The sequence below is a fragment of the Amycolatopsis decaplanina DSM 44594 genome (assembly GCF_000342005.1).
In the GTDB taxonomy this organism is placed as follows: Bacteria; Actinomycetota; Actinomycetes; order Mycobacteriales; family Pseudonocardiaceae; genus Amycolatopsis; species Amycolatopsis decaplanina.
This window is the reverse complement of record NZ_AOHO01000075.1, coordinates 112,007-227,349: the sequence shown is the minus strand read 5'-3', so window position 1 is coordinate 227,349 and position 115,343 is coordinate 112,007. Positions and strand designations below refer to the sequence as shown.

92 protein-coding genes and 3 pseudogenes (1 of these 95 cut by a window edge) are annotated in these 115,343 nt (G+C 68.7%); 32 read left to right on the top strand and 63 right to left on the bottom strand.

The features are described 5' to 3' along the window. Positions 1–54: 54 nt before the first annotated feature. From H074_RS33540 to H074_RS33530, 3 genes are read right to left on the bottom strand one after another with little or no spacing between them, the layout of a single operon-like run. Positions 55–429 (bottom strand): MerR family transcriptional regulator, encoded by a 375-nt coding sequence (locus H074_RS33540; RefSeq protein ID WP_007034539.1) that lies wholly within the window; start codon positions 427–429, stop codon positions 55–57. Continuing rightward, positions 426–1,874: a DHA2 family efflux MFS transporter permease subunit gene (locus H074_RS33535; protein WP_007034538.1), complete on the bottom strand. Its 1,449-nt coding sequence runs from the start codon at positions 1,872–1,874 to the stop codon at positions 426–428. Before H074_RS33535 ends, H074_RS33540 begins: the two co-directional genes overlap by 4 nt. Continuing rightward, positions 1,871–2,455: an NADPH-dependent FMN reductase gene (locus tag H074_RS33530; RefSeq protein ID WP_007034537.1), complete on the bottom strand. Its 585-nt coding sequence runs from the start codon at positions 2,453–2,455 to the stop codon at positions 1,871–1,873. The genes H074_RS33535 and H074_RS33530 overlap by 4 nt, the downstream gene beginning before the upstream one ends. 139 nt (positions 2,456–2,594) lie before the next feature. On the opposite strand from H074_RS33530, the gene H074_RS33525 reads away from it, so the two are divergent. From H074_RS33525 to H074_RS33510, 4 genes are read left to right on the top strand one after another with little or no spacing between them, the layout of a single operon-like run. After that, entirely contained in the window at positions 2,595–2,981 is a 387-nt protein-coding gene (locus H074_RS33525) for a VOC family protein (protein ID WP_007034536.1), read from the top strand. Then, entirely contained in the window at positions 2,981–3,298 is a 318-nt protein-coding gene (locus tag H074_RS33520) for a metalloregulator ArsR/SmtB family transcription factor (protein ID WP_007034535.1), read from the top strand. Before H074_RS33525 ends, H074_RS33520 begins: the two co-directional genes overlap by 1 nt. Further along, a complete protein-coding gene (locus H074_RS33515) occupies positions 3,244–3,732 on the top strand; it encodes an SRPBCC family protein (RefSeq protein WP_268744783.1) in 489 nt (162 codons plus the stop codon). Before H074_RS33520 ends, H074_RS33515 begins: the two co-directional genes overlap by 55 nt. A 50-nt stretch (positions 3,733–3,782) precedes the next feature. After that, positions 3,783–4,355, top strand: a complete 573-nt coding sequence (locus tag H074_RS33510; RefSeq protein WP_007034533.1) for a TetR/AcrR family transcriptional regulator — start codon at positions 3,783–3,785, stop codon at positions 4,353–4,355. Here the strand turns inward: H074_RS33510 and H074_RS33505 are convergent. After that, a complete protein-coding gene (locus tag H074_RS33505) occupies positions 4,346–5,104 on the bottom strand; it encodes an SGNH/GDSL hydrolase family protein (protein ID WP_007034532.1) in 759 nt (252 codons plus the stop codon). The two genes, H074_RS33510 and H074_RS33505, sit on opposite strands and share 10 nt — an antisense overlap. Positions 5,105–5,459: 355 nt before the next feature. After that, positions 5,460–5,834, bottom strand: a pseudogene (locus tag H074_RS42195) (FAD-dependent monooxygenase). 559 nt (positions 5,835–6,393) lie between these two features. Between H074_RS42195 and H074_RS40475 the strand changes: the two are divergent. After that, on the top strand, positions 6,394–6,765 hold the full coding sequence (locus H074_RS40475; protein ID WP_152521541.1) for a hypothetical protein: 372 nt from the start codon (positions 6,394–6,396) through the stop codon (positions 6,763–6,765). Positions 6,766–7,053: 288 nt separating this feature from the next. On the opposite strand, the gene H074_RS40845 is transcribed toward H074_RS40475, so the two are convergent. Then, entirely contained in the window at positions 7,054–7,209 is a 156-nt protein-coding gene (locus H074_RS40845) for a hypothetical protein (RefSeq protein WP_161630718.1), read from the bottom strand. Positions 7,210–7,296: 87 nt separating this feature from the next. Here H074_RS40845 and H074_RS33490 point away from each other — a divergent pair, with 87 nt between their 5' ends. Further along, the gene (locus tag H074_RS33490) at positions 7,297–8,886 is read left to right on the top strand and encodes a PucR family transcriptional regulator (protein WP_007034530.1); all 1,590 of its coding nucleotides are present in this window, start codon (positions 7,297–7,299) and stop codon (positions 8,884–8,886) included. Here the strand turns inward: H074_RS33490 and H074_RS33485 are convergent. From H074_RS33485 to H074_RS33395, 22 genes are all read right to left on the bottom strand, one after another. After that, the gene (locus H074_RS33485) at positions 8,883–10,976 is read right to left on the bottom strand and encodes an AfsR/SARP family transcriptional regulator (RefSeq protein WP_007034529.1); all 2,094 of its coding nucleotides are present in this window, start codon (positions 10,974–10,976) and stop codon (positions 8,883–8,885) included. The two genes, H074_RS33490 and H074_RS33485, sit on opposite strands and share 4 nt — an antisense overlap. A gap of 300 nt (positions 10,977–11,276) precedes the next feature. Next, on the bottom strand, positions 11,277–12,671 hold the full coding sequence (locus H074_RS33480; RefSeq protein ID WP_039923945.1) for an amino acid permease: 1,395 nt from the start codon (positions 12,669–12,671) through the stop codon (positions 11,277–11,279). Positions 12,672–12,817: 146 nt separating this feature from the next. Beyond that, positions 12,818–15,232: a hypothetical protein gene (locus H074_RS33475; protein WP_007034527.1), complete on the bottom strand. Its 2,415-nt coding sequence runs from the start codon at positions 15,230–15,232 to the stop codon at positions 12,818–12,820. Next, positions 15,229–15,819, bottom strand: a complete 591-nt coding sequence (locus H074_RS33470; protein WP_007034526.1) for a TOMM precursor leader peptide-binding protein — start codon at positions 15,817–15,819, stop codon at positions 15,229–15,231. Before H074_RS33470 ends, H074_RS33475 begins: the two co-directional genes overlap by 4 nt. Beyond that, positions 15,816–16,367, bottom strand: coding sequence for a hypothetical protein (locus tag H074_RS33465; protein WP_007034525.1), 552 nt, complete (start codon positions 16,365–16,367; stop codon positions 15,816–15,818). Before H074_RS33465 ends, H074_RS33470 begins: the two co-directional genes overlap by 4 nt. Further along, entirely contained in the window at positions 16,364–17,794 is a 1,431-nt protein-coding gene (locus H074_RS33460) for a hypothetical protein (RefSeq protein WP_007034524.1), read from the bottom strand. The genes H074_RS33465 and H074_RS33460 overlap by 4 nt, the downstream gene beginning before the upstream one ends. Further along, positions 17,791–18,423, bottom strand: coding sequence for a hypothetical protein (locus H074_RS33455; protein WP_007034523.1), 633 nt, complete (start codon positions 18,421–18,423; stop codon positions 17,791–17,793). The genes H074_RS33460 and H074_RS33455 overlap by 4 nt, the downstream gene beginning before the upstream one ends. 25 nt (positions 18,424–18,448) lie before the next feature. Beyond that, complete coding sequence (locus H074_RS33450; RefSeq protein ID WP_007034522.1) at positions 18,449–19,777, bottom strand: YcaO-like family protein; 1,329 nt, start codon at positions 19,775–19,777, stop codon at positions 18,449–18,451. A gap of 34 nt (positions 19,778–19,811) precedes the next feature. Continuing rightward, positions 19,812–20,513 (bottom strand): DsbA family protein, encoded by a 702-nt coding sequence (locus H074_RS33445; RefSeq protein ID WP_007034521.1) that lies wholly within the window; start codon positions 20,511–20,513, stop codon positions 19,812–19,814. A 75-nt stretch (positions 20,514–20,588) separates the two neighbouring features. Continuing rightward, positions 20,589–21,752, bottom strand: coding sequence for a zinc metalloprotease (locus tag H074_RS33440; RefSeq protein WP_007034520.1), 1,164 nt, complete (start codon positions 21,750–21,752; stop codon positions 20,589–20,591). Positions 21,753–21,840: 88 nt separating this feature from the next. Next, a complete protein-coding gene (locus tag H074_RS40840) occupies positions 21,841–22,011 on the bottom strand; it encodes a hypothetical protein (RefSeq protein ID WP_007034519.1) in 171 nt (56 codons plus the stop codon). A gap of 128 nt (positions 22,012–22,139) precedes the next feature. Continuing rightward, entirely contained in the window at positions 22,140–22,313 is a 174-nt protein-coding gene (locus H074_RS40835) for a hypothetical protein (RefSeq protein WP_161630717.1), read from the bottom strand. A 58-nt stretch (positions 22,314–22,371) separates the two neighbouring features. Continuing rightward, on the bottom strand, positions 22,372–22,551 hold the full coding sequence (locus H074_RS33435) for a hypothetical protein (protein ID WP_039923942.1): 180 nt from the start codon (positions 22,549–22,551) through the stop codon (positions 22,372–22,374). Positions 22,552–23,146: 595 nt separating this feature from the next. After that, a complete protein-coding gene (locus H074_RS33430) occupies positions 23,147–25,585 on the bottom strand; it encodes a nitroreductase family protein (protein ID WP_007034518.1) in 2,439 nt (812 codons plus the stop codon). Further along, positions 25,582–26,262: a hypothetical protein gene (locus tag H074_RS33425; protein WP_007034517.1), complete on the bottom strand. Its 681-nt coding sequence runs from the start codon at positions 26,260–26,262 to the stop codon at positions 25,582–25,584. Before H074_RS33425 ends, H074_RS33430 begins: the two co-directional genes overlap by 4 nt. A gap of 32 nt (positions 26,263–26,294) precedes the next feature. Further along, positions 26,295–27,665: a YcaO-like family protein gene (locus tag H074_RS33420; protein WP_063705478.1), complete on the bottom strand. Its 1,371-nt coding sequence runs from the start codon at positions 27,663–27,665 to the stop codon at positions 26,295–26,297. A 298-nt stretch (positions 27,666–27,963) separates the two neighbouring features. Then, positions 27,964–28,416 (bottom strand): sigma factor-like helix-turn-helix DNA-binding protein, encoded by a 453-nt coding sequence (locus H074_RS42410; RefSeq protein ID WP_152521540.1) that lies wholly within the window; start codon positions 28,414–28,416, stop codon positions 27,964–27,966. A 103-nt stretch (positions 28,417–28,519) separates the two neighbouring features. Beyond that, the gene (locus H074_RS33415) at positions 28,520–29,533 is read right to left on the bottom strand and encodes an aldose 1-epimerase family protein (protein ID WP_007034515.1); all 1,014 of its coding nucleotides are present in this window, start codon (positions 29,531–29,533) and stop codon (positions 28,520–28,522) included. A gap of 25 nt (positions 29,534–29,558) precedes the next feature. Beyond that, on the bottom strand, positions 29,559–31,049 hold the full coding sequence (locus H074_RS33410) for an FAD-binding oxidoreductase (protein ID WP_007034514.1): 1,491 nt from the start codon (positions 31,047–31,049) through the stop codon (positions 29,559–29,561). Between the two features lie 113 nt (positions 31,050–31,162). Next, positions 31,163–32,197, bottom strand: coding sequence for a ketoacyl-ACP synthase III family protein (locus tag H074_RS33405; protein WP_007034513.1), 1,035 nt, complete (start codon positions 32,195–32,197; stop codon positions 31,163–31,165). Then, positions 32,188–37,230, bottom strand: a complete 5,043-nt coding sequence (locus H074_RS33400) for a type I polyketide synthase (protein ID WP_200865840.1) — start codon at positions 37,228–37,230, stop codon at positions 32,188–32,190. The genes H074_RS33405 and H074_RS33400 overlap by 10 nt, the downstream gene beginning before the upstream one ends. Positions 37,231–37,320: 90 nt before the next feature. Further along, on the bottom strand, positions 37,321–38,409 hold the full coding sequence (locus H074_RS33395; RefSeq protein ID WP_007034511.1) for a nucleotide disphospho-sugar-binding domain-containing protein: 1,089 nt from the start codon (positions 38,407–38,409) through the stop codon (positions 37,321–37,323). A gap of 228 nt (positions 38,410–38,637) precedes the next feature. Here H074_RS33395 and H074_RS40830 point away from each other — a divergent pair, with 228 nt between their 5' ends. After that, positions 38,638–39,498: an alpha/beta fold hydrolase gene (locus H074_RS40830; protein WP_007034510.1), complete on the top strand. Its 861-nt coding sequence runs from the start codon at positions 38,638–38,640 to the stop codon at positions 39,496–39,498. A gap of 12 nt (positions 39,499–39,510) precedes the next feature. Here H074_RS40830 and H074_RS33385 read toward each other — a convergent pair whose 3' ends face one another. From H074_RS33385 to H074_RS33360, 6 genes are all read right to left on the bottom strand, one after another. Next, positions 39,511–40,524, bottom strand: coding sequence for a helix-turn-helix transcriptional regulator (locus H074_RS33385; RefSeq protein WP_007034509.1), 1,014 nt, complete (start codon positions 40,522–40,524; stop codon positions 39,511–39,513). After that, the gene (locus H074_RS33380; RefSeq protein WP_007034508.1) at positions 40,521–41,354 is read right to left on the bottom strand and encodes a thiopeptide-type bacteriocin biosynthesis protein; all 834 of its coding nucleotides are present in this window, start codon (positions 41,352–41,354) and stop codon (positions 40,521–40,523) included. The genes H074_RS33385 and H074_RS33380 overlap by 4 nt, the downstream gene beginning before the upstream one ends. Further along, positions 41,351–41,887 (bottom strand): hypothetical protein, encoded by a 537-nt coding sequence (locus H074_RS33375; RefSeq protein WP_007034507.1) that lies wholly within the window; start codon positions 41,885–41,887, stop codon positions 41,351–41,353. Before H074_RS33375 ends, H074_RS33380 begins: the two co-directional genes overlap by 4 nt. Further along, on the bottom strand, positions 41,884–43,239 hold the full coding sequence (locus H074_RS33370; protein WP_007034506.1) for a hypothetical protein: 1,356 nt from the start codon (positions 43,237–43,239) through the stop codon (positions 41,884–41,886). Before H074_RS33370 ends, H074_RS33375 begins: the two co-directional genes overlap by 4 nt. Before the next feature lie 8 nt (positions 43,240–43,247). Further along, positions 43,248–44,537 (bottom strand): YcaO-like family protein, encoded by a 1,290-nt coding sequence (locus H074_RS33365; RefSeq protein WP_007034505.1) that lies wholly within the window; start codon positions 44,535–44,537, stop codon positions 43,248–43,250. A 439-nt stretch (positions 44,538–44,976) separates the two neighbouring features. Beyond that, a complete protein-coding gene (locus H074_RS33360) occupies positions 44,977–47,400 on the bottom strand; it encodes an ATP-binding protein (protein WP_007034504.1) in 2,424 nt (807 codons plus the stop codon). 677 nt (positions 47,401–48,077) lie between these two features. Between H074_RS33360 and H074_RS40825 the strand changes: the two genes are divergently transcribed. Beyond that, entirely contained in the window at positions 48,078–48,221 is a 144-nt protein-coding gene (locus tag H074_RS40825) for a hypothetical protein (protein ID WP_161630716.1), read from the top strand. A 292-nt stretch (positions 48,222–48,513) separates the two neighbouring features. Here H074_RS40825 and H074_RS42405 read toward each other — a convergent pair. The 5 genes and pseudogenes from H074_RS42405 to H074_RS33340 all read right to left on the bottom strand — a co-directional run. Next, a pseudogene (locus tag H074_RS42405) lies at positions 48,514–48,619 on the bottom strand (transposase); the annotation flags it as partial. Between the two features lie 88 nt (positions 48,620–48,707). Then, complete coding sequence (locus H074_RS33355) at positions 48,708–49,712, bottom strand: aldo/keto reductase (RefSeq protein WP_007034502.1); 1,005 nt, start codon at positions 49,710–49,712, stop codon at positions 48,708–48,710. 40 nt (positions 49,713–49,752) lie between these two features. Further along, positions 49,753–51,342: a tyrosine 2,3-aminomutase gene (cmdF, locus tag H074_RS33350; protein ID WP_007034501.1), complete on the bottom strand. Its 1,590-nt coding sequence runs from the start codon at positions 51,340–51,342 to the stop codon at positions 49,753–49,755. Continuing rightward, positions 51,339–52,811 (bottom strand): MFS transporter, encoded by a 1,473-nt coding sequence (locus H074_RS33345; protein WP_200865839.1) that lies wholly within the window; start codon positions 52,809–52,811, stop codon positions 51,339–51,341. The genes cmdF and H074_RS33345 overlap by 4 nt, the downstream gene beginning before the upstream one ends. A gap of 9 nt (positions 52,812–52,820) precedes the next feature. After that, on the bottom strand, positions 52,821–53,546 hold the full coding sequence (locus H074_RS33340; RefSeq protein ID WP_007034499.1) for an SDR family NAD(P)-dependent oxidoreductase: 726 nt from the start codon (positions 53,544–53,546) through the stop codon (positions 52,821–52,823). 94 nt (positions 53,547–53,640) lie between these two features. Here H074_RS33340 and H074_RS33335 point away from each other — a divergent pair, with 94 nt between their 5' ends. After that, complete coding sequence (locus H074_RS33335; protein WP_007034498.1) at positions 53,641–54,204, top strand: MarR family winged helix-turn-helix transcriptional regulator; 564 nt, start codon at positions 53,641–53,643, stop codon at positions 54,202–54,204. Positions 54,205–54,224: 20 nt separating this feature from the next. Here H074_RS33335 and H074_RS33330 read toward each other — a convergent pair whose 3' ends face one another. The 7 genes from H074_RS33330 to H074_RS33300 are packed head-to-tail and all read right to left on the bottom strand — an operon-like array spanning position 54,225 to position 61,647. After that, positions 54,225–55,424, bottom strand: a complete 1,200-nt coding sequence (locus H074_RS33330; RefSeq protein ID WP_007034497.1) for a 3-deoxy-7-phosphoheptulonate synthase — start codon at positions 55,422–55,424, stop codon at positions 54,225–54,227. Between the two features lie 27 nt (positions 55,425–55,451). Continuing rightward, the gene (locus tag H074_RS33325) at positions 55,452–56,855 is read right to left on the bottom strand and encodes an amidase family protein (protein WP_007034496.1); all 1,404 of its coding nucleotides are present in this window, start codon (positions 56,853–56,855) and stop codon (positions 55,452–55,454) included. Continuing rightward, positions 56,855–57,868, bottom strand: coding sequence for an acyl-CoA synthetase family protein (locus H074_RS33320; protein ID WP_007034495.1), 1,014 nt, complete (start codon positions 57,866–57,868; stop codon positions 56,855–56,857). The genes H074_RS33325 and H074_RS33320 overlap by 1 nt, the downstream gene beginning before the upstream one ends. Continuing rightward, a complete protein-coding gene (locus H074_RS33315; protein ID WP_007034494.1) occupies positions 57,865–58,167 on the bottom strand; it encodes an acyl carrier protein in 303 nt (100 codons plus the stop codon). The genes H074_RS33320 and H074_RS33315 overlap by 4 nt, the downstream gene beginning before the upstream one ends. After that, on the bottom strand, positions 58,164–58,571 hold the full coding sequence (locus tag H074_RS33310; protein ID WP_007034493.1) for a tautomerase family protein: 408 nt from the start codon (positions 58,569–58,571) through the stop codon (positions 58,164–58,166). Before H074_RS33310 ends, H074_RS33315 begins: the two co-directional genes overlap by 4 nt. A gap of 26 nt (positions 58,572–58,597) precedes the next feature. After that, positions 58,598–60,334 carry a prenyltransferase/squalene oxidase repeat-containing protein gene (locus tag H074_RS33305; protein WP_007034492.1) on the bottom strand — a complete coding sequence of 579 codons (1,737 nt, stop codon included), beginning with the start codon at positions 60,332–60,334 and terminating at the stop codon, positions 58,598–58,600. Next, a complete protein-coding gene (locus tag H074_RS33300; RefSeq protein WP_007034491.1) occupies positions 60,331–61,647 on the bottom strand; it encodes a phenylacetate--CoA ligase family protein in 1,317 nt (438 codons plus the stop codon). The genes H074_RS33305 and H074_RS33300 overlap by 4 nt, the downstream gene beginning before the upstream one ends. Positions 61,648–62,028: 381 nt before the next feature. Between H074_RS33300 and asnB the strand changes: the two genes are divergently transcribed. The 8 genes from asnB to H074_RS33260 are packed head-to-tail and all read left to right on the top strand — an operon-like array spanning position 62,029 to position 69,187. Further along, positions 62,029–63,858 (top strand): asparagine synthase (glutamine-hydrolyzing), encoded by a 1,830-nt coding sequence (gene asnB / locus H074_RS33295; RefSeq protein ID WP_007034490.1) that lies wholly within the window; start codon positions 62,029–62,031, stop codon positions 63,856–63,858. A 20-nt stretch (positions 63,859–63,878) separates the two neighbouring features. Further along, on the top strand, positions 63,879–64,943 hold the full coding sequence (locus H074_RS33290) for an ornithine cyclodeaminase family protein (RefSeq protein WP_007034489.1): 1,065 nt from the start codon (positions 63,879–63,881) through the stop codon (positions 64,941–64,943). A gap of 37 nt (positions 64,944–64,980) precedes the next feature. Then, positions 64,981–65,994, top strand: a complete 1,014-nt coding sequence (locus H074_RS33285) for an iron-containing redox enzyme family protein (RefSeq protein WP_007034488.1) — start codon at positions 64,981–64,983, stop codon at positions 65,992–65,994. Next, positions 65,994–66,248: a CDGSH iron-sulfur domain-containing protein gene (locus H074_RS33280; RefSeq protein WP_051072058.1), complete on the top strand. Its 255-nt coding sequence runs from the start codon at positions 65,994–65,996 to the stop codon at positions 66,246–66,248. Before H074_RS33285 ends, H074_RS33280 begins: the two co-directional genes overlap by 1 nt. 3 nt (positions 66,249–66,251) lie before the next feature. Then, positions 66,252–67,292 carry a pyridoxal-phosphate dependent enzyme gene (locus H074_RS33275; protein WP_152521536.1) on the top strand — a complete coding sequence of 347 codons (1,041 nt, stop codon included), beginning with the start codon at positions 66,252–66,254 and terminating at the stop codon, positions 67,290–67,292. A 14-nt stretch (positions 67,293–67,306) separates the two neighbouring features. Continuing rightward, positions 67,307–68,230: an ornithine carbamoyltransferase gene (locus H074_RS33270; RefSeq protein WP_007034485.1), complete on the top strand. Its 924-nt coding sequence runs from the start codon at positions 67,307–67,309 to the stop codon at positions 68,228–68,230. A 32-nt stretch (positions 68,231–68,262) separates the two neighbouring features. Further along, positions 68,263–68,883 carry a LysE family translocator gene (locus H074_RS33265; protein WP_039923989.1) on the top strand — a complete coding sequence of 207 codons (621 nt, stop codon included), beginning with the start codon at positions 68,263–68,265 and terminating at the stop codon, positions 68,881–68,883. Positions 68,884–68,887: 4 nt separating this feature from the next. Continuing rightward, the gene (locus H074_RS33260; RefSeq protein ID WP_007034483.1) at positions 68,888–69,187 is read left to right on the top strand and encodes a hypothetical protein; all 300 of its coding nucleotides are present in this window, start codon (positions 68,888–68,890) and stop codon (positions 69,185–69,187) included. 643 nt (positions 69,188–69,830) lie between these two features. Here the strand turns inward: H074_RS33260 and H074_RS38850 are convergent. Continuing rightward, complete coding sequence (locus H074_RS38850) at positions 69,831–70,226, bottom strand: SSI family serine proteinase inhibitor (RefSeq protein ID WP_007034482.1); 396 nt, start codon at positions 70,224–70,226, stop codon at positions 69,831–69,833. A gap of 297 nt (positions 70,227–70,523) precedes the next feature. After that, positions 70,524–70,745, bottom strand: a pseudogene (locus H074_RS42400) (IS256 family transposase); the annotation flags it as partial. Positions 70,746–70,821: 76 nt separating this feature from the next. Here H074_RS42400 and H074_RS33250 point away from each other — a divergent pair. Further along, a complete protein-coding gene (locus tag H074_RS33250; protein WP_235096939.1) occupies positions 70,822–71,268 on the top strand; it encodes a response regulator transcription factor in 447 nt (148 codons plus the stop codon). A gap of 104 nt (positions 71,269–71,372) precedes the next feature. Here H074_RS33250 and H074_RS33245 read toward each other — a convergent pair whose 3' ends face one another. Further along, positions 71,373–71,552, bottom strand: a complete 180-nt coding sequence (locus H074_RS33245; RefSeq protein ID WP_039923933.1) for a hypothetical protein — start codon at positions 71,550–71,552, stop codon at positions 71,373–71,375. A gap of 184 nt (positions 71,553–71,736) precedes the next feature. On the opposite strand from H074_RS33245, the gene H074_RS33240 reads away from it, so the two are divergent. After that, positions 71,737–72,594: a hypothetical protein gene (locus H074_RS33240; protein ID WP_007034480.1), complete on the top strand. Its 858-nt coding sequence runs from the start codon at positions 71,737–71,739 to the stop codon at positions 72,592–72,594. Positions 72,595–72,651: 57 nt separating this feature from the next. On the opposite strand, the gene H074_RS33235 is transcribed toward H074_RS33240, so the two are convergent. From H074_RS33235 to H074_RS33215, 5 genes are all read right to left on the bottom strand, one after another. After that, on the bottom strand, positions 72,652–73,761 hold the full coding sequence (locus H074_RS33235) for a serine hydrolase domain-containing protein (protein ID WP_051072057.1): 1,110 nt from the start codon (positions 73,759–73,761) through the stop codon (positions 72,652–72,654). A 431-nt stretch (positions 73,762–74,192) separates the two neighbouring features. Further along, on the bottom strand, positions 74,193–74,438 hold the full coding sequence (locus H074_RS33230; RefSeq protein WP_007034478.1) for a phosphopantetheine-binding protein: 246 nt from the start codon (positions 74,436–74,438) through the stop codon (positions 74,193–74,195). Then, positions 74,435–75,931 carry an amino acid adenylation domain-containing protein gene (locus H074_RS33225; protein WP_007034477.1) on the bottom strand — a complete coding sequence of 499 codons (1,497 nt, stop codon included), beginning with the start codon at positions 75,929–75,931 and terminating at the stop codon, positions 74,435–74,437. Before H074_RS33225 ends, H074_RS33230 begins: the two co-directional genes overlap by 4 nt. Further along, positions 75,928–82,236: a non-ribosomal peptide synthetase gene (locus H074_RS33220; RefSeq protein WP_007034476.1), complete on the bottom strand. Its 6,309-nt coding sequence runs from the start codon at positions 82,234–82,236 to the stop codon at positions 75,928–75,930. The genes H074_RS33225 and H074_RS33220 overlap by 4 nt, the downstream gene beginning before the upstream one ends. 22 nt (positions 82,237–82,258) lie before the next feature. After that, the gene (locus H074_RS33215; RefSeq protein WP_051072063.1) at positions 82,259–83,248 is read right to left on the bottom strand and encodes a TauD/TfdA family dioxygenase; all 990 of its coding nucleotides are present in this window, start codon (positions 83,246–83,248) and stop codon (positions 82,259–82,261) included. Positions 83,249–83,429: 181 nt separating this feature from the next. On the opposite strand from H074_RS33215, the gene H074_RS33210 reads away from it, so the two are divergent. Together H074_RS33210 and sbnA are read left to right on the top strand one after the other, a co-directional pair. After that, the gene (locus H074_RS33210; RefSeq protein ID WP_007034474.1) at positions 83,430–83,645 is read left to right on the top strand and encodes an MbtH family protein; all 216 of its coding nucleotides are present in this window, start codon (positions 83,430–83,432) and stop codon (positions 83,643–83,645) included. A 14-nt stretch (positions 83,646–83,659) separates the two neighbouring features. Further along, entirely contained in the window at positions 83,660–84,667 is a 1,008-nt protein-coding gene (sbnA, locus tag H074_RS33205) for a 2,3-diaminopropionate biosynthesis protein SbnA (RefSeq protein ID WP_007034473.1), read from the top strand. Positions 84,668–84,750: 83 nt separating this feature from the next. Here the strand turns inward: sbnA and H074_RS33200 are convergent, their stop codons facing one another. Then, positions 84,751–85,998, bottom strand: a complete 1,248-nt coding sequence (locus H074_RS33200) for an MFS transporter (protein WP_007034472.1) — start codon at positions 85,996–85,998, stop codon at positions 84,751–84,753. Between the two features lie 177 nt (positions 85,999–86,175). On the opposite strand from H074_RS33200, the gene H074_RS33195 reads away from it, so the two are divergent. After that, complete coding sequence (locus tag H074_RS33195) at positions 86,176–93,450, top strand: non-ribosomal peptide synthetase (protein ID WP_007034471.1); 7,275 nt, start codon at positions 86,176–86,178, stop codon at positions 93,448–93,450. Continuing rightward, the gene (locus H074_RS33190; protein ID WP_007034470.1) at positions 93,447–94,973 is read left to right on the top strand and encodes an amidase; all 1,527 of its coding nucleotides are present in this window, start codon (positions 93,447–93,449) and stop codon (positions 94,971–94,973) included. Before H074_RS33195 ends, H074_RS33190 begins: the two co-directional genes overlap by 4 nt. 9 nt (positions 94,974–94,982) lie before the next feature. Here the strand turns inward: H074_RS33190 and H074_RS33185 are convergent, their stop codons facing one another. Together H074_RS33185 and H074_RS33180 are read right to left on the bottom strand one after the other, a co-directional pair. Beyond that, complete coding sequence (locus tag H074_RS33185; RefSeq protein WP_007034469.1) at positions 94,983–95,573, bottom strand: helix-turn-helix transcriptional regulator; 591 nt, start codon at positions 95,571–95,573, stop codon at positions 94,983–94,985. Then, a complete protein-coding gene (locus H074_RS33180; protein WP_039923929.1) occupies positions 95,570–96,190 on the bottom strand; it encodes a helix-turn-helix transcriptional regulator in 621 nt (206 codons plus the stop codon). The genes H074_RS33185 and H074_RS33180 overlap by 4 nt, the downstream gene beginning before the upstream one ends. A gap of 256 nt (positions 96,191–96,446) precedes the next feature. Between H074_RS33180 and H074_RS33175 the strand changes: the two genes are divergently transcribed. From H074_RS33175 to H074_RS33150, 6 genes are all read left to right on the top strand, one after another. Next, positions 96,447–97,406, top strand: a complete 960-nt coding sequence (locus H074_RS33175) for an ornithine carbamoyltransferase (protein ID WP_007034467.1) — start codon at positions 96,447–96,449, stop codon at positions 97,404–97,406. After that, the gene (locus tag H074_RS33170) at positions 97,399–99,693 is read left to right on the top strand and encodes a lantibiotic dehydratase (protein ID WP_007034466.1); all 2,295 of its coding nucleotides are present in this window, start codon (positions 97,399–97,401) and stop codon (positions 99,691–99,693) included. The genes H074_RS33175 and H074_RS33170 overlap by 8 nt, the downstream gene beginning before the upstream one ends. Beyond that, a complete protein-coding gene (locus H074_RS33165) occupies positions 99,690–100,616 on the top strand; it encodes a threonine ammonia-lyase (RefSeq protein ID WP_007034465.1) in 927 nt (308 codons plus the stop codon). The genes H074_RS33170 and H074_RS33165 overlap by 4 nt, the downstream gene beginning before the upstream one ends. A gap of 20 nt (positions 100,617–100,636) precedes the next feature. Next, complete coding sequence (locus tag H074_RS33160; RefSeq protein ID WP_007034464.1) at positions 100,637–102,880, top strand: lantibiotic dehydratase; 2,244 nt, start codon at positions 100,637–100,639, stop codon at positions 102,878–102,880. A 78-nt stretch (positions 102,881–102,958) separates the two neighbouring features. Next, positions 102,959–103,963: a 2,3-diaminopropionate biosynthesis protein SbnB gene (gene sbnB / locus H074_RS33155; RefSeq protein ID WP_007034463.1), complete on the top strand. Its 1,005-nt coding sequence runs from the start codon at positions 102,959–102,961 to the stop codon at positions 103,961–103,963. A gap of 32 nt (positions 103,964–103,995) precedes the next feature. Further along, a complete protein-coding gene (locus tag H074_RS33150; protein WP_152521535.1) occupies positions 103,996–104,256 on the top strand; it encodes a hypothetical protein in 261 nt (86 codons plus the stop codon). Between the two features lie 276 nt (positions 104,257–104,532). Here H074_RS33150 and H074_RS40455 read toward each other — a convergent pair whose 3' ends face one another. From H074_RS40455 to H074_RS33125, 5 genes are all read right to left on the bottom strand, one after another. Next, the gene (locus H074_RS40455; RefSeq protein WP_152521534.1) at positions 104,533–105,066 is read right to left on the bottom strand and encodes a hypothetical protein; all 534 of its coding nucleotides are present in this window, start codon (positions 105,064–105,066) and stop codon (positions 104,533–104,535) included. Positions 105,067–105,688: 622 nt separating this feature from the next. After that, positions 105,689–107,518, bottom strand: a complete 1,830-nt coding sequence (locus H074_RS33140) for a glycoside hydrolase family 15 protein (RefSeq protein WP_007034460.1) — start codon at positions 107,516–107,518, stop codon at positions 105,689–105,691. Between the two features lie 10 nt (positions 107,519–107,528). Continuing rightward, positions 107,529–108,536, bottom strand: coding sequence for an SDR family oxidoreductase (locus H074_RS33135; RefSeq protein ID WP_007034459.1), 1,008 nt, complete (start codon positions 108,534–108,536; stop codon positions 107,529–107,531). A 137-nt stretch (positions 108,537–108,673) separates the two neighbouring features. After that, positions 108,674–108,937, bottom strand: coding sequence for a DUF3040 domain-containing protein (locus H074_RS33130; protein ID WP_007034458.1), 264 nt, complete (start codon positions 108,935–108,937; stop codon positions 108,674–108,676). A 64-nt stretch (positions 108,938–109,001) separates the two neighbouring features. After that, entirely contained in the window at positions 109,002–110,456 is a 1,455-nt protein-coding gene (locus tag H074_RS33125) for a peptide MFS transporter (protein WP_007034457.1), read from the bottom strand. Between the two features lie 145 nt (positions 110,457–110,601). Here H074_RS33125 and H074_RS42395 point away from each other — a divergent pair, with 145 nt between their 5' ends. Next, a complete protein-coding gene (locus H074_RS42395; RefSeq protein ID WP_420805408.1) occupies positions 110,602–110,658 on the top strand; it encodes a hypothetical protein in 57 nt (18 codons plus the stop codon). 21 nt (positions 110,659–110,679) lie between these two features. Here the strand turns inward: H074_RS42395 and H074_RS33120 are convergent, their stop codons facing one another. Continuing rightward, positions 110,680–112,473 (bottom strand): thiamine pyrophosphate-requiring protein, encoded by a 1,794-nt coding sequence (locus tag H074_RS33120; RefSeq protein WP_007034456.1) that lies wholly within the window; start codon positions 112,471–112,473, stop codon positions 110,680–110,682. A 203-nt stretch (positions 112,474–112,676) separates the two neighbouring features. On the opposite strand from H074_RS33120, the gene H074_RS33115 reads away from it, so the two are divergent. Both H074_RS33115 and H074_RS33110 read left to right on the top strand, forming a co-directional pair. Continuing rightward, positions 112,677–113,786: an enolase C-terminal domain-like protein gene (locus H074_RS33115; protein ID WP_007034455.1), complete on the top strand. Its 1,110-nt coding sequence runs from the start codon at positions 112,677–112,679 to the stop codon at positions 113,784–113,786. A gap of 46 nt (positions 113,787–113,832) precedes the next feature. Next, positions 113,833–115,343 carry the beginning of an FAD-binding and (Fe-S)-binding domain-containing protein gene (locus H074_RS33110; protein ID WP_051072056.1) on the top strand. 1,534 nt of this gene lie beyond the right edge of the window, so the window shows 1,511 of its 3,045 coding nt (coding positions 1–1,511); it begins with the start codon at positions 113,833–113,835; its stop codon lies beyond the right edge, outside the window.

Below are 115,343 nucleotides of genomic sequence, written 5' to 3'. Positions count from 1 at the left end.
GTTGAGTGTCCCGGATCCTCCGTTGATCAAGGTCGGAAACGGCGGAAGGACCGTTCAGCTCCTGAGGAAATCGAGCGTCCGGTACTCGTCGACCACGGAGGCGAGCTCGGCGATGCGGGCCTGCCCGGCGTCGACGAGCCGTTGCCCGGCGCGCGCCCACTGCTCGAGATCGGGGGACATCGGCGGGATCTCGGCCAGGATCTCCGCGCTTTCGGCGAGGCTGAGTCCGACCCGTTGGGCGGCGACCGCGAGCCGGATGCGGCAGATGGCGTCGACCGTGAACCGGCGTGCGTTGCCCGCGGTGCGCTCGGCGGTGATGACACCGTAGCGCTCGTAGTACCGGACGGCGTTGGCCGAGACCCTGGCCTTTCTCGCGACCTCGCTGACGGTCAGCCGGGCATCGAGCGGGGTTCGTGTCGACGTCGTCATGCCGTGCTCCGTACCGTGGTCGGTTTCGTTGCCGGGGCGGGCCGGGTCCCCAGCCTGACCACCAGGGCGAGCACCATGAGGGCGAGGACACCGATGAGAGTCAGACGATACGCGTCGACGATCTCCCCGGTGAGCGCCGAACCCGCCGACGGATCGTTCAGCGCGGCCAGACCCCGCCCCGCGGTGGCTGCCGCTATCAAACCGGTGAACACCGCGCTCACCGCCGCGGTGCCGACCGCGCTCGCGATGGTGCTGGCCAAGGGGAGGATCGCGGAACCGGATGCGAGGTCCGGCCCGTGCAGGTCGCGGCCCGCGCTCACGATGGTGGGCATCATGATCGCTCCGGTACCCGCCCCCTGGAGTACTCCCAATATCGCCAGCGTTGTGTACGGAGTATCCGGCGTGAGGACGAGCACGGTCAGAGCGGTCGAGGCGATCGCCAGGCTCAGCCCGGTCCCGACGACGATCCGCGGGCCGAAGCGTTCCAGGAGGCGGGCGGCGAGCTGGATGCTGATGCCCATCCCGATCGTGCCCGGCACCATCATCACCGCGCTGATCAGCGCCGAGTCGCCGCGGATCACCTGGATATAGGCCGGCATCAGCAACATCGAGCCGAAGTACGGCGCGGCGTACAGCACGAGGACGGCGGCGTTGCGCCCGAACGTCCGGTCACGCATGAGCCGGACGTTCAGCAGTGGTGCGGGATGACGCCACGAACGACGCGTGAACACGGCTATGAGTGCCAGTCCGGCGGCGACGATCGCCATCCGGACGTCCACGCCGATCGTCTCTTCGCTGAATCCGTACGCCACCGCGACGACGCCGGGGACGAGAAGCAGACCGCCGGCGACATCGATCGGGGTGCGTTCCGCCGACGGGGTGTCGGCGGGCACCCAGCACAGCACGCCCACGACGGCGAGCAGGGCGGGCGGAACGGTGATGAACAACAGTGCCCGCCATGACAGGACGTCCAGCAGGATTCCGCCGAGCAGCGGGCCGAGGATCGGCCCGATCAGCAAGGGAAGACCGGTGATCGTGGTCATCCGGCTCCGGCGTTCCGGGGCCACCGCGCCGAAACCGATGGTCATCCCCAAGGGGTTGATCAGGCCGCCGGCGAGGCCCTGCGCCGCGCGGGCGGCGATCAGCCAGCCCAGATCCCCGGCGGCTCCGGCGGCAGCGGACGCCGCCGCGAACACGAGCAGCGCGGCCAGGTACACCCGGCGCGCTCCCCATCGTTGCGCGAAGGTCGCCGCGAGCGGCATCGCGGCGACCATGCCGAGCGCGTAGGCGGTCGCGATCCACTGGATCGTGGTGAGCGACGCGGAGAAGGTCGTCATGAACCGCGGCAGGGCGACGGCGACGATCGTGGTGTCGAGAACGGCCATCAAGCCGCCGAGTGCGATCACCGCCGCGATGCGCAGTTCTCGTCCGGTCAGGCGGTTCATGCCGCACTCACCCGCTCCGCGACGCGTCCGGCGCGCAGGGTGCGGGCCCACCAGCCCAACTCGGTCATCGTCGCGGCCAGCGCGCCGCGCTCGCCTTCGGTGCCCTCGTACCCGTTCGGGCCGAGACGGGTCCACGGAGCGCTCAGCAGCACCGCGTCGCGGATGGTGGTGGCCCTCAGTTCGGGGAAGATCAGCCGCAGTTGCTCGACCGCGCGGATGCCGCCTGATCCCGCGCCGTAGCCGACGAACGCGACGGGCTTGTACGCCCACTCGGTGAAGTGCCAGTCGATCGCGTTCTTCAGCGCCGCCGGGAAACTGTGGTTGTACTCGGGGGTGACGACGAGGTAGGCGTCGGCCGCGTGCAGCCTCCCGCTGATCACCGTCTCGGTGCCGCCGGGGCGTGTTCCCCGCAACGGCAGATCGATGTCGGCGAGGTCGATCGGGTCGACCTCCAGGCTGTCGATCGCGGCGAGTTCGGTCAGCAGCCAGCCCGTGATGGCGTCGGCGAAGCGTTCGTGCCGGACGCTGCCGATGATCACGGCGAGGCGGATGGGGGACTGTGTGGTGGTTTCCGTGCTCATGCCGACGACGCTAAAAGTTCGTCCATAGGCGAACTCAAGCCATTGCGGCTCTGGTCACGAACCCTGGACCTCAATATAGATCTAGGTTGTACGGGATGCCGGGTTGACATGTAGGAAATCTCCTACGTAGGTTGCGGGCATGAACATCGACCGCATCCAGTTCCTCACCGTGCAGGTGTCCGATCAGGCCAAGGCGCGGGACTTCTACGTCGGCAAGCTCGGTTTCGACCTGCTCGTCGAAGTCAGCGGCCCGCACGGTCCGTTCGTCATGGTCGGCCCCAAGGGGGCGGAGACCGGGATCGTCCTGGTCGACCGCGCCGTCGGCGGGCTGGATTCCGATACGCGCGTGCACTTCCAGTTGAGCACCACCGACGTCGATGCCGACATCGCGGAGCTTCGCGCCCAGGGCATCGAAATCGAGGACGCGGAGGAGTTGCCGTGGGGTCGGGTGACGTCCCTGAAGGATCCCGACGGCAACGCGATGGGGCTACTCGAACCTTCGGGCTACGGGAACTGGCCGCGCTAGTGCCGGTCAACGACGACGTCTTCGCCGCGCTCGCCAACCCGGCCCGCCGTGAGGTGCTGGGCATCCTTCTCGATGGCCCGCGGGCGGCGGGTGAGATCGCCGAACGGTTCGACATGCGGCGGCCAAGTCTGTCGGAACACCTTCGGGTGCTCCGTGAGGCTGGGCTCGTCCGGGAAGAGAGACAGGGCCGCAATCGCGTCTACTCTCTGGAGGCCGCTCCGCTGCAGGAGGTCTCCGACTGGCTTTCGCCGTACGAGCGATATTGGCGCGGCAAGCTGGGCAACCTGCGCGAACTGCTGGACGAGGAGGACTTCTGAACGACGAGGATCCGACGGCGGTTCACGTCGACCAGTTCCTGGCGCATCCGCCGCGCAAGGTGTGGCGAGCGCTGACCGAACCGCAGTTGCTGGAACGCTGGCTGCGCATGCCGAACGACATCAAACCCGTTGTGGGGCAACGGTTCGAACTACTCGCGGACCCTGTTCCCGCCGCCGGCTTCGCGGGCGGCCCGGTCGCCTGCGAGGTGCTGGCCGTGGAGCCGGAGCGGTTGCTCAGCATCAGCTGGGGTCCAGAGTGGACGGTCACCTGGCGGCTCGAGCCGGAGGGCCGCGGGACCCGGCTGTTCCTCAGCCACGAGGGCTTCGACCCGGAAGACGAATTCCAGCGGATGTCACGCCGGATCATGGGCGGCGGCTGGCGTACCGGGGTTCCGAAGGCACTGGCGCGCGTATTGGACGAGATGCCGGACTAGAGGACCCAGCCGCCGGACCGGCCCTCGACAGCGGGTCTAGGATCCCCGCTGTGACGGACGAGAAACCGCTCCGAGCCGATGCCCGCCGTAACCGCACACGGGTGTTGGAGGCCGCGGAGCGCGTCTTCACGGCCAAAGGCACCAGTGCGCCGACCGAAGAAGTCGCCCGTGAAGCAGGTGTCGGGGTCGGCACCGTGTTCCGGCACTTTCCGACGAAAGAAGCGCTGCTGGAAGCGGTACTCTTCGCGCGCCTTCACCGCTTCGTCGACGAAGCGGAGGCCACGGTGGCCGCCGACTCGCCCGACCCGGGCGCCGCGTTCTTCGGCTTCCTGACCGGCTGGATCGAGATGGCCGGTGCCAAGAACGCCTATTTCGAAGCCCTGTCGGCGGCCGGGGTCACTGTGCCGTCGGCCGGGTCCGTCATCGGCGTCCGCTTGAAGGACGCTCTCGGCGTGCTGCTCAGCCGGGCGCAGGGCACCGGTGACGTCCGCGACGATCTCGGCGTCGACGAACTGATCGCGGTGATCATCGGAACGGCGAAGGCGGCGGAGCATGCCGGGCCCGAGTTTCGGGCCCGGACGATCTGCATCCTCTTCGACGGGCTTCGGCCGCGTCAGGCGTAGGGGGCCATCGTCGGCCGCTTCGGCGTGAGCGCGTCGCCCGAGGATTCGCCACGCAGCCTGCGCTTGATCCACGGGACAGCGTGCTCCTTGCCCCACTGGAGATTCTCGGTCCGCCGCGCCTGCGGGCTCAGCGGCGGTCGCGGTCCGAGCACGGCGGGCGTCAGCTTGTGCGGTTCGCCCAGCGCGTCAAGGACGGCGATGGCGATCTCGTTGTGTCCCGAGGAGTTCAGGTGCAGGCGGTCCGGCGCCCACAGTCGCCTGTCCCGCAGCCGGCGCATGGCCCACATGTCCACCAGCAGCGCCCCGTGCCGCGCGGCGATGCCACGGACATGCTCGTTGTAGATCGCGACGCGGCCCCGGATCTTGCGGAACAAGGCGTCTTCGACCCCGTCGACACCGGTGAAGAGGATGACCCGCGCACCCGTGGCGACGACTTTGCCGACCGCGACGTCGTAGTCCTCGATGAGTGCGTCGATGTCGACCTTCGGCCGCATCAGGTCGTTGCCGCCGGCGTACAGCGTCACGAGATCCGGGTTCAGCGCGAGCGCCGGATCCAGTTGCTCCGCGAGGACCTGTCCGAGGAGTTTGCCGCGGATCGCGAGGTTGGCGTAGCGGAAGTCCGGGTGGTTGGCCGCGAGGCTGCCCGCGACGCGGTCAGCCCAGCCGCGGACGCCGTTGGGGGACGACGGGTCCTCGTCGCCGACACCCTCGGTGAAGGAATCCCCGAGACAGACTAAGCGGTTGGTCATTCGACAACCCGCGGGATACGTCCCTCGAATGGTGATGGCATACCCGGATGCTACCCAGCGGGTGAACTCTGCTTGGCGGCCCCTGCCATTCAGGCCGCACGTCGTATGGAGGTGGGCGCGAGGTCGGCGCTCCTCTGCTCATGTCATCTGTATCGGGTTGGACCAGCCGAGCAGAGCTCCTCGCCGGGCTGATAGGCAGCATCTTGGCGCCACGGGCGAGCTCACTGCGGCCTCGCTGCCCTGAAACCTGGCGTTGACGGGCCTCCTCGCTGGCGTGGTGGGGTTGGCGACGGGAGCGGGCTCGCCAGAGCGATCTGGCGCATTCTTGACTATTCAGAAGAGACATGAACTCCGATCAGAATGCCCGATTTGCGCACTTTGCGTGGCTTCGTGCGGAGGCGCGGTCTCCCGCGCGGACGGCCACTCGGTCGTCGCGCGCCAGGGCAGAGCCGCCGTATCCCACGTCGAGCTGGATCGTGCTCGCGTCCCGCTCGACCGGGGCCGCTTCGGTCTGGGTGGTCTCGGCCAGGCGCGTGTTCGAGAGCGCGAGGACGTGAGCGCCGACGGGGCGACGCTCGGCCTCGTAGGAGTCGAGCAGGGCGAGCGGAGCGCCGTCGTTCACGACGGCGGCGAATTTCCATGCGAGATCGTGGGCGTCTTGGATTCCGGTGTTCATGCCCTGGCCGCCGACCGGCTAGTGGACGTGTGCCGCATCACCGGCCAGGAACACGTCCTTGACGCGGTAGCGCTCGACCAGACGGACGTTGGCGCGCCACACCGAGGTCCACTCGGGTTAACGGACGTTGGCGCGCCACACCGAGGTCCACTCGGGTTAGTGGATGCGGATGTCGGTCCGGCCCGCTCTCTACTCGAGGGTGGTCTGGAGGTCGGCGAGGCTGAGCCGAGGCTCCGCGCAACAATCGCGCCACCGCGCGTCACCTGGCCGTCGGCACCTGTTGAGTTCATCGGAATGGCCATCCGGCCATCCGCGATCACACGTTCGGCGATGCCGAGATCCTCGAAGATCTCCAAAGTGCGCGGTTGCACGCCCTTGCCGCTGGAGCCCGGACGCGGACCGGGCTCCGCCTCGATCAGCCTGCGATCGCCGATGCTGAGCGCGCCCCGGAAACTACCGGGATGTCGGGTGCCGTGTGTGTGGGTGCGCCGCTGGGTGATGGCGACGGGAAGGTCTTGCGTGTACTTCTGCCTGGTCGTCGACATATCCGATCGCTAGCCTGACCGACGGGTTCCGTATTCCTGAAGACTGTCGGAAAGATGGTGGTGGCAGCATGAAAAAACGGTTCGCTGGTTTGCTTGCCGTGGTTGGTCTGACTTCGGCACTTTTGATCACCGGGACCGTGACGGCCGCGGCTGCGCCCGCGGATGACTGTCGACATTACAGTTTGTCGGGGCCGAGGCAATCGGGTCAAGTCGCCGTGCTGTGCATGAGAATCAGTCCTTATCGTGACACCGGGAAGTACGCGGCCCATTGGACGATCACGAGCGCCAAGGCCAACACCAAGGTGCTGGGGTATTTCGACAGCAAGTTGCTCAATCTCAGCACCACTTATTCCTGGTGGACGTTCGACAAGGTCGTCACGGTCGGCGCTTGCGTGAACAACGAGTGTGGTACCTGGGTGGACATCTGGAGGCATGTCTAGGAATGGCCGGAGGAATTCTTCCGGTGGTTCTGCTGGTGGTTGCTCATGATGGTGGAGGTTGTTCTCCCGATAGGTGGAATCGAAGTCGCGGTACCACTCAACCAGAGGATTTGACGTGTCGCTACGAATCAAGGAATTCCACCGTCGTTCCGCTCGACGTCTCTCGCGAACCCGACGCAGGTGAGCCCGGCGGTCGGGTCGCCGAGATCCGGACCGCGCCCGCTGCACCATCCAGGATGTCCTTTCGGATACATCACCTGGGCGGAACTGTCCGGTGCCTCCGCTTGATCAGGCATCCTCTGCCGGCCCTGCATTTTCCCCGGTCATGGTGCGGTTTGTGAACGGAACTGCAGCTTGGTGCGTGGCGGATCGGGGAATCGGCATGAAGCTGCCGGCGGTGATCGTTGAATTCCTCGAGCCGGTGCGGTTGAGTTCGTTGATCATCGTCGCGAGGAAAGAACCGGATACCGGACGCGTACCCGGGAGGTGAGCTTGGATCCCACCCGGCCGTCGGCAGGTCTCGGTCGAATCATGGAGGACTTGGGCAGCACACTGGTCGAACTCGTCTGCGGTGACCCGGCAGGCTCCCCCGAGATCGGGGGCGTCGTCATCTACGACCCGCGTGACGAACTGGCGCTTCCCCACTGTGCCCTCGTGCTGGGCGTCGGCGTGCACGATCGGGCCCAGATCGCCGGCCTGCTCTCCCAGTTGGGTGAACACGGCGCGTCGGCGCTTATCGTGCGGGCTCCGGTGCGGGCGGACTCGGTGATCAAGGAAGCATCACGGCGTTCCGGTGTCGCGCTGCTCGGACTGGCGCCGGGAGCGTCGTGGGACCAGTTGGCCGCGATGATCCGTTCGCTCGTCGACGACGGCGATCGAGGTGAGATCGAGCGGGAAACCCTTGGCGGACTGCCTTCGGGTGATCTCTTCGCCCTCGCCAACGCGGTTTCCGCGCTGGTCGGCGCCCCGGTCACCATCGAGGACCGAGGTTGCCGCGTCCTGGCCTTCTCCGGAGGGCAGGAGGAGACCGACCCCTCGCGAATCGCGACCATCCTCGGCAGGAAGGTACCGGCACGGCTCGCGAGAAGTCTCGAGGAGGGCGGCATCCTCCATGAGGTTTATCGCAGCAGGCAGCCCGTGTACATCGAGGCCTTGCCGGTCGACGAGTCGGTGCTTTCCACGCCACGGGCCGCGATGGTGGTCCGGGCGGGGGATGAGGTGCTCGGGTCGATCTGGGCTGCCGTGCAGGCGCCGCTTTCCGGGGAACAATGCGCGGCGCTCCGTGACGCGGCGAAACTCGTGGCACTGCACATGATGTGGCTGCGGACCGGGAGCGACGTCGAACGCCGTCTGCGGGCAGGGCTGGTCGGTACCGCGTTGGAGGGTGGTTCCGGAGCGGCCGAGGCGGCGCGCAGGTTAGGGCTGGCAGCGCACTCCTGCGTGGTGCTCGCCTTCGCGCTCGCTGCCGTCCCCGGCGACGAAGCGCAGTACATCGCGGAACGGCAGCAGGTCGTGGACGCGCTCGCGCTGCATTTGGGGGCGGTGCATCCCCGAGCCGCCACGGCCTTGGTCGGCGATGTCATCTATGCCGTCCTGCCCGTTCCCGGCGATGACGAGGCGGCGGAGGACCGCGCGGTGCGGATCGCGGCGGACTTCCGCAACCGGCTTGGTGACCGGTTGAGCGTGCTCGTCGGCGTCGGCCCCAGCACACTCGGCAGTACGTCCTTGTCCCGGTCACGTGCGGGTGCCGACCGCGCATTGCGTGCGCTCCGCGAAGGGCGCAGCGGCCGTACGGTCGCCCGTACCTGCGATGTGCTCAACGAGATTCTGCTGCTGGAGATGGCCGAGCTGATCGCGGAGCACGGCGACACTCCGGCAGGGCCGGTGGCGCGGCTGCGTGCCTACGACAGCACGCACAACACCCACCTCGTGGAAACGCTCGACGCCTGGCTCGACGCGTTCGGCGACATCCCCGCGGCGGCCAACGAGATCTTCGTGCATCCCAATACTTTCCGGTACCGGTTGCGCAGGCTCGCGGAGATCAGCGGACTTGACATCGGTGATCCCGAGGCCCGGTTCGCCGCGATGCTGCAACTGCGGTTGTGGCGGCACACGTCCTAGCGAAGCGAAGGGGTCGCCAGAGGCGAGGTGCCGGGCTCGGAGCCGCTGCCTGCCCGCGTGTGCTGAAGGCACCGGCAGCCGCTGTCGGCCTGCCAGTGCGCGGCCGAACGCGGCGCCGTGCGAAATGAGGTCATGAGCGGAGCGGCCGGATCATCCGTCTTGGCGAGGAGCTCGAGCCGGATCGCCGTGCTGGTCAGCGCCTCGATGCGAGCACGATGATCACGGAACCACGCGGCGGGGTCACCCATCGCGACTTCGCCGGTGCCGAACGCCGCCACCGCCTGCCGGATGGTCGCCGCGTACCGGCCACAGAGCCGTGCCACGGCCTGCCGGAACATGTCTTCGCGGCTGTCGGACCAAGCTTCGGCCGCGACCGCCAGCCGGACCAGGCTTGCCATCCGGTACACGAAGCCGTCACGCTCGAGCAGATACGCGTCCGCCAGCCGATCGAGGACATCCTCCGCTTCTGCCTCGGAGATCTCACCCAGTTCCGCCGCCATCCACGGCACATAGGACGGAGCGTCCGCGATCGCGAGTGCGGCGAGCATCCGCCCGTCGCACTCGCCGAGCGCCCGGTAAGCAGCCACCGGCTCGGCCCGCACCCGCGGGTCACCGGCCGACAGCTCCGCGAGGCGGCGGCCGGGGTCGCGCAGCCTGGCGACCAGGCGCGTGACCGTCCATTGTGGCCTGCTCGACAACCGGGACGCCGCCGCCTGCAAGGCGAGCGGGTGGTGGTCGCACAATGCCGCCAGCTCTTCGAGCACGCCGGGACCGGTGCCGTCCCGTGTGCCGATCAGCTTGGTCAACAGCGCCAAAGAATCCTGGGGGAGCAAAGGCCCAAGGTGGACTGTCGTGTCCGGCAGGCCGTGCAGGTGTTCGCTGGTGGTGACAACCATGGCGCAGCCCGGGGCCGCCGGTAGCAGCGCCCTGACCTGACTCATGTCGGAGGCGTTGTCCACGAGCAGCAGCACCTGGCGGTCACGAAGAAACGAACGGTAGTGCGCGGCGGCTTCGTCGGCCGAGTGCGATGCCGCGAAGGTGCTGACGTCGAATGCACGTAGCACGCGCCTGATCGCTTCTTCCGCCGACACTCCGCTGAGATCGAGGTAGACCTGGCCGTCCGGGAACGCTTCCGCGACCCGGTGACAGGCGTGCACGGCCAACGCGGTCTTGCCGATACAACGTTGCCCGGTCAGCATCACGAGCGAAGGCCTCGCGAGGCCGGGGCGTGCCACCGCGTTGATGACACGCGCGAGTTCGGGGTCGCGACCGGTGAAGTGCGGGATGTCCGGGGGTAGCTGAGCGGGCGACGGCCGTGACCCGCACTTGACGCGTTTCGGTGTGAGCAGTTCCTCGCTGGAGCGCAGAATCGCCCTGTGCAGCTCTCGCAGCCGTGCGGCGGGTTCCAGGCCGTGGAGCCCGAGAAGTTGCCGGCGATGGCCCTGATAGACCTCCAGAGCTTCGACCTGGCGTCCGAGCCGGTAGTGCGCGGTCATCAGCAGACTGGTGAAGCGGTCCTGCAGTGGATGCTCCGCCGCCAGCTTCGCGAGCTCACCGACGGCCGACGCTTCCGCTCCGATCGCCAGTTCCGCTTCGAACCGTTCGGCCAGGACCGCCAGCCGCAACTCGTTGAGCCGCACCCGTTCCGGCTCGGCGAAGCCCGGGCAAGTGTTGTCCAGCGGAGCGCCACGCCAAAGCTCCAGGGATTTCCGAAGCAGCCGCGCTCCTTGCTCGTGTCGTTCCTCGGCATTGGCCGCCCGTCCCAGTGCGACGAGCCGCTCGAACTCGGTCAGATCGAGCCAGATCGTCTCCGGTTCGATGACATATCCCCGGGATCTCGTCTGGAGAACTTCCCGGTGTTCGCCACATCTGAGAACCTTTCGCAAGGTCGCGACGTAGGAATGCACCAGCGCTTGCGCCGTCTTCGGTGGTTCTTCCGGCCAAAGCGTGTCGATGATCCGGGACACCGAAAGCGGTTGCCCGCCGGAGAGGAGTAACGCGGCCAGCACGGTCCTCGGCTTCGCGCCGCCCAGTGGCAGCGCTGAGTCGTCCTTCCAGGCCTCGATCGCTCCCAGCAGGCGGAATTTCATTCGTGCTCATCCCTGTCGTCGAGCGCTTGTCGCTTCGACTTCATATTCTTCAGGTCCGGCGTGAGCGCCGGCGTTGTGGCGGGAGCCGAATCGGGCAGGGGAGTTTGGTACCCGGAAACGAAGACACGCGAGACATCCGGAGCGGCGACACTGGGTGTCCGGAATGTCTCGCGTGCCGTTTTCGTCGTGCGGAGGGGGGTGACCGCACGTGAGCCGAAGTGTGCCCGAGGAGGCTGGGAAAAAACCTGGGCGGAATCTTCCGCGGATCCGATCCCAGGTTTTCTCCTGGAGGCCTGTTCGTCAGCTGGGTACCGAGATCCGATCGCGGCGACGATTGACCACGCGCCAGCCGATCACGAGCACGATGACGATGGCGGGCATCGAGTAGAAGGCGATCTTTTCCGCTCCTTCCGAGAAGCCCATCAGCACGATCACCAGCAGGAGGAAGCCCAGGGTGGCCCAGCCGGTGTAGGGCGCTCCCGGCATCCTGAATCGCGGACGTTCCACTTCTCCGCGAAGTGCGGCTTGCCGCAGCCGCATCTGGCAGATGATGAGCGTGGCCCAGGTGGACACCACGCCGAACGAGGCGATCGCGGTCGTGATGTCGAATGCCTGCTTCGGCACCAGGTAGTTGAGCACGACACCCAAGACGTAGACGGAGCAGGTGAAGAGGATCCCGCCGTAGGGAACGTGGTGCTTGTTCATCCGGCCGGCGAATTCGGGTGCTTCACCCTTGTCGGAGAGCGCGCGCAGGATTCGCCCGGTGGAGTAGAGACCGGAGTTGCAAGAGGACAGCGCGGCGGTGAGCACGATCGCGTTCATGACGTCACCGACGGCCGGAATGCCGAGCCGAATGAAGACCGTGACGAACGGGCTTTCACCCGAGCTGTAGAACGGCCACGGCACGAGCATCGCCAGCAACAGTACCGAACCGACGTAGAACACGGCGATCCGCCACACGACACTGTTGACCGCCTTGGGAACGACCTTGCCGGGGTCCTGGGTCTCCCCGGCGGTGATGCCCACGAGCTCGATCCCGGCGTAGGCGAAGATGACCGCCTGCAAGGTCATCAGGGTGATACCGAATCCCGAGGGGAAGAAACCCTCGTGGGCGAACAGGTTGTGCGCCCCGGCCGTTGTTTCCCCGATCTGCGCGCTCGTGAGCACGAGGCCGAGGCCGACGACGAGGAACACGACGATGGCGAGGACCTTCACCAGCGAGAACCAGAACTCCAGCTCGCCGAACAGCTTGACGCTCAGCAGGTTCACCGCCAGCAGCACACCGAGCGCGGCCAGCGCCGTGACCCACTGCGGGATGTCGGGCAGCCATTTGTGCACGTAGATCGCGACCGCCGTGATCTCCGCTATCCCGGTCGTCGCCCAGTAGAGCCAGTACAGCCAACCGGAGGCGAAACCGGCCCACGGGCCGATGAACTCGCGCGCGTAGGTGACGAAACTGCCCGAGCTGGGTTGGTACAGCACGAGTTCGCCAAGTGCGCGCATGACGAAGTAACCCGCGATCCCGCACAGCGCGTACGAGAGGAGCAGTGAAGGACCCGCCTGCTGGAGTTTTCCGCCGGCGCCGAGGAAAAGCCCGACTCCGATCGCGCCGCCGATGGCGATCATCTGCACCTGGCGGCCGCTCAGTGCTTTGGTGTAGTCACGAACATGGTCGCGATCCAAAGGAGAACTCATGTTTTAGTCCTGAGGGTTCGATGGCTCGGGAAGCGCGGATGGCTGCTTCCGCTGCGACGGGTGTCACATCGCGAGAATTCATTTTGCTTCCGGAGCCTGCAAAGAACCTGCAGCCGTCCATTCGCGAATCGGGCCGATCATTCCGCTCAGCGGGCACCGGGCCGCGGCCACCGCAGTCCCACGACGTACTCGCACGCGAGGCTTCCGCCGGACGGCCCGCGGAGCCGGTGCTGCCCGAGTCCCGGTAGCGCCTCGGTGATCCTGACCGACCCGTAGCCGGCCAGTTCCTGCTGCAGGACCGCGAGCGAGATCGCGCTGCGGAGATCGGCCCACAGCGGTTTCGCGGTGAAATCGTCGATCCGACGGCAGAACACTTCCGCCGGGATACCGTGTTCGCGCCGCCACCGATGGGCGCGCAGCACCGTCTCGCTTTCGTGTTCTCCTTTGACCGGCAACGGAAGCCGGTCCGCGTGGCACAGCCAGCTCGCTCGTTCGACGACCGTGCGGCCCACGGTTCTCCGTGGCCGCGCGATGACCTCCGAGTCGCCGGGCGGCAGGCCGGTGAGCTGCCGGTCCCCGAACTCGTGCGGCGCCACCCAGGGATTGGCGAGGATGTTCAGCAGCCGGAGCAGGCCGCTGCTCAGGTGCGACGGGATCAGACCGAGGTAGGCCAGGCCGAACGGCCTGCCGTCGGGACCGAGTAGTTCCAGCACGTCGCGGTCCGCGTCGTGGACCAGCGTGGCGCGTTCCAACGGGAGATCCCCGGCCCCGGCGGGCATGCCTTCACCGGGGACGACCATCGCGGGCAGGCGGCCCGCCGAGGTGTACTGGGCCGTGGTGCACGCCCGGCTGTTGACCAGCTCGTATCGGGCGATTCCCGGCCACATCGAGGAAGCCCATTCGTCCAGGGCACCGGACAGCCGGTCGCCGAGTACGCCGGTGAACCTGCTGACGATCCCACCGACGCCGTCGCAGAGCTGGTTCACCACCAGAACCCTGCCGTCCTCGGTGTCCGCCTCCTGGAAGAGCACGGCGACCGCGGGTGGAGCGCTGGTCCGGCCGACCGGCAGCTCCGCCCGGCGCGCGGCGTCCACCCGGCCCCTGTCCTTCAAGAGGGCCTTGGACATCGGCTCGGCAGCGCGGTCTTCGACGGTGAGCGCGGCGAGGAACTCGAGCACATCGGTGCAGCGGCCGCCGCGGCCGAATCGCGAAACGAACGCTTCGAGCAGGAAGTCGTAGAGGTGACTGCGGAACATGTGCGGCCGCAGTTCCGACGCGTATGCGCTCAGCTCCCGGCCCAGTTCGGCGTCGAGTGGATCCGGCACGCTGAACCCGGTCGCGGCGTCTTCGTAGACGAGGTCGGGTGTCCACATCCGGACGCCGCTCGCCGCTCGCCACTCCGCCTGTGTTTCCTTAGCCGCGGCGATCGTCGCCGTTCGCTCGGGCAGCGCGGCGGCGGCCAGCCCGCTGATGGACCGGTGCAGCCGCCGGAGCCGGCCGGGCATCGGGTGGTCTTCGGCGGTCGACAGCGTGTCCGCCAACCCTTGGAGCGGATCGCCGGTGCCCGGTGAGCAGACGACCGGGTGGATCCAGCCGCTGTCGAGCATGCGCAGGTACCTGGCCCACGGGTCGCGTCCGCCCATCAGCTCGCGGAGTTCGGCGAAGTCGTAGTCCCGCTCGTTTTCGGTTACGAACAGCCAGGCGGGCGCGGCGGCGTCGTGGCAGACCGAAATCGACAGCCACGACATGGGTCCCTGGCTGCCGGCCTCGTTGCACAGGACGAAGCCACCGGGAAGGACGTTCGTGTGTGCGGCGACGCGGTAGCGCAGCAGTGGCGCGAGTTCGCGGTCGCGGGCGGCCGCCCGCAAGGCCAGCTGGGCCAACGCCGCTCCGGTGTAGCTGCGGGTTCCCGTGCTGACGACGCCGGGCATCGCCACGGTCGTCAGCCGGGAGTAGGGGCTGGTCTTGACGGCGGTGCGGGTGACGTAGGAGTACAGCGTGCGCAGGTTGCGGTTGTCCAGCTTGCCTTTCCGCGCTTTGCCCAAGCCGTGTCGCGTCCATTCCGGCGCGGCCAGGGCGAGTGAGCGGACGAACGGCTGGTGGTCCAGTTGTGCGACCAGCGTCGCGCGTGCCTGTTCGCTGTCGGCGGCGACCGACGAAGCCAGTTCCCGCCGCAACTCCGCGCTTTCCTCGGCCGTCCGGTGGTAAGCCGCGAGCAATTCGCGGGCGTCCGACGGCAAGTGGCCCGCAAGGTCATCGGCCTCGGCGGGCAGCGTGGCGCTCTGGAATGCGGCCCGCTTCACGGCCAGCACCACCCGGCGCAACGCCGGAGCGTCGTCGAGCATCGGCACCAGTGCGTAGCAGGCTTCCGCCAGCGACGCGCCGATCGATGCCCGCTCCTCGGCCAGCTTCTCCTCCCGCTGTAAGAGTTTGTCGGTCCGGCCGCCGACCAGCGCGCACGTCCGCGTCGGCAGGCCGCCGACCCGCGCGAGCGTCCACGGCGCGAAGGCGACGGAAGTGCCCTGTGCCACCGCGGCGGCTGATTGCTGTTGTGTGGTCATCCAGCCACCTCCGCACGTACGCCCAGGCCGGCGGCCAACAGCTCCCATGACCGGTCCGCGGACCCTGGCGGATCGCAGACGGGACAGCCGTGGACGGGAAGCACCCGGTGCTTGCCGTAGGTGCCGCGCACCAGGTCGATTTCGTGGATCTCGGCCGACTTGCCGTCGTCGGTGAAGGCCTGCGCGACGGTGCCGAGCAAAGTGATCGCGAGTTCGCCGTGCTGGGGCAGGAACGCCTGCTCTTCGGCGGGGTCCAGCACCGCGGAAAGCCGTGCCTCCCCGGAATGCTGACGTCGCCGCTTGCCCGTGCAGTCCGGGCAGGGACCGGTGCCGGCTCCCGTCACCGGCCCGCAGCGCAGCGTCGTCCCGTCCAGCACGAGTGGAAGCCACGGTAGCCGGAGGGCTCCGGCTCGTGCGGCGACCGTTTCGAAGAGGTCGATGCGGGCGGTCTGTGTCACGCCTGCCAGTAACCGCAGCCTGCCGGTGCCGGCGCCGTCGCGTTCGCCGAGCACCTGCTCGCCGAACGCGCCCGCCCCGTACAGCCACAGTCCGGCACCGTGGGGTGTGATGTGGAGGACGGGGTTCATGGTGTTCCGTCCGCCGGAGCGAAAGCCCAGGCCTGGATACGGAGATTTCGGTCGCTCGCGATCGAGTCGGTGGCGACCGGCCGGAAGGCGTATCCGGCGGTGTCGGCGTGGGACCGTGCCACCTCACCGGCCGCCCCGGTCGCGAGCAGCGCGCGACGCCACGGGTGGACGCCGCCCTCACGGATGGCTTCCCTTCCGCTTGAAACGAACACCGTCGCGGGATGATCCGGGATCTCGGCAGAGGCCTTCACGGAGTGGAAGGTGCCTTCGCGGAATTCGTACCAGCCTGGCGCGAGCCCATCGACGTCGCGGGCGGCGACGGTGAACCGGAGCACGTCCGAGTCCGGCGTGGCGGCGTCGAGGATCCACCCCATCGCGTCCGCGGTCAGCCTGCCGTCGACCAGCCGGACCTCCCAAGTACCGCGAACGCGCGGCTGATGGCCGGAATCGCGCGGCAGCGGTGCGGCGGCGAGTTCGGCGCGCACCAGATCCGAGAGCACGGCGGGGCTTTCCGGCACGTACGGGGGAATGCTCGCGCGTGGGGTCATCGTTCGTCTCCCGGTTCTCGGTCCAGCACCACGATTTCGAGCAAGGTCTCGGCGTGCGGGAGCAGGCCGAGCGCGTCGCCGAGGTCGCCGAGAGAGCCGGCGAGACCGTCGCGTACGTGCAGACCCAGGTCGGCGGCGGCCGCGAGCAGCCGCTGCACGGCGGCGCCGGTGTGCAGCAGGCCGTCGCGCACCGTCGTCCCGCTGGTATGGGCGGGCACCGTGACCGATACCGCGATCACGGCGAAAGCGCCGTCAGCGTGCCTCCGGCGCCACCTGGTCACGTCCGCGACCCCGGCGAGGTCGATGAGCCCCTCTTTCTCCGGGAGATAGAGGTGCGCCCCGTCGTTCTCGCCGAGCACATAGGCGTTGAGCGATCGATCGACGTCACCGGGGAAGGCCGAGCCCAGCAACCGGGTCAGTTCCGGGCTGTCCACCGGTTCGATCGCGGTCGGATCGGGCTCGGGAGCGAGGAGGAACTGCGGCAGCTGACTGTCCGGAGTGGACTGACGGGCGACGTAGTCCAGCGCGAGGCAAAGGGATTCGCCCTCTCGCGGTCGCGGTGCGCGAGGGCGGCGGCGACAGGCGCCTGTGGCCGCGTCGAATTCGGCGACCGCCGACGTGGAGACCGGACGGCCGGCGCCGCTCAGCAGGTTGATGATCTCGAGTGCGGCGAAGCCGAGCGCGGCCTCCCGGTCCGGCGTGGCGGGGGCCGCGGCCGCGTGTGGTGGGTTGACCGGCCACCAGTCGGCGTAGCGCAGTTCGTCACGCGGTCCGAACCAGGGGCCCAGTTCCGCGCCGCCCTCGTGCACGAGCACCCGGAGCCAGGCGACGCCCGCCTCGGCGAGTTCACGGTCCAACGCGGCGAGTTCGGCCACGGGTTCCTGGCCGTTCAGGACGACCAGGACGAGATCGGAATCCGCGCATCCGGCCCGGTCCAAGACCTCGCCCCGCACCCCGTCCACGGCGAGCAGTTCGCTGAGCTCGGCGGCGAGTCCCGGATCACCGGTGAGTTTCACCCGGGTTCGCCGGCTGTCACGGGAATCCGTGTCCCGTACCTTCGCGGTCACCGTGCCGGACCGGGCCAGCCAGCGTCCGGTGTGGTCGCCGGGCACCGGCCCGGAACAGAGCAGGTCGCGGGAGCGCGCGAGCGCGTGCACCGCGTCCACGGTCTTCACCGGCAGACCGAGCAGCTCGGCTATCCCGGCCGTGTCGCGGGTCCCGTCCATCGCACGCAGCACGGCGGGCAGGACGGTGTGCGCCGCCTTGCCGCCGAACACCTGCGGCTGGGCGGCGCCGAAGGCCAGCAAGCCGGTGCGTGTCGGGATGAGGGAGATACCGGGCAGCAGGCAGGGAAACCCGGTACGCGGCCCGGATTCGGCCTCGCGCAGCGCTTCGGCGGCGGTGGTCCGCTGGACGGTCGTGATCATGCCGTCGCCTCCATCGCGTCCAGGATGATCCCGCGCAGCCGGGCGAAAGTCCGCTGCTCGGAAGGAACGGGGGACTGTGACCGGGCGTTCCCGTGCACCCCGAGCAGCACCGAGCTCGTCGCTTCGCCGAGATGCGGCTGCACCAGCACCACCCTGGGCTCGGCCGCGTCGCCGTCGAGCATCCGTCCGGTCAGCCCGCACACCACGGCGACCGTGGCGCCGAGGTACCCGGCCGGTTCGCCCTCGGGATGGTCGTCGAAATGGTCGTGCACCAAGCCGAGGTCGGTATGCGCGCCCATCCGCTGGGCACGCCTCCGGTAGTAGCAGTCGACGGTCGCCTCGGCGCGCGGGCCGAGCAGCGGCCCGACCCGGGTCGTCAAACCTTCGGCGACGACGGGTAGCAGCGTCTTGCCGTGCCGGAGTACCGCACTGTCCACAGCGGACTCGAGCCGCCGCACCGGGCGGCTCCAGGCGAAGACGATCCGCTCGTACTCGGCGATCAGGGCGTCCAGCGACCCGAGGTCGGGCCAGCCGCCGAGCCGGTGCGCGGTCGCGTCCGGTCGCGCCGAACGCAGTCTGGTGGCCACCGCCGCGCCGAAATCGTCGTCGTGCAGTACGAGAACGCTCACGATGTCTCCTCTCTTCGTTCCCGTCTCAGGCGATGGGTTGCGGCCAGGGGTTGAGGTCGGCTTCGTCGTGCACCGGGTGCCCCATCGCCGCCGGGGCGGTGTAGAGCCGGGGATGCGCGAGGAACTGGGCCTTGCGGACGAACGACATCGGCTGCAGTCCCGGCACGATCGCCTTGACCGCGGTCATCCCGACCGCGGCAGCCTCGTCGGTGGTCAGGTCGACCACGTACGCGTCCGTGCCCACCGCCGTCAGCCGGTCCGACAGCCAGCGCAACGACTCCGCCGAATTCCCGGCGGGCGGGGCGGGCAGCGCCGACAGCGGCCGCTTGCGCGTGCCGGAGAGCAGGAACTCGAAGGCTTCCGAACGGTCGGCGTGCGCGGTGAACAGCGCGCCGTCCATCGTGCGATAGCAGTCTTCGGCGCTTTCGGGGGCGCTGCCGATCTGGGGCAGGAAGGAGATGTGGCAGGACAGGACCTCCCGGAACGCGTTCACGGCGGCCTGCACCGGATCCATGTTCGAGGCACAGATCGCCACGTGCTTCACGGCCGTGCTGCGCCGGTCGACCCGGACCGCGAAGATCGACGGCACGCCGACGTCCGTGGTGGCGTCGAAAAGCCGGACGTCGACGTGCGGATGACGCTCGTAGGCGGCGACGAGCTCCTGCAGCTCGGGGCCGCCGATGTCGACCTCGATCTCCGGCAGCGGCAGCCGCTGGTGCCAGGTGAGCGCGGTGGCGTCCCGCTCGATCACCTCGACGAGCCCCTTGACGATCGACAGCGCCGGGTCGGAGTGCACGGCGCAGCCGGTCGAGATCGGGTTGGCGATGTTCTCCTCGGCGGCGGGGATGTAGAACAGGTAGACCAGCGGCGCCGGTACCCACATGGGCTTCCCGTCGCGCAGCCGGACACCGCGTACCCAGTTGCGGGGTACGTCCTTCGCGGCGAGCTGGGTGTGCTGCCCGGGAAGCGCCAGTTCGGTTTCCGACAGCCGGGGCAGGGTGTCCAGGTCGAGTGCTTCGTCACCGAGTTCGAGCGCGGTCGCCCAGCGCATGTCCGCCGGGTCGTGCACGGTCGAGCAGTAGCGTTCCAGCGCCTCGGCCACCGCGACGGCTTTGGCGAGCTCGACGTCGAAACCGCCGCCGCTGCCGTCCATCGCCTCCGGCGCCGACCGGGACCACTGGGCATAGCGGCGGATCGCGGGCACGGCGGCCTTTCCGTCGCCCAGGTAGGCGGACGCGATGGGCATCACCCCCGAGCCGGGCGGAAAGGGCAGCAGCGCGGGTTCGGCGACGAGGCCGAGTGAGTTGTCCACGAGCGGCGCGAGCCGGTCGTGGAGTGGGATGGACGACGTCATCGTTGTAACCCTTCCGCCGTACGGTTGCCGGCTTTCATCGCAACGGATCCGCCCAGTCGCCGTCGTTGAGATCGCCGGGCGCGATGAGCGTGCCGTTGATCCGCACGGAGGGCGTGCCCGCGATGGTGGGGCGCACGGCGGCGGTGGTCCTCCGCAACGAGGCCGCGAACGTGCCCCCGCGCAGGCACTCCGCGACGCCGCTCGTGGCGCCCGCTTCCGCGGCGAACCTGATCAGCTCCTCGTCGGTGCGGTCGGCTTCGCCGTGTTCCTTCGGCTGGTTGTCCGGCGACATGAGGTGTGCGTGCAGCCGCCCGAAGGAGGCGCCGTCGGCCTGGGTGGCGCACAGCATGGCCGACGCCGCCCGGGTGGAGTAGTCACCGGATTTCGACTTGTCGTCCAGGAAGGTCAGCACGTGGTAGTCGACCTTCACCCTGCCTTCGTCGATCGCTTTGGCGAGCAGCTGACCGAAGCGGTGCTCGAACCTGGCGCAGTACGGGCACAGCGGGTCCTCGTAGACGTCCACTTTGTTCGGTGCGTCGGCCGAACCCAGCGAGACGACACCGGGGGAGCTGATCCGGGCCGCTGTCCGCGGTGGACCGTAGCCGTCGGCCTCGGCACTGGTGTTCCGCAGCTGCAGATACAGACCGCCGCCGACGACGACCGCGACGACCAGCAGGACGATCGCCTTGACCGTGGGCGTGGTCTTACGCCGTGCGGGCACTTTGGTCTGGGTCATGTCGTCTCCTGGGTATGGGCTCGCAGGCCCGCGTCGGAGGGCGGTGGCTCGACGCGGGCCCGCGAAGTGAGGGGGTCAGAAGAGTTCGCCCGCCAGCTTGTAGAGGGTCGTGCCGACGAGGCCGAAGATCAGCAGCAGGTAGGCGAGGCAGGCGACGCCGTATCCCCAGAACAACGTCCGTTCGCCACGGGTGACCCGGCGCAGGGCGCTGGGCAGCGGCCTGCGCAGCACCCGGTGCAGCACATAGGTCATCGCGCGGCTGCGCAGATTCAGTTTGCCGAGCGCGTTCTCCAGTACCTGCTGTCCGTCGGTCGGCAGCATGGGATTGAAGTTCATCACCATCATCACGGTCTGGAACGCCAGCAGGGTGCCCAGCAACCCGGGGTCGCCGGTTCCGGTGAGCAGCAGGGTGGCCGTCGTACCGAGCACGAGGCCGTCGAAGACGGGGCCGGCGAGCAGGATCGCGATCCGGGGCCAGCGCCTTTGCAGCCGTACGGCGTCGGACCGGTCGACGTAGCCGATCGGCAGTACGTAAAGCCACAGTGCGACACCGACTTCGCGGGCGGGCACACCGTAGTAGCGGCACAGCACGCCGTGGCTCGTCTCGTGCAGCAGGGTTTGCGGGATCATGATCAGGTACGCGATCCAGATCGCCGAAAGGTCGGGGGCGACCGGGTGGAAGAGCAGCGTCAGCACCGCGGTCAGCAGGCCCGTCGCGCCGAGTAACCCGATCGCGCCGAGCGCCATCCCGCCCACGCGGCCGCGGAAGGGCCGGGCGATGGCGGCGAACACGCGATCGGCGCGTTCGGTGGAGATGGGCAGCCGCGCGTGCGGCATCTTGATCTGGGAGCGGGCCACCCGGGTGGTGATCCCGTCGGTGGCCGGAACCACGCCGTCGAGCAGCTCGAGCCTGGCGAGGTCGTGGACCAGGAGGCGTAACGCCTTGTCGACCTTGTCGAGCGGGGCGCCGCTGCGCCGGGCCAGCCCGTCGAGCAGCTTGTCGTAGCGGACACCCGCGGTGAGCTGGGGGACCAGCTGGCAGGTGCCGTTGCTGACGAAGGTGTACTTGCCGCTTGCTTCGTCGAACAGCATCGAGCGGCCGTCCGCGCCGGTGAGCAGTTCGACACCGGGGTTAAGGCGTAGAACGTCGTCTTCGGCGGGCCACCGCGCGTCAGCGACCACGGACGCCGGTTCGGCGGTCTGCGCGCCGGGGGTGGGCGGTTCGACGGTGGTGGACATGGTGACCCTCCGGGACTTCGAGGTTGTTGGGAACGGGAAAGGGCGGGGGGCCGGTGGGCGTGTGGGCCGTTCCTGCCACCCACACCGTTCAGGGGCGGGAAGAGCTGGCGGAGCTTCCGCATGCGGCGCAAAGAATCGGTGTGCTGCCGGTACCCGCGCAGGCCCCGGTCGACATGGTGCAGTCGGCCGCCGTGTTGTTCGCGGGTTCTTCGGCCCGGAATTCCAGGTTCGCCTCGGCGGTCTTGAGGTTCGTGTCCATAATTTGCTCCTGTCTCCTCAGATTCCGGCGATTCGAGATACGAAAGGAACTCGAGGTGGGTGGCCGGTGGGGACGTGGGCCGTGCCGGCCACCCACCCGTTTCACCGCGATCGGCGACTAAAGCACACTCAGCACGTGGTCGAGGCGCAGCCCGCGCTGGCGATCGACCCGGCGGTCGAGGGGGCCGTGCTGAAGCTGGATGTGGTGGCGGCGCATCCCTTGCAGCAGTCGGCGGCGACGGTGGTCGCGTTGTCTTCGACCCACAGATCCAGTGCGTTGTCGGAGTTCAGCTCGATGTCCATTTGTTCTCCTTCGGGTAGTGAAGCCGGCGAGACCGGCCACAGGTTTGTCCGGAAAGTTTCAGCAGCCGGTGCTGCCGGTGCTGGCGGAACTGGCGGAACTGGCCGTGCTGCCGAAGCTGCTCGCGCTACCGGCGGTGGCGGCGGAGTTGGTGCAGCAACCGTCCGCGGCGATGTTCGCCCCGCTCTCTTCCGCCCACAGGTCGAGCGTCAGATCCTGTTCGGTGGCGATGATTTCCATTTCTGTCTCCTGTCTCGACTGAAAATCAGGTGTTTTCAGCGGTCAGCACGCACAGGCGGCGCTGGCGAAAGTAGACGCAGAACTCGGGCAGCTGGCGGTGCCCACGGTGCCCGCGCTCGTGGCGCAGCAATAGCCGGCAGCGGTTTCGGTGTCGGACTCTTCTGCCCAAAGGTCCAGTTGTTCCTGTTGTTCGATGGAGCCGATTTCCATTTGTTTCTCCAGGGAGACGAGTGGTTTGATCAGAGTGTTACGGGCACTCGGTGCTGGCGGTTCCGGCACTGAGGATGGGGCTGCTCAGGGTGGAGGCGGTTCCCCTGCAGCAGTCGGCCGCGATGGTGTCCACGCTTTCCTCTGCCCACAGGTCGAGAGTGCTCGTGGTGGTTTCATCCATGACGGAACTCATTTCTGTTCTCTGGGTTTCGGTGATCGCACCCTAGGGCCGGAAGGCCGGTGATCCCCGCCACGAAGAGTGGCAATTTCGATGGGGTGCTGGAATTATTGTAATTGTGTGTTCAGCGGTAATCAACGAGCGTTCGCCGAGAAAAGCTGCAGCTTCCTGCGCGGCCGGTCGCGGCTAATGCATTTAATTACCGGTTCAGTGGAATCCCGAATATGGCACGGTGCCGATGGCGAACGTGAACAAAGGCACCTGCTCGCGAAGGTCGAGGCGCCCGTGCGCGGTGAGCGCGTGCGGAATCAGCCCGGCGAATCCGCAGGCTTCCCGGCCGGCGGCGAGTGCGCCGAGCCAGACCTCGTTGACCGCGGCGGATCCCCTGGCCAGCAAGATCCGGTAGCCGTGCGCCCCGAGTTCGTGCACAGCGTGCGGGGTGCGCCCGACAACGACCCCGATCGCCGCCGCGTCGGCGAATTCCGCCTGCAGCACCATCTGGTCGACTGGATGATCCGTGGGCAATTCCGCGACCTCACTGAAACCGCCCGCCGGATCGAACCGGTGGAAGCCCGGCGCCAACCCGGTCACCCGCTGCGCCAGGACCAGATAGCCGAGCCTTCCGGTACCGGGCTCGCTCCAGCCGAGGCTGCCCGCCCGGTCCGCCCGGCGCAGCAGATCCGCGAGCTCCTCGCCGTCGATCTCGCCAGGACCGTAGACGCGGCCGCCATGCCGGTTGGCCAAGGCCACGGCGTAGGCCGCCGGCGACCAGGACGCGCCGCCCAGCCTGCCGAGGGCGGGCGGGGCCGGCTGCTCCTGTAGCTCCCGGACGAACTCCGTCATCACCTCTTCCCGCGACCCGATGGGCCTGGAAACAAGGAACTCGAGTCCACTGTCGACACGGGCGTTCGTGGTGAAGGCGCACCCTGTGCCCGCCTGTGCTGCGGGCGCGTCGTTCGCCGGGTCGATCCGGACGATTTCGGTCACCGGGTCCTTCGCCGGGTCGAGTCCGAGCAGCCGGGCCACGTCCTCGAAGCGGACCTTGCCGATCCGTTGCGCGGACAGACCGACGAGGCGGCAGGTTTCACCGAGCTGGTGCAGAGAGACCCCGGCGTCCATGTGGATGACGCGGGCGGCGAACGGACCGTACTTCGCGGCGACCCGGCTCAGCGCGCCCGCGCTGACGACCACGGCGGGCGCCCCGGGTGCGGCACTGTCGAGCCAGTTCGTGCTCTCGTCGTCGAACGGTGCCACCGCGACCAGTTCATGGGTGAACGGGTCGTAGTGCCACCAGCCGGCGGGCAGCCCGCCGACGTCGCGGATGGCGAGGTAGGCCTGCGGCGAGCCCAGGTTGCCGCCGGTCGCGTGGTAGCGGTGCACATGCCGGTCGCCACGGTCTGCGCCGCCGGGCTGCAGGCCGAAGGCCGTGCGGACGGCCAGCACGAGCCGGTCGATTTCCACTGGCGCCGCCGCCGTGGCCAAGGCGGCGAGATCGACGACATTGACCTTGGGAAGCGGGAGCCGGGCCGACGGCGAGTAGATCTTGTGGTCGTACTGTTTGGCGGTGTTCGCGGGCACGTAGTGCATGAGGTGGCCCTTGGGCGAAGCCTGGTCCTTCGGCGGGAAGCGGACCATCTCGTCGAAAGTGATCGCGAGCGAATGTGTCCGGCCATCGTGCTGGGGCAGCGTCGCGATCGGTCCCGGCGCGACCGCGAGTTCGGTCGTTTCGCCGGTGTTCAGGTCGATGTGCAGCGCCGTGCTGAGGCTCTCTCCGCTGCCCATTCGCGAGACCACATTGGTGATCTCCGTGGCCAGCACCGCCAGGGCGGCGGAGCGGACGGCGTCCGCGGCAACGCCGGGCTCGACTTCGGTTTCGGGTGCGGAGAGCGCACCGAGTTCCCACCGGGCGAGCGTCAACCCGACCCTGGCGTCGAACCGCGGGCCCAGTTCCAGCAGGCCGCCGGTCACCGCGGCCCGTAGCCATGCCCCGCCGCGCTTGTCGACCAGCCGGTCGAGGTCGGACAGCCAGGTGGGAGTCCGCACCTCGCCGGTCAGGCCGATGACGAGCGTGGTGTCGTCGGGGATGAAGCCGGCGTCGAGGCGGTCTTCTGTCCGTACCGGAACGGCCTCGGTCGTGACCGAGTTCGCGACGAGCAGCTCCGTGAGTTCCGTGGCGAGGTCCGGGGGTGCCACGACCGCGACCCGGGCCGAGCGCAGTTCCCGCCACGCCCGATGGCCGCTCCGGTGCACCCGGGACGAGTCGATGTGGCGGGTCAGCCACAGCGGCACGGGTTCCGCGGGAACAGCCGGGTCGAGGCCTTCTTCGACGAGACCGCGGGTGTAGAGCAGCGAAACGATGGTCACCACGTCGGCTTCACCGATGCCGACCGTGGCGGCGATCTCGGCGTAGGTCCGGTTCCCGTCCAGCAGGCCGAGAACCCGGGGCAGGAGGGTGACGCTGGCCTTGCCGGAGAAGACCTGCCGGGTGGCGGCGCCCTCGACGAGGTATCCCGACGGCAGCGGGACCTCGACCAGGCCGGGGAGTTTCCGGGCCCGCGTGGGAAGGGTGAACTGGGGGTCGTTCGCGACCGCGTGCCCCATACGGGTGGCGGCGATCCGGTCCGGGGTGGTCGTGGCTGGGCTCACCTGGCTGCTCCTTCGGTGACTGCGTCCGGCGCGGGAAGGTCCTGTGCGAGTTCGCGGGCCAGCGGAAGCAAGGCCCGCCACGACCGGTCTTCGGCCGGCACGGCGGCCGCGGATCTGACGTTGCCGTGCACGCCGGTGAGCCGGTGACGGCCGATCCGGGGCGAGTTGCCACTGAAGAAGGTGACCTGCTGCAAGTCGCTCGAGTCCCCATCGGCGAGCCGGTGGATCACGGCGGCGGTCCACGACGACGCCGTAGCGACGAGCGACGGCAGGAAACCGACCGAGTGGCGGTGCCCGACCTCGTCGTAGGCCGCCTGCAGTTCGGGTGAACCGGTGGTGGTGCGGTGCTGGAGGGTGCGGCGGTAGTGGCAGTCCATGGTCGCGTGCGCGCCCGGGCCGAGTACCGGCCCGATCCGGACCGTCTGGTGGCTCGCGACCACCGGGATCAGGAACGCGTCGCGGGCCAAGGCGAGCCGGTCCGCTTCCCGTTCGAAACGAGGCGCGGGCTGGTTGAGCGCGAGCACCAGGACGCTCCGGGCGGGCACCTCGCCGGGCGACGGAAGGCCGTCGGGGAGGCTGGCTCGGGTCGTCACCGAGGGCAGCGCGCCGAGCCGCTCCGCCACCGCGGTACCGAAGCCTTCGTCGTGCAGAACGAGCACTTCACGTGAGCCGGGCATGTGAGTCTCCTTTCGGGAGGTGATGGCGGTGCTCAGGCGAAGGGCTGGGGCCAGGGGTTCAGGTCTTCGAGTTGCCGGACCGGATACCCGCACGCCGCGGGTGCGGCGTAGAGGCGGGGGCTGGCGAGAAATTGCGCCCTGTGGGTGAAGGACAGCGGCTGCAGACCTGGCACGATCGCCTTGACGGCGGTGAATCCAGCTTCCCGTGACTCGTCACATCCGATGTCGACGGCGAAGACGTCCAGGCCGGCATCCCGCATCCGGGTGAGCAGCTCGGTCAGGTGCCGCTTCGGGGAGCCGTCCGGGATCGGGGAGCGGATTCCGGACAGGGGAGTGGTGCCGCCCGCGCGGTCCGGGCCGACGAGGAAGTCGAAGGCTTCGGCGTGTTCGGGCAGGCCCATGTACAGCGCGCCGTCGAAGGTGCCGCGGATCGTGTCGACGTCGGTAGGCGCCGCACCCTGGTGTCCGAGCGCGAGGCGGCAGCTGATGGCCTCCCGGACCGCGTTGGCCGCGGCCTTGCCCGGGTCGGGGTTGATCCCGCAGCCCAGCACATGGCTCAGCCGTGCCGAATGGTGCTCCTGGTAGACCGCGTAGACGATGGGAACGCCGAGGTCGAGGGTCGCGTCGAACAGCCGCATCGAGACGCCGGGGTCGGCGGCGAACCGCGCCAGCAGCCGCTCCAGCTCCGGAGAGGCTTCGTCGACCTCGATTTCGGGCAGGGGAAGCCGCTGCCGCCAGACGATGGAGATGGCGTCGCGTTCGATCACCTCGAACAGCCCGTTGAGCAGCGCTTGCCACGGGTCGGTGTGGATCGCGCAGCCGGTGCTGTTGGGCGCGGAGAGCCGCTGATCACCGGGTTCGTCGAAATAGAGCCAGACCAGCTCGGCGGGAATCCAGGTGAGCCGGGCGTCGGACAGCCGCACACCGCGCACCCAGGCGCGGGACTGATCCTTCCGCGCCGGCCTGACCCTATGCCGGTCGTCGGCCAGTTCCCGGTCCGAAAGCCGGGGCAAGGTGTCCAGATCGAGTGCTTCGGCCCCCAGCTCGTCGGCGGTCGCGGTGATCAACTGATCCCGGCTGTAAACGGCCGAGCAGTACCGCTCCAGTGCCTCGGCCGCGGCCACCCATTCGGCGAGAGTGGCGTCGAAACCACCGCCCGCGCCGTCGAGGCCGGTCGCCGGCCTGCCGGTCCGCCGCGCGAACGCGGCGACCTCCGGCAGGACCCAGCGCAGGTCGCCGGTGGCCGAACTGGCGATCGGAAGCCCGGGAATCCCTTCCGGTACCGGCAATCTCACCGGCGGTGAGATCGGGCCGAGGAGGCCCGTGAGCGGAGACAATCGTTCGCGCAGCACGGCGGCCGCGAGAGTCGAGGCCGTGGCATCGGCCGGTGCGAGGTTCAGCATGTCGACCAACTCTTTCCGTCACACCTGTGAGCAGTCCGTATCCGAGTAAGCGCTTTCTCAAAATATGAATGGAATTCGCATCTAATCACTCAGTGTCACTATGTTGCGGTCATTGAACATCTCGCTGCCCCGTTGGAGGGAGGAAGAATTACCTGAAAGACAGAAATTTCGGTAACTTCTGCTGGTGCTCGTCCGGCTTTGTGCGAGTGGTGCAGGAAGGTGCATTCGCATACTCGAACAGCAGGAAGCTGCGTGGAACCGGATCATGCCCACTTGCGGGCTGAATCGCCTAGGGGGCCTAGGGGGCCTGGGGGAGCGGAGGGCCGATAACGCCGCCTGCCTTTCCGCGGTGCCCTCTTCGGGCCGGTGGATACCGTATCCGCCGTCGCGCCCGATGCAGCCGCGCTCTCGCCGTCGCGGCCGTAATGCCCAGCACGCTGGCGACGTCCGACAACGAGAGCCCGTCCAGCGCGGTCTCCGGTCTTCCGGCCGGCAGATTTCGGCGAAATCGAGCAATCGCCTGCCGGTGTTCTCGCGTTCCGCAGTCGACTCGCGCGCCCTTCGCCGGTGTTCGGACTTGACCACGTTTCGGGCGATTCCGAACACCAGCCGGTCGGGGGTGCCGCGGCCTTCCCGGAAGTGGCTTTCGCGACGCGAGGGTAAGGCAGGGGGCTTCGCAGCGCGCGGGTCTGGAGTGACAGAGATGAAGGGGGTCGTGAGTGGTAAAGAGCGTTCTAACGCTCTTTACCACTCACGACCCCCGCGCGAAGTCCTGCCTTGGGTGCAGGAAAGGCTCCTTCCCTCGGCTCAGCCAAGGGAAGGGGCCTTCGAGCGTGTCGCTGCCCGAGCTTGGGTCAGAGCGAATTCGTGCGCACCCCCCAGGTGCTTCGGAAGGTCTGGCCCGGCTTGAGGACGATCAGGTTCTCGCCGCTGTTGAAGGAGTTCCCGGGGCTGGTGACCGGTTCGATGGCGATGGCCTGGCGGGCGGGCCTGCCTTCGGCGTAGTCGTCGGAATAGACCAGCAGGTATTCATGCTTGTCGTCGGCCCAGAGCTGGATCTTGTGTCCGTCGGGTGTTTCGAGTTCGGCCAGCGTGCTTTCGGCCGAGGTGCGGATGAGATCGGTGTAGGCGAGGTCGAGCTTCGCGGGTCCGATGAGGGTGGGGGAGCGGAAGTCGTTCGCGGTTCCGGCGACGGCCGACCGGCCGGTCGGGATGCCGTTGTCGTCGTTGATCAGGTAGGTCGACGCGGCCACGGTCAGTTTCGCGTCTTCGATCTTCGGGGCGGTTTTGAAGTACGGGTGGTACCCGCTGCCGAACGGGGCGGGCCTGTCACCGGCGTTGGTGGCGGTGAGCGTGACCCGGAGCCCGGCTTTTTCGAGCAGATACTCGGCCTGGAACTTGAGGAGGAAGGGGTAGCCGTATTGCGGGTACAGCACGGAGCCGAGCCTCAGGAGGTTGCCGCTCTGCTTGACGAGTGTCCACGGCAGGAAGGCCGCGAGCCCGTGGATGGCACAGCCGCTCCAGTGTTCGGTGATCGGGGTTTCGTAGTCGATCCCGTCGAATCTGTACTTGCCGCCGGCGATCCGGTCCGACCAGGGCAGCAGGATCTTGCCCATGTGGCTGTCGCCCATGCCGGTGTCCGGGTGGCCCGCCAGGACGGCGCGACCGTCCACGGTCCACGACCGCAACTCGGCGCCCACCTCGGCCACCACCAGGCTCTGCTTCCCGGATGTGATGCGGTACTGGCGCCCGGTGGGCAGGATCGTTCCGGTCTCCGCCGCGGCGACGGCAGGTGCCCCGCCGATCGCCAGCGCGGCGGTGGTTCCGGCCGCGGCGGTGAGCGCCGCGCGACGGGAGAAGGTACCCATGGTTCTGTCACTCCGATTTCTTGGGTCAGCCGCGAAGCACTGATTGCGGGAAGTCGAACACCTTGCCCGGGTCGTAGGCCGAGACGATCCGGCGCAACCGCGTTTTGTTGGCTCCCCAGTACGAAGTGGCCCAGTCGGTCTGCATCGGGTTGATGTAGTTGACGTAGGAACCGGTGCCGATGACCCGGGTCAGAGCCTGTTGCGCCTGCGTGAGGACCTCGCCCTGGTCGGTCTCGCTCCAGCCGTAGATCTGCATCGACGCGTTGGCGCCGCGATGCGGGTACGCGGTGTCACGGGCGCTGACGCTGTCGACCTCGCCGCCGACCCCGTCGAACAGGAGCACCATGTCGCTGTGGCCGCTCAGTATCTCGACGACGCGGTCGGCGTCGGCGGCTTTCAGCCTGTGCGGCAGCATCCGTGAAGCGGCGTGGAAGCTCTCCCGCTCGACCGTCCCACCGGGCTTGGTGTCGAGATGGCAGGTCTTGGCTTCGTCGCAGCCGGCGTAGTGCAGCATGGCGTCGAGGTAGGACTTCCTGCTCGCGGTGCGTTCGGTGGGCGTCGCGCCCACCTCCGCGATCAGCGATGACAGCTGGGTGTCCAACGCGGCGTCGGTGCCGATCCAGGCGCCTTCGATCGATGCGGTCGGCTGCTTGCGGGCTTCGACCGAACAGGTCGAAGTGAGTCCCTTGGGCGCGGCGGCTTGCCAGGCCGACCATGAGGCAAGGACCTTCGCGGTGTGTTCGGCAGGGAACTCCAGGGTGAAGATCACCGGGGACGGCGCCGGAACCGTGCTGAAGGTGAACTCGGTGACGATGCCCGCGTGGCCACCGCCGCCGCCGCGCAACGCCCAGAACAGATCCGCGTCCCGGTGGGAGTCCACTTTGTGCACCGAACCGTCGGCGAGCACGATCGTCGCGCCCTTCAACCGATCGCAGGTCAGGCCGTAGGCGCGGGTGAGCGGGCCGATTCCGCCGCCGAGAGTGAGGCCGGCGATGCCGACCGAGGCACAGGTTCCGCCCGGCAGCGCCCGGCCGCGTGCGGCCAGCGCGGTGTATACCTCCATCAGACGCGCGCCCGAGCCCACCACCGCGGTGCCGTCGTCGCGGACCGAGATCTTGTTGAGCGCGGTGACGTCGACGATCACACCGGAATCGGGTGTCGAGAATCCGGCGTAGTTGTGCCCGCCCGAGCGTGCCGCGAGCGGTGCCCCGCGGCCACCGGCCCGCCGCACGCACTCGATGACGTCGTCGCGGTCGTCGACCAGTGCGATCGCGGCCGGTCGGCGTGCGGACAGCGCCAGGTTCCATGGTCGCGCCGCGAGTTCGTACCCGGCATCGCCGGGCCGCAGCAACCGTCCCGACATCGCCCTGCCGAGCCCGTCGAGGTCGATGCCGCCCGCACGTTCGCGGCCACCGGTCGCGAACGCGCTGCCGCCCGCACCGGTGAGCAACGCGGTACCTGTCAAAGCGGCGGTCGTGGTCAGAAACCTGCGCCTGCTGAATCCCGCTTTCGTCACGGTTCTCCCTCCGTTGCCGCGGCAGTCTGGCTGGATCAGTATTTATCCGGAAAAAGGGCTTTTCCACGCAAGAATCGACTCTTGCCGGTGATTCTGCGCAGGAGCCGGGACAGTCACACTGTCCATTCAGGAATGCCCGATACCTGTACCACCGCGGCGGAAAGAACCAGGCCCGGTGCTTGACCGAGCAGAAGCATATGGTCGCCCGGAGCCAACTCGCCTGCCGCGAGGAGGTTTTCGAAGGCCAGGAACTGGTCGGCGGCGCCGCAATGGCCGATGCGCCGCCCGAACTCCCAGGTCGATTTCGTCATGTCCAAGCCGAGAGGGGCCATCACACGCTGTTCGACGACTTCCCTGGAATGTGTTTCGAAAGCGACTCTGGCCACGTCCTTGATTCCGATGCCGGCTTCCGACACCGCGGTCTCGACGAGTTCGAGCATGACCGCCGGGAGCCGCCTGAGCACGCCGGCCCCGTCCGGCGGGTTGGTGCGGTAGTGCTCGTAGCGTGCGGGGAAATCCTGAGGACGGCGGATGGTCACGGTCGGCGGGAACAGCGGCTCTCCACTGCGGTGCAGTTCCTCGCCCTCGGGTATACAGATCGAGGTGACCGACAGCAGCCGTGCGAAGCCGGGGTTCTTCGTCAGCACCACGGCCACGGCGGCGTCACCGCCGATCATGCCCGAGGAAACCCGCCACCGGTCGATCATCGGGGTGCCGTAGTTGTCGGCCGTCACCAGAAGCGCGCTTTCCCGGTCCGGCACGGCGCGCAGGTAGCAGGCCGCGAGCTCCAGGGCGTCGAACATGCCGTTGCATCCTTGCCGGACCGACATCGCGGGAACGCGTCCGCCGACGAGGTGGCGTTGCAGGTATGCCTGCGGCGGCCAGCCATCGGGGCCCTGGTGCCAGGTGTTGGTGTACAGCAGCAGGGAGAGCGCGGTCGGCTCGACGAGGGCGCGCTTCACCGCCGATTGGGCCGCCTCCAGCGCCATGTCCGGCGCGGGGCGCTCACCCGCGACGGCCACACCGAGGAATTCGTGCGCCTCGGCTTCAAACGCCGGGTACAAGCCGTCCGCGACGGCACGTTCCACCGGGAACACCGGAGGGACGACCGAACCGATCCCGCTCAGGTGAATGTCCGTCACGCGCACGACGTCTCTCCTCTGGGGGAAGCCGGGTTCGGATCGGCGGAAGTGTCCAGCAGCTCCGCGACGTGTTCCGCGATCGCGGACACCGTCGGTGTCTGCCACAGCAGGGTGGACGGGAGTCTGCATCCGAACCGCTTCTCCAGGCGCCGCCGCACCATGACGGTCAGGATCGAGTCCATGCCCTGATCCGCGAGCGACCGCGTGGGCGCCAGGTCCGCGGGGGCGAGCTTCATCTCTTTCGCGATCAGCGACCGGATTTCGGCTGTGAGAGTGGTCAGCAGCTGTTCCGGGTCGAGAGCGGACAGCTCATCCGTCTCGACCGGTTCGTCCGCGACGGCCTTGAGCTCACTCAACACCGGCAACGCGCGCTCGAGCAGTTCCGGCCGGTCGTCCCGGAACACCGAGTGGACACCGGGTCCGCGACGATCCGCCACGTCCCAGGCGGCGACGATGACGGACGCGGTGAGGTCGTGCCCCGACACGACATCGAGGCCCACGGCGTGTTCCCCGGCCTGCGCGCGCTGCGTCACCACCGCGTCCAGCAGGGCACACGCCGCGCCGTCCAGCTCCGATCCGGGCTTGTTCAACAGCTGATCGCAGGAGGAGAAGACGGTGAAGAAGTCCAAGGTGCCCGGCGGGAAGAGCTCGTGCAGGAACTGAGTACCGCGGATGCGCGACCTCCCGCCCGGACCACCGGGCTCGGTGATGCTGAGCACGCCCCGAACGGGAGGGAGTCCGGACCTGTCCGGGTCGGTCATGTCGGCGGTGAGGACGCGCACCGTGACGCCCCGGCCTTCCAGCGCCAGCAGCCCCTCGGCCTCTTCTGCGGACTCCCATCGAGATCGCGGGTGGAACTCTTCCGGCGTCAGGAAAAGGAGGCGTTTCGCACCCAAGCCCACGAGGCGATCCGCGGCCGCGAGGCCGAGCCTGCCGAGACCGCCACTGATCAGGTAGGTGCCTTCCGGACGGCACGGCGCCGCCGGATGGCTCGGCTGGCCCGCCACTCTGGTCGCCCGGGCCACGAACGGACGGCCCTGCCGCACCGCGATCACGGCCTCGCCCGACGCCGTTCCGATCAGGCCGAGCACGGTTTTCGCGGTTCCTGCCGCGTCAGTGACGGCGACATCGTCCAGATCGATGACCGCACCCCACGATTCCGGCCGTGTTCCCGCGAGTGTGCGGCCGAATCCGGTGACGGCCGCGGCGGCCGGGCGCTGTGGCGATTCGGTGCCCGTTCCCGTCCATGCCGCGCCGGTCGTGAGGCACCACAGCCTGCCGGGGCCGGTCTGACGCGAGGTGATCGTGGCGAACGACCGGAGGAAGTCCTCGGCTTCGTCCGAAGTGGTCGTCGGCAGTATCAAGCAGACATCGGCGCCGGCGAGGCCGTCCACCTGCTCGGAGTCGCCGAACAGCCTGCAGTCGCGTCCCGTCGCACGGGCTTGCGCGACCAGCTGTTCGGCCAGTTCGTCGTGCGGGCCGACGACTATGAGGGCTCGGTCCGAACTCGGGTCCACCAACGGTTCGTACGGTCGCCAGACGATCTCGTGCACCAGCGTGCGGGGATCGGTGGAGACGGCGTCCTCGGCGCCGATGGTCGCATAGCGCAGGCCGCTCAGATGGGCGATCACCAGACCTTCGTGCGTCGTGACCGTGACGTCCACCGTGGTCGGAGCGTCCGCGCGCATGGCGATGTCGATCACCGCCGATTCGGGTGGCTCGCCTTGTACCGTGACCTCGTCCACCTCGACGGCCATACGCAGCACTGGATCCCCGGGGTAGGCGACCGGCGCGAGCGTCATCACCGCGTCCAGCAACGGTGCCCAGGTGGTCGACCGCCCTAATGCGACAGTGCCGCGCAGCGCACCGCTGCCGCGCAGGAGTTCCCGCACCGTCCAGTCGAAGCCCGTCGACGGCACCCCCACGGCGCTGAGCCGGTCGTGGACGAGAGTGGGGGGCACCGGCTCGACGGGAACATCCGGTGTGTGCGGGCCAGGAAGCTCGCCCGGTTCGGCGACGGTCGCGTAGGTGTGGATGTCCCATCCCCGTCCGGAGCCGGTCGCCGCGGCGCGGGAAGCGATCCGGAGGGTGTCGCCGTCCAGCACGACCTGGATGTTCCTGAGCTCGGCGGTCATCAGTGGGCTGCGCATGACGATCTTCCGCAGCGTCGGCGGTGGGGACCCCGGCGCGGCGGCCGCGAAGAAGGTCGTGAGGAATACCGCGGCGGGTACGATCTCGACGCCGTTGATGCTGTGGCTTCCCGGATAAGGGCGATTGCCGTCGTCGAGATCGCTCTGCCACATCCGGACGGCGCTGCCCGCGACCGGTGTCTCCGCGCCGAGCAGGGTCTGGCTGTGCGGGTCGTGCGCACGGGCGGAACCACCGCCACCGAGCTGAGGCCGCCACCAGAGCGACCGGTGCCGCCACGGGTTCGCGGGGGCCGCCACCAGCTCACCGTCCGGGTACAGCCGGGACCAGTCGACCTCGAGGCCGTGGCAGTACAGCGAGCCGAGGGCGGTGAGGAGGCTACGTTCCTCGGACTGGTCACGACGCAGGGTTCCGCCGACGAAGCACTCTTCGATCCCTTGGTGGGAAAGGGTTTCGCTGATCGAGTGCGTCACCACCGGATGCGGCGAGATCTCCAAGAAGGCCAGGTGGCCGTCCTCGGCCGCCGCCGCGACGGCGCCGGCGAGCCGCACCGGGTTACGCAGGTTGGCGGCCCAGTAGGTCCCGTCGAAGACGGGGAGCGCGCGCGGATCGGGCAAAGCGGTGGTGTAGAGCGGAATCTTCGTCTGCGTCGGACGTAGCTCGGCCACGGCCTCGGCCAGTTCCGTCGCGAGCGGGTCCATCCTGGGGCTGTGGAACGCCACGTCCGAAGCGACCCGCCGGACGACCAGTCCCGCTGCCTGGAACTCCCGGATCGCTGCCTCGACCGCGGCGGGCTCGCCGGAGACCACAGTGGACACCGGCGAGGACTGGATGCCCGCCACGATCCCGGGACGACCGGCGAGCCGTCGCTCCACCTCGGCGAACGGGAGGCCGACCATGGCCATCGCGCCCTTGCCCGCCTCCCGGCGCAGCACCCTCGAACGACGGCAGCTCAGCTTGGCGCCTGCCTCGAGATCGAGCGCGCCCGCGCAGACGGCGGCGGCGATCTCGCCGACCGAATGCCCGATCACCGCGGCCGGGACGAGCCCGCGATCACGCCACACCGCGGCCAAGCCGACCTGCATGGCGAAGATCATCGACTGGATACGGCAAACGTCGTCGAGGGCGCCGTCCTCCAGCACCTGCCGCGGGGTGAAGCCGATCTCGTTCGCGAACACCGGTGCCAGCTCGTCGAGCACGGCGGCGAAGACAGGGGAGGTGGCCAGCAGTTCGCGGCCCATACCGGTCCACTGCGAACCGTGTCCGGAGAACACCCACACCAGGCCGGTTTCCCGCTCGGGAAGCGGACTGCCGGTGACAACGTGGTCCGCCGATTCGTCCTGGACCAGCTCGTACAGCCGCCCGATCAGCTCGCTCCGGTCCGAAGCGGTGACGGCCGCGCGGTGCCCGAGGTGAGACCGCCGGAGCGCCAGCGTGTGCGCGAGCGAGTCGAGCGAGATCTCGTCGCCCTGTTTCGAGAGCCAGTCCGCGAGGTCGCCGGCCCTGCGGCCGAGTGCCTCCTCCGACGCGGCGGACAGTGCGAACAACCTTTCGCCCCGGCCATCGGCTTGATGGGTCGCCGGTGTTCCCGGTGGCTCCTCGAGCACGATGTGCGCGACGGTGCCGCCGTAGCCGAATCCCGAAACACCCGCTCGCCGCGGCTCTCCCGCCGACGGCCACGGCACACGTTCGGTCACGAGCCGCAGACCGTTGGCGTGCCACGGAACAGCCGGGTTCGGGCCGGACGCCATCGGCGTGGCTGGAATCTCCGCCTTGCCGAGCGCGAGCACGGCCTTGATCACGCCCGCGACGCCGGCGGCGCCTTCCAGGTGGCCGATGTTGGCCTTCACCGAGCCGATGAAACAGCCGTCGTCCGCGCGGTCCACGCCGTACACCGCACTGATCGCCTCGGCCTCCAGCGGATCGCCCAGCAGGGTTCCCGTTCCGTGCGCCTCGACGAACCCGACCGTCCGCGGGTCGACGCCGGCGTCCCGGCAGGCCCGCACCATGACGTGTTCCTGCGCGACCGGGTTGGGCGCCATGATCCCGCTGGTGTAGCCGTCCTGGCTCACCGCGCTGCCGCGGACGAGGGCCAGCACCCGGTCTCCGTCGCGCTGGGCGTCGGACAAGCGCTTGAGCACCAGCACACCGCAGCCCTCGCCGCGTCCGTACCCGTCGGCGGTGGCGTCGAACGCCTTCGACCGGCCGTCGGCCGCGAGCGCGCCCGCGAGGTTCAGCGTCACCGTCTCTCCCGGCGAGACCAGGAGGTTCACCCCTGCCACGAGCGCTAGCCCGCTTTCGGCCGAACGCAGGCTCTGACAGGCCAGGTGCAGCGCGACCAGTGACGCCGAGCAGGCGGTGTCGACGGCGAGACTCGGCCCGCGCAGGTCCAGCACGTGCGACAGCCGGTTCGCCACCGCGCACCGGGCCGCTCCGATACCGCTCCACGCGTCCATGTTCACGATGTCCTCGAGCAGGTGCCGCCGGTAGTCGTCGGTGCACGAACCGACGAACACCCCCGTCTCACTGCCGGCGAGCGAATACGGCGGGACCCCCGCGTGCTCCAGTGCCTGCCAGGCCACTTCGAGCAGGATTCGCTGCTGCGGATCCATGAGTTCCGCCTCGCGCGGGGTGATCCCGAAGAAATCCGCGTCGAACCCATCGATCCCGGACAGGAAGTTCCCCCGTCCGACGGTGTCGCGCAGCACCGAGGCGTGCCGGTGGCCCAATTCCGCATAAGACCGCCACCGATCGCCAGGAATGTCGGAACTGGTCTCGACGCCTGCCAGCAGCAAATCCCAGAAAGTGTCCGGACTGTCGGCTCCCCCCGGGAATCGGCAACCGATCCCGATCACGGCGACCGGTTCGGCTCCTGGTGCATCGATGCTCACTACACGGTCCCTTCGGGCAGCATTGTATGACGACCATTCATATCGACGGGAAATCCGCGATTCATCGCGGGGACGGAAATCTGTATCCGATCAAACGGACAGCATGTCGAGTTGCCGGGCCAATCCGGTCGCCGCCTCCGCGGGACAGGGACGGCCGGCGTTCTCCTCGGCGAGCGCGGTGGCCGCCTGCCGCCAGTGCGGTTCGGTCAGCAGCGCGTGCACCTGATCGGCCACCGTTTCGAGATCCCCGGCCACGCCGGCGCCGGTCAGAGCGAGCTGGGTGGCGTTGAACCGCTGATCGACCACCGCCGGCAAGATCACCTGCGGCACCCCGGCGGCGAGAGCGGTCATCGTCGACCCGGCACCTCCCTGATGGACGATGGCCCGGCAACTCGCCAGCACCACGTGCAGGGCCAGCTGCGTGTCGGCCAACCGGACATTGTCCGGCAGCGCGCCGAATCGCGGCCGGGTCTTGGGGTCGACGGCGACCACGACCTCGACGCCGGACGAGGCCAGCGCTTCGGCAACGCGCGGCGCGCGGAAGAGCTCACCATCATCCACTTCGGACATCAGGGTGCCCCATGTGACGCACACCCGCGGCCGCGACGGCCGTCGCCACAACCACGACGGATGCATCGCGGTTCCGTTGTAGGGAACGAAACGGATCGGCTGACGCGGGACGAGGCCCGGTGAGGGCACTTGCATCGCCCAGGGGCAGGGGTCGACGATCAGGTCCGGGGTGTCGGGTAGTCGATCGATCCCGAACCGGCGCACCAGGTTCCCGGTGGCGACTTCCTCGGCGACCGGCATGATCGCCGAGAAATCGGCGCCCCACAGGTGTTTGACGGCCGGGATACCCAGGACCCGCGCCGCGATCGGGGCGGCCAGGTTCAGCGGATCATGCACCAGCACCTGCGGGCGCCAGTCGCGTGCGAACGCGACCAGATCATCTACCATCCCGTCCGCGCAGCCCGCGATCGCGCCGTCGACCGTGACGGACTCATCCTCCGATTCGGCCTTCCGGCTGATCCCGCCGGCGAAAAGCTCGACGAAACCGGGGTCTTCGCCGACCTCGACCGCCGTGAGACCGGAGCCGGTGATGGCGGGTGCCAGCGCCGGGTGGCCGGCGACGCGGACCTCGTGTCCGGCCGCGCGAAGCCCCCATGCGAACGGGACCATCGGATAATAGTGAGATCGCCATCCCCAAGTGCTGATCAACACGCGCATGAAAACGACCATATCAGTGACTCGCCCTCGGAATGGCGACTAAATCGTGCAGCATCATGCAATACGACGGGGGCACTCGTGCAAACAATTCTTTTCCATCTCCGCCACGCGGGGGATTACCGTCTTCATTGCGGTTATCCGCCCCGCAGCGAAGTTCGGCGGCCACAGGAGGGATCTGGCATGATGGAAGAGCCGTGGGAATCGGAAAGAGCCGGCACACTGGACGTTCCCGGGGCTCACTTGAGTTATCAGGTGCGCGGCACCGGGCCGGTGTTGCTGCTGATTCCGGGCGGCCCGGCGGGCGCGTCGATGTACGACGACATCGCACCGCTGCTCGCGAAGCACCACACCGTGATCACCTATGACCCACGCGGCTTGTCGGTGTCCACCGTCGACGATCCGAGCCGGGACATCACGGTCGAGACCCAGGCCGACGACGCGCGCCGACTGCTGCGCACGGTCACCCGAGAGCCCGCATACGTGTTCGCCACCAGTGGCGGCTGCGCCACCGCTCTCGAATTGGCCGCGACATATCCGGAACAGGTGCGCACGCTGATCGTGCACGAGCCGTCGATCGCCGAGCTGCTGCCCGGACCCGAGGAGCGCCGCGCGCACAACGCCGACGTCTACGAAACCGCCAGAACCGTCGGTGCGAGCGCGGCCTTGGGCAAGTTCCTGCCTTCCGCCGGCTTCGACGTGCCGGAGTCCCCCGACCCGGACGAACTGGTCGCGATCGTGGCGATGCGGGATCATTTGGAGGAGTTCTTCACCCCGGCGAACCTCACGGTCTTCTTCGGCCCGATGTGGCGCCCGCTGGCCGGCTACGTCCCGGATCTGGACGCGCTGCGCACCACTCCGGCGCGGGTGGTGGTCGGAGTCGGCACCACGTCGGAAGGCCAGTTCGCGTACCGGACCGCGGTACTGCTCGCCGAGCGACTGGACCTCCGACCCGTGGTGTTTCCCGGTGATCACGGCGGAATGCTGGGGCTGCCCGAGGAGTTCGCCGCGTGCTTGCTGGATGCTCTCGCCCTGCCCGGGTGACCGGCCGAGAGCTCAGAGACGACCTTCCGTGGTTTCGGCGGGCGGGTCCAGCCAGCCGTTCCGCTCGGCCAGCACACCGGCTTCGAGTCTGCTGCGCGCGCCCAGCGTCTTGAGGATGTCGGCGATGTGCTTACGCGTGGTGCGGAGCCCGAGACCGAGGTGGCGGGCGATGTTCTCGTCTTTCTTGCCCATCGCGAGCAAGCCGACGATGGCCCGGTGTATCCCGGCCGGCGGCGGTATCTGCGCGTGAAGAGGTACGGAGAAGGACCACAGGGAGTCCAGCAGCGTCTTGACCACCGCGTGGGCGGCCGGATGCTGGTAGACGAAGAACCGCCGTGCGGGGGAGGACGGGCCGGAAGCGGGCAGCGCCAGCGCGCCGGCCGAAGGGCCCGCGGCGACGGCCGTGAGGGGGATCTGACGGCAGCTCCGGACCCGGATCGCGCGGTGTTCGGTGAACTGGGGGCGAAGCGTGCTCCCATGCGGTAACACCAGGTGCACCTGACGGCCGGGCGGGATCAGTGCCGGTGTGAGCAAGGCACCGACCCCGCAGTCGGCGAAGCCGGGCCCCGGGCCCCCTGAACACGCGAAGAGGTTTTGCGGACCGGTTCGGAGATGCTCGGCGAGGAACGCGTGAGCCTCGTGTTCGGTGGCGACCGGCTCGAACAAGGTGGCCGAACCGTTCCCGCGCTCCGAGTCGACACCGTGCAACAGGGTGAAGTGCCGCCCGAGGGCGGAGATCTGGAGCAGGTGGTCGACCAGGACGTGTTGGGTCCGGCGGGCGAGCGCGTCCACGGCGAGCCCCGGATTGACCGCCTCCCAGCCGTTTCCGGGGGCGGGCCGGACCAACCCGCTTTCGGCGAGCTGTGCGATGGCCTCGCTCGTGTCGTCATCTCGTCCGCGCGTGGTGTCGGCCCCGAGAATGCCGGGGTTGAGCACGATCTGGTGATAGAGCCTGATCGCTTCGGGGCTCAACCGCGGCATCGATGTCCCGGCGAGGGACGGTGTCGGTTCGACTTCGGTGGTCATTTTCCGCCTCCGATCATGGCCAGCCCGATCATGGCTTCCTCGGCGGGCAGATAGCCAAGCCGGTTCATGCTCATGTGCAGGTGGTGGAAGAACAGCCGCGAACGCCGTGATGGCGCGGTCGCGTGTATCCGGCGCGCCAGCCGGTCGCTCCAGGCGCGCAGGAGGTCGATCTCGGTCTCGGTGGGCGGATGATTCCCGATCGTGGTGACAACGGTGTCGAGCCGCTTCTGCAGAGCCGCCTTGGACTGCCTGAGCAGACGCAGATGCTCGCCCCAGTAGTTGCGGTGGAACGGCCAGAATTCGCGGATCTCCGCTTCGGTGAGTACCGCGGCCGCGGCCTCGCGCATCAGACGGGCGGCGAGCCCGGCGCGTGCGCCGGGCTGTGCCTTGCTCGTCGCGTCGAGGTCGAGCATCAGCTCACTCGAGTCCTGGAAGGCGGTTTCGGCGTCGGGAAGGTGGTCACGGCCGTACTTGTCGATTTCCGGTTCGTAGCAGCCGAGCCGGACACCGGACGGCCCCGGGGTGTCGAGCGCGCCCGCTTCGGGAATGAGCCGCCGGTGCTCAGGGGCCGGCGGCCGGTCGGTCGTGGCGACGAGTTCACGCAGCGGGCCGCTTCGCTCGTCCAGCGTGTCCAGCGCGTCCGGGTCCGCCTGGATGCGGAGTCTGATGTGGACACCGGTCGCATCGAGGTAGCGGATGAAGTACCAGCACCTCGCGTCGATCTCTCCGGCGGTCCGCTTCGCCCACCGGCTCGCTCCCGCCGCGACGGTGTCCATACCGGAAACCGCGCCCGGATACAGCCGGGCGTACCACCATTCGTACCCGTTCATTCCACGTCCCATCGCCGCGGTGACGTCGCACGGAGCGACAGTCCGCAAAGGATCGCGCGACCGGCGCCGTCGGCCGGGACCAGCGACCTCAAATCCCCGAACGAAACCGGGCGGCAACGCTCGGCGCTCAGACCCGCCCGCGCGGCGGCGCGGGCCATCGCCGCGCACTGTCTCCCCGCGGCGGTGAGCAGCATCCGGTAGCCATGCCCACCGTGCGTGGCGACGGCCGTTTCGATGTCACCCAGCAGGGAGAGGACCGCGGTCCCGGGTGCGAGATCCTGATGTCCGGGGCCGAGATGGCCGAATGTGCCGTCCTCGTGCGCCACGCTCACGCCGTCGCGCATTCCCGGGATCGAGCGGGTGGAGATCACCAGCTCGGTGCTCCGGCGACGACGGGCGACGACGTCGCGCAGCGCCGGGGGCGGTGACACGGGCACGCCGAGCGGTATGGGCAGGCGTGACACCGGCGCCGTCGCCCGGGCGGCTGTCCCGAACGAGACGAGCACCTCGGCCATCTCCGGTTGGATGATCATCGAACCTCCCTGATTTCCAGCACAGCGAGCACCGGTTCGCGTTCCAAGACGGGTGCGGGCAGCCAGGCGACCTGGTCGTCGGACCAGCCGTCGAGTACCGCTGCGTGGTCACCGAGTGCTTCCCGGAGTACTTCGATCGCCCAGCCCGCTTCGACGAGGAGTTCATGCAGCGCCGCACTTCCGGCCCACCGTGTGGCGGTTTCGACCGTTCCTGTCAGCACGACCATCGCGGGAGCGGACGAGGTGACGGTGGACAGCAGCGCCAGTTCGGGAGCGTCCCGGATGACGCCGAAAACCGCCCGGAGGGTCCCGGCTTCGCCCGGGAACAGCACATGACAGCGCAGGGACGCGACCGGGTTTCCCGCCCACGCCCGTTGCACCGGCGTGCCGATGCCCACGGCCGGGACGCGGCGGGCGAGCGGCCATTCGGCCGGGCGGGTCTTCGGGCCCGGCGACGGTGCGACCCGGCCGAGAGTGGCTTCGTACCGGACGGCCGCGCTCGCGGGCCGAGGGGTGATCCCGTGCAGCACCGAGCAGTCCGGGCAGCCAGGGCGCGATGCTTTGGCCACGAGCCGGGTCCGGCCGGATTCGAAGTCGATGTGCTGCGACCAGGCGACGTCGTCGTGGCGGGCGGTGGCCAGTACCGGGATTCGTGCGGCGACGAACGCCGCGGCGAGGTCTCGGTACCTGCCCGGCAGCGCGATGGGCTCATCGGTGCCTTCGGTGACGCAGCGCGGGCACGGGTTCGCGCCGGGCCGGGTGACCGGTCCGATCGCGAGTTCGCCGCCCGCCGTCCGGACCGGGAGGACGGCGCTACCGGTGCGCCAGCGATCGACCAGCTCCGCGGCGGAACCGCCCACCACGAGCGTCCCACTTGACGACTGCCGTCGGCCACGCGTGGCCGACGCCTCGCGCACTTTCGTCGCGAACGCGTCCTCTCCCGGCACTTCGACGGTGATGGCCGCGAAGGCGTCCCGCACTTCTTCCCCGCTGCGCGAATCGGCGCGATGCCCGGCCACAGAAGCGAAGAAGCCGGCAACCGCGGAACCTGGCCCCGGCGCCGTCGCGACGGATTCCACCGCGCCGTGCCTGCCGAGCAAGGAAAGCATGAGTTCGACTTCGTGTTCCAGCACACCGACCGCTTCGGAGAGTTCCCGGATTCCGCGGCTGCCGTCGAGGGCTCCGAGCAAGGCGGGCACGCACGTCGTGGCCGCCTTGCCGTACAGCCGCACGGGGGTCACCGAGCCGCCGAGCACCAGCGTGTCGCCGACCGCGGCGGAGCGCAGGCCGCGGCGACGGCGGAGGAAACCGGAGGCCGCACCGTGGGGTGTGGTGTGGAGGACAGGGTTCATGGTGTTCCTCATGCCATCGGCTGCGGGAGCGGGTTGAGCCGGTGTTCCGGCTGAACGGTGTGGTTCATCGTGGCCGGAGCCGTGGCCAGCCTCGGAGTGCCGAGCATGCGCACCGTGGTGCCGAAGGTGAGCGGCACGGCCTGGGGCACCAGTACTTTCACCACGACCGTGCCCGTCGCGCGTGCCTCGACCGGGGTGATGTCGACGGCGAGAACCTCCGCGCCGCTGTCGCGGAGCCGGGAGACCACCCACGCAAGCTGCCGGACCGGATCGTCGGTGCCGGGCCCGGGAAGGTCGGCGAAGGACCGGACCGGGCGCGGCCCCTCCAGCAAGAAGTCGAAATTCTTCCTGGCGGCCAGTGCGCCGTTGACGAAAGCGCCGCCGCAGGCACCATCGAGGATCGTGTCCGCGCCGTCCGCCGGTGCGGTGGAGCGCAACGCCGTCCGGAGCATGGCCAGCTCTCGGTGGATCTTGGCGGTGGCGGCCACCGGGTCCAGTCCCGCCGTCGTGGCGACCACTTGGGCGAGCAGCCGGTCGTCGTCCGAGAGTTGCAGGCCGAAGAAGGCCGGGACACCGAAGTCGGTGGTGGCGTCGAAGATCAAGGTCTCCAGGCCGGCCTCGCGGCTCCGCTCGGCGTAAGGACGCAGGGAAGGCGGAAGATCCCGGGACGAGACCGCCAGCCTGGGCAGGCGGAGGCGGTGCAGCCAGGTCAGCATGAGGGCGTCACGTTCGATGACCTCGAGCAAGCCGCCGAGCACCGCGCGCGGGTAGTCCACATGGGCCGCGCTGCCGCTGGAATTGCCACGGGTGAAGGACTCGGCGGGGGTGCCGGGTGCCAGGCGTAGCCACACCATGCGAGCGGGCACGTACCGAGGTCGCTCCTGGGTGAGCGACCAGGCCCTGACCCACTGGATACGAGCCCCGTCGTCCGGCCGGGTCAACGGGAAGCGCGGAGCGGCGAACTCGGCCGCCGAAGGCCGGGGCCACTCGCTCGGGGCCACGGCGTCCGGACCGAGTTCGTCGGCGCTCGCCGTGATCAGAAGGTCTTCACGGACGGCGAGGGTCGCATAACGCTCGAGTGACTCCGCGGCACTCAGGAGTTCGGCCCGCTCAGGATCGAGATCGCCGCCCGCGCCGTCGAAATTCCCGTCAGTGGCCATCGAACGGCGCCAGCCACCCAGCCGCGGGAAGATCTCTCCGACCTCGCCGAGGAAGCTCACCCCGATCGGGATCCGCGGCTCCCCGAGCGTGTTCCCCGTCCGGCCGACCAGGCCGTACGGCGAGACCAAGGCACGCATGGCCGCCAGCGAATCCGCCGACCCTTTCGGTGCGTATGTGTGGTTTCCCGTCCGTGGGGTCATCGCCCGTCCTCCGGCTCTGGTTCCGGCGTCACGACTTCGGGAACAGCCGCTCGCACAGCGCGGCAGCCGTGGTCCTGGCCGGTACGAGGTTCACCATGTCCGTCAACTCTCGTCGTCACGTCTGTGAAAAGTCTGCAGGCGATCAGTAAGCGCTTTCTCGCTGGACGTGAAGACTGTTCGGTTTACTCACTGCCACCGCTTTGGGCTGATTGAACATCGTGCTGCCACGTTTGGTCATGAAGAAGCACCGGCAGAACCCGAAGGTAGGGGTTTTTGCCGGTGCTTTTGCGGGTGAATAATATGAATAAGTATCGCGTTCAGCTCGTCGGGATGTCCATGCCCGGTTTTCGGCCGGAAACCAAGCGAGTGTGAGGTCTCAGCCGGCGCCGGCGACGGGCTGGTCCGTGCGTCTGATACCGAGCAGGCCGGCGAGTTTGCGGGCGGTCTCCCTGTTCGCGGGCGTCTCGTAGCGGGTGCATTCGGTGAGCGCCTGGATCCGGTATTCCCTGGCGAGGCCGGGCTCATTTCGCTGTTCGTAGAGTTCCGACAGTTGTTCCAGGATGCGGACCCTGTCGTCGGACCAGCGATTGTCGGCCAGCAGCTGGAAAGCGGACAGCAGTTGATCCGTCGCTTCGGCGAGGCGGCGAGAATTGAGCAGAGCCTGTCCGCGTCTGTGCTGTACGCGGGCTACGCCGACTACCGCCCCGTGCTTCCTGAACAACGCTTCGGCCTCGTCGAAAACCGGCAGGGCCGCTTGGAGGTCACCGAGGTCGGCAAGGGTCTCGGCGAACCGCGTCAGCACCATGGACAGCAGTTCGTCGTTGCCCGGGGTGCTGGCCTGACCTCGGTAGTGGGCGACACACCGGCGGTGCAGTGTCACGGCTTCGTCGAGTTCGCCGGTCATGTGCAACTGCTTGCCCAGCCATGACATCGACAGGTACTGACCGGTCGGGTAGCCGGCCTGCTCGAACAAGGCGACGGCGCGACGGTTGTGGCGCACGGCCTCCGCGGGCAAGGTCAGGCGTGAGTCGATCGCTGAGCGGTAGTAGTAGGCCCATGCCTCCAGGACGAGATCCCCGACCTCGGTCGCGGCCGCGACTGCGCGATCGTGCACTTCCAGCGCTTCGTACGGCTTGCCGCACAGGACGCTGAGCGCCCAGCACAGAAAGTTGCACTGTTCCGCTTCGGCACGACGGTCGCCCAGCGCACGCGCCGCTTCCGCCCCCGCACCGAACACCTCGCACCACAGTTCGCCGTCTCCGCGCAGGTCGGAGTACCAGTGCATGGCGGTCGCCAGGTCCAGGACCCGGCGGTGTTCCCCCTGGGCGGCGGCGGTGCGCAGCGAGCAGCGCCAATGGGACTGTTCCGCTTCCAGCCACCTGGTCGCGGACTGGCGGTCGTAGACGGGATCCGGCCCTTCGACGGCGCCGACGTCCGTGCGGTCGTGGTCGAAGTACAGGGCGGCCTTGATGGCGACCTCGAGTAACCAGTGCTGTGTCCGGCGCAGGGCGTCCTGTGTTTCCTCCGCGCTTCCTTCGAGTTCCAGGCGCTCGCGGGCGAAGACGCGCAACAGGTCGTGGCAGGTGTACCGCCCGCAGGCCCCGCTGGCGCCGAGCAGGCTGGCGTCCGCGAGTTTCTCCAAGCTGAGCTCGGCCGTTTCCTCCGGTTGCCCCGAGACGACCGCGGCCAGTTCGACCGAAACATCCGATCCCGGCACCAGGGCGAGGCGCCGGAACATGCTCGCGGCATCGGGATCGAGGTGGTGGTAGGAGATTTCGAAGGCGGTGCGCACCTGCAGATCCCCGGCGGTGAGCACGGACAAGCGGCGCCTCTCGTCCTCCAGTCGGTCGGCGAGGTACGAGATCGGCCACTGGGTGCGGCTGGCCAGCCGGTTGCCCGCGATGATGAGCGCGAGCGGGATGCCGCCGCACAGGGCGGCGACCCGTCTCGCTTCCTCCGGTTCGGCGGCGACGCGGTGCTGGCCGGCGACGAGGGCCAGCAGTTCGACCGCGTGGTCCGAGGTGAGGCGGTCCAGCCCGATCCGGTGCCGGACGTCCAATCCGGTCAGGGTGTTACGGCTGCTGACCAGGACGAGCGTGCCGTTGCTGGTCGCCAGCAACGGCCGCACCTGTGCCTCGTCGGCGGCGTTGTCGAGCACCAGCAGCACCGTGCGGTCGCGGAGCAACGAGCGGTAGAGCGACAGCCGGTCGTCGGGATCGTTGGGGACCACGCGCTCGTCCAGGCCGAACGCGTGCAGCAGTTGCCGGACCGCTCGATCGGGGGTGAGCGGGGCGCGGTCCGTGCCGCGCAGATCCAGGTAAAGACAGCCGTCGGTGAAGCTTTCCTTCAAACGGTGCGCCGCGTTCACGGCCAGCGCGGTCTTGCCGGCGCCTGGCAGCCCGTGAACGACCGCGAGCTGCAAACGGCAGGACGCGACGGCTTCGAGCGCGTACCGCTCCAATGCCTCCAGATCGGCGTCCCGCCCGGTCAACTCGGTCAGCTCCGGTGGCAGCACGCAGCTCCTCGTCAGCGTGCCGGTGGGGTCGGGCCTGTCCGTGTCGGCCGGTGTCCGCCGTCCGGCGCGGCCGGCGTCCGCGAACTCCTGGTGTTCGTCGGATGTCAGCCCGAGGCCTTCGGAGAGGAGTTCAACGGTCCGGCGCTGTGGCGTGCGGACCCGGCCGCGTTCCATGTAGCTGATCGCCCGCACGCTGATGCCGGTCCGCTCGGCGAGCTCTTCCTGCGTCATCGACGAACGCAGCCGGTAGAGCCGCAGGAACTCACCGAATGCTCTTGTGCCCACGCAACCACACTCCTCCACTGTCATGCCTCGAAGGTGGCATCGACGTTATAGGTCCACGTCGCCATGAGCCCTTGGCATGGTTTCGTGATACCTGTAAGGGCGATCAATAGACCCTATCGGCTGTAAAAGTTCTGTTCGGCGGACTGTTGCCGGGTTACGTTACGTCACAATGGAGTCACAATGAAATGCAAGTTCACGATATGGGATTACGGTGAGGGTTACCGTAGTGGACATGCTTGTATTGTGTTCAATGAATATGTCGAACCTTGGCTCCATGCCTTGGTGGTCGCGCTCCGCGGCCGTGGTCCTTGGCTTCGCTGTCAAGGTCGGCGGTCTGCCGTGTGGGCGGAGCCGACCTTCCCGCTCAGTGAGAACTCCGGAATGGTATTTGCGTATCGGGGTCGGCGGAAAACTGCGCCGGGCGAAGCAATGTTCCGATCGAACAGTCGAATACCGATGCCGTGACTCGTGAACGAAGTTCACAGTGAACGATCTGGTCGAAATCGCGCATGACAGCGTTGTCGGCCCGGTTTCGCGTGATCACCGCCCCGGCGGACCTGGTCGCGTAGGCCCCAGGTGACCAGGTGACGCGGCCTCGTCGTGTGACCGGGTGCCGGTGCGGGTCCACAGTGGAAAGTGTGGTCTCTTGTGCACATCAACCGAAGGAGCATCTTGTGATGACGGTGAAGTGGTCCAAAGTGGTCTCCGTGCTCGCGGTCGTGGCCGGTCTTCTGGTCGCGGGCGGCGAGGCGTGGGCGGACACGATCTATCCTGGTCACAGTTACGTCGAATCAGTGCGAACCGGTGAAGACGGCCACTGAGTGGTAAGGCAGGCGACTCGAACCAGGGCGAGCGGAGGGTCCTGCCAGGGATACGGCACCTATAGAGCCGTGGTCGAGTGGCGACAGGTGCGGCTGTGGGACGAGGCGGAAGAGCCCGAGGGATTCCCCGTCGATGGCGAGGTCTTCGATCCAGTCCGCGCGCAGCCCCCTTTCCGGGCACCGGCCGTGTGCTGATGCGCCCGGACACTCGTGGAGTAGACGCTGATCACGAACTCGACGCTGTCCTCCAACGGGCCTAGGGAGAGTCGTCTTTGACGATCACGTGCTCCAGGACCCCGGTCCCAGGTTCCGTCCGCGGTCCACTTCCGCAACCGCTCATGCGCGGTCTTCCACGGCCCATGCCGATCCGGCAGATCACGCCACGGCGCACCCGTGCGCTCATGCCACCGCCCGACCTCGGCGAAATCACCCCGCATCACCCGGCGAACCTCCCGGACCACGGCGGGTACACCGACTCGACGCGGATCAGAGACCGTTCATGTGCATGGCGTCTTCCGGGTAGCGCTTGCCCCTCGTGATGCCGGCCGGTACCGCCGCGTCGAGCAGTGCCATGTCCTCAGGACCGAGCCGCAGCGAGGCGGCCCGAAGGTTTTCCTCGAGTGTGCGCCGGCGTTTGGTGCCCGGGATCGGCACGATGTCGTCGCCTTTGGCCAGGAGCCACGCCAGGCATACCTGCGCGGCGCTCGCGCCGACACGGCCTGCGATGACACCGACCACGTCGACGGCGGCGGAATTCGCGCAGAAGTTCTCGCCCTGGAAGCGAGGATCCTTCCTGCGGTAGTCACCGTCTGCGTACTCCTCGGCCGGTTTGGCTGTTCCGGTCAGGAAACCGCGGCCCAGCGGGGAATAGGCGACCAAGCCGATTCCCAGTTCGCGCAGGAGGGGAAGGATCTCGGCCTCGATGTGGCGCTCCCACAAGGCGTACTCGGTCTGCAGGGCGGTCACGGGGGTGACCGCGTGCGCGCGACGGATCGTGGCCGTCCCGGCTTCGGAAAGGCCGAAGTACCTGACCTTGCCCGCAGTGATCAGTCCGCCGACGGCATCAGCCACGTCCTCGATCGGGACCGTGAGATCGACGCGGTGTTGTGACAGCAGATCGATCCGGTCGGTGCGCAGCCGGACGAGCATCGCGTCGACGGTCCGGCGGATGTGGCCGGGCCTGCTGTTCATCCGGCCGCGGGTGCCGTCCGGGGCGTACTCCCAGCCGAACTTCGTGGAGATGAACGCCTCGTCGCGCCGGTGGCGCAACGCGGTGCCGAGCAGTTCTTCGTTGTCGAACGGTCCGTAAACCTCCGCGGTGTCGAAGAAGGTGCAGCCGAGGTCGAGCGCCCGGTGGACGGTGGCGATCGACTCGGTGTCGTCCGCGGCGCCGTAGGCCCGGCTCATCCCGAAGCACCCGAGCCCGAGCGCGGACACGGCGGGACCGTCCGACCCCAGAACACGCGTGGGCAGGACATCGTCGTACGTCACCGAGACCCCTTTCCGAGCCGGAGTGAACCGAGAACGACCTTCACCGCAGCTCGGCTCCGTGGCGGACGACCGCGTCGAGGAAATCGCCGCGGGCGATCGCGGCGGCCAGCGCGCCGATGTCGTCGCTCAGATACCGGTCCCTGTCCAGGGCCGGGACCGTCGCCCGGACCTGGTCGTGGGTGATCCGGCCGAGCGGGCCGAGACGCGTGTACCGGCCTGACACGTCGACGGCTTGCGCGGCGGCGAGCAGTTCCACCGCCAGGATCCAGTTGTTGTTCGCCAGCACACGGCGGGCGTTCCTCGCCCCGATCAGGCCCATGCTGACCACGTCCTGGTTGTCGGCGTTGGCGGGCACGCTCTGGGTGCTGGCGGGGCCGATGGTCCGGTTTTCGGCGACCAGCGCGCTGGCCGGGTACTGCGCTCCGGCGAGCCCGCTGTGCAGGCCGGGATCGTTCGCGATGAGGAACTCGGGCAGCCCGTCGTTGAGATGCCGGTTCAGCAGCCGATGCGTGCGTCGTTCGGAGAACACGCCGAGCTGGGTGAGCGCGATCGTGCAGTGGTCCATCGCGAAAGCGATCGGCTGGCCGTGGAAATTCGCGCCGTGGAAGATCTCTTCTTCCCCGGGTTCGCCGAAGAACAGCGGATTGTCGTTGGCGGAGTTGAGTTCGATCTCCAGGGTGGCTTCGGCTTGCCGGAGGGTGTCGCGGACGGCGCCGAGCACCTGCGGCACCGCGCGCAGGGTGTACGCCTTCTGCAGGTAGACCTCGCCGTCGCCGTCGCGCGCCTGCCGGGAGAGTTCGGCGTGGCCGACGGCGAGCCCGCTGCCGTCCAACAGCACGCGCAGGTTCGCCGCGGTGTCGATCTGACCCCGGTGGGGCCGGGCCCGCTCGTGCCCCGCGGCGAGGAACGGGCTCGTCGAGCCGCGCAGCACTTCCACGACCAGCGCGGAGATGATCTCGGCCTGCCGCACCTGGTCCAGCGCCCGGCCGACCACCAGGGCGCCGAGCCCGGTCATCGCCGACGTGCCGTTGATCAGTGCGAGACCTTCCTTGGCCCGCAAGGTGAGCGGCACGATCCCGTGCCGTTCGAGGACCGGGCCGGTCGGTGTCCGTTCGCCGTCTTCGAGGACGTATCCCTCGCCGATCAGGGTGACGGCGACATGCGAGAGCGGCGCGAGGTCCCCGCTGGCGCCCAGCGACCCCATCTCCGGCACGGCCGGGGTGATGTTCAGGTTCAGGTACGCGGCCAGCCGGTCGAGGACGGCCGGGCGCACGGCCGAGTAGCCCTTGGCGAGCGCGTTGAGCCGGGCCGCGATCATCGCCCTGACCTCGTCCTCGGCGAACAGCGGGCCGACCCCGGCGCTGTGGCTGCGGACGAGATTCGTCTGCAGTGCCACCTCGTCGCCCGCCCCGACCGGATGGTGCACCAGTTCGCCGTACCCGGTGGTGACGCCGTAGACCGGGACGCCCCGGCCCACCAGTTCCTCGAACGACTTCCGGTTGCTCTCGACGTCGGCCAGCGCGGACGGGGCCACGGTGCACGGCGCCCGGTACTCGGCGATCCGCCGGACACCGGCGAGGTCCAGGCCTTCACCGTCGAGTTCGACCGGTCGGTGACCCCTCGTCGTCACAGTCCGGCTCCCGCCTCTGTCGCCGTCCTCGATCGGCCGAGCACCCAGCTCAGCACCGCTGTCGCCACGGCGAGCGCCGCGAGCACCCCGCAGGTGACGACGAACGCGTCGCCGAAGTCGCTCGCGGGGATCGACGCCGTGTCCTGCGGATTGCGCCCCAGCGCGGCGCGGTAGACCGTGCCGATCCCCGCGATCCCGACGGCCATCGCGGCCTGGGTGACGGTGTTCAGCACCCCCGAACCCGCTCCGGTGAGATCGGCGGGCACCTGGGCCATGGCGATGCCGACCAACGGCGAGACCACCAGTCCCTGCCCGATCCCGGACAGCCCGATGGTGGCCGCGAGCGCGACGGCCTGGGTGCTGGTGCCGGCCTGCACGATGAACGGCATCGGCAGGAAGCTCGCGAACATCAGCAGCGCACCGGTGATCAGCACCCGGGTGCCGTAGCGCTCGGCCAGGCGGCGCCCGGCCACCGAGGCCACCGCGAACCCGACGCCCAAGGGCACGAACACCACCCCGGTGGCCAGCGGGTCCAGGTTCAGCGCGGACTGGAGGTAGTAGGTCAGCACCAGGAAGTAGCCCGCGTTGCCGGCGAAGAACACCGTCACCGTCGCCATGCTGGCCGGGAACCCGCGCCCGCGCAGGACCCGGGCCGGCAGCAGCGGATCCCCGCCGCGCGCGGCGAGCCTGTTCTCGTACCGGAATAGGACGGCCGTCAGCAGCGCCGCGGCGGCGAAACAGACCCAGATCCACAGCGGCCAGCCGTGTTCCGGGCCGAGCGACAACGGGATCAGCAGGATGGGCAGCACGGACGCGGTGAGCACCGTCCCCACCATGTCCAGCCGCGCGGTGACCTCGCTCCGGCTCTCCCGGACCGTCGACGGCGCGGCCAGCAGGATGAGCAGCCCGATCGGCACGTTGATCAGGAAGATCGTCCGCCACTCCAGACCGGCGACGTCCACGTTCAGGAGCAGCCCGCCGCCGATCAGCCCGGCGACCACTCCGAGCCCGATCACCGACCCGTAGGCGCCGATCGCGCGCTGCCGGTCCCGCTGACGGGCGAACGTGCCCTGGATGATCGACAGCACCTGAGGCATCAGGACGGCCGCCGCGGCGCCCTGCACGACGCGCGCCACGATCAGGAGATTCGCCGTGGGGCACAACGCGCACAGCAACGAGGCGACGGTGAACGCCGCCACGCCGTACTGGAACACCTTCTTGCGGCCGAAACGGTCGCCGAGCTTTCCGCCGGTCACCATGCCCGCCGCGTAGGCGATCACGTAACCGTCGATGACGAACTGGATCTGGCCGAAGCTGGCGCCCAGATCCGCTTGGATCGGCGGGCTGGCCACGTTCACGATGAACATGTCGATCTGGCCCATGAACGTGGCCAGCAGGACCACCCCGATCCCTGCCCAGTCCCGAGGAGTCGGCACGGTCGAGGGGGATGTGTCCGCGACGGCAACCATTTTCGTCCCTTACCTGGTCGGGTGGGCGCCGCCGTTGACCCCGAGAGTCTGCCCGGTGATGTGCCGGGCGCCGGCGGAAGCGAGGAAGTACACCGTTTCGGCGATGTCGGCGGGAAGGCCGGCGCGGCCGGTGCTGGTCGCGCCGATCAGCTGCTCGGCGCGTTCGGCGGGGAGCTTGTCCCGGAAGAACTCGGTTTCGCGGATGTAGCCCGGTGAGACCACGTTCGCGGTGATCTTGCGGGCGCCGAGCCGCTTGGCCAGATCGACGTTCCACGAGGCGAGCCCGGCCTTGGCCGCGCCGTACGATCCGGCGCCCTGGTCGGCGGCGATGGATCCGATGTGGATCACCGATCCGCCTTCGGCGAGTTTGCCTTCGACGGCGGTGGTGGTCAGCACCGCGCTGATCAGGTTGGCGTCCAGATTGGCCCGCCAGTGCGCGAGGACCCCGGCGAGCCCTTCCTGCTCGGGGAGGTCGAAGTCGGTGTTGCCGCCGGCGTTGTTGACCAGCACGTCGATCGGCCCGTCCAGTCCGTCCATCGCGGCGGTCACCTGCTCGGGATCGGTGCTGTCGCAGACGAGCGGCCGGACCGCCGACCCCAGCTCGGCCGCCGCCGAGACCAGTACCTCCTTGCGACGACCGGTGATGTGCACGACGGCGTCGGACGCCGCGAATCTCGCCGCCACGGCCCTGCCGATGCCGGTGCCCCCGCCGGTGACCAGGATCGTCCGGGTCATCTAGCCTCCTTCGTATTCGCCGGTCCTAACTCACGTTTAGACCTAAATGATAGGCTGTGCGCCGTGCAGCCGACAACCGCGGTGGAGGTTCGGGATGAGCGCAGCGTCCGAAAAGGACCACACGCCGGACGCCGCGGACGAGATCGAGGCGGCGTGGCAGCGCGAACGGCCCGGCACGTCGACCCAGTCCATCGGCATCGTGACCCGGGTGTGGCAGCTGGCCAAGTTGTTCGGTGAGGACCGCCGTCGCGTCCTGCTGGACTCCGACGTCGATTCGGCCACCTTGGACCTGCTCAGCGTGCTCCGGCGCAGTTCCCCGCCGTATTCGCTGACGACCAGGGAGCTGGCGAGGCTGACCCTGGTCACGGCGGGAGCGATATCTCAGCGGGTGGCCCGAGCGGAACGCGAGGGATTGGTCGTGCGGCACACCGAACCGCCCGGCCGCAGCGTGTACGTGACACTGACCCCGGCCGGGCACTCATTGGTGGAGCAGACCGTCGATCGGGTGCTCGAACGGGAACTCGAACTGGTTTCCGGGCTGAGCGACGAGCAGCGGGCCCAGCTCGCCTCCTTGCTGAGGGTGCTCCTCGGCGAGGTCCAGAGCCGCTGCGACGATCACGGTGTATCGCACGTCGGTGATGTCGGTACGGGGCTGTAGAACCCGGCCCGCGCGGGTTCTCAGAGCAACCGGGTGAAATGCCGGACGACCTGCTGCGCCTGGACCGGGTTCAGCCGGGGGTCACAGGCCGACTCGTACCTGCCCAGCTCGAGTGCGCCGCTCAGCTCCGCCATCGTGTCCACGCATTCGGTCACCGGGTCCGGGCTCACTTCGAGGTGAAGTCCTCCCGGGTGGACCCGGTGCTCACGCAGGATCCGGCAGAACTGCCCGATCTCGGCCTGGATCTCCGTCACCACCCGGGTCTTCTGCCCGGCCGTGGTCTTCCTGGTGTTGCCGTGCATGGGATCGCACAGCCAGGCCACCTGCCCGGCTCGCGTGCCGAGTGCGGCCACCAGAGCGGGGAGCCGGTCCGCGATCTTCTCCGCGCCCATGCGGACGATGAGGCTCAGCCTGCCTCGGCGATGCCCGGTGGCCAGCCGGTCGACGATGGCGATCAGCTCCTCGGGGGTCGCGTTCGGGCCGATCTTCACTCCGACGGGGTTGGTGATCCTCTCGGCGAACGCGAGATGGGCGTGATCGAGCTGCCTGGTGCGCTCACCGATCCACACCATATGGGCCGAGGAGGCGTAACTGCCGCCGCGGGCGAGATCCGGGCGCAGCAGCGCGTGCTCGAAGTCCAGCAGGAGTGCTTCGTGGCTGATGTAGGTCGGCGCCAGCATCGAACTGATCCCGCTGCCCGCCTCGCAGAGCAGAAGCTGCCGCATGAACAGCGCGTCCAGGCCCTCCGCCGCGAGATCGTAGGCGGTCAGCATCCGCGCCGGATCGGCTCGCCTGGCCGCCGCGGTGGGAGTCACGCCGTTCACCGCGTCACCGCGGTAAACCGGGATTTCCGTGCCGTCCGGCAGGACTTCCGTCGCGCAGGAACGGGGTTTGGCGAACTGCCCGGCGAAGCGGCCGATCCGGACGGTCGGCATCCCGGCGGATTCGGCGGTTTCGCAGAGATGGTGCAGCTGTGAGGCCTTGGCCTGGACCCGGTGCCGCGCCGAGTCGGAGAACAGTTCGGCACAGTCGCCCGCCTGGATCACCACGGCCTCCCCGCGGGCGACGAACTCGAGTTCACCGGCGAGCGCGTAACACGAATGCGCGTCGACGAGCGGCGGCCTGGCGCGCAGTTCGTTCCGCACGGCGGCCAGATCCTCCGGCGTGGACCAGTCGGGTTGGTGGGCGGCGGCGATTTCCAGCACTGCGTGGGGGATCATCACGGTCTCCTGATGTGGTGGTGGTGATCACGCGGGGCGAAGAACCGGCGGTTTCAGCAGGACCTGTACCCGCCGGGCCAGGTCGATCAGCCGTTCTTCGCTGCCGGGCGGGCCGACGATCTGCACTCCGAGCGGTGCGCGGTTCACCCGGCTGAGCCGGACGGGCACGGCGATGGCGGGCAACCCGGCGAAACTGGCGATCGGGGTGTACCCGATCCGCCGGTCGTAGTCGGCTTCGCCCGGGGCGGGGATGGTGGTGGCGACCGGACGGCTGGTCCGCCGATCGGGCGGGGGAGAGGGGTCCAGCGGCAGCAACCAGGCGTGCGTGTGGTCCCCGAAGCGGATGGCGTTCTCCTGACGGCAGGAGAACATCGCGTCGAGGATTTCCGTGTACTGCGCGTCGGTCACCCGCGCGCCGACCTCCAGCGCCTGCTCGGTGCTCTGGTGCAACGGGACGGTGATCCAGTGCCGCCACAGCTGGTAGCCGTCCCATGCCTGCCGGGCGCAAAGCTGCCAGGCGTCGCCGCGACGTCGCCAAAGATCGTCCCCCACGCGGAGGTCGGTCATCTCGTGGCCGTCGTCGGCCAGCGCGGCGCTGACCAGATCCAGCGTTTCCAGCATCTCGGGACCGCACGAGCCGTCCCGGACTTCGGTGGGCACGCCGACGCGGTACCGGTCGGGTGAGGGCTGCCCGTCCTGACCGAGCAGGGTCCGCAGACCGAGGCGCTGCCACAGGAACGCGAGGTCCTCGGCCGTGCGCGCCACCCAGCCGACCGCGTCCATCGGTGGTGACAAAGGGAAAATGCCGTGCAGCAGGCCAGGATCATGCGTCATGCGCAACCCGACGGTGCCGCAGTGCCCGGCAGGCCAGCGCACCGAACCGAGGACGTCCGTGCCCATCGCCAGATCGCAGAGATCGGCCGCGACGGCGACGCCCGCACCGGTACTCGAGCCTGCGGGGTCGATGTGCGGGAAATAGGGATTCACACAGCCGGAACCGACGCCGATGTTCAGCTCGGTGCTGACGACCTTGCCGATCACCTGGTCCTCGACACCGTCGAGCCGGGAAAGCGCCCTCGCCGTCGCCGCCGGATGGTGCCGGTAATGCCGCAGCCCCAGGGAAGTCGGCAGGCCGGCGACGTCGATGGTGTCCTTGACGCCGATCCGGATCAGCGGCGTACCCGATGCCGAACTCCGCCGCGCGGTGACCGCCCGGTACCGGGCATCGGCCACGGAATACCAGTTCTCGTTCTGCTCCGCCCATTTCCGGTCGTCCCACTCGCCCTGGTCGTGCCGGGCGCACCGTTCGGCCAATGGCAGCTCGAGCAGGCCGGGAAGCTCCGGACGATCGTCCGGGTAGGTGATTCCGGCGTTCTCGGCGTAGCCGTTCAGCGACGAGGCGGGATCGGACGGGCTCGGACGGCCGGACATCAGCTCGCCCCTTCCAACGCCGCCTGGGACTCCTTTTGGGTGAGCGCGTACAAGGCGGTGACCGCGATCTTCCCGGTCGCGGTCCGGGGGATGCGCCGGACCTGATGCACCGCGCGCGGCGGGGTGACGTCGTGCATGACCGTCCGCAACCGGGCGAAGATCTCCTGGCGGGAGAGGTCCTGATCGAAACTGTAGAACAGTTCGTAGTGCTCGGCGCGGACCGGATCGTGCACGGGCAGGCAGGCCACGTCCAGACCGTCGACCGAGTTCCGCAGCGCGGTCGCGAGTTCTTCCAGGTTGACCCGTTGCCCGTTCACCTTGATCAGCGCCGAGGCCCGTCCGTGGAACTCGAAAGATCGCTCGTCGCGGTGGATCACATCGGGCAGCTGCCACGTTTCCGGCCTGGTCGCCATGTCGCTGCGGCGGGCCAGCCGTGGGCTCCGGATATGGAGCCACTGTCCCCGGCCTTGTCGCGGATCAGCGAACTCGACGTCGGGCAGAAGCCGCCAGCGTCCCGCCTCGGTGCCCGGTGGCGTGATCTCCCGGTGCGCGATCCCGCCGGTTTCGGTGGACCCGAACAATTCGAACGCGCGGAAACCGGTGCCGGACAACGCCGCCAGTACTTCACCGGTGGCTTGCACCGTCGGCCCGGTTCCGTGCAGGGCGACCGCCGAGGGGAGCGCCCTGATCCGGCCGAGCAGATGACGCAGCACCAGCCAGCTTGCCGGCAGGCAGACGAACAGTGTCCGCTTCCGCTCCACTTCGGGCGGCAATCCGGTGGGCGCGTGGGTGAGGTGGTGCACCGGAATGCCGCGGATCTCCGGCAGGATTCGCGCGAACAACCGGCCGAAGAGGTGCTCCACCGGTGCGAAGCTGACGATCTGTTCGACTTCGCCGACGAGTTCGTCCGCGATGAGCTCGGCTTCTGCCCGCAGTTGGTCCGGGGTACGCAGCCATACGGCGGGTGAACCCGTGTGCCCGGACGTGCGGAACTCGATTTCCGTCGCCGTCATCGAGATCCTCCGAAGACGGCCTGATCTTCCAACTGGGAATGGACGAATTCGGCGATGCGGTCCAGTCGCGCGAAGGTGTAGCGGACGTCGTGCTCGACGAAGTCGACCTCGATGCCGAACTCCTTTTCCATCGCGGTGACGCATTCCATCGCGCCGAGGCTGTCGTAGCGGTCGCCGAGCGTTTCCGGGAGCGGTGTGTCGGCGGGCAGGTCGTCGATTTCCGGCCCGAAAAGACCGGCCAGGACGGCCCGGGTCCGGGTCTGGAGGGAGTCGAGGGTGGGCACGGAAGATACGGTCATCGGTTTCCCCTCAGTGTGGTGTCCGCGCGACGGAGTCGTCCCCGGTCGCCGAAGTAGACGGATTCCTTGGGTGTCGGCCGGAATTCCAGGTAGAAGAACGGAGTTCCGGCGGTCATGCCGAGCGAGTCGGCGAGTACAGCGGCCAGTTCTTCGTAGAAGGCTTCGTCTCGTCCGACGGACACGCAGCAGACGACACTCGCGTGGTGCAAACCTTCGTCTTCGTGTGGAAGGGCTTCGATCGGCAGGCCGCCGACGAATACCGTGCCCTGCTCGGTCCGCTCGAACCGCACCACCACGTGCCTGCGGTCGCTGTCGTGTTCGGCGAACCAGCGGGTGAGCCGGACGGCGATGGCGCGGCGTTCGGTGGTGGGCAGCTCCGTGGTGCGAATGGTGATGGTGGGCATGGTTTCCCCAGGATGGAAGGTTTCCCTCAGGACAGGGTGAGCGCGGGCAAGTCCGCCCGGTTTCCCTCGTTCCGTTCGCGAAGCAGCGAGCCGAGGCAGTCGGCCAGCACTCCGCCACCGGCTGGTGCGAGCGGTGTCCATCCGATGCCCTCCGGCCGGACGAGCCGGTCGAGGAAGACGGTCAGCCGGGCGGAATCCACGAAGATCCCCTGACGGTCCGCGGTCACCACCGCCTCGTAGGTGCTCAGCAGATCCGGCATACGCGAACCCACGTTGGCGAAGCCGCCGCTGGGCACTCGATGGCGTTCGAGCAGGGCGGCCAGTTCTCCGGACACGGTCTGGCCGAGTTGTTCCCGGATCCGCAACGCCTGCAACCCGGCGCGAAGCGTGGGAGGCGCTCCCGGCACGTGACGATGGCCTTCCTCGTCGCGGCAGCCGAAGACGAACTGCGCCAGCCGCGCGGTGTCCAGCGCCTCGGAGACCGGAATTCCCAGCAGTCGCAGGGTTTCCACCGCCGCCGCGGTGGAAACCAGATCCGAACCCCGGCCTTCCCAATAACCGAAACCACCGTCCGGGTTCTGCAGCTCCGTCAGCCAGTTCGCGATCTCACGCGGCGCGGTGGGGTCCGCGTCGGCCGCTCCCGCGGCGAGAGCCCACAGTGTGCACCGCACTTCGCTGCCACGGGCGGGCATGTACATGACCCCGCCCTCGTTCGGCAGCCGGCATCCGGCCAGCCAGGCACGCCACTGCTCCTGCCGGGGGTCGTCGGGCGCCGCCGTCAAGGCGGTGGCCGCGGTGCTCAGCGCGTCCCCGGCCTGATCGGGTTCGCGATAGGTGAAGCCGCCGGACGGGCAGGAAAGCGCGTGCAGCCTGCGCAGCACGGGGTCGGCGTGCGGGCCGGTGTCCGCGCCCATCGCCCGCAACGAGCCGATCGCGCAGAACGAAGCCCAGACATCGGCCACGTCGTAACCGGCCCATCGGACGAACGCGCCATCGGACGACCGGCGGTCGATGACCCAGTCGAGGCAAGCCTGTTTCCCGGCCGGGGCCGCACCCAGCGTTTCCAGTGCGGCCGTCGCCCGGTAGGTGGCCCACATGCACGGGGTGTCCGCCGACGGACCGAACCGAAAACCGCCTTCGGCCTGCTGCTGATCCCGCAGCCAGCGCACGAGCGCGGGGCCGTCCCATGGAAGTGCCAGATCGGGTTCCAGTGCGCGTAATGCCCGCCAGGACATCACCCCGTAGAAGCAGGCGCGGACGTCGGAGGCCGTGGCCCCGGCGTGCTCCGGTGACCAGCCGAGGCCACCGTCCGGCGCCTGCAGCGCACGTAGCCAGCTCACCAGCCGATCGCGGTCCGGTGGGGCGTCCTGACACAGTTCGACGGTGGTGCGCACCGAAAAATGCGTGGCCCAGACGTCGGGGGCCTGGCCGGGCAGCATCGCGTACGCGTCACCGGACCACGTCCGGCGCAGCCAGTCCCGTGTCGAGCCGAGCTTGGGGATCTCGGCGCCGAGTTCGGCCATGGCCTGCGTGCAGTAGAACGTCGCCCACGCGTCGGAGGCCATTCCCTTGCTCCAGGCGTAGCCGCCGTCGGTGTTGCGGCGGCTGCCCAGGTACTCGATCGTGGCCGCGCGGCCGGGCAGTTCGCCGGTCCGGCCCAGCCACCCGGCCGTGCGGACCGCGGCGTACGTGCACCACAGGTCTGCTTCACCGGTGGTGACGGCGGTCCCCAGAGGCGCGTGGGGAGCGAGGCGCGCGGTCATCCGCCCGCTCCCACGACCCGGAAGTTGGAGCGCTTCCAGCTCTTCTGTGACGCCCCGCTCTTGGTGCTCGCGGGCAGCTGATTGACGAAGAGCACCTCGTCCCATTCCAAGCCGAGCACCTCCCGGGACGAATGCTGGAGCCGGTCGGCCATCGTGGCCTCCCCGGTCCGGTCCCAGTGCACGTCCCGTTCCAGGATCAACCGGGCGAACGCGCCCGGCGCGTCGGTCTCCATCAGATAGCCGGTCGCCTCGGTCTCGCCGTAGACCACTTCTTCGACAGCGCGCACGGTGAGTTTCGCGCCGCGCACGGCCACGGCGTCGGAACCGCGCCCGACGACTTCGATCACGGGGGCGCGGTCACCACAGTCGCAGTGGGCTCCCATCCGCACGTCGTCTCCGGTGTCCAGCCGCAGCACGCACCGGGCGTGCAGGTTGAGCGGGGTGACCACGAGCCGTCCGGCGCCGGATTCCGGGAGCGGGCGGACCGTTCCGTCTTCAGCGGCGAGTTCGAAGTAGTTGGTGGCGGTCAGCAGGTGCAAGCGATCCCGGGCACAGCCGGCGGCCAGGGTGCCGGTCTCCGTGCTGCCGTAACTCGCGTCGAGCACGGAGGCGTCCCACCATCGGCCGAGTCGGGTCCGGAACGGCGCGGTGCTGACCTCGCCGAGCAGCATCATCCGGTTCACGCCGGCGCTCAGTTCCGCCAAGAGACCGCGTTGTTTGACCAGCCTGCTGAACTGCAGTGCCACTCCGGGCGCGGCGAAAACGGTGGTCGGCCGGAAGGACTGGCAGAGTCCGATCAACCGGTCCCAGTCGGAGATCCCGGTTGCGAACGGATAGGCCCGGGTGTGGGGTCGCCCGAGGTACTCACAGACACCGACGATAAGGTCCGCCACAGGCACGATGTCCGAGGGCAGCATAATCAATACACGTTCATTTTCCGGCAACAGATCGCGCCAGGCCTCGGCCACCGAAACGGTGTTCCAGATTATGTCCTCGGCCAACCGAGGGGTCGGTGTCGGCAGTCCGGTTGTCCCGGTGGTTTCATAATATTTCGCCGCTGCGTCGAGCGGGGCCGCCAGGAATTCATGAGGATTTTTCTTGAGGCGATACTTGCCGGTGGTGCCGAGTTCCTCGAACCTGGCGAAGGAGTACTCCGGGAGGTCGGCGTAGGCTTCGGTGTGTCCGGCCCTTTGCCAGATTTCGGAGAGTTTCCGCAGGTAGAAGTCTTTTTCAGGCAGTCTCCGCTGCTGGTCGCGGATCTCGTTTCCTGCCTGTTCCACCAGCCGCAACCGATCGCTGCTGTTGATGATCAAGGACAATTCCTCCCCAGGAAATAAAGCTCAGTCGATGATCCGCTGTGTCCCCATGGCGATTCGAACGCCGACGAAGTTTAGCACTAAACACCAAGTTGTCGCAAGTTGATCGGTGCGGCAACGACCTTTGTCTCAATCACAGCCGACGTCACTCTGGTGGCGGTACGAGCCCTGTTGGGCGCTGAGTACCGTCCTCGCCAGATGAATTACCGGCAGCCGTTGGCGTGCGTCCGCACTATATCGCCGTCATGGTCGGTGAAACACCCTCTTTAGTCCGCCCGGTCGCGCCGAGCCAATAACACGTGTCGCGCGGGTGAACGACTCGTCGCAGCGTACGAGCCAATCAAGCAGCCCCGGCATGCCTCTAAGACAGGGAGTGTCATGTGTGGAATCACCGGCTGGATCGACCTCAGCCGTCCCACCGAGTGGAAAGAAGCGGATCTCGAACGCATGACCCGTACGCTTGTCCGTCGCGGTCCGGACGACGAAGGGTTGTGGGCGGACAGGCACGTGGGACTCGGTCACCGCAGACTGGCCGTTCTCGACGTGCGCCGGGGCGTACAGCCGATGATCGCGGGCTCGTCCGAGCAGCCGCACGCCGTGCTCTGCTACAGCGGGGAGGTCTACAACTTCCGTGAGCTGAGGGCGGAACTCGCCTCGCGCGGGCACGTCTTCCGGACCCACGGCGACACCGAAGTGGTGCTCAACGCCTATCTCGAGTGGGGCGAGGGCTTCGTCGAACGGCTCAGCGGGATGTTCGCGTTCGCCCTGTGGGACCCGCGCGTGCGGAGGCTGCTCCTGGTCCGCGACCGGCTGGGCATCAAACCCCTTTACTACGCCCGATCCGGCGACGCGGTGCTGTTCGCATCCGAGCCGAAAGCGGTGCTGGCCCACCCGGAATTCACCGCCCGAGTCGACCATCAGGGGCTCGCCGATCTGCTGGGGCTCGTGAAGACTCCCGGCGTGACGCCGTTCCGCGACCTGTACGAGGTGCCGCCGGGGCACGTCCTCACCGTCGATGACAAGGGCAGCCGGCTGTCCCGCTACTGGAGTTTGCCGACCGCTCCGCACGAGGACGACATCGCGGACACGGTCGCCCACGTCCGCGAGCTGCTCTTCGACACCGTCCGACGGCAGCTGATCACCGACGTGCCGCTCTGTACCCTGCTCTCCGGCGGCCTGGACTCGAGTGCGCTGACCGCCATCGCCACCGACGTGCTCGACAGGTCGGGGGAAGGCCCGGTGCGGTCGTTCTCCGTCGATTTCGTCGGCAGCGCCGATCACTTCCGCGCCAGTGAGTTCCGGCCCGAACGGGACAATCCGTACGCCCTCCAGGTCGTCGACCACCTCGGTACGGCCCACCGGACCATCGAACTGCCGGACGACGCCCTCACCGAGGACGGGAACCGCGACGCCGTACTCGGCGCGCACGACCTTCCGCTCACCTTCGGCGATGTCGACACCTCGCTGTACTTGCTCTTCTCGGCCATCCGTGAGCAGTCGACCGTCGCGTTGTCCGGCGAATCCGCGGACGAGGTTTTCGGCGGCTACAACTGGTTCCACGATCCGGGAGTCGTCGCCACGGAGGACTTTCCCTGGCTCAGCACCATGCAGTTCGTCCCAGAGCGGATGCTGACCGCCGATTTCCGTGAGCACACGCGGTTCGGGGAGTACCGGGCCGACCGCTACCGGCAGGCGATCGGCGAAGTCGAGTACCTGCCGGGAGAAGACGCGCAGGATCGGCGGATGCGCGAGTTCAGTCAGCTGCACCTCACGCGCTGGCTGCCGGTCCTGCTGGACCGCAAGGACCGGCTCAGCATGGCCGCCGGTCTCGAAGTGCGGGTGCCGTTCTGTGATCACCGGCTGGTCGAGTACGTGCACAACATCCCGTGGAAGATCAAGACCCACGACGGCAGGGAGAAGAGCGTGCTCCGCGGCGCGTCGGCGGGCCTGCTGCCCGATTCGGTCCTGAACCGGAAAAAGAGCCCGTATCCCACCACCGCAGACACCCGGTACGAACAGGATCTGCGTCGGCGGGTCGGCACCCTTCTCGCGGAGAACCGGTCTCCCGCGCTGGACATCGTCGACGCGGGCGCGCTCCGCGAGTTGCTGAACAGGCCGGACGGCTACTTCGACACCCAGCTTCGGCGCAACCCGCTGGAGACCGCTTTGAGTCTTGCCCAGTGGTACCGGGAGCTGGGGAACTCGTGACCAGACCGACGGGAGGAACGATGGAGAACCTGTGGCTCGCCGACGTGCTCGCGAGGCCGGTTCCGGAATCGGTGCGGTTCCTCAGCCGGGCCGATGTCCTGGACTGCCTGGCGAGGGTGGACGTCGTGGCCGCGGTCCGGGACGCGCTCGTGAGTCATCACCTCGGCCGGACGATCCTGCCGAGCGAGGCGTACCTGTCCTGGACCAATCAGCACGGCGCCTACAGCCGCTCGATCGGCATGCCTGGTGCCATCCTCGAAGAAGGGGCCGAGGGCGCCTATGGCATGAAGATCATCAACGCCAGTGTGTCGAATCCGGAGTTCGGCCTGGAAAGGGCCGGCGGCCTGGGGCTCTGTTTCGACCCGCGGACAGCGCGGGTGATCGCGGTGATGGAGGTCGGCGTGCTCAGCGCCGTGCGGACGGCCGCCGTGACCGCGATCGCCGTCGAAACCGCCGGGTACCAGGCTGTCCGCTCGCTGGCGGTCGTCGGCTGCGGGACTCAGGCGCGAGTGCATCTCGCCCTGCTCCTCACGAGATGCCCGGAGCTGAGCCGGATCACCCTGTGCGACGTGCGACGGCCGGTGGCCGAAAATCTCGCGGGTGAACTCGCCTCACGGCACCCGGGCATCTCCTTCTCCGTCGCGGCCACACCGGTCGAGGCGATGGACGAAGCGGAAACGACCTTGTTCCTGACCACCGTCGCCGAAGGGTACGTCCAGCCGGACTGGGTGCGGCCGGGTTCGCTCCTGGTCAATGTCTCGCTCGGCGACCTGACCGACGAGGTCCTGGTCAACGCCTCCGCCCTCTTCGTCGACGACGTTCAGCTGATCGTCGAGAATCCCCGACGGCCGTTGGGGCGTCTGGTCAACGAGGGGCGAATCGCCGCGAAGGAGCAGGAGGGGCAGCCCTCGATCACCGCGACGATCGGCGAGCTGCTCGCCGGCGAGACGATCGCGCAGCGACCGGACACCGGGTACGTCGTCGTGAACCCTTTCGGGCTCGGCATTCTCGATGTGGCGCTGTTCGGCGCGGTTCTGCGCCAGGCGAACAGCGCGGACATCGGGCAGGCGCTGGAGCTCGTTTGACCCGGAAGTTCCACCGTCATCCATTCAGGGAGTTCAGGTGCGGTTGCCCAATCATCGCGGGCCGGTGAGCGAAATCCTTGTCCGTGTCTTCCAGCGTCCTCCGGAGGCCGGTGACGAATCCGTCCTGGGTGCCATTTCGGCGACCGAGGTGGAAGCCATCTCCGATGAGGACCTCCAGCTGAGTTTGTTCTTGTGTTACGGACCCCAGTACTGTCTCTTCGGCGAAGCGGCGCAACAGTGGGAGTGGGAAACCTCGCTGATCGAGTTGCGGAAGCGCCTCGAAGCCCGCTTCGAGAGCGAGCTCCGCGAAGCCGCCGGCCGGCTCCCGGCGGTGGACGTGGAGGAGCTTCCCGGGTTCCTGATGGAACTCGGGAAGCCGAGCCCGGGGCGGTCTCTTTCGCGGTACCTCAAACAGGATGCCACGATGGAGCAGTTCCACGAGTTCCTCATGCACCGCTCCGTCTACAGCCTCATGGAAGCGGACCACCACAGCCTCGTCATCCCGCGGGTGCGCGGCGGCGGCAAACCGGCGCTGGTGGAGATCCAGGCCGACGAGTACGGCGGCGGAATTCCGGGCCGGCTGCATTCGCAGCTGTTCGAGCTGACCCTCGCCGAGCTCGGAATGCTCACTGAATTCGGCTCGTATTTCGAGGACGTCCCGGCTTGTTCGCTGGCGAACGTGAACGTGATATCCTATTTCGGGACCTACGGTCGTCACCGGGCCGCGTTGCTCGGGAACCTTGCGATGACGGAAATCGGCTCGCACTTCGTGAATCGCAATTTCCGGAACGGGCTGCAGCGGTTGAACGGGTCGGACGACTCGTGGTTGTTCTTCCAGGAGCACATCGTCGCCGATGCCGTCCACGAACAGCTCGCCGCCTACGACATGTGCGGCAAGTTCGTGCGGGACCACCCGGGTGAGTTGTCCGATATGGTCTTCGGTGCACTCGTGACGGCCGAACTGGGTGCGCGAGCCAACGAGTACATGCTGTCGTCCTGGGAACGCGGTGAATCCTCTCTCCGCGGCGCGACGTCAGTGGCGGCGGGCTGATGGACACCCAGGAAGCAGATACCGGGCAACGGGTGCAGAAGCCCGCTCCGGCCACGGTCGTGGTGTGCGAGGACGGGCCGGTCATCATCCGCGGCGACTACGACCTGCGCAGCCAGACCGACGAACCGATAGATCCGCAGCGGAAGACCATCGCACTGTGTCGTTGCGGACGTTCACTGCAGAAGCCGTTCTGCGACGGCAGCCATATCTGGGCCAGGAGCATCAGCAATGGAGATCGGTCGAACCGGACGTGACCAGTGACCTGGTACAAGGGGGAGGGGAAGACGTTGCCCAGTGAACTGCACGGCCCGGTGCCGGGGAGAACCCCGATGCTGCACGCCGTGACGAGGTATCGCGGCAGAACGACGAATCTCTGGTTGAAGCTGGAGCAGGAGAACCCGTTCGGGTCCATCAAGGACAGAGTGGCGTACTCCCTGCTCGCCTCGATCTTCGAGTCGGGAGTGCTCTGCGGCGGGATAATCGAGTCGACGTCCGGAAACCTCGGTGTCGCGCTGGCCAGGTACTCCCAGATCTGCGGGGTGGAGTTCACCGCCGTCGTCGACCCTCGGACGTCGCGCAAGCTCGTGCGGCAGATGCGGAGCGCGGACGCGAAGATCGTGGAAGTGACGATCCCCGACGAGACGGGCGGGTACCTGCTTTCCAGGATGGCCTACATCCGCGACCGGCTGGCGGGCGGAGACCTGCTCGTGTGGCCGAACCAGTACGAGAACCCGGCCAATCCCCGCGCGCATTCCGAGGGGACCGCGCCGGAGATCGCCTCCGCTGTCCCGCACGGGGAACTCGACGTCTTCCTCGGTGTGTCGACCGGGGGCACCGTTCGCGGGTTCACGGACTACGTCGAGCGCAACAGCCTGTCCTGGCGTTGCATCGCGGTGGACGAAGTGGGATCGGTGGCGCTCGGTGGCCTGCCTGCCACTCGGAGCCTGAACGGGATCGGTGCGAGCCGGACCTCGTCCTTCGTCTCCGGGCAGGATTGCCTGAACGTGAAGGTGACCGCGGCCGAGGCGGTGGCCGCTTGCGACTGGGTCGCGAGTGAGCTGGGTGTCCGTGTGGGCGGGAGCTCGGGCGCCGCCGTGGCCGGTGCTTTGCGGTGGGTCGGCGAAGGGCTCGGTGCCGAACACGTGGTCGTCGTCTGTCCCGACGGCGGCGACCGTTACGAGGACACGATCTATTCACCCGGCTGGCGCCGCGCGAAGGAACTGACAGCCAGGTCGGAAATGGAATTCCCGGAAGTGTGCTCGTCGCGAGTCGTGGACAATTCGCTGGTTCTGATCTGACGGGGGTGCACAGAATGGTCGGTTTTCTCTCTCTCGATGACTTCGACACCGGAGAACTGCACGCGATCGTCGAGCTGTCGGTCGACGTGCTCGCCCGACCCGGGCGACTGGAACAGCGGCTGTCCGGGAAGGTGCTCGGCATCTACTTCGCCAAGACCTCCACCCGCACGCGGACCGCGTTCACCTCGGCGGCATTGCGGCTCGGAGCCTCGGTCATCCCGTACGGCCCCGGCGATCTTCAGCTCAACACCGGAGAGTCGCTGCACGACACCGGCCGGATGTTCGGCGCGATGCTCGACGGACTGGTGATGCGCACCGCGGGCCCGCTCGAGGACATGCGCCTGGTGGCCCACAACGGCGGATTGCCTGTGGTGAACGCGATGGCCGCGCAGGAACACCCGACCCAGGGCGTCTGCGACGCGGCGGCGATGCTTCGGCACTTCGGCCAGGTGGACGGCTTGTCGGTGCTGTACGTCGGCGAAGGGAACAACACGGCTGTGGCGCTGGGAAAGATCCTCAGCACGTATCGTGGTGTCACAGTGGTTTTCGCCACGCCGAAGGGGTACGGACTCGATGCCGCACTGCTCGGCTCGCTACAGGAAGAGGGTGCGGCGAGGGGTTCCCGCTTCGTCGAGATCCACGACCTCGACACGGCCGAAATCGCGGCCGACGTCGTCTACACGACTCGATGGCAGACCACGGGCACGGCGAAGCCGAGCGCGGACTGGCGAGAGGATTTCCGACCGTTCCACGTGGACGACGAAGTCATGTCCCGGTGGCCGAACGCGGTGTTCATGCACGACCTGCCCGCGCACCGCGGTGACGAGGTCAAGGGATCGGTACTCGACGGAGAACGATCGATCGCCTGGGAACAGGCGCGGATGAAGTACGGCAGCGCGGTGGCGATCCTGGAATGGATCTACCGCGACTCCCGGTGAACGTTTTCGGATGAACAATGCGGGGGGACCGCTTGACGATCTTCACTCTGCTCACTTTCACGGCGGCGGCCGCGGTCATCGTCATCGTTCCGGGGCCGGATCAGGCTCTGCTGCTCCAGACGAGTGCCGCCGCCGGACGCCCGGCGGCGGTGCGCACCGCCGGCGGGGTCCTGCTCGGCATCGTTCTCTGGGGTGTCGCGTCGGTTCTGGGGCTGTCGGCGCTGCTGGCCAACGGCAGCGTGGCTTTTCGGATCGTCACCGTGGTCGGCGCGGTCTACCTGGTCTGGCTCGGGATCACGGCCTTGCGTTCCGCGGTGTCGGCGGCGCATCCGGCTCCGCGCCGCGAAGATCGCGGGAACTCGGGTTTCTTCCTGCGCGGGCTGCTCATGAATTGTCTGAACCCGAAGATCGGCCTGTTCTATCTGTCGATTCTTCCGCAGTTCCTTCCGGGCTCGGCCGCGTCGGCACTGGGCCCAGAACTCGTGCTTTTCGCCATCTACGTCACGGTGAGCGCCCTGTGGTTGTTCGGGTTCGCGTTCGCTGCCGGAAGTCTCCACCCGTTCCTGAACCGGCCGCGGGTCAAGCGAACATTGGATTCGGTGGTGGGTGTGATCTTGCTGGGACTCGGAGTCATGGCCTTGGTAGGAGTGTGACGGTGTGTTCGTACGACAAGAGGAATCGGTTCGGCGACGGGAGACGCTCGTCGAGACCGGCAGCGAAGTGGGGCGTGCCGTCGACGCGGTCGAGCGAGCCCGGGGAGTGCTGAGGGTGTCCGGTGATCCGCTGATGGCCGCGGTCGACAGCGCGCTCACCTGCGCCGTTTCCCTGATCGAACTTCGGCATCGCGGAACGGAATGCGACATCGACACGCTCCACAACGCGCTGGACGCTGCTCGTGCACTGGTGGGCGAAGTGACCTTCGCCGTTCGGGACAGCTATCCGGGCGCTGGCGCGTGATGGCCCCTTCTCACGAGGGAACAGTGGGAAGGAGCCATCACGCGCTGAGAAGGTCAGCGGTCCCACAGGGAATCGTGTCGCAGAGCGATCATCGACGTGCTTAGCGTCGGGATATGGTTCTGAGGTGAAGGAGCCGGCCGGGCAGCGGTCCGCCGTTGCCGTCCATGACTCGCTGGCGCGCGGGTCGCGCGCCGCTCCACCGTGGTCTTGAGCCGGTTCAACGTCAGCTGCACCGGTGCACCGCTCTCGGTCAGGCCGTGTCGCCGGGCCCACCGGCCCAGCGCCGACCCGCGCGAGAGGGGGGTGGCGAACGGGGCGGCGTGCCGCCACAGGCGAAGGCGTCGCGCGCGCTGCCGTTGAACCACGCCGACCACGCCGAGGCCGAGCCGCTGGAGGCGCGCGATCGCGCGGTCAGTTCCGGTAACAGCAGGTAGAACCCACCCGGCGTGTGCAGTTGTCGGCTGGGCGGCCCGATCTCCCAGACCACGTCGGCGAACCAGTGCCCGGTCCCGCTTAGCGGTCCAGCCGATAGGCCACTCTCAGGGGCGGTTCACTTGACGTGGTCGTCAGTCATCGCAACGAGCTCCAGTGGGTGACACGGCCTGGTAGCTGTCGCTGCTGCCAGGCATGTATCGGGGCCAGGTCAGATGTCGAACACGTGCCCGCCGGTCCTTGCAATGGCAAAACACCAGTTAGTAAATTTCTGCTGGTAATAGCGGTGAACGCCCGCCCAGGTTCCGATGGCCGTCGCGTCCACGGGCTGGTACACCTGGCAGCAAACCACGTCCTTTTGGGGCGGAATGTCTTCGATCCGGCCTTTGGCGGGGATCAGATCATCGCAGGCTGCCTGCGCATGCGGATGTGTACCACCGGTCGGCTCGCAGGTCAGCGTCGCGTGAGCCACCACGGTTCCAGTGTCCGCGAGGGTGATCGTGAGGCTGAGCGAGCCTAGAGGGCTGGCCGCCGAGGCCGGGGACGTCATAAGTCCCACGGAGACGAGTGCGGCGATGACCGGTGATCCGATAGATTTCATGATCATGACTTAATGTCTCCGATATTCGATCGCTGTCGCATTTCGGGTGAATTTTGCAGATTCGTGCTACATGTTCCGCGTGCGGATTGAACAACATCTCCTTATCGAGTGTGGCGTTGGTTGAAACCCCCTGCTGGACATTCAACCTGTTGCTGTCAAAATTCTTTGACGAGCTACACCAGGCTGTTCCGGAGCGCAGACTTGACACAAGAGGCCATTTTCGTGGCCTCGGTAGACCGAAGGTCCTGTGGGCCTGTCACGATTCTCGTGTAAGCCGGAGATGGGCTTACGTGGGTGAGTTTTTCAGTTGGTGAGTCGTCCGGGGAGTGGTTGGTCGAGTGTGTTGACTGCTATTTTCCGGCCCCGTGTTCCGGTGTCGGATTCGCCTCATCGTTGTGTGGTGATGTTGCGAAGTCCGAGGTAGAGGAGGTTCATGGCGGGGTCTTTGTCGGGCAAGTGGCCGCGATTGTTGGTGATTTTGCTGAGTTGGAAGTTGATGGATTCGATGGCGTTGGTGGTGTGTACGGTGGAACACTCACCGCGGGGCCGCGACCCGACGGGGGGGGGCGCCGTGGAGCTGACCCTCCCGCTTTCCTGACGCGTGAACGAAACTCATACCGCAGCCATCACCGCGTGCGCGGCCGGCAGCCCTGACGTCGTCCTGATGGACGTCCGGATGCCGGGGCTGAGCGGGATCGCCGCCACCCGCCGGATCCTCGCCGACGTCGCCGGGGATCTGCTCTTTGCCCCGGTCGTCACCCGGCGGCTGATCGAGACGTTCGTCCGGCACCGGACGCCGATACGCGGTTCCGGCCCGCCTCGGGCCCGGCTCGGCATGCTCACCGATCGCGAATGCGAGATCCTCCGGCTGGTCGGGACCGGCGTCACGAACGGGGAGATCGCCCGGCTGCTCACCATCACCGAGGGCACAGTGAAGACGCATCTGAGCCGGGTGATGACGAAACTCGACCTGAGCAGCCGGGCACAGGCCGTCGTGATGGCCTACGAGACGGGGCTGGTCGTACCTGGGGCCATCGCGACGAGGTGACGCGCGTGCGGCCGGTGGCGTCATTCGCCCGCTGGGGCATTGGCGACGACACCGGCCCGTCTGCACGATCACCGTGCTCGCAGCGAGGAGAAGAGCCTGGTCTCCTAAGACCGCTCCCTGGTCGCGACGTGCTCCAGCTCGGGAGCACGGCTTTCGGTGCGGCGTAGTACTACGAGTCGCAGGCCGAGTACGACGCCGATGGCCGCGGTGGAAACGATCGCTTCGGCCACGGCGGTCCAGGAGCCGGGGACTTGAGCGAAGACCTCTGACAGGCTCAAGTACATCGCGGGTCCCGGTAGCACGGCGCCGGTCAGCCCGGGGATGTGACGACGACGGTGGGCGCTTGCAGTGTCCTGGCCGTCGCGCCGGCGAGGATGCCGAGCACCGTGGTCGTGAGAAAGATCGCCGGCGGTGCGGCCAGGTCGAGTGCCGATCTGTGCGCTTGGGTGCGGCTGACAGACTGCGGGGATGATCGTCGGATATGTCCTCGCGCTGCTGGCGGCGCTGGCCTCGGGTAGCGGCTCGGTGCTGGAGTCGATCGGCGTCCGCCGTGCGGGCGCTTACGGCGGCAGCGCACTGGACCTGGTGCACCTGCGGCGCCAATGGATCTACTTCCTGGGCATCGGCGTCGACCTGGTCGGCTTCGCCTGCGCGGCGGCCGCGTTGCATCGACTGCCGCTGTTCCTCGTCCAGTCGGTGCTGGCGTTCAGCGTCGGCGTGACAGCCGCGATCTCCGCGTTCATGGGCACTCGCCTCGCGAAGCCGGGCTGGGTCGCGCTGGCGGTCGGGGCGGTAGGTCTGGTCTTGCTGGGCTTGTCGGCGCAGCCGGGGCCGGCCAAAGTGCTCCCGGCGGCCTGGCGTTGGGTCCTGCCCGCGATGGCGCTGGTGGTGGGGGCGATCGCGTGGTACTTCAGGCGGTTCGACCGCCCCTGGACAGCCCAAGTGCTCGGCTTCGCGACGGGAGTCGGTTTCAGCATGGTCGGTGTGTCGGCGCGCACCCTGAACGTCCCGTCATCGGGCTGGGTGATGCTGGTGGAACCAGCCGTGTGGGCGATGATCCTCAACGGCCTGGCCTCGGCGGTGGCGTTCGCCCTGGCTCTGCAGAAGGGCGGCGCGACGGCGGTCAACTCGATCATGTTCACCACGAACACGGCGTTGTCCTCGGTCATCGGCCTGGTCTTCCTCGACGACCGTGTCCGCGATGGCTTCACCGCCTTCACCGTCGCGGGCCTGATCCTGGCCATGTCAGGCGCGATCGTCACCGCCCACTACGCCACCGAGGCCAAAGAACCGCTTCGAGCGCCAGTACTCCAGCGAAGTTCGTGAAAGGTGCCCGTGATCTCGGAACACGGACATCACGGGCACCCCTCCGGCCGGCTGACGTCAGCAGAAGACTTCGGTGAGCAGCTTGCGGAACGCCTCGTTGGGGTCGCCTCCGGTCGGCGCGCTCGTGACCGAGAGCTCCAGCCGCTTCTTGGTGTCAGGCGTGGTCAGCAGCTGTGAGGAGTAGCCGGGGATGCCGCCGCCGTGGCCCCACACCTCGGTGCCGCACGGCAGGGTCTGCACCTGCAGGCCCAGGCCGTATTCGGGGCTGACCGCGGTGGTCTTGGCGATCTCCTGCTGTTGCGCGGGTTCGAGCAGCCGGCCGCTCGCCAGCGCCACGCCGAACGTGTCGAGGTCACGGGTCGTGGAGATGATCTCGCCGGCGGCCCAGGCGACCGACGGGTTGATGCGGGTGATGTCGTTAGGCTTGCCCGCCACGCCCACGTAGCCGTGGGCGTGCGGGCCCCTGATGTCGACGTCGTCGCCGGGGACCTCGGTGCCGTCCAGGTGCAACGGCTTCAGGATCCGCTGCTCGACCGCCTTCCCGTACGGCCTGCCGGTCAGCTTCTCCACCAGGAGACCCGCGACCACGTAGTTGGTGTTGGAGTAGTTCCACCGGGTGCCGGGGTCGAAGTCGAGCGGCTTGTCGGTGGAGACCTTGAGCAACTCCTGGGGCGTCCAGTGCTTGTAGCGGATCCGCTCGAACTCGTCCGGGTCGAGCGGCAACGCGTTGGTGTAGTTGTAGAGGCCGCTGGTGTGCTGCAGGACCTGGCGTACCGTGATGCGGCCGTCGATCAGACCGGGCAGGTAGCGGACGACCTGCGCGTCCAGGTCGACCTTGCCTTCCCCAGAGAGCTGCAACAGCACCGTCGACACGAACGTCTTGGTGATGCTGCCGACGCGGAACCGGCCGTTCTCCGGCACCGGGCGATTCGAACCCAGTTCCGCCTTGCCGGAGCGGGCGGTGAAGCGCTGGGGGCCGTCGGTCACCCTGGCCTGCGCGCCGAGCGATCCGCCGCTCGCGATGATCTGGTCCAGCGCCTCCTGCACGACCTTCCGGTCGGCGCTGGTGTCGGCGTGCGCGGTACCCGTGGTGGCGATCAGCCCGGCCGCGGTGAGCGCGGCGACGAGCCGGATCCTCAGCAAAGGCCGCGAGAATCTTCGTTGCATGATGAGTTGAATCTCCCCTCGAAGCCCGAAGGCTCTCCCCAGACGGCGGACCGCCGCCAGACGAGCCCGACGCTAGCGTCCGGTGATCACCACCCGCAGTACCGGAAAATCACAACCACTCGAAGAGAGCAGAACACCCGATAACGGCTGATCCATTCAGCGCGTCCTTCTGCACCGTCCGCAGCGCGCTGTTGGTGCCCGGTTCGGCGTTTTCGAGGTTGGTCCTGCGAAGTCGGGGCATCGCCACGGCATGAGCGAGGGAGCGGTAGTACAGGAGACGGCCGCGGTTGACGGGGCGGCAGCGTTCCGGCGGGTTCGCCGGCCGCCGGAGTGGGAGCGGTCGATCCTGGGGCCTCCACGCCGACGGCAGGCTCAACCGCAATGGCCCATCACCCTGGATGGCGACATCACCGAGGCACTCGGCCGGGTGTTCACGGAAGATCTTGCCGGTCCGAGGCGAGGACGGCCGCCAGGTCCGCCGGGGACGGGTAAGCGAAGACGAGGGCGACCGAAACCTCGATACCGAGGGCGTCCTGCAGGCCCGCGGTGATCTGGAAGGCGGCCAGCGAGTCCCCATTGGACTCGAAGAAGTCGCTGTCGGCGTCCAAGGTGTCGTCGCCGAGGGAATCGCGGTACAGCGACACGATCAGCTCGGGCAGGTCGCGGGTCGTGGTCATCGTGATCCGTTCTCGTCGGTCCGGGTCAGTGCGGCTCGGTCGATCTTGCCGCTGTGGGTGGTGGGTACGCGGGTGATGCGGACGAATCGGCGCGGCATCATGTGCGGCGGCAGGGTCTCGGCCAGGTGGGCGCGCAGCGCGGTGTCCGGGACGTCGGCCAGTTCGCCCACGACATGCGCGTTGAGGGAGACCCGGCCTCGTTCGTCCTTGTCCGCCGTCAGGACCGCGCCGGTCACGGCCGGATGGGCCAGCAGCGCGCCTTCGATCTCGGCGGGATCCACCCGATGGCCGCGGATTTTGAGCTGGCGGTCCATCCGGCCCAGGTACACCAGGGTGCCGTCGGAGCGTCGCCGGGCCAGGTCACCCGTGCGGTAGAGCCGCGCTCCCGGCGGGCCGAACGGATCCGGGACGAACCGTTCGGCGGTCAGGGCGGGTCGTCCGCCGTAGCCGCGTGCGACGCCGACTCCGCCGATGTGGATCTCGCCGGTGGCCCCGTCGGGCACCGGCCGGTGATCCGGACCGAGCAGCCACACCGACACGCCGTCGATCGGCGTGCCGATCACGTCGGCCGTCGTCGCCGGGTCGCGCGGTACGGGGTACCGGGTCGAGGTCATGGTGCACTCGGTCGGGCCGTACTGGTTGACCAGCCCGCCCGGCAGCAGGTGCCTGCCGCCGGAGGCCAGGAACGGCAACAGCGACTCCCCGCTCGAGACGACCAGCCCGACCGTCCGCAACGCCGCCGCGGCGGCCTCGTGTCCGGTCAGGAAGCCGAGGAAGGTCGGGGTCACGCTGAGCAGCGTGGTGACGCCGAAAGCGCGCACGGTGTCGGCGAACTCGGCCGGGCGCAGCAGCCTGGCGCGGGGGACCAGCACCACGCAGCCACCGGCGACGAGCGGCGCGAACACGTCGCGGATCGACGCGTCGTAGCCGACCGGGGCCACCTGCAGGGCGACCGTTCCCGGCCCCAGCCCGTTGTCCGTGCCGATCGCGCGCAGATAGGACCGCAGACCGCCGTGTTCGATCAGCACGGCATTCGGCGCGCCGGTCGAACCCGACGTGTGGCTGACGTAGGCGAGCGTGCGCGGCGTGACCTCGGGCGAACGCGTCGCCACGGCGGGCGGTGGGGGCTGGTCGATCAGCACGACCGGGCCCGTCACGGGCAGCGAGAGCCGTTCGGCGAGCACTGTCGTCGTCACCAGCATCCGCGCGCCGCCGGTTCGGCACATGGCTTCGAGCCGAGCGTGCGGGAGGTCGGGGTCGAGGGCGAGGAACGCACCACCCGCCCGAGCCGCGGCGGCCATCGCGATCACGGCGTCCACGCCGCGGTCGACGGCGATGGCGCAGACCCGTTCGGGCTCCAGCCCGTGGCCTGCCAGGATCCGGGCGAGCCGCTGGATCCGGTCGGTCAGCTCCCCGTAGCTCAGGTGACCGTCCGGGGTGCGGATCGCGGGCGCCCCGGCAGGATGTGCGAAGAGGTCGTCGACGAAGCTCATGTCGGCTCGCCGGCCAGCAGTTGCGCCACCTCGGCGTCGGAGAGTCCGGCGATCTCGTCCTCGAGCGCCTGGGTCACCGCTCGGGCCAGCTCGGCGACCGTGGTGGCTTCGAACAGGCGGCGCAGCGGAAGCTCCACGGCGAACGCGCTCCGCAGCTGGGCGAGAACGCGAGTGGCCAGCAGCGAATGCCCGCCCAGCGCGAAGAAGTCGTCCGTCACCCCGATCCGGTCCACCCCGAGCACCTCGCGCCAGATGTCGGTGATGAGCTGCTCGGCCGGGCCCCGGGGCGCCTCGGCCGGGCCGGTACCGGACGCGGTCAGCTCCGCCGCGGGCAAGGCCTTCCGGTCGGCCTTCCCGCTCGCCGTCAGCGGCAGGGCGGGGAGTTTCGCCCAGCGTGCCGGGACCATGTACTCCGGCAGCAGCGCGCGCAGGTGTTCGCGCAACTCGTCCGCGCCCGGCTCACCGACCACGTAGGCGGCCAGCAGCGGGTCGCCCGCCGGGTCCGCCGCGGTGACCACCACGGCCGCGTCCACGTCCGGGTGCCGCAGCAGGGCCGCCTCGACCTCCCCGAGTTCGATGCGCAGGCCACGGATCTTGACCTGGTGGTCGATGCGCCCGAGGAACTCGATCGTCCCGTCCGGACGGTGTCGCACCAGGTCACCCGTGCGGTAGAGCCGCGCTCCCGGCGGGCCGAACGGATCCGGGACGAACCGCTCGGCGGTGCGGACGGCGTCGTTGTGGTAGCCGCGGGCCAGCCGTACCCCGCCGAGGCACAGCTCGCCGGGTACCCCGGTGGGAACCAGGCGGAGATCGGCGTCCACGACGTAGGCGCGGGTGCCCGCGACCGTCCGGCCGAGTGGCATCGCGGCGCCCGCGGGCTGACCGTCGAGGTCGCCGTCGGTCGCCGGGTGCAGCACCGAGCAGATGGTCGCCTCCGTCGGCCCGTAGCTGCACAGGAACCGTCCCGGCAGGCCGGACTCCGCCCACATCCGCGCGTCGTCCACCGTGACCACGTCGGCGCCGACGTTCATCAAGCGCAGGCCTGCCAGCAAATCCGGGCCGTAGCGCATCGCCTCGCGGTAGTAGGCGGGCGTCGTGTCGATGATCGTCACCCCGTGCTCGGCCAGCCTGGCGGGCAGTTCGGCCGGGGTCCAGAACATCGGGTCGCTCACCACGATCGTCGCGCCGGCGAGCAGGGTCGCGCCGATCTGGTCCATGGACACGTCGAACGTGAGCGCGGACAACAGGACCACCCGATCGTCGGAGCCGATGGTGTAGGCGTCCGCGATCACGCGGCAGTGGTGGGCGTAGGACCGGTGCTCGGTCATGACGCCCTTGGGGCGCCCGGTCGAGCCGGAGGTGTAGATGAGGTACGCCAGCGTGCGCGGATCCGGCCGGGAGTCCAGGTCCGTGGCGTCACCGTCGGACCACTCGACGCCGTCGACGGCCACCTCCTCGCGGTCGCCGAAACGCCCGGCGAACTCGCGGGTGGTCACCACGAGCCGCGCGCCGGCGTCGGTGAGCATGAAGTCCAGCCGTTCCGCGGGGTGTCTCGGGTCGAACGGGGCGTACACGCCGCCCGATTTGAGCACGCCCAGCAGGACCACCACCGCGTCGAGTGAACGCTCCAGGCAGACCCCGACGACGGTCTCCGGCCCTGCCCCGCGTGACCGCAGCAGCCGCGCGAATCGGTTGGCGCGTGCGTTCAGCTCGGCGTAGGTCAGCTGCTGTCCGCCGCAGACCACGGCCACGGCTTCGGGACGGCGTGCTGCCTGTCGCTCGACCAGTTCGGGTACGCACAACGGATGTTCGCCGGCCGGGTCCAGTGTGGACAGTCGCTCGCGATCCGGGTCGGACCAGTCGTGCAGCAGGCGTCGGCGTTCGTCGTCGCCTAGGACGTCCAACTCGGCCGGCTGCCGATCCGGAGCGGCGCCGATGCCCGCCAGCAGATGCAGGTAGTGCCCCGCCATCCGCTCGATGGTCGCGCGGTCGAACAGGCTGGTCGCGTACTCGAAGACACAACGCAGCTCGCCGCCGTCGCGTTGCTGGACGGACACGGTGAGGTCGAACTTGGCGACCGAGGCGCCCGCCGGGATCGGCTGGACGGCGGTGCCGCACAGGGTGTCCGGCCTGTTCTCCAGATTCTCCAGCTCGAACATGATCTGGAACAGCGGGTTGCGGGACAGGTCCCGGTCCGGCTGCAACGCGTCGACGAGATGCTCGAACGGCAGGTCCTGATGGGCGAACGCTTCGGTGCAGCCGCGCCGCACCTGGTCGAGCAGCTCGGTGAAGGTCTGCGAGCCCGACAGGTCGGCCCGCAGGACCAAGGTGTTGGTGAAGAGACCCAGCAGTTCTTCGGTCTCTTGCCGGGTCCGGCCCGCCACCGGCGTGCCCACCGAGACGTCGGTGCGTCCGGTGTAGCGCCCGAGCAGCACGTGGAACGCGGCGAGCATCGTCATGAACGGTGTCGCGCCCTGCCGGGCGGCCAGCTCTGTCACCGCACGGGCGATCGGCACCGGGACGGTGACCGAAACGGTGTCCCCGCGCGGGTCACGCCGCGCCGGGCGCGGCCGGTCGGTGGTCAGCTCGACCGGGGTGAGCCCGGCGAGCCTGCCCCGCCAGTACCGGAGCTGCCCTGCCATGTCCTCAAGGGACCGTTCGGATCGCTGCCAGGCGGCGAAGTCCGCGTACTGGACGGGCAGCGCCTGGACGTGGGGCTCGTTCAGGTCCCGGAACAGGATGGCCATCGACCAGGCGTCGAAGGCGATGTGGTGCAGGGTCAGCGCGACCAGATGCTCGTCCTCGGCCACCCGGATCACGGTGACGCGCAGCGGGTGCTCGCACTCGAGGTCGAACGGACGGCCCGACACCTGGCCCAGCAGCTCGTGTGCCGCCGCGGGCTCACCGGTCAGGTCCACGAGACGGAACGCGACCGGTCCCGGCGGGTCGACGATCTGCACGGGTTCGCCGCCCTGGTCGACGTAACGGGTGCGCAGCACCTCGTGCCGGGCGGCGAGCCGGTCCAGCGCGCGCTGGAACGTCTCGACGGAAAGCGGGCCGGAAAGCCGCAGGGCCAACGGGATGAGGTATTCGACGCTGCCCGGGTCGAGCTGGTCGAGGAACCACATCCGCTGCTGGGCGAACGACAACGGCAGGCTCCGGTCACGCGGGACCGGTCGTATCGCCGAGAAGGCGGCGCCGGTGGTGCTCGCGTCGAGCCGGGCGGCGAGTTGTTCGACGGTCCGGTCGTCGAACAACTCGCCGACCGTCAGCTCACCGCCGAACTCACGCCGGAGTTTCAGCACGAGCCGGATCGCGAGCAGCGAGTGGCCGCCGAGGGCGAAGAAGTCGGCGCGGACGCCGACGTGGTCGACCCCGAGCAGTTCGGCCATGGCGGCGGCGACGAACTCTTCGGTCGGTGTGTTCGGAGCAGTGCGTTCGTCCGAAGTGGACTCGGGGGCGCTGTCCGGCGCGGGCAGCGCGGCGCGGTCGAGTTTGCCGTTGGGGCCCAGCGGGAGCGCGTCGAGGGCGTGGACGGCCGGCGGGATCATGGGCGACGGCAACCGCGCGGCCAGGTGTTCGTGAAGGTCGGCGGGCAGGGTTCCGTCGGCGGGAACCGCGTAGGTGACGAGAGTGGTGTCCCCGGCCGGAGTCCGGTGGGGGACGACGGCGGCCGCCGCGACACCCGGATGCGCGCACAGCGCGGCCTCGATCTCGGCGGGCTCGATCCGCACACCGTTGATCTTGACCTGATCGTCGACGCGGCCGACGAACTCCAGCACTCCGTCGTGCCGCCAGCGAACCAGATCGCCGGTGCGGTACCAGCGTTCGCCGGGAACCGAGGGATAGGGATGCGGGGTGAACTGCCGGGCGGTCTGGTGTGGACGATCGGCGTAGCCGCGGGCGAGACCGGCGCCGCTGACGCACAGCTCGCCCGGCACCCCGATCGGCACGAGCCGGTCCGAGGCGTCCACGACGAAGACCCGGGTCCCCGGCAAGGGCGTGCCGATGGGAACGGTGCCGTCCTCGTCGCCACGCCGGTACCGCCACGCGGTCACGTCGATGGCGCATTCCGTCGGGCCGTAGGTGTTTTCCACCTCCACGTCGAGCAGTGCGGTCAGGCGACGGCACAGCGACGCCGGCAGTGCCTCACCCGCCGAGCAGATCAGGCGCAGCGACGCGCACTCGGCGAAACCGGGCTCGTCGAGCAGCAGGCGCAGGACCGAGGGGACGAGTTGCAGGACCGTGGCACCGTGCCGGACGATCGCCCCGGCCATCGCGGCGGGATCGCGGTGGGCGCCGGGCGGCGCCAGGACCAGCGTGGCACCGGCGGCGAACGGGGTCAGCAGCTCCCACAGCGAGGCGTCGAACCCGGTCGTGGTCTTCTGCAGGACACGGTCCGCGGCGGTGAGCTGGGTGCGGACCGACCACAGGACCCGGTTGCGGATGCCGCCGTGTGTGACGGCGACACCCTTGGGGGCGCCTGTCGAACCCGAGGTGTGCACGACGTAGGCGATCTGCGCGCCGTGGATCGCCGGGCGCTCGGCGAGAGTGTGACGGGCGATGGTGTCCCGATGCCCGTCCAGATCGAGCCGGGTGAGGGCGTCCGGCAGGCGGACGTCCACGGTGGAGTGCGACAGCACCAGCGTGGCGCCGGTGTCGGCGACGACCTGGCGAAGACGTTCGGCCGGATGGTCCGGCGGCAGCGGGACATAGGTGCCGCCCGCGGTGAGGATCGCCAGCAACGCGATGACCAGGTCGGTCCCGCGGTCCAGCGCGACGCCGACGGGGGTCTCCGTGCCGACGCCGTGCTGTCGCAGGTAGCCGGCCAGGGCGTCGACGCGCGCGGCGAGTTCGCCGTAGCTCAATTCGTCCACATCGGACAGGAGGGCCACGGACCATGGAGATCGTGCCGCCCGGTCGAAGAACAGCTCCGGCAAGGACTGTCCGGCCGGCTCGATCGTGGCCGTGCCGAAGGATCGCAACCGGTGCTGTTCGGATTCGGCGACCACTTCGAGCAGAGGTGCCGGGCCCTCCGGGGCGGCGGTGATCTCTTCGAGCAGCCGCAGGTAGTTGGCGGCCATCCGGTCGATCCTGGCGCGGTCGAACAGGCTCGTCGGATGGATGAGCTGGCCCTGTACCGAGCCGTCGGCGAACTGTGCCAGGTGCAACGACAGGTCGAAGGCCGACGCCGCCCACAGCGGCGGGCACAACGAGACGTCGAGACCGGGCAGCCGGTAGGGCCGGCGACGGGCGTCGTACCAAGCCATACCGGCCTGGAAGACCGGGTTCCGGGACGGGTCCCGGTCCGGCTCCAGCCGGGCGATGACCTGATCGAACGGCACGTCCTGGTGCGCGTACGCCTCGAGGGCGGTCTTCCTCGCCTGCCCCAGAAGCTCCACGAAGGACGGTTCACCGGACAGATCACCACGCAGCACCAGCGTGTTGAGGAACATCCCGATCAGGGACAGCTCGTCCGGACGCCTGGTGGAGACCGAGACGCCGACGGCGATGTCGTCCTGGCCCGAATAACGGGCGAGCAGGAGCTGGTACGCGGCCAGGTACACCATGAACGGCGTCGCGCGGTGGGTGCGTCCGAGCTCTCGTAACTTCGCGGCCAGGGCCGACGGCACGATGAAGTCGACACAGTCGCCGTCGGCCGCCCACCGGGCCGGGCGGGGCCGATCGGCGGGCAGTTCGAGCGGGACGAGTCCGGCGAGCCGGTCCGCCCAGTACGAGAGCCCGCCGTCGGTGGCCTTCCGCTCGTGGCGGCGCATGGCCTCATGGTGCTGAAGACCCGGCTCCGGCAGCTTCGCCTGTCCGTAGAACGCGTCGAGCTCCCTCGCGAGCACGCTCCAGGACAAGCCGTCGAAGGCGATGTGGTGCACGGCGATCAGCAGGACCGTCTCGTCGTCGGCCAGCCGGACCAGCGTGACTCGCCACGGCGGTTCCGTGCGCAGGTCGATCGGGGTGCGTAGATCGCGCAGCCGGATCTCACGCAGACTCGCTTCCCGTTCAGCGGGCGGCAGCCCCGCGAGGTCCACACTGGACGGTTCGACCGGCGCCGGATCCGTGACGATCTGCACCGCGGTACCGTTCACCGTGTCGAACCGGGACCGTAATACCGCATGCCGGGCCGCGATCTCCGCTAACGCCGCGGTCAGGGCCTCGACGTCGAGGTCACCACGCAACCGCAGGGTCGCGGACAGCAGATGCTCGATGGCCGCGCCGGAACGCAGCTGATCGATGAACCACAGCTGTTCCTGCGCCGACGACAACGGGTGGACGTCACCGCTTTCCACCATGGCCAGCCTTTCGTGTCCGGTGCTACCGGCCGTTTTCGCCGGTCGAGGGTTCGGCCATGGCCACGGCGATCTTCCGCGGACCGGTGAACGGTTCACGGCCGTGTGAGGAGAGCATGTTGTCGACCATCAGCACGTCGCCGCGCTGCCAGTCGAAGCGCCGGGACGCGGCCCGATAGCAGTCCCGCAGGTGAGCCACGACCTCGTCGGGGATGGTGCCGCCGTCGCCGTAGTAGGTGTTGGTCGGCAGGTCTTCCTCGGCGAGCATGGCGCGCAACCCGGCGCAGACGTCCTCGGCCAGCGTGGTCACGTGGAAGAACGTGAGGTGGTTGAACCACACGGCCTCTCCCGTGACCGGGTGCCGGTGCACGGCCTGGCGCCGGGCCCTGGTGCGCAGCCCGTTCCGGTCGAGCCATTCGGTCTCGACACCGTTGCGCGCGCAGTAGGCCGTGACCTCGTCGCGGTCGGTGGTGTTGAACGTCTGCTGCCACGGCAACCCGAACGAGTCGGTGAAGTTCCGCGTCACCATCCAGCCCCTGGCCTCGAACTCCGCCCGTACGGCGGGATCGATCGCCGCGAGGATCCGCCGGGTGTCGGCGAGCGGCGTCGCGCCGAGGGTGTCCGGTGGCCGCACGCAGTAGAAGAACAAGCTCAGCGGCCAGGCGGCCTGGTAGGAGTTTTCGTTGTGCAGGAAGATCTCCTCGGCTTCCGGGTAGTCCGTCGAGGTGTACACCTGCCCCTTGATCGTGCTGCGGGGCGAGGACCGCTCCTGGTAGGTCAGCGGCGGGCCGGCCAGCGTGCGGACGGTGGTGTCGAACCCGTCGACGTCGTCGATGTCGAACCCGCGCAGCAACACGGCGCCGTGTTCGAGCAGCCGGTCCCGGATGGCGGTGCGGCGAGCCGGGAGTGAGGCGGTGTCCTTGGCCTCGCCGTGGCCGGGAGTCACCACGAAGGGCAAAGCGCGTTCCTGCCCGGACGAGTCGCTTGCCGGGGAGACGGACGGTACAGCGGTCATGTCCGCCATCGTGTCCGCTCGGCCCGTGCCCCAGAAGAGAATGACGGGTAGTGCGGACTCCGCCGCCGTGCCGGAGGTTCTGCGTGTTCTTCTCTGCACCCGCGCGCACCCTCGCGGGCAGGCTCGACCCCACCGGTGAACCGACAGCCGGGTGCGCCAGTGACTTCCAGGAGAGACACCCATGCGCGAGGAGCAGACCGACCAGCGTGCTTACCTGGTCGTGGTCAACCACGAGGAGCAGTACTCGATCTGGCCGTCCGACCGTGACCTGCCGGCGGGATGGCGCGCCGAGGGGACGCGTGGCGGCCGCGAGGAGTGTCTCGCCCACATCGGCGAGGTGTGGACCGACATGCGGCCATTGAGCCTGCGACGGCAGCTCGATCCGACAGCGGGCTGAGCCGGCGAACTCCCATGGACCTGAATGAGGGCGAACCGGCGGGTGTGCTCGCCACGATCGGCGCGACGCCGCTGGTCGAACTGACCAGGCTGTACCCGTCGGCGAGGTTCCGTCTGTTCGCCAAGCTGGAGGGCCACAATCCCGGTGGCAGCAGCAAGGACCGCGCCGCCCTGTCCATGCTCGCCGGTGAGATCCAGGCGGGACGGCTCGTCGCCGGACGTTCGGTGGTGGTCGAATCCAGCTCGGGCAACCTGGGGATCGGGATGGCCCAGGTGTGCCGGTACTACGGGATCCGGTTCATCTGCGTGGTGGATCCCCGTACCAGCAAGCAGAATCTCGCGATCATGCGCGCGCTGGGCGCGGAGATCGAGATGATCGAGCACGCCGATCCGGTCACCGGCGACTACCTGCCGGTCCGCCTCCGCCGCATTCGCGAGCTGACCGAACGTCTCGAGCACGCCTACTGGCCGAACCAGTACTCCAACCCGGGGAACCCGGCGGCGCACCGGAACACCATGCGCGAGATCGTCGGGCAGGTACCGGGCGTCCTCGACTTCCTGTTCTGTGCCACCAGTTCCTGCGGGACGCTGCGCGGCTGCGCCGAGTACGCGCGGGCCAACGACCTGCCGGTGACGATCGTGGCGGTCGACGCCGCGGGCAGCGCCATCTTCGCCGACACTCCCGGCCCACGGCTGATCCCGGGACACGGCGCGGCCGTCCGCCCCGGTCACCACGCGGACGACCTGGCCGACCTGGTCGTGCATGTCGCCGACGTGGACAGCGTGCGCGGCTGCCGCCGGCTCGCCGCCCGCGAAGCGATCCTCGCGGGCGGTTCGTCCGGCGCGGTGGTCGCGGCCGTGCACAGCGTCCGCGACCTGGTGCCGCCCGGCGCCAACTGCGCGATCGTCCTGCCCGACCGGGGCGAGCGGTATCTCGACACGATCTACGACGACGCCTGGGTCACGACCCATTTCGGCGGTGTCCCTTCGGACGATCCCGAACCGATCCTGATGCGTTACTGATTGGGCAGTACTTCCCGAGCGCCACGTTCGAGACGGTGAGTGTCTCAGGTGTGGCGCTCGGGACAACAACCCGAATCGTCCCGCTACCGCTTCGTCGGCGCGGGCAACGGAGTGTCCACCAGCTTCGGCGCCGACCGGACGGCCGGGCTGATCACGGTAGTCAGCGCCAGCGCCGCCATCCACAGGGTGAACAGCCACACCGTCGTGGTGGCGCCGGTCTTGCTCAGCAGGACACCGCCGATCAGCGAGCCGAGCGGGACGGCCCCGAAGGCGATCATGCCGGCGGCGGCGAGCACCCGGCCCTGGATGTGGTCCGGGGTGATCTCCAGCTGGTAGGCCGATATCGCCACGTTCCACAGTGGACCGACGAAGGCCATCGCCGCGAACACCGTGCCGAGCAGGAGCGGCTCCGTCACCAGTGCCAGCAGCGGCACCAGCAGGAGCCAGACCCAGTTCGCCCCGATCACGACCGTCTTCAGCGACAGCCGTTTGGCCGCCGCGGGCGCGAGCAGCGAGCCGAGTACCCCGCCGACCGCGATGATGCCGAGCATGACACCGATGATCGACGGCGAAGCGCCGTGGTCGGTGGCGATCACGATCACGACCAGGAACAGCGCCTGGAACAACAGGTTGCTGCCGGCGATCAGGAACGTGGTCGTCCGGAGGAACGGCTGCCGCCACAACCAGACGGCGCCCTCGGTGAACTCGGCTCCACGCGAGCGCCGGTTCGTGGTGTCGCGCTGGACCTGGAAGTCCTTGCGGATCAGCCCGAGGGTCAGCACCGAAACCAGGTAACTGGCGATGTCGAACACGAACGGCGCCGCGCGGCTGAGGCCGAACAGCATCCCGCCGAGCGGCTTGCCCAGCATGGCCGCGCCCCGGCGGCGGGCTTCGTTGTGGGCCAGCGCCTGGGCGACCTGGGACGTGTCGACCACGTTGGGCACGGCGGCAGCGGCAGCCAAGCGGTAGCACACCGCGAAGGTGCCTTCGAGGAAGCCGACCACGAGGATGTGCGGCAGGGTCAGCTGTCCGAACAGCAGTGCCACCACGACGGTGGTCAACGCCAGGCCGCACAGGAGATCGCAGTAGATCATCGTCCGCTTGCGATCGAACCGGTCGACCAGCGCGCCTGCGGGCATCTGGAAAAGCAATTGAGGCAGCAGCGAGACGAATCCGGTGAGGCCGGCGTCGGCCGCCGAGCCGGTCAAGGCGAGTACCAGCAGCGGGTAGGCCACGTTGGACACGTTCGAGCCGAGAATCGACACCGCCGATCCGGTCCACAGCAGAACGAAGTCGCGGTTTCGGTACAGCGGTGGCGCCTGGGCATCCATGCTCCCGATGCTTACCGCCATCGGCGTGCACGCACAGAGAAGGATCGGTACTCCGGCGCGCGATCGGCTGCGTGAACGCGCGCCACCTTCACCCTGCCGCATGCCCGCGCGTGCCGGGCATCCTCGACCGATCATCCCTGGCTCCCGGTCTTTGGTGGCAGGACAGGAAGGCGGCTCATGGACACCCGAGGCAACCCCCGTGCCGAATTGCTGCGGCGCCGGCTGCGAGGTTCCGGCACTCCGGAGTCGGGCGGCGGGATCGTCCCGGTACCGCGGGACAGGCCGCTGCCGCTGTCGTTCGCACAGCGCGGGTTGTGGTTGCTCGACCAGACCAGGCCGGGCGGCGCCGACTACCTGATGCCGGTGCGGCTGCGGCTGCGCGGAGAGGTGAACGAACCGGCGCTGCGCCGGGCCCTGGACGAGGTCGTCGCCCGGCACGAGGTGTTGCGCACCCGGTACCTGGCCGACGGTTCCGGTGGCGAGCCCGTCCAGGTGATCGACGAGCCGGGCCCGGTGCCCTTCGAGCGGCTCGACCTCGCGGACCGGCCGGAGTCACTCGAAGGCGTGCTGGCCGACGCCGGTGTCCGCCCACTCGACCTCTCCGCGGAATGGGCACTGCGGGCCTTGCTGGTCCGGCTGTCCGATGTGGACCACGTGCTTCTCCTGTCCGTGCACCACATCGCGTCGGACGGCATCTCGGAGTCGATCCTGCTGTCCGAATTGGACAGCCTTTACGCGGCGTTCGCCGCCGGACGGCCGTCTCCGCTCGAACCGCTCGCCGTGCAGTACGGCGACTTCGCCGTATGGCAGCGGGATCGTCTCACCGGCGGTCGTCTCACCGAGAAGATCGAGTACTGGCGCAAGCAGCTGGACGGGATCGGTCCGCTCGAGCTGCCCGCCGACCGGCCGCGGGGTCCGGTCCGCGAGAGCGCGGGCGCCACCGTGCCGGTCTTCGTGCCCGGCCCGCTGGCCGAAGCCCTGGCCCGGCTCGGCCGGGAAAACGGCGCAACGCCGTACATGGTGCTGCTCGCGGCGTTCCAGGTGCTACTCGGCCGCTACAGCGGGCAAACCGATGTGGTCGTCGGCAGCCCGGTCGCCGGGCGCGAGCAGGACCGGACCGAAGGTCTGGTCGGGATGTTCGTCAACATGATCGCCCAGCGCGCCGACCTGTCCGCGGACCTGTCCTTCACGGAGTTCCTGTCGCGGGTGCGGGCGACCGCGCTCGACGCCTACACCCATCAGGACACGCCCTTCGACCTGGTGGTCGACGAGCTCGTGGGGGAGCGCGACCCGTCCCGCACCCCGCTGTTCCAGGTGGTGTTCCAGCTCGGTGACGAGGGCGCGCCACAGCAGCTGCCCGGACTCGGTGCCGAACCGGAATCCCCGGGCTGGGACGTGGCGAAATACGATCTGGACCTCACGCTCGCCACCCGGCCCGACGGTTCGATCACCGGGCGCCTCGGGTACGCCACGGCCCTGTTCGACTCCTCGACGGCGCGCCGCATGTCCGGTCACTTCGTGCGCCTGCTGGAGAGCATCGCCGCCGAGCCGACGGGCCGCGTCCATGGGCTCGCCATGCTGACCGACGAAGAGCGTGAAGGGTTGCTGGCCGCCGGGAACAGCCCGGATCTGACCTTCCCCGCCGACGAAAGCCTGACCGAGGTGTTCGCGGCCCGGCTCGCCGACAGCCCCGCCGCCATCGCCGCGAGCTGTGACGGCGAACAGCTGACCTACGCCGAACTCAACGCGCGGGCCAACCGGCTCGCCCACCGGCTCCGCTCGCTCGGGTCGGCGCCGGGACAGCTGGTCGGCGTCTCCCTCGACCGAGGGCTCGACCTCGTGGTCACCCTGCTGGGCGTGCTGAAATCGGGTGCCGGCTACGTACCCTTGGACCCGGCTCTGCCCGCCGGGCGGCTGGCGATGATGCGTGCCGACGCCGAGGTCGGCATCGTGGTCAGCCGCGGCGAGCTGGCCGGATGGCTCGCGGACGAGCCGGTCACCGCGGTGCTGCTCGACCAACCCGGCCCCGACTGGCCGGAGACGGACCCCGAGCCCTTGGCGGGACCGGGTGACGTGGCGTACGTGATCTACACGTCCGGGTCCACCGGACGGCCGAAAGGCGTTCCGGTGACGCACGCGAACGTCCTGCGGCTTCTACGTTCGTGCGCCGCCGATTTCGCTTTCGGTCCGGCCGACGTCTGGACGCTGTTCCACTCCTACGCTTTCGACTTCTCGGTGTGGGAACTGTGGGGTGCGCTGCTGCACGGCGGGCGTGTCGTCGTCGTGCCGTTCGAGACCTCCCGTTCCCCTTGGGACTTCCTCGACCTGCTGATCACCGAGGGCGTCACCGTGCTGAACCAGACCCCGTCGGCCTTCCGGCGGCTCGTCGACGCGGTCGCCGAGGCGGAGACTCCGCCGGAATCGCTGGCGCTGCGTGCCGTGGTGTTCGGTGGTGAGGCCCTCGACGTGGCCGACGTGGCGCCGTGGTTCGCCCGCTTCGGTGACGAGCGGCCCGCCTTGGTCAACATGTACGGGATCACCGAGACGACGGTGCACGTGACCTACCGCAGACTGCGTGCCGAGGACACCACGGCGGGCCCGCGCAGCCCCATCGGCAGGCCGCTGCCCGACCTGCGCGTGTACCTGCTCGACGGCAACCTCGACCCGGTGCCGGTCGGAGTGCCCGGCGAGCTCTACGTTTCCGGGCCGGGCCTCGCGCTCGGTTACCTCGGCCATCCGGCACTGACGGCGGACCGGTTCGGTCCCGATCCGTACGCGCCGCGTCCGGGTGCCCGGATGTACCGCACCGGCGACCTCGCCCGCCGCACTCCCGACGGCGACCTGGAGTTCGTCGGCAGGGCCGATGACCAGGTGAAGATCCGCGGCCACCGGATCGAGCCGGGCGAGGTCGAGTCGGCTCTCGCGGGCCACGCGTCGGTGTCCCGCGCCGTGGTGCTCGCCCGCCGCCGTCCGGGAGAAGCGGAGCACCGCCTCATCGCCTATGCCGTGCCGGTCACCGGCCATCGGCTCGCCGCGGCGGACCTGCGTGACCATCTGAGCGGGCTGCTGCCGGCCTACATGGTGCCCGCGGCGTTCGTGCCGCTGGACCGCTTCCCCTTGACCTCCAACGGAAAGATCGACCGGGCCGCCCTGCCCGAACCGGCGGTCGACCACGCGAGGGCCACCGGTCCGGTCGCTCCCCGCGACCCCGCGGAGCGAGCCATGGCCGAAGTGTGGGGTACCGCGCTCGGCGTCGGCTCGGTCGGGGTGCACGACAACTTCTTCGCCCTGGGCGGTGACTCCATCCGGGCCATCCAGGTCGTGGGCCTGCTGCGCAAGCGAGGCCTTCCGGTGACCGTGCAGGATCTGCTGCTGCATCAGACCGTCGAGAGCCTGACCCGGTTCACCGGCACGGCGGCCGGTCCGGTGGAGGACCGGCGGGTCGCCCCGTTCGAGCTGATCGGGGAAGCCGACCGGAAGGCGCTGCCGGAAGACCTTGCCGACGCCTATCCGATGTCCATGGGCCAGACCGCGATGGTCTACGAAATGGTGGCGGACAAGGAGGTCAGCCTCTACCACAACATCACGCTGTTCCCGATCGTGGACGACGCCCCGTTCTCACTGTCCGCGCTGCGGGAAGCGGCGGTGCTTCTGGTGCGGCGGCACGAGATTCTGCGCACCAGCTTCGACCTGACCACCTACCGGGTGCCCATGCAGCTCGTGCACCGGACCGCCCCGATGGACGTCGGTCACGACGACCTGCGCGAGATCCCCGAGGCGCGGGTGGAGGAGATACTGGCGGCGTTCGTCGCCGATACCCGCCGCAGCCCCCTCGACGTCACGAGTGCGCCGCTGGTGCGTTTCCACGTGCATCAGACCGCCGAGCGCCGCTGGACGCTGTCGTTCATCGAGTGCCACGCGGTCCTCGACGGCTGGAGTCACCACTCGCTGCTCGAAGAGCTCCTGGACACTTACCGCAGCCTCCGGGACGGACTCGCGCCGACGTTCCCCGAGCAGGCGCCGGTGCGGTTCGCCGACTTCATCGCGCACGAGAAACGTTCCCTGGAGTCAGGCGTGGACAGGGAGTTCTGGCGCGATCGGCTGGACCGCTACGACCCGGTCACCCTGCCGCCCGGGTGGGCGGCGGCACCGAGCGCGGACGGCCTGCCCCATCAGGTCAGCGTGCGATACGCCGATCTGGAACCCGGATTGCGTGCGCTGGCCGCCGTGGCGGGCGCCTCGCTGAAGACCGTGCTGTTCGCCGCGCACCTCAAGGTGCTGAGCACGATCAGCGGGTCGAACCGGTTCCACACCGGGCTGGTGCACAACGGCAGACTGGAGGAACCCGGCGGTGAACTCGCCAGGGGTATGCACCTCAACCCGCTGCCGGTGTGCGTCGACCTGACCGCCAAGACCTGGACCGGGCTCGTCCGGCGGGTGTTCGCCGAGGAGGTGGCGGTCTGGCCGCACCGGCGGTTCCCGCTCGGCGAGTTGCAGCGGCTCTGGGGTGCCGGCCGTCCGCTGGTGGACATCTCTTTCGCCTACCTGGACTTCCACGTCTTCGACACCCAGCGGGTGGAGACGGCGAAGATCGTGGACGAGAGCTACAACGGGTTCGGTGTGGACGTGTGGAGCTTCCCCGGCGTCCTGCACTTCCGGGCACAGGCCGACCGGATCGCCCCGGACCACGTGCCCGCCCTCGCTTCGATGTACCGGCGGGTGCTCGAGGCCATGGCCGCCGATCCGGACGGCGAGGTCCGCGGCGCCGCGATCGCCCCGGCCGAGATCGACCGGTTGATGTCCTTCGCGGACGGGCCGGTGGCCGGGTATCCGGACGCGTGCGTGCACGAGCTGTTCGAGGACCAGGCCGCGCGCACCCCGCACGCGACCGCGCTGCGCTGTGCGGACGGGACCACGGTCACCTACGCCGAGCTCAACGCTCGCGCGAACAAACTGGTACGTCACCTGCGCGAGCAGGGCGCGGGCCCGGAAACGGTCGTCGGCGTGCTGCTGCGCCGCGGTCCGGAGCTGGTCACCGCCTTGCTGGCGGTCCTCAAATCCGGCGCGGCCTATCTGCCGCTCGACCCGGGACACCCGGCGAAACGGCTGGCCACGGTGCTGACCGAGGCGGGCGCGACCACGGTGGTCACCGAATCCGCCCTGGCCGACCGAGTGCCCGGCACCGCGGCGATCCTGGCCGGAGATCCGGCCATCGCCACCCACCCGGACGGCGATCTGGGCCGGACCGCGACGCCGTCGACGCTCGCCTACGTCATCTACACGTCCGGTTCGACGGGGACTCCGAAGGGAGTCATGGTCGAGCATCGCAACCTGGTCAACTACCTGTGCTGGCGCGCCGGGACAGCCGGTACGGCGGGCTCTCCGCTGTACTCCTCGATGGCCTTCGACCTGCCGGTGACGTCGCTGTTCCCGGCACTGCTGTCCGGCGGGACGGTCACCCTCACCCCCGACGACGGCACACCGGCGATCGAGGCGCTGGTCTCGGTGCTGTCCGGGGGCGGCTTCGATCTGGTCAAGCTCACGCCGTCGCATCTGATGGCGCTCAACCAGATGCTGCCCGCCGAGGCGTTCGCCGGCGCGGCCTCCCGGCTCGTCGTGGGCGGCGAAGAGCTGACCAGGGACATGCTCACCGCTTGGACCCGGCATGCCCCGGACATCCTGGTGGACAACGAATACGGACCGACCGAGGCCACCGTCGGCTGCACCTCGCACGTGAGCGGGATCGGAGAGCTCGAGGCGGGACCGGTGCCGATCGGCAGGCCCGGCCCCAACACCGTGCTGCGTGTGCTGGACGCCGACCTCGAGCCGGTCCCGGTCGGCGTGCTCGGCGAGCTGTACATCGGCGGCGCCCAGCTCGCCCGCGGCTACCGCGGCCGCCCCGGCCTGACCGCCGACCGGTTCGTGCCGGACCCGTATTCCGACGGCCGTCGGCTGTACCGCACCGGCGACCTGGCCCGATACCGGCCTGACGGTGTGCTGGAGTTCGCCGGGCGGGCGGACGACCAGGTGAAGATCCGCGGCTACCGCGTCGAGCTGGGTGAAGTGGAAGCGGTGCTGCGAGCGCACGCCGAGCTGAGCGACGTGGCCGTGCGCGCCCGCCGGACCGCCCGCGGCGACCAAGAACTGGTCGCGTACCTCGTACCCGCCCGCGACGGACTGGATCCGTCCGATCTGCCCGGTCTGCTGGCCGGTGCCGTACCGGACTACCTGATCCCGTCCGCGTGGGTGGTGCTGGCCGAGCTGCCCACCACCCCCAGCGGCAAGCTCGACACCAAGGCCCTGCCCGAACCGACGGCCACCGCCCGTGCCGCGCTGGCGCCGCGGACCGCGGTGGAGAACATCATCGCCACCGCGCTGGCCAAGGGCCTGGGCATCGACCGGGTGGGCGTGGACGTCCCGTTCAGCGATCTGGGCCTGCACTCGCTGTTGATCATCCGGGTGCTGGTCGAACTCCGCGAAGAGCACGGCCTGCCGATCGAGCTGCGGGACTTCTACGAGCACCGCACGGTGATCGACCTGGCCACGGCGGTGGACCCGGCCGGCAAAGGTGGCTTCCCGCCCACGGAGGCGGCGGCGATGGAATCGGCTGCGGCCTGGGCGCGGGAAGCCGTCGTATGGCTGCGGCGCACCGGTACGAAACCGCCGCTGTTCTGCATGTACCCGGGTGGCGGCCTGTGGTACGTGCGGCTGGCCGAGCACATGAGTGCCGATCGTCCGGTGGCCGCGCTGGAATGGCCCGGCCTGCACCGTGACACGCCGTCGCCGCAGAGCATCGCGAGTGTGGCCGCGCTGTTCGTGGAGCAGATCCGCGCGGTGTGCCCGGAGGGTCCGTATCACCTGCTCGGCTGGTGTGGCGGGGGACTGGTCACCGGTGAGATGGCCCGCATCCTGCATCGCGACGGCGACCGTCTCACGCTGATGCTGCTCGACCCGGCACAGGACTTCTACAAGCGGGAGAACATGTGGGAGGAGACCGCCATGTTCGTTCGTGGCGAGAAGCTCCTGGAAGAGCTGAACGCCACGACGGATCCCGACGAACTCGCCGAGATCCGGCGCCAGTTCGCCGAGGTGCTCGACTACATCATCGACGAGGGCACCAAGGAACCGCCGGTGCCCGGTGACCCGTTCTGGCCGCGCCGGATCCGGGTGTGGCGAGAGCTGACCCAGGCGATGCTCGGGTACCGCCAGCGTCCGTACTCCGGCCGGACCCATCTGCTGGTGGGCGACGAGCTGGCCGACGGCCTGCACGAGACCAACTTCGGGCAGAGCTACGCGCAGTACCGGGACCGCTGGGTCAAGCTGGCGCCGGGCGGTCTCAAGATCCACCGCGTCGGTGGCGACCACATGGGAGTGCTGCGCCCGCCGCACGTGTCCGGCCTGGCCGGGTTGCTGACCACGCTGATGGAGGCCACCGAGGAGGCGTCGCCGTGAACGCGCATCTTTCCGCGCCCGCTCCGGTCGAAATCCCCACGATCGCGGGGATCGACCTCGAACAGGCCACGATCCCGGACCTGCGGCGCGCGATGGACTCCGGTCCGCTGACCTCGGCGGAGCTGACGGCTTTCTATCTCGACCGCATTCGCCGGCTCGACTCACGGTTGCACTCGGTCATCACGACCAACCCGGACGCGCCGAGGCTCGCGGCGGCGAGCGACGATCGCCGCGGAGCGGGCCGGGCGCGTGGTCTCCTGGACGGCATCCCGGTGCTGCTCAAGGACAACATCGACACCGCGGACCGGCAGCGGACTACGGCGGGCTCGTTCGCGCTGGCCGGGGCGCGTCCGGTCGCCGACGCTCATCTGGTCGAGCGGCTCCGCGAGGCCGGGGCGGTGATCCTCGGCAAGACGAACCTTTCGGAGTGGGCGAACTTCCGCGACCGCCGCTCGTCGAGTGGCTGGAGCGCGGTCGGCGGGCAGACCGCCAACCCTTACGTTCTGGACCGCAACACCTGCGGCTCGTCGAGCGGTTCCAGCGCGGCGATCGCCGCGAATCTGGCCACCGTCGCGGTCGGCACGGAGACCAACGGCTCGATCGTCTGCGCGGCCGGCGCGAGCGGGGTCGTCGGCGTCAAACCGAGCATCGGCCTGGTGAGCCGCCGTGGCCTGGTGCCGATCTCCGCGGTGCAGGACACCGCGGGCCCCCTGGCCCGCAACGTGACGGACGCCGCCGTCCTGCTGGGTGTGCTCAACGGCCCGGACGTCGGCGACCCGTCCACCGACGGCGGCCCGGCCCGGCCGGACTACCTGCGCTTCCTTGAACCCGACGCGTTGCGAGGCAAGAGGATCGGCGTCTGGGACGCGACCGGCGGCACCAGCCCGGAAACCGTGGAGGTGTTCACCCGTGCCGTGGAGCGGCTGGCGTCCCTGGGCGCGATCCCGGTCGAGGTGACCATCCCCGGACTGGACGTGGTGGGCCGCTCCGAGCTGCCGTCGATGCTGTACGAGTTCAAGCACGGCATCAACGAGTACCTGGCGGCGACCCCTGGCGATCATCCCGCAGACCTGGCAGGACTGATCGAGTTCAACCAGTCCAACTCGGACACCGAGATGGGCCATTTCGGACAGGAGCTGTTCGAAGAAGCCCAGGCCACGAGCGGTGACCTGACCGATCCGGAGTACCTGCGCCTGCGCGCGGAAGCGACCGGAGCGGCGCGACGCGGGCTGGACGACACGCTCACCGCGCACCGGCTGAACGCGATCGTGGCGCCGACCAACGGGCCGGCGTGGAGGACCACGCTGGGCAAGGGCGACGCCTACCCGTTCGGCTCGTCCACGCCCGCCGCGGTGTCCGGCTACGCGAACGTGACCGTCCCCATGGCGTTCGTCGGCCCGCTGCCGGTCGGGCTCTCGATCATGGCGGGCCGGTACAGCGAGCCGACCGTCCTGGCGCTGGCATACGCGTTCGAGCAGGCCACACGGGTGCGACGGCCGCCGGAGTTCCTGCCGACGAGCTGAGCCCGCCGGTCAGATCAGCCCAGCGCGGACCGCGTGAGCGACCGCGTGGGCACGGTTGCGCACCTGAAGCCGCGCCATCAGCTCGTAGATGACGTTCTTCACGGTGTGCTCCGAACAGGACAGCTTCCGCGCGATGTCGGCGTTGCCGTGCCCGTCCGCCATCAGGGTGAGCACCGTGAGCTGCCGTTCGGTCAAGGGCGCGACCGGGTGGACACCGACGGGCATGGACAGTTCGGCGCCACCGCTGAGCAGACGGACCAGCAGCCCGTAGGGCAGCCGGCTTTCCCCGTGCATGGCCGAGTGCACGGCGGCGCTGAACTGGGCCGGAGTCGTTTCGGGAGTCTGCAACAGGATCCGTGCCCCGGCCCGGAAGGCGCGGAGGACACCGGCCGGGTTGAGCGTGTCCGCGGCGACGATCAACCGATGACCCGCCGCGCGGAGGGTGGCGGGACAGGCGGTCAACGCCTCGTCGATCGTGCCGCCGGCGGCCACCACCACGGTGTCCGCCGCGGCCGCGACGAGGATCCCCGCCTGCCGCAACTTCGCGACCACGGCTTCCCGGACGAGCGCGCCTCCCGCGTAGACCTGCACACTGATCACAGCAACCTGGCCCGTAGTGCGTAGGCCACGGCGTGCGCCCGGTTGCGCAGCCTGAACCGCTGGGTGATGTCGTGCACGACAGCCGTCACGGTACGCGCCGAGTAGGACAGCCGCCGGGCGATCTCGTCGGTTTCGTACCCCTCGGCGACGAGGCGCAGCACGGCGTGCTCGCGTTCGTTGAGCCCGCCGCGTGCCCACGCCTGCGGCGCGGCGGGTGTCGCGTTCTCCATACCCTGCTCGAGCACCCGGTCGATCAGGTCCGGTGGCATGGTGCAGTCGCCGACGACCGCGGCGAGCACGGCACGGGAGAGCCGGTTCGCGCTGGCCTCCCGGCGGCGCAGCAGGCCGTGCGCGCCCGCCGCGATCGCGTGCAGCGCATCAGCCGGCGACAGTTCGGTGGCCAGCAGCACGACCTCGGGCCGATGCGGTTGGTTCCGGATGGAGTGCACCACGTCGAGCACCTTGTCGTCCACGAGGTCGACGACCACGACCGTGGCGTCCGATTCCTCACCGTTCGTCACCACGGTGAGCTCCGGGCTGCCGTTGAGTGTGCAGCCGATACCCGCTTCGAGTACCGGATCGGCCGCGTCCACACTCACCCTTGCGGGCTCTCCCATCCTTTTCCCCTTCCCCGTGCAACCGGCGTCCATTTTCATCGGGTGGCGGGCCGGTTGTCTTCCTCACTAAGCATGGAATCGAGATTTTCCGCGATTCGTTATTGCTCACTTCGCGTGAATTTCACCGTAGTCATGACGCTGTTCGGAGACGCAGGGACAAACGCGCAGCCGGTGCCCGCGCGGATGCTGCCGCTCTTTCCCTGCCGTGCCAACACCTCCGGCACCAGGCTGAGGCGAGCACACCTCGGAGGTTGTCATGGCCGAACCAGCGCGCCGCCACCTGATCTCCCTCAATGATCTCGACGACGAAGACCTGCGATGGATCGTCGGTCGCGGAGTCGAGTACGCACTCGGCCACCGGACGGACGAACGCCCGTTACGCAATTCGGTCGCGGGTATTTTGTTTCGCAAAACCTCGACCAGAACCCGGACATCTTTCTCCGCAGGGGCACTTCGGCTCGGCGCGAAGCTGATCAATTACGGTCCCGGTGATCTTCAGGAGAACACCGGTGAGACCATCGAGGACACTGCCGCGGTGTTGTCGAGGATGCTCGACATGCTCGTCGTGCGGACCTCTGGCGCCGAGGCCGAGCTTCGTGCCTATGCCGTGAGCAGCCGGATGGCCGTGATCAACGCGATGTGCGCGGACGAGCACCCCACCCAGGCCCTCGCCGACCTCACCACGCTCACCCAGCGGTTCGGCCGGGTCGAAGGTCTGCGCGTGCTCTACGTCGGCGAGGGCAACAACACCGCGTCGGCGCTGGCTCTGGCGTTGTCCCGCTACGACGACACGTCACTCTACCTGCGTACACCGACGGGTTATGGCCTCGACCAGCGGTTTCTGGACCGGGCCGAACTCAACGCCAAGCGCAGTGGCGCGCTGGTGGAGGAGTGGCACGACATGGCGGAGCTCCCGCACGTGGACGTGGTCTATACCACAAGGTGGCAGACCACCGGAACGGTCAAACACACCGAGGACTGGCGTGAGGTGTTCGCCCCGTTCCACGTCGACGCGGCGGTGATGGCCGAGTCCGGCGCGAAGGTGTTCCTGCACGACCTCCCCGCGCATCGCGGGGAGGAGGTCGCCGCGGAAGTCCTCGATGGACCGGCGAGCCTCGCGTTCACCTTGGCTGAGAACAAGTATCACAGCGCCCGAGCGGTGCTCGCGTGGTGCGCGGGCACCGGGACCCGGGAAGACCCGGTGCGCGATGCCTGAAGACGTCCTGCTGCCGGGCGGCGAATGGCGGCTGTGGCGAGAGTTCGCCCTGCGAGGTCCCGGCTTCCCCGCCGCCGGGGTGCTACGGCTGGCGCCGTTCGGGCTCGCCGAGGCGGCGGACGAACTCGCCGACGGGGCAGGCCCCGAGTGGGCCGCGTTCGAGGAACTGTTCGCCGGAGCGATGGTGGACAACGTCAAAGAGCTGCAGGAGATCGCCGCGTTGCCGGCTTTCCAAGCCGCGGTGGCGTGGCAGAACCCCGCCCTTCTGCAGCGCGGCATCGGCTTGTTCCTGGCGTGGGACCCCTCGGTGGACGGACGTACCAGCAAGCGGCGTGAACGCGAGGAGCTGGTGGCGCACTACTGGCAGCGGTTCTGCGTGAAGAACGACACGATCGGCTTCTTCGGACCGGTGGGCTGGGGCCGCTGGGACGAGTCGGCCGAGGGGGTCGTCGTCGAGCCGGGATCCGGCCTGGTCGCCGAGTCGAACGTGTATTTCTCGAGCTGGGCGGTGGACGCGGTCGCCCGCACGGTCGGTGCCGACCCTCGGCTGCGAGCCTGGATCGCGCCGCGCCGGGTGTCGTTCGTCCGGGTCACCGGAGACGTGGTGCGGATGCCCGGACGGCGTCCGGACCGGCTTCAGCCGCTGGAGCGGGAGATTCTCGCGCACTGCGACGGAATCCGCCGTCCCTCGGAGATCGTGGCAGAGCTCGGGCAAGAGACGGCCGAAGACACCGTGATGTCCATTTTGGACGAACTGGCGCGGCGCCGGCTGATCGTGTGGCGGCTGGAGGTGCCCACCTGCGCGTATCCCGAACAGCATCTGCGGTCGGTCCTGGAGCGGATCACGGACCCGGAACTGCGACGGGACGGCTTGTCCAAAGTGGCGGTCCTCGAACACGGAAGGGACCGGATCAAGGCGGCGGGCGCCGACGCCACCGCCTTGTCCGCGGCGTTCACCGCGCTGGAGAACGAGTTCGAGGCGCTGACCCAGGTCGCGGCGCAACGCGCCAAGGGCACGCGCACCGCACCGTGCCGGGCCCTGATCTACGCGGACTGCCGCCGGTCCGCCACGGTCCGGATCGGCGCCGCGATCCGCGACGAGCTGACCCCGCTCGCCCTGTGCCTCACCGCCGCCCGCTGGATGACGGGCCGGTTCGCGCGGGCTGTCGGGGACCGCGTCCGGCAGGCGTACGAACGCCTGCGCGCACGGGACGGGAGCGTGGACCTCGCGTCGTTGTGGATGGAGTGCCTGCCCGCCCCGCACGGCGGTTCGATCACCGACATCGACCGCATCCAGGACGAGCTGCGAGAACGCTGGGCGCGGATCCTGGAGGTCCCCGATGGCGCCCGGCGCGTCCGGTTGTCCAGTGTGGACATCGCGGACCGGGTGCGGGATGAGTTCGGGGAAACCGGTCCGAGCTGGCCGCAGGCCCGCTACGTCAGCCCGGACGTCCTGGTCGTGGCCGACGACGCCGACGAGGTGGCGCGCGGGAACTTCGAGCTCGTCCTCGGCGAGCTGCACGTCGCGATGAACACCGCCAGCACTTCGTTGTGGGTGATGCAGCATCCGGACGCCCGGCGGCTGTTCGCCGAGACCGCGGTCGACTTCCCCGGTCCGCGGCTGCTGCCGATGCTGCCCAAGGAGCAGCCGCCGCGATGGTCGGCGCGCAGCCGGATCTCCCTGGACCGGCCGGAGGACTACTACGTGGCCTTGGTGGACCATACGGTCGATCCGGAGCGGGATCGGACGGTGCTGAGCGCCGACGTCCTGGTGGAAGAACGGGACGACCGGCTGGTCGCCGTGCTGCCCGACGGCGCGGAGTTCGACCTGCTCGACGTGTTCAGCAACGCGATGACCAACCGGGTCATGGACCGGTTCGCGTTACGGCCCCTCGCCGGCCATTCGCCCCGGGTGACGGTGGACAAGCTGGTGGTGGCCCGGGAGTCGTGGTCGGTTCCGGTGGAATCCCTGGGTTTCGTGTCGGAGAAGTCGGAGGCGCGGCGGTTCGTGCTGGCTCGCCGGTGGCGTGACGAACGGGGGCTTCCGAGGTTCGTGTTCGTGGTTTCCCCGGGGGAGCCGCGTCCGTTCTATGTGGACTTCGACGCCCCGGTGTTCGTGAACATCTTCGCGAAGGCGGTGCGTCGGCTGGCCCGTCAGGATCCGGGCGGCCGGTTGTCGATCACGGAGATGCTGCCGTCGCCGGAGCAGGCGTGGCTGACCGACGACAAGGGGAATCGGTACACCTCCGAACTACGCTTCGTCGCGGTCGACCAGTCCGTCCGATGACCGTCGAAGCACCCCGGCTCGGCGCGGCGGACGTGATGATGGCGGCACGGCGGACCGCGGGCCGGATCCGGCATACGCCGCTGCTGGTGCCGGACGGCCTGCCGGGGATCCTGCTCAAGGCCGAACATCTGCAGCACGGTGGCTCGTTCAAGACCCGCGGTGCCGCGAACGCGATGCTCGACCTCGCCACCGCCCACGTCGTGACCGGCTCGTCGGGCAATCACGGGATCGCGGTCGCACGGCTCGGCGCGGAGCTGGGTGTCGAGGTGACGGTCGTCGTCGCTGGTGGCGCGGCCGCCGGCAAAGCGGCCACCATCGGCAGGCTCGGCGCGCGGGTGATCGAGGTGCCCGGAGGGGTGGCTCAACGGGACCGGTACGCGCGCGAGCACGCCGCCCGCACCGGCGCGGCGTTCGTGCCGTCCTCGGACCACCGGTCGGTGGTCGCCGGAGCGGGCACGGTCGGGCTGGAGGTGTTCGACGCGATACCGGACCTCGACGTGATCTTCGTGCCGACCGGCGGCGGTGGCCTGCTGGCGGGCGTGTGCCTGGCCGCCGAGGGACTGCGCGGAGCACCGCGGATCGTCGGCGTGGAGCCGGCGACGGCCCGGCGCTACGCCCGCTCGCTGGCTGCCGGATTCCCGGTCGAGCTGCCGCCATCCCGCACGGTGGCCGACGGGCTGCGCGGGCAACGGCCGGGCGAGATCCCGTTCCCGATCATCCAGCGCCGGGTCGACGAGCTGATCGAGGTCACCGACGAAGAGATCCTGACGGCGATGGAGCTGCTGCGTCGCGACGGGGTCGAGGCCGAGCCGAGCGGGAGCGTCGCCCTCGCCGGTGCCTTGCGGACGCGGTTCACCGGCCGCGCCGTCGCCATCGTGTCCGGTGGGAACACCCCGCGGCGCTGCCGCGCCGACGTCCGATAGCCCCGAGGAGCGTTGCCGACATGGTCAGGTTGAGCGGGAAGTGGCGACTGTGGGACCAGTTCGCGGTGCGTGGCGCGGGATTCCCCGCGGCAGGCGTGCTGAGGCTCGCGGAGGAAGGACTGGCGGCGGCCGCGGACCGGCTCGACGTGGACGCGAGGCTGTCCGGACCGGCGTGGGACGTGTTCGAGAAACAGTTCGCGACCACGGCCGTGGAAACGGCCGTCGAGCTCCAGTCGATCGCGTCCTCGCCCGGCTTCCGGGCCGCCGTCGAATGGCAGAACTCCACCATCTGGCGAACCGGTGTCGAGTCCTTCCTCGCGTGGGAGCCGTCGGTGGCGGGCCGGACCAGCAAACCCCGGCAGCGTGAGGAGTTGGTGGCGCAGTACTGGCAGCGGTTTTGCGTGAAGAACGACACGATCGGCTTCTTCGGACCGGTGGGCTGGGGCCGCTGGGACGAGGCGGCGAGCGGAGTCGAGGTCGAGCCCGGTTCCGGGCTGATCACCACGTCGAACGTCTACTTCGCCGGCTGGGCGGTCGACGCGGTGGCCCGCGCGATCGGCGCCGATCCGCGGTCCCGGAACTGGGTGGCGCCCCGCCGGGTGCCCTTCGTGCGGGTGACCGGCGAACTGGCTCATCTGCCGGGCAGGTCACCCCAGGTGATTCCCGCGGAACTCCGCCCCGTTCTCGAACTGTGCGACGGAGTCCGCTCGGCGCAGGAGATCCAGCAGGAGCTGGGTCCGGCGATCGACGTGGCCGCCGCCGTGACGGAGCTGGTGCGGCTCAAGGTCGTCGTCTGGCGGCTGGACGTCCCGGCGAGCGCGTATCCCGAACGGTACCTGCGAACCTGGCTGGCGTCCGTCGGCGAAACCCGCCTCCGTGAGCAGTGGCTCGCCCGGCTGGACGAACTGGAACGCGGCCGTGATCGGGTCCGGACGTCGACCGCCGCGGAGCTGCCTGTCGAACTCGCCGCGCTGGAGAGCGGCTTCACGACGATGACCGGTTCGGCCGCCACTCGCGTCAAGGGCACGAACACCGCCCCGTGCCGCGGCCTGGTCTATTCCGACTGTGTCCGGGCGGCGCGGGCGCGGCTCGGCACGGACATGCTGGCCGAGCTCGCGCCGATCGACCTGCTGCTGACCAGCGCGACCTGGTTGACCGCGCGGCTCGCCGGCACGGTGCTGAGCCACGCGCGGAGGGTCCACACCGGCCTCGCGGCGGCAGGGCCCGTCGACCTGGCCGCGTTCTGGTTCGCGTGCATGCCGATCCTGCACGGTACGGCGGTGGCCGAGGCCGCGGCGCTCCGCCGGGAGCTGTCCACCCGGTGGGCGCGCATCCTCGACGTCCCCGACGGCGCCCGGCGCGTCCGGATGTCCAGTGTGGACATCGCGGACCGGGTGCGGGACGAGTTCGGCGATCCGGTCCCCGGCTGGGACATGGCCCGTTACCTCAGTCCCGACGTCTTCATCGTTCCCGGTGCCGATACCGAGTGGGTGCTCGGCGAACTGCACGTCGCGTCGAACACCCTCGGTGCTTCGCTGTTCGTCAACCAGCATCCGGTGCGCGGTGAGCTGCTCGACGAAACCGCGGCCGACTTTCCCGGCCCGCGTCTGCTGCCGATGCTGCCCAAGGAACACAAGTCCCGGCTCTCCGCACGGATCCGCTACTCGTTGGACCGGCAGGAGGACTACTACGTGGCCTTGGTGGACCACACGGTCGATCCGGAGCGGGATCGGACGGTGCTGAGCGCCGAGGTCCTGGTGGAAGCGCGAGGGGACCGGCTGGTGGCCGTGTTGCCCGACGGCGCGGAGTTCGACGTGCTCGACGCGTTCGGTCACGTGCTGACCACACTGGCGATGGACCTGTTCCGGATCATGCCCGACGCGGACCATTCGCCCCGGGTGACGGTGGACAAGCTGGTGGTGGCCCGGGAGTCGTGGTCGGTTCCGGTGGAATCCCTGAGTTTCGCCTCTGAGAAGTCGGAGGCTCGGCGGTTCGTGCTGACTCGCAGGTGGCGTGAAAGACTGGGTCTTCCGAGATTCGTCTTCGTGGTTTCGCCGGGGGAGCCTCGTCCGTTCTATGTGGATTTCGACGCTCCGGTATATGTGAGCATTTTCGCCAAAGCGGTGCGTCGGCTGGTACGTCAGGATCCGGCCGGCCGGTTGTCGATCACGGAAATGTTGCCGTCGCCCGAGCAAGCGTGGCTGACCGACGACAAAGGGAACCGGTACACCTCCGAACTGCGTTTTGTCGCCGTGCACCGCTGACCACCGGAAGAATTCCCGGTCGATTTTTCTGCGCTTTCTTCCCTGCGAAAGCCGACTGCGGCCCGTCAGGCTGAGAGCATGCTGATCCTGCCCCATGGCGATGTCCGGCGAATTCTCGACGGTGCGGAGCAAGAAGTGCTGGCGGCCGTGCGCACGGCTTATGTCCTGCACACCCAAGGCCGGTCCGCCGTTCCGCATTCGGTTTTCCTGCGGTTCCCCGGCGACGAGCGCAACCGGATCATCGCGCTGCCCGCGTACCTGGACACGCCCGAGGAGCCGGTCGCCGGCGTCAAGTGGGTGTCGTCGTTCCCCGGCAACGTCCAGTCCGGAATGGACCGGGCGTCGGCGGCGATCATCCTCAATTCGATGCGGACCGGCCATCCCGAGGTGTTCCTCGAGGGCGCGACCATCTCGGCACGGCGCACCGCGGCGAGCGCGGCGGTCGCCGCCGCCACCCTCGGCGCGACCGGCTCCGGGGTGTCCCTCATCGGATGCGGCGTGATCAACTTCGAGGTCCTGACGTTCCTGCGCGCCCTGTACGCCGAGCTGGACTCGGTCACCTTGTTCGACCTCGACCAGGCGCGGGCGAGCGCTTTCGCGGACCGGTGCACCACCCGCTGGCCGGAGATGAAGGTCGACGTCGCCACCGGAGTCGAGGACGCCCTCGCCGCGAATCCGCTGGTGTGCCTGGCGACCAGCGCCACGGTCCCGCATCTGGACGTCTCGCGCTGTCAGCCGGGATCGTTGATCTTGCACTTGTCGCTGCGCGACCTCACCCCGGAGACGATCCTGGCGAGCACCAACGTCGTGGATGACGTCGACCACGTCTGCCGGGCCGCCACGTCACTGCATCTCGCGGAGCAGCGGGCGGGCAATCGCGACTTCATCGCCCACTCGCTCGGCGAACTCCTCCTCGACGGCGATCGATACCGGCGAAACCCGGACACCCTCACCGTCTTCTCACCCTTCGGCCTCGGCGCGCTGGACCTCGCCCTCGCGGATCTCGTTCACCGACGCGCCCGCGAAAGCGGCCTGGGCACTCACGTTCCCGACTTCCTCGGTACCGGGGTACTCGACGGATAGAGCGAGCTGACCACTGTGGCGCACTCGAGCAAGTGACGCGGCGTCCTGGCCGGCGCCGGAGGCTTCCCGCACCTGTCGAGGCCCTCGACGCGGTGGTCCGCTTCAGGTCCGTCACCGGCTCGGCGCCGGATGTGCTGCGGATCGGCACCGCCCGCGGCGCGACGGTCGCGGACGAACACGCCGCGATGGGAGCGTTCAGCGCCGCGCCGGTGCCGGCGATGCGGGCGACGAGCCGCCCTTCTGATCATCCGAACGCGTCGCCGGCCGGGAGATGCCCGGTCAGCGACGCGTAGGGTGGTGCGTGCTGATTGGAGTGTCGGCGACTGCCCCGTCGCCGCGATCGAACGCCTCTTCATCACCCGCACCGTAGGTGGCCCGACAGCTATGAGACGGTGTCAGGCGGGCTGCACAACATCCCTCGATAACGCGGCACCGTCGGCCAGCTGAACTGAAAGTTGGGCAAGGTCACCTCATTGCGCGACGCCTGCCCGACGAGGACTGATTCCTACGGCGTCCCGTATGTGCAGAGGACTGCACCGCCGGTGAAGGACCCCGTTGCGCTTTGTGTACTACCACCTCGAGCAGTGCAGATCGTAGTGGTTGGTGCTACCGAAGAAGCCGCCGACGTAGATGGTTGCGTGCGTGCCGTTCTGGCAAGTGTTGTCGAAGTCGTACCACGGATTGATCGTCTGCTCGTGGATCGTGTTGCCGAACGGTTCCATCCTGACTTGCCAATACACCTTCGCAACACCTGCCGGCACGGTAAACCACCTGTTGCCGGTGTGGCCCACGCTGCCGCTCCAATCGTGGTAGACCTCCGCGCCACTCGAGTTGTAGCCGTAGATGTCCGCGTACGCCCAGTACCAGCCGTCATTGTAGAAATGAACGGACACAGGGTGCGTCGAGCCCATCGGGCGTAATTCGTGGGTGGCGGCTTGGGCGGCAATGGCAGGCGTGGACCCGGCGACAACTCCAGTGGTCAGACCAGCCACGGCAATAGCGAGGCCGACCAGCAGCCCGCTGACTCGAGTGCGCATATCAGGAACTCCTCTCGATTTGTTGGACTTCTGCTTCTTTTCCTCATCACGCAACAGTCTGACCAACGAATCACCGCCGTAACCTCGGGAAAAACTGCATTCGCCGCGACATCGGGTTCGCCATACTTGCCCATGACATATCGTGTGGGTTGTCCTAATGGATGCTGCGATCTGAGTATCATCGCTAACCTGAGTCCTTCGCTCCAGCATGCACCCAATCGTGCGACTGGCAAGAGGTTAATCACGTCCCTGACGAAAATTGGCCAGCACGCGGGTGGCTCGGTGACCCGTTTATCTCGGGACGGAAGACGAGGAAGGCATCGACGATCAGTACGTCGTTCCGCTCAAGGGAGCAGTTGGTTGGCCCCGGCAAACGACACGCTGAACATCGCGACGTGGACACCCTCACGCGTGGCATCACCGTGACCAGCCAGAACACCTCGGCCTGGAGTCCGATCCGTTACGCTGCAATAGAATACTGAGGGCATTGCGAATTACGGTGTCGCGAGCTCGGTGGCAGTATTCATCGCGGATGCGTTCGGTCCGGAAGGCGATCTCGAACACCACGCCGTGACCATGTGCCCGCCACGACCACCGCCTTGACGCGATCGTCGGCACGCACGTCGAGCACCACACCAGCGCCGTCGCGGTTGCGGGCAAAAAATCCGGTGCGTGCCGGTGGATCCGGTCATCGGCCGTCCTGGTCCGTCGACCCGGAACCGCCTCGCCTGCGAATCGGCCCCCGGTCTCCGCCGCTGAGGTTGAGTGCGGTGTTGATCAGGGCGACATGCGAGAACGCCTGCGGCACATTCCCCACCAGCCGTCCCGTGCCGGTGTCGTACTCTTCGGACAGCAGGCCGACGTCGTTGCGCAGGTCGAGTAGCCGCTCGAACAGCTCGCGGCCTTCGTCGCGGCGGCCCTGCAGGATGTAGTTGTCGGCGAGCCAGAACGTGCAGGGCAGGAATGCGCCCTCGCCGGGAGGCAGACCGTCCAGCTCTTCGCTCCGTTTCGTCATGGTGTAGCGCTGCACGAAACCGTCCTGGCGCAGGTGCTTTTCCACGGCCTCGACGGTGCCGCGCATCCTCGGGTCGTCGGCGGGCAGGAACCCGATCGCGGGGATCAGCAACAGGGCCGCGTCGAGGCTGGAGCTGCCGTAGTAATGAGTGAAGGTGTTCCGCGCGGTGTCGAAGCCTTTGTCGCAGACCTCGGCGAAGATGGTGTGACGCAGTGCCTTCCAGCGATCGGCCGGGCCATCGAGTCCGAACTGCTCGATACCTTGCACCGCCCGGTCCGCGGCGGCCCACACCATCACCTTCGAATGGGTGAAGTGCCGTCGCGGACCGCGCATCTCCCAAATGCCGTTGTCGGGGTCATCCCAATGTGATTCCAGGAAGTCGAGCAGCGTGCGCTGCAGTTGCCACGCGTCCGGGTCCGGAGGGATGCCGTGTGTGCGGGCCTGATGCAGTGCGTCCATGAGCTCGCCGTACACGTCGAGCTGGAATTGTTCCGACGCCGCGTTGCCGATTCGCACCGGCCGGGACCCGGCGTAGCCTGGCAACCAAGGCAGTTCCGACTCCGTCAGCCGGCGTTCCCCGTCGACGCCGTACACGATCTGCATCTGCTCGGGGGCCCCGGCCATGGCGCGCAGCAGCCATTCGCGCCAAGCGCGGGCCTCTCGTTCGTACCCGGCCTCCAGCAACGCCATCAGGGTGAACGTCGCGTCGCGGATCCAGCAGAAGCGGTAATCCCAGTTGCGCACCCCGCCCAGCTGTTCGGGCAGCGACGTGGTGACGGCGGCGACGATTCCGCCGCTCGGGCTGTACGCGAGCGCCTTGAGCGCGATCAGGGATCGCACCACGGCGTCCCGGTACTCGCCGTCGTAGCTGCACTGGGCTGCCCAGTCCCGCCACCACTTTTCCGTGCTCCGGACGGTCTTGGCGATGTCCACCCGCTCCAGTTCGGGCTGCCTCGGCCCGGCCCAGGCAAGGCGCAGCCCGACCCGCTCGCCCGCACCGACACTGAACTCTGCGGAGCACATTGCCCGGTCGTCGAGCCGGTGCGGCACGTCGCCGTCGAGGATGACCGAATGGGGACCCGCGATCGCGTTGATCCGGTGGCCTTCGGTACGGATCCACGGCCGGTCGTGGCCGTATTCGAACCGCAGCCGGACGTCGCTGCGCATGCGGACGCGGCCGTGCACACCTTCGACGGTCCGGAGCACCCGGGGATTGTCGCGCCGGATCGGCATGCAGTCCACGATCCGCACGGTGCCCTCGTCGTTGATCAGCTCCGTTTCCAGGACCAGGGTGTCCTTCCGGTAGCCGCGGCGGACGGTGCGCGCTCCACCCAGCGGCGCCAGTGTCCACTGGCCGTGCTCGGGGTCGCCCAGCAGGGCCGCGAAGCACGCGCCCGAGTCCATCCTGGGCAGACACAGCCATTCGAGCGAGCCGTTGTGCCCGACCAGGCCGGCGGTCTGGGTGTCACCGATCAGCGCGTAGTCCTCGATGCGCAGGGACATGGGGCCCCCTTCAGCGTTTGCGGGCCAAGGCGGCCAGTCCCGCGGCCGCCACCGCGGCGGCCGCGGCACCGAGCAGCCCGTGGTGCTGGGACGCCCACAGCTGCGGGCTGCGTGCGGTGGCCTTGCGGTCGAAGCGGCCGTGCGCCCCGAAGTCCTTCCCCTCGGTGTCGTCGGCCGCCACCCACAGATTCGCCGGCTGATCCGGGTCGCGGGGCTGCTCGCCCTGCTGTGACTGGAAACCCGTGCGGGCGAGATAGCGGTCCAGCAGGCCGGGGGCGAACTTGTTGGCGACGAGCGTGCCGACCGTGGACCCGCCGACCCAGTATTCCCGCCGTCTCGGATGGTCGGCGGCGTAGATGACCGCCTTCGCCGGGATCTCCGGCTGGTAGATGGGCGCGACCGGCTGGGCCTTGCGGGGGAGCCGGGACAGCACCCAGTCGAACTGAGGGGTGTTCACACCGGGCATCTGCACCATGGTCACGTGCACGTTCGACTTGCTGTGCAGCAGTTCACAGCGCAGCGACTCCGTGAACCCCTGTATCGCGTGCTTGGCACCGCAGTAAGCGGTCTGCAGCGGAATGCCCCGGTACGCCAGTGCCGACCCGACCTGGACGATCGCGCCCCGGTCGCGCTGCAGCATCCGGTTCAGCGCCGCGCGGGTGCCGTGGACATACCCGAGGTAGGTCACCGAGGTGACCCTGTCGAATTCCTCCGGCTCGATGTCGGTGAAGGGGGCGAAGATGCTGGTAAAAGCGTCGTTCACCCACACATCAATGGGGCCGAAAGAGTCCTCGACCTGCTGAGCCGCGGCGTCGACGGCCTGGTAATCGGACACATCGACGGGCAAGGCCAGCACCTGCCCGCCCGCCTGCCCGACCTCCGCGGAGGCGGCCTTCAGCCCCTTCTCCCCGCGCGCCAGCAAAGCCACCCTGTCCCCGCGCGCGCCGAACTCCCGCGCCGCGGCCCGGCCGATGCCGCCGCTGGCCCCGGTCACGACGACTACTCTTCCCTGTTCCATGGTCGAATTCCTCCTGGTCGGACGGTTGTCTTGAGCACACATTCGTCGTACCCGTCCTGACCGGAGACATGCCTTCCTGTCGCGTGGCCGCGAAATCGTCAGGGGTTCGTGAGAGTGCCCGCCCCGTCACACCGGATTCATCGGCTCGAACGACGATGACGCGCGTAGAGTGCCGCGGGGAACCCGGCCATGCCGAGCAAGATCAGAACGGTCGCTCCGGTCAGGCATCCGAGGATGAACAGCAAGCCTGCCGATACGGCGAGCGTGGTGTACGGCCAACCGCGGTCCTGAAGGCGTGGGACGGCTCGCGGATCGGTGAACACGGCGGCGAACGCGGGTTCCTCTTCTTCGAATCGCCGCTCGATCTGGTGCAGGCGCTGTTTCTCGTCATCGCTCAGCATCTGTGCTCCGTGGGTGGTTGGGGTGGTGGCGGTCCGGTTCTTTTACGGCCGGTCAGCGCGGACATCAGGGCACGCCCTTCATGAGTCGTTTTATGAACGGGCTGGCGGCTGCGAGAAGGAGCCCGAACAGGACGGCGGCGCCGCCCACGAAGGTGAAGTAGCGAGCTTCGTCGGCGGGGTCGTAGTACTTGGCCAGTGACCCCGCCATGGAAGTGCCCAGGGCGATCGAAAGGAAGTTGAGCGCGACCATCTGAGTACGGAACGCCTCCGGGGCGAGTTTGGTCGACAGGGACAGCCCCACCGGCGAGAGCAGCAGTTCGGCGATGGTGAACATCAGCAGGATGCCGACCAGAACCGGCAACGGCGTCGAATTGCCCGCCCCGCCAACGGTGGGAAGGAAGAGCAGGAAGGCGATGCCCATGGTGACCGTTCCCAGCGCGAACTTGATCGGTGTCGACGGCTGACGTGGCCCGAGCTTCGTCCAGAGCGCGGCGAAAGCGCCGGCCAGCAGGATGATGAAGATCGGATTGATGGAATTGGCCCACGCCACCGGCATCTGCCAGCCGAAGAGGGAACGGTCGAGCCGCTGGTCGACGTAGATCGTCACGACGGTGAACTGCTGCTGAAACAGGGAGAAGAAGACGAAGCTCGCCAAGAACATCGGGACGAAACCGAAGACGCGGCTTCGCTCCACTCGCGTGATCTTCTTGCTGGAGAGAATCACGCCGAAGTAGCTCGCCGCCGCGACGGCGATCACGACGACGGTGACGTTCGCCAGATTCGCCGCGGTGATCAGTCCGGTGAGCACCGCGATCACGACGACGCCGATGGCGACGATCAGACCGCCGAGGACGAGTGGGCGCCGCGATGACGGCAGGGGATTGGGGACCACATTCGCTTCGGGGCCGAGGTTCTTGCGCCCGAACATGTAGTGGATGAGACCTAGTGCCATGCCCAGTGCGGCGAGACCGAAGCCGTAGTGGAACCCCACTTCCTTCTGGACCAGTCCGGTCAGGAGCGGCCCGACGAAGGCGCCGAGATTGACACCCAGGTAGAACAGCGAGAACCCGGCGTCGCGTCGCGGGTCGTCCTTCTCGTAGAAGGAACCCACGATCGACGTGGCGTTCGCCTTGAGTCCACCGCTGCCCAGCGCGACCGCTCCCAGACCGACACCCACGCCCAGGAAACGGGGTAGCAGAGCGAGCGCGAGGTGGCCGAACATGATCAGCACCGCGCTGGTGAACAGCACCCGTTCGGAACCGGCGACCCGGTCGGCGACCCAAGCGCCCGCGACGGTCGACAGGTAGACGAGGCCGCCGTAGGCACCGACGATGCTCGTCGCCGTCGCTTCGGAAAGGCCGAGCCCGCCTTGGGCGGCGGTGTAGTACAGATAGATGGTGAGAATGCCCTGCATGCCGTAGAACGAGAACCGTTCCCACATCTCGACGCCGAAAAGGGTCGCCAGTCCTCGTGGATGGCCGAAGAAACTCTTGTCCTGCCGGATCTCTGTCTCGCTCATGGCGGTCGTCCTCGTCTCGGCGAACGTTTCCCGTGTCGATTGATATGGACGTAGGCAAGAAATACATCGGCGGGGAGCGGCTCCGGAGGGCAACGCGACGGCGAGGTCGAAGGCGCCATGCCTGCTGCAGCTCATCATCAACACGGTGACCACGATCGTGACGTTCCTGCTCGTGGCGTTGCTGCGGAACACCCAGAATTGACGTGCTCTCAGCAGCCCTGGGTCATCCGTTGCGGTCGGGAAGAAACTCTTGCGCCTTCGTCTTCGCCCCTTGCGCGATCATGTGCAGCGCGTCGGGGTCGCCCTTGAGCACCGCCTGGGCGGCGGACTTGACCTGTTCGAAGGTGGCGTGCGGGGGGATCGGCGGAACTTCCGGGTCGCACCGCACATCCAGCACGGCCGGACGGCCGCAGGCGAGAGCCCGGTCCCACGCGCCGCCGAGGTCATCAGGCGAGTCGACGGCGATACCTTCGAGCCCGATGCTCTGGGCGAAGCCGGCGTAGTCGACGTCGGGAAGTGCCTGCGATTCCTCGAACTTCGGTGCCCCGCCCATGGCGCGCAACTCCCAGGTCACCTGGTTGAGATCGTTGTTGTGGAAAACGCAGACGACGCATCGGGGGTCCTCCCACAGTGCGTGGTAGCGCCTGATGGTGATCAGCTCGGCGAGACCGTTCATCTGCATCGCGCCGTCGCCGACCAGCGCGATGACCGGCCGGTCGCCGTGCGCGAACTTCGCCCCGATGGCGTAAGGCACCCCCGGCCCCATCGTGGCCAGCGTGCCGGAAAGGGAACCGCGCATACGTCCGCGCATCTTGAGGTCGCGCGCGTACCAGTTGGCGGCGGACCCGGAGTCCGAGGTGACGATGGCGTCGTCCGGAATCCGCTGGGACAGTTCCCAGACCACCCGCATCGGATTCACCGGCTTGGCGTCCAGCATGGCCTGTTTCTCCATGGTGTCCCACCATCCGGTGACGTCCTGCTCGATCTTTTCCCGCCATGACCGGTCTTCCTTCGGGCGCAGCAGGGGAAGGAGCGCACGCAGGGTTTCCGCGGCGTCCCCGACGAGGTTGACCTCGGTGGGATAACGCATGCCGATGAACCGGCCGTCGATGTCGATCTGGACGGCGCGGGCCTGTCCGAACTCGGGAAGGAATTGCGTGTACGGGAAATTGGACCCGATCACCAGAAGAGTGTCGCAGTCCTGCATCAGCTCGTAGCTGGGCCGGGTGCCGAGAAGCCCGATGGCGCCGGTGACGTAGGGCAGATCGTCGGGAAGCACATCCTTGCCGAGCAGTGCCTTCGCGACACCTCCGCCGGTGAGTTCGGCCAGTTCCCTCACTTCCGTGGCCGCGCCGCGTGCTCCCTGTCCGATCAGGATCGCCACGCGCTCACCCGCGTTGACGATCTCCGCGGCGTGCTCGATTCCTTGCCGCGCGGCGACGACGGTCGGGACGGCTTCGCCCGGCGGACTGGACGGCACGTTCTTGAACGCGTGTTTCGGTGGTGTGTAGCGCTCTTCCTGGAGATCTGCCGGGATGATGATGACGGTGGCGGTGCGTTGTGCCGCGGCGATCCGGATGGCGCGGTCCAGCGCGTTCGGCAATTGCTCGGAGACGTTCACCTCGACGAGGTACTCGCTCGCGACGTCCTTGAACACGCTCTGGAGATCGACCTCCTGCTGGTAGCTGCCACCCATGGCGCTGCGGGCCACCTGTCCCACGATCGCGACGACGGGCACGTGGTCGAGTTTGGCGTCGTACAGCCCGTTGAGCAGGTGGATCGCCCCTGGGCCCGAAGTGGCAGCGCAGACTCCGACCCGGCCACTGAACTTGGCGTAACCGACCGCCTCGAAGGCCGCCATCTCCTCATGGCGCACTTGCACGAAGCGCGGTACGTTCTCCGCCTTGCCGAACGCGCCGATGAGGCCGTTGATGCCGTCACCGGGATAACCGAAGACCTGTTCGACGTTCCATTCCCGCAGACGTTCCAGCACGTGGTCGGCGACCGTTGTAGCCATGATCTCTCCCTTGCGAGTCTTTCCGGACCGGGTGTCTCCGGTGAACGCCTACCCGCCCAGGAGGGGCTGACACGTGCTCGCCCCGGGAACTCGGAAGTCTTTACTCCATCGAGTTCTCCCGCCTCGTTTGGGGACACGCCCACCGGGTAGGCGGCGATGAGCGGATCGGAGGTGGCGAAGTGCTGTCTGACGAGGACCGAGCGATGACCGAAGGCGATGCGGTGATCGAATCGCTCCGGGCGACCGCGTACCGGCTTCCCACGCCGGGGCCCCAGGGCGACGGCACCTTGGAGTGGAACGCCACCACGATCGTCTTCGTCCAGGCGACGGCGGAAGGCGCCACCGGCTCGGGCTGGACCTATTGCGCCGCCGCGGCCGTGGACGTCGTGAGCGAGGTACTGGCCGAGGTGGTCACCGGGCGATCGGCATTGGAAGTGCCGGGAGCCTGGCTGGCTATGCAGCGGCGGATCCGGAACCTCGGCAGGCCGGGGCTCGTGTCCTGCGCCCTGTCGGCGGTCGACATCGCCTTGTGGGACCTCGCCGCCGAACTCGCCGGGCTTCCGCTCAGCCGGCTTCTCGGCAAGGTGCACGACAGTGCGCCGGTCTACGGCAGTGGCGGATTCACCACCTACGACGACTCGCGGCTTCGGAGCCAGCTGGAGGAATGGGTCGGCGGCCAGGGAATCCCGCGGGTGAAGATCAAGATCGGCGAATCCTGGGGCACAGCCGTCAGGCGGGATCTCGCGCGAGTCCGGCTCGCACGCGAGGTCATCGGGCCGTCGACCGAACTGTACGTCGACGCGAACGGCGCTTACCAAGCCGCCCAGGCGATCCGCGTGGGGCAGCGGCTGGCCGAGTCGGACGTCCGGTGGTTCGAGGAACCGGTGTCGAGTGACGACCTCGCAGGCTTGCGAAGGGTCCGCCAGGGCGTCCTCCCGGACGTGGCAGCCGGCGAATACGGCTACGACCTGCCGTATTTCGGGCGCATGGTGGCCGCCGAAGCCGTCGACTGTCTTCAGATCGATGTGACGCGGTGCGGCGGCTACACGGAATGGGCACGGGCGGCGGCGGTGGCCTCGACGGCGAACCTGCAGGTGTCCGCGCATTGCGCGCCCAACCTTTCCGTTCACGCGGCGGTCTGCACGCCCAACCTGCGCCACATCGAATGGTTCGTCGATCACGACCGCCTCGAACGGCTCTTCTTCGCGGGAACCGTGTCTCCCGACGGCGGTCAGGCCCGGCCCGACCTGAGCGTTTCCGGACACGGGCTGGTTCTTTTACCCGAAGAAGCCGACCGTTACCGCGTGCGGTGAGTACCGCGAGGTGCCGCCCACTCTGCTCGAACCGGAGGTCTTTCGCATGTCTCGTCCCGTTCCCGCGCCGCCCGGCCTCGTCCGCGTCGACGTTCCCGTTTTGGAGAGCGGACTGCGGTCGGCTGTGGAGGGAGAAGTCCGTTTCGATGCCGGCTCCCGGGGCGCCTACTCCACCGACGCCTCCAACTACCGCCAGATCCCCCTCGGGGTGGTGGTGCCCCGGTCCATCGAAGCCGGGGCGAGCGCGATCGAGGTCTGTCACCGGTACGGGGCTCCGGTGCTGTCCAGGGGCGGGGGCACCAGCCTCGCGGGCCAAGGCACCAACGCGGCCGTGGTGATCGACTGGACGAAGTACTGTCACCACCTGCTCGCGGTGGATCCGGGCGCACGGACCTGCGTGGTGGAACCGGGGATGGTGCTCGACGACCTCAACGCCGAACTCGCCGCGCACGGCCTGGAATTCGGCCCACGTCCGTCGACGCACAGCCATTGCGCGCTCGGCGGCATGATCGGCAACAATTCCTGTGGTGCGACCGCTCAGCGCACCGGCAAGACCGTGGACAACGTCCGGCGGCTGGAAGTGCTCACCTACGACGGTCTTCGCTGCTGGGTGGGGCCGACCGGCGACGACGAGATGGCCCGGATCATCGGCGAAGGCGGCAGGCGCGGACAGCTCTACCGGGACCTGCGGGGGATACGCGACCGGTACGGCGACGACGTCCGCCACCGATTCCCCGACATTCCGCGCCGGGTGTCCGGTTACAATATCGACGCGCTTTTACCCGAAGCCGGCTTCGATGTGGCGAAGCTCGTCGTCGGGAGTGAAGGAACACTGGCCACGGTTCTGCGCGCGGAGCTGGACCTGGTCCCCGTCGTGGAGCACACCGCGATGCTGGTGCTCGGATTCCCCGATATCGCCGACGCCGCGGACGCGGTGCCCGGCGTATTGGAAGGCGTGGCTCCGGTCCGGCTCGAAGCCCTCGACGACCGGCTCGTCGAATTCATGCGGGCGAAGCACCTGCATCTTGAATCCATCGACGCGCTTCCGGCCGGCCGAGGCTGGCTGATCGCTCAATACGGCGGAGAGAGCCCGGACGAGGCGCTGGAGGCGGCATACACGACCTTGCGGAGACTCGGCCGGAATGACGACGACGAGCACGTGCGGCTGACGAGTGCGCCGGTCGAGCAGGAACAACTGCTCAAAGCCCGGGAGTCCGGGCTCGGGGCAACGGCGCGAGCGCCGGGAATATCGGACACGTGGCCAGGATGGGAAGACTCCGCGGTGCCGCCGGACCGGCTCGGCGACTACCTCCGGGATCTGCGCCGGTTGTTCGCCGAGTTCGACCTCGATCGGCCGTCCCTGTACGGACATTTCGGCCAGGCGTGCCTTCATGTCCGCATCCCGTTCCGCCTCGACGAGGCCACGGGGGTGGCGGCCTACCGCGACTTTCTCGAACGCGCGGCCGACCTGGTGGCCTCCTACGGCGGCTCGCTGTCGGGCGAGCACGGTGACGGGCAGGCACGGGGCGAACTGCTCGTCCGCATGTTCGGGTCCCG

Bases quoted from the DNA above. Each gene is read 5' to 3' on its own strand.
- H074_RS33305 (WP_007034492.1), bottom strand. From the start codon at position 60,334: ATGACCGCGCGCCTCGCTCCCCACGCGCCTCTGGGGACCGCCGTCACC.
- H074_RS33235 (WP_051072057.1), bottom strand. From the start codon at position 73,761: ATGCAACGAAGATTCTCGCGGCCTTTGCTGAGGATCCGGCTCGTCGCC.
- H074_RS40825 (WP_161630716.1), top strand. From the start codon at position 48,078: ATGACGGTGAAGTGGTCCAAAGTGGTCTCCGTGCTCGCGGTCGTGGCC.
- H074_RS40830 (WP_007034510.1), top strand. From the start codon at position 38,638: ATGATGGAAGAGCCGTGGGAATCGGAAAGAGCCGGCACACTGGACGTT.
- H074_RS33175 (WP_007034467.1), top strand. From the start codon at position 96,447: ATGGCCGAACCAGCGCGCCGCCACCTGATCTCCCTCAATGATCTCGAC.
- H074_RS33415 (WP_007034515.1), bottom strand. From the start codon at position 29,533: ATGGGTACCTTCTCCCGTCGCGCGGCGCTCACCGCCGCGGCCGGAACC.
- H074_RS33315 (WP_007034494.1), bottom strand. From the start codon at position 58,167: ATGACCGTATCTTCCGTGCCCACCCTCGACTCCCTCCAGACCCGGACC.
- H074_RS33280 (WP_051072058.1), top strand. From the start codon at position 65,994: ATGGACACCCAGGAAGCAGATACCGGGCAACGGGTGCAGAAGCCCGCT.
- H074_RS33195 (WP_007034471.1), top strand. From the start codon at position 86,176: ATGGACACCCGAGGCAACCCCCGTGCCGAATTGCTGCGGCGCCGGCTG.
- sbnB (WP_007034463.1), top strand. From the start codon at position 102,959: ATGCTGATCCTGCCCCATGGCGATGTCCGGCGAATTCTCGACGGTGCG.
- H074_RS33135 (WP_007034459.1), bottom strand. From the start codon at position 108,536: ATGGAACAGGGAAGAGTAGTCGTCGTGACCGGGGCCAGCGGCGGCATC.
- H074_RS33200 (WP_007034472.1), bottom strand. From the start codon at position 85,998: ATGGATGCCCAGGCGCCACCGCTGTACCGAAACCGCGACTTCGTTCTG.
- H074_RS33480 (WP_039923945.1), bottom strand. From the start codon at position 12,671: ATGAGTTCTCCTTTGGATCGCGACCATGTTCGTGACTACACCAAAGCA.
- H074_RS40835 (WP_161630717.1), bottom strand. From the start codon at position 22,313: ATGGACATCGAGCTGAACTCCGACAACGCACTGGATCTGTGGGTCGAA.
- H074_RS33420 (WP_063705478.1), bottom strand. From the start codon at position 27,665: ATGCTGAACCTCGCACCGGCCGATGCCACGGCCTCGACTCTCGCGGCC.
- H074_RS33450 (WP_007034522.1), bottom strand. From the start codon at position 19,777: ATGACGTCGTCCATCCCACTCCACGACCGGCTCGCGCCGCTCGTGGAC.
- H074_RS33380 (WP_007034508.1), bottom strand. From the start codon at position 41,354: ATGAACGGGTACGAATGGTGGTACGCCCGGCTGTATCCGGGCGCGGTT.
- H074_RS33220 (WP_007034476.1), bottom strand. From the start codon at position 82,236: ATGGTGGAAAGCGGTGACGTCCACCCGTTGTCGTCGGCGCAGGAACAG.
- H074_RS33320 (WP_007034495.1), bottom strand. From the start codon at position 57,868: ATGACGGCGACGGAAATCGAGTTCCGCACGTCCGGGCACACGGGTTCA.
- H074_RS33370 (WP_007034506.1), bottom strand. From the start codon at position 43,239: ATGAACCCTGTCCTCCACACCACACCCCACGGTGCGGCCTCCGGTTTC.
- H074_RS33485 (WP_007034529.1), bottom strand. From the start codon at position 10,976: ATGAAATTCCGCCTGCTGGGAGCGATCGAGGCCTGGAAGGACGACTCA.
- H074_RS33490 (WP_007034530.1), top strand. From the start codon at position 7,297: ATGGAGGACTTGGGCAGCACACTGGTCGAACTCGTCTGCGGTGACCCG.
- H074_RS33505 (WP_007034532.1), bottom strand. From the start codon at position 5,104: ATGACCAACCGCTTAGTCTGTCTCGGGGATTCCTTCACCGAGGGTGTC.
- H074_RS33460 (WP_007034524.1), bottom strand. From the start codon at position 17,794: ATGATCACGACCGTCCAGCGGACCACCGCCGCCGAAGCGCTGCGCGAG.
- H074_RS33270 (WP_007034485.1), top strand. From the start codon at position 67,307: ATGGTCGGTTTTCTCTCTCTCGATGACTTCGACACCGGAGAACTGCAC.
- H074_RS33345 (WP_200865839.1), bottom strand. From the start codon at position 52,811: ATGGTTGCCGTCGCGGACACATCCCCCTCGACCGTGCCGACTCCTCGG.
- H074_RS33330 (WP_007034497.1), bottom strand. From the start codon at position 55,424: ATGATCCCCCACGCAGTGCTGGAAATCGCCGCCGCCCACCAACCCGAC.
- H074_RS33395 (WP_007034511.1), bottom strand. From the start codon at position 38,409: ATGGTCCCGTTCGCATGGGGGCTTCGCGCGGCCGGACACGAGGTCCGC.
- H074_RS33530 (WP_007034537.1), bottom strand. From the start codon at position 2,455: ATGAGCACGGAAACCACCACACAGTCCCCCATCCGCCTCGCCGTGATC.
- H074_RS33245 (WP_039923933.1), bottom strand. From the start codon at position 71,552: ATGTACTTGAGCCTGTCAGAGGTCTTCGCTCAAGTCCCCGGCTCCTGG.
- H074_RS33170 (WP_007034466.1), top strand. From the start codon at position 97,399: ATGCCTGAAGACGTCCTGCTGCCGGGCGGCGAATGGCGGCTGTGGCGA.
- H074_RS40845 (WP_161630718.1), bottom strand. From the start codon at position 7,209: ATGATCAACGAACTCAACCGCACCGGCTCGAGGAATTCAACGATCACC.
- H074_RS33445 (WP_007034521.1), bottom strand. From the start codon at position 20,513: ATGACCCAGACCAAAGTGCCCGCACGGCGTAAGACCACGCCCACGGTC.
- H074_RS40475 (WP_152521541.1), top strand. From the start codon at position 6,394: ATGAAAAAACGGTTCGCTGGTTTGCTTGCCGTGGTTGGTCTGACTTCG.
- H074_RS33115 (WP_007034455.1), top strand. From the start codon at position 112,677: ATGACCGAAGGCGATGCGGTGATCGAATCGCTCCGGGCGACCGCGTAC.
- H074_RS33310 (WP_007034493.1), bottom strand. From the start codon at position 58,571: ATGCCCACCATCACCATTCGCACCACGGAGCTGCCCACCACCGAACGC.
- H074_RS40840 (WP_007034519.1), bottom strand. From the start codon at position 22,011: ATGGACACGAACCTCAAGACCGCCGAGGCGAACCTGGAATTCCGGGCC.
- H074_RS33180 (WP_039923929.1), bottom strand. From the start codon at position 96,190: ATGGGAGAGCCCGCAAGGGTGAGTGTGGACGCGGCCGATCCGGTACTC.
- H074_RS33375 (WP_007034507.1), bottom strand. From the start codon at position 41,887: ATGATCATCCAACCGGAGATGGCCGAGGTGCTCGTCTCGTTCGGGACA.
- H074_RS33425 (WP_007034517.1), bottom strand. From the start codon at position 26,262: ATGCCCGGCTCACGTGAAGTGCTCGTTCTGCACGACGAAGGCTTCGGT.
- H074_RS33130 (WP_007034458.1), bottom strand. From the start codon at position 108,937: ATGCTGAGCGATGACGAGAAACAGCGCCTGCACCAGATCGAGCGGCGA.
- H074_RS33215 (WP_051072063.1), bottom strand. From the start codon at position 83,248: ATGACCGCTGTACCGTCCGTCTCCCCGGCAAGCGACTCGTCCGGGCAG.
- H074_RS33475 (WP_007034527.1), bottom strand. From the start codon at position 15,232: ATGACCACACAACAGCAATCAGCCGCCGCGGTGGCACAGGGCACTTCC.
- H074_RS33470 (WP_007034526.1), bottom strand. From the start codon at position 15,819: ATGAACCCCGTCCTCCACATCACACCCCACGGTGCCGGACTGTGGCTG.
- H074_RS33165 (WP_007034465.1), top strand. From the start codon at position 99,690: ATGACCGTCGAAGCACCCCGGCTCGGCGCGGCGGACGTGATGATGGCG.
- H074_RS33240 (WP_007034480.1), top strand. From the start codon at position 71,737: ATGATCGTCGGATATGTCCTCGCGCTGCTGGCGGCGCTGGCCTCGGGT.
- H074_RS33525 (WP_007034536.1), top strand. From the start codon at position 2,595: ATGAACATCGACCGCATCCAGTTCCTCACCGTGCAGGTGTCCGATCAG.
- H074_RS33540 (WP_007034539.1), bottom strand. From the start codon at position 429: ATGACGACGTCGACACGAACCCCGCTCGATGCCCGGCTGACCGTCAGC.
- H074_RS33535 (WP_007034538.1), bottom strand. From the start codon at position 1,874: ATGAACCGCCTGACCGGACGAGAACTGCGCATCGCGGCGGTGATCGCA.
- H074_RS33210 (WP_007034474.1), top strand. From the start codon at position 83,430: ATGCGCGAGGAGCAGACCGACCAGCGTGCTTACCTGGTCGTGGTCAAC.
- H074_RS33465 (WP_007034525.1), bottom strand. From the start codon at position 16,367: ATGACCCCACGCGCGAGCATTCCCCCGTACGTGCCGGAAAGCCCCGCC.
- H074_RS33290 (WP_007034489.1), top strand. From the start codon at position 63,879: ATGGAGAACCTGTGGCTCGCCGACGTGCTCGCGAGGCCGGTTCCGGAA.
- H074_RS33340 (WP_007034499.1), bottom strand. From the start codon at position 53,546: ATGACCCGGACGATCCTGGTCACCGGCGGGGGCACCGGCATCGGCAGG.
- H074_RS33160 (WP_007034464.1), top strand. From the start codon at position 100,637: ATGGTCAGGTTGAGCGGGAAGTGGCGACTGTGGGACCAGTTCGCGGTG.
- H074_RS33365 (WP_007034505.1), bottom strand. From the start codon at position 44,537: ATGCGTGCCTTGGTCTCGCCGTACGGCCTGGTCGGCCGGACGGGGAAC.
- H074_RS33435 (WP_039923942.1), bottom strand. From the start codon at position 22,551: ATGGAAATCATCGCCACCGAACAGGATCTGACGCTCGACCTGTGGGCG.
- H074_RS33125 (WP_007034457.1), bottom strand. From the start codon at position 110,456: ATGAGCGAGACAGAGATCCGGCAGGACAAGAGTTTCTTCGGCCATCCA.
- H074_RS33120 (WP_007034456.1), bottom strand. From the start codon at position 112,473: ATGGCTACAACGGTCGCCGACCACGTGCTGGAACGTCTGCGGGAATGG.
- H074_RS33335 (WP_007034498.1), top strand. From the start codon at position 53,641: ATGAGCGCAGCGTCCGAAAAGGACCACACGCCGGACGCCGCGGACGAG.
- H074_RS38850 (WP_007034482.1), bottom strand. From the start codon at position 70,226: ATGATCATGAAATCTATCGGATCACCGGTCATCGCCGCACTCGTCTCC.
- H074_RS33140 (WP_007034460.1), bottom strand. From the start codon at position 107,518: ATGTCCCTGCGCATCGAGGACTACGCGCTGATCGGTGACACCCAGACC.
- sbnA (WP_007034473.1), top strand. From the start codon at position 83,660: ATGGACCTGAATGAGGGCGAACCGGCGGGTGTGCTCGCCACGATCGGC.
- H074_RS33385 (WP_007034509.1), bottom strand. From the start codon at position 40,524: ATGACCACCGAAGTCGAACCGACACCGTCCCTCGCCGGGACATCGATG.
- H074_RS33230 (WP_007034478.1), bottom strand. From the start codon at position 74,438: ATGACCACGACCCGCGACCTGCCCGAGCTGATCGTGTCGCTGTACCGC.
- H074_RS33440 (WP_007034520.1), bottom strand. From the start codon at position 21,752: ATGTCCACCACCGTCGAACCGCCCACCCCCGGCGCGCAGACCGCCGAA.
- asnB (WP_007034490.1), top strand. From the start codon at position 62,029: ATGTGTGGAATCACCGGCTGGATCGACCTCAGCCGTCCCACCGAGTGG.
- H074_RS33325 (WP_007034496.1), bottom strand. From the start codon at position 56,855: ATGTCCGGCCGTCCGAGCCCGTCCGATCCCGCCTCGTCGCTGAACGGC.
- H074_RS33225 (WP_007034477.1), bottom strand. From the start codon at position 75,931: ATGAGCTTCGTCGACGACCTCTTCGCACATCCTGCCGGGGCGCCCGCG.